Consider the following 111392-nt stretch of genomic DNA (forward strand, 5'->3'; position numbering starts at 1 on the left):
CTGTCCGTCGAGCCGAAAACCAAGGCCGACCAGGAGAAGATGGGCATCGCACTGGGCAAGCTGGCTCAGGAAGACCCGTCGTTCCGCGTCAAGACTGATGAAGAAACCGGTCAGACCATCATCTCCGGTATGGGTGAGCTGCACCTGGACATTCTCGTTGACCGCATGAAGCGCGAGTTCAACGTCGAAGCCAACATCGGCAAGCCGCAGGTTTCGTACCGCGAGAAGATCACCAAATCCAACGTCGAGATCGAAGGCAAGTTCGTTCGTCAGTCGGGTGGTCGTGGTCAGTTCGGTCACTGCTGGGTTCGTTTCTCCGAGCCAGACGTGGACGACAAGGGCAACATCACCGAAGGTCTGGTGTTCTCCAACGAAGTCGTTGGTGGTGTGATTCCTAAGGAATACATCCCTGCGATCCAGAAGGGTATCGAAGAACAGATGAAAAACGGCGTTGTTGCCGGTTATCCTCTGATCGGCCTGAAGGCCGCGGTATTCGACGGTTCGTACCACGACGTCGACTCCAACGAAATGGCGTTCAAGATCGCCGCTTCGATGGCGACCAAGCAACTGGCCCAGAAGGGCGGTGGCGTGGTTCTCGAGCCGATCATGAAGGTCGAAGTTGTAACCCCGGAAGACTACCTGGGTGACGTGATGGGTGACCTGAACCGTCGTCGTGGTCTGGTCCAGGGTATGGATGAGTCGGTCTCTGGCCGTGTCGTCCGTGCTGAAGTACCGCTCGGAGAGATGTTCGGTTACGCAACCGACGTTCGTTCCATGTCTCAGGGTCGCGCAAGCTACTCCATGGAATTCTCCAAATACGCCGAAGCTCCGTCGAACATCGTCGAAGCACTCGTTAAAAAACAAGGCTAATCCCCTTTAGGCAAGAGGTTCACTGTCGTGGCTAAAGAAAAATTTGATCGTTCCCTTCCCCACGTTAACGTCGGCACCATCGGCCACGTTGACCACGGTAAGACCACTCTGACCGCAGCTCTGACTCGCGTTTGCTCCGAAGTTTTCGGTTCGGCAGTCGTTGAGTTCGACAAGATCGACTCGGCTCCGGAAGAAAAAGCGCGCGGTATCACCATCAACACCGCTCACGTTGAGTACAACTCGACCATTCGTCACTACGCTCACGTTGACTGCCCAGGTCACGCTGACTACGTGAAGAACATGATCACCGGTGCTGCCCAGATGGACGGCGCGATCCTGGTTTGCTCGGCCGCCGATGGTCCGATGCCACAAACCCGTGAGCACATCCTGCTGTCCCGTCAGGTAGGCGTTCCGTACATCGTGGTCTTCCTGAACAAGGCTGACCTGGTAGACGACGCTGAGCTGCTGGAACTGGTCGAGATGGAAGTTCGCGACCTGCTGTCCACCTATGACTTCCCAGGCGACGACACTCCGATCATCATCGGTTCGGCTCGTATGGCGCTGGAAGGCAAAGACGACAACGAAATGGGTACTACCGCTGTCAAGAAGCTGGTAGAAACTCTGGACAGCTACATTCCTGAGCCAGTTCGTGCCATCGACCAGCCGTTCCTGATGCCGATCGAAGACGTGTTCTCGATCTCGGGTCGTGGTACCGTTGTTACCGGTCGTATCGAGCGTGGTATCGTCCGCGTTCAGGATCCGCTGGAAATCGTTGGTCTGCGTGACACCACCACCACCACCTGCACCGGTGTTGAGATGTTCCGCAAGCTGCTGGACGAAGGTCGTGCTGGCGAGAACTGCGGCGTTCTGCTGCGTGGTACCAAGCGTGACGACGTTGAGCGTGGCCAGGTTCTGGTCAAGCCAGGTTCGGTCAAGCCGCACACCAAGTTCACCGCAGAAGTCTACGTTCTGTCGAAGGAAGAAGGCGGCCGTCACACTCCGTTCTTCAAAGGCTACCGTCCACAGTTCTACTTCCGTACCACTGACGTGACCGGTAACTGCGAGCTGCCGGAAGGCGTTGAAATGGTAATGCCAGGTGACAACATTCAGATGACTGTTACCCTGATCAAGACCATCGCAATGGAAGACGGTCTGCGCTTCGCTATCCGTGAAGGCGGTCGTACCGTCGGCGCCGGCGTTGTGGCCAAAATCATCGAGTAATCACTCGACCGATTGAAAAAAACCCCCGCTCAGCGGGGGTTTTTTTTATTGGGTTGACACTAAATGGGGGCGTCTATAGAATCACGCCTCCTTTTAGCGGGCGTAGTGCGTCCGTTGGGAACAGCCTGGAGTCTGAAATCCAATGCAAAATCAGCAAATCCGTATCAGGTTGAAGGCTTTCGACCATCGCCTGATCGACCAATCCACCCAGGAAATCGTGGAAACCGCGAAACGTACTGGTGCACAAGTGCGTGGTCCTATTCCACTGCCTACCCGCAAAGAGCGTTTCACCGTTCTGGTTTCCCCGCACGTCAACAAAGACGCGCGTGACCAGTACGAGATTCGCACTCATAAGCGTGTTCTGGACATCGTCCAGCCAACGGATAAAACCGTTGACGCGCTGATGAAGCTTGATCTGGCGGCAGGTGTGGAAGTACAGATCAGCCTCGGCTAAGACTTCGGTCTAGTCGTGTAACGCTCTGAAATGGGCGGCCATAGCGGGTGAAAGCCCCGTACACTCATGAGGTTTACAACATGACTATTGGTGTAATCGGTCGCAAATGCGGTATGACCCGCATTTTCACCGAAGAAGGTGTCTCCATTCCGGTCACGGTCATTGAGATCGAGCCGAATCGCGTCACCCAGTTCAAAACTGAAGAAACCGATGGCTACCGTGCAGTGCAAGTCACTGTCGGCGAGCGTCGTGCTTCGCGTGTGACTGCCGCTCAGGCAGGCCACTTCGCCAAGGCCAACGTTGCCGCTGGTCGCGGTGTTTGGGAGTTCCGTCTTGAAGAAGGCGATTTCCAGGCTGGCGATCTGATCAAAGCTGAACTCTTCACTGCAGGCCAGCTGGTTGACGTTACTGGTCAGTCCAAAGGTAAAGGCTTCGCCGGTACCATCAAGCGCTGGAACTTCCGTGGTCAGGACAACACCCACGGTAACTCCGTGTCGCACCGTGTTCCTGGTTCCATCGGCCAGTGCCAGACTCCTGGTCGTGTGTTCAAGGGCAAGAAAATGTCCGGTCACATGGGCGCCGAGCGCGTGACTGTTCAGTCCCTGGAAGTAGTTCGCGTAGACGCTGAACGCAACCTGCTGCTGATCAAGGGTGCCGTACCTGGCGCTACTGGCGGCGACGTGGTTGTACGTCCAGCTGTCAAGGCTCGCGGTTAAGGGGAAACTGACATGCAACTTAATGTAAATGACGCTCAGGCGATCGAAGTTTCCGAACTGACTTTCGGTGGCGAATTCAACGAGACGCTGGTTCACCAAGCAGTCGTGGCCTACATGGCTGGCGGCCGTCAGGGCACCAAGCAGCAGAAGACCCGTTCCGACGTGGCTGGTGGCGGTAAGCGCCCATGGCGTCAGAAGGGTACTGGCCGTGCTCGTGCTGGTACCACTCGTGGTCCGATCTGGCGTGGCGGTGGTGTAACCTTCGCAGCTCGCCCTCAAGATCACTCGCAAAAGCTCAACAAGAAGATGTATCGCGCAGCTCTGCGCTCCATCCTCGCTGAGCTGGTGCGTAGCGACCGTCTGGTCGTGGTTCAGGACTTCGCTGTTGAAGCACCGAAAACCAAAGATCTGCTGAACAAGCTGAACGGCATGGGTCTGAGCGATGTATTGATCGTTTCCGACGCTGTTGATCAGAACCTGTACCTGGCTGCTCGTAACCTGCCGCACGTCGATGTACGTGACGTACAAGGTTCCGACCCGGTCAGTCTGATCGCATACGAGAAAGTGTTGATCACTGTCTCGGCCGTGAAGAAATTCGAGGAGCTGCTGGGATGAACCAGGAACGCGTATTCAAAGTCCTCCTTGGCCCGCACGTTTCCGAGAAGGCTACCGTTCTGGCTGAGAAAAAAGGCCAGTTCGTATTCAAGGTTGCTACTGATGCAACCAAGCTGGAAATCAAGAAAGCTGTCGAAGGCCTGTTCAACGTAAAAGTTGAAAACGTGTCGACTGTTAACGTTCTGGGTAAAACCAAGCGTACCGCACGTGGTCTGGGCAAGCGTAATGACTGGAAGAAGGCGATCGTCTCCCTTCAGCCAGGCCAAGATCTCGATTTCAGCAGCAGTGCTGAGTAAGGAAGGGGTGCATCATGGCAATCGTTAAATGCAAACCGACTTCCCCTGGCCGCCGTTTCGTGGTCAAGGTGGTCAACAAGGAGCTGCACAAAGGCGCTCCTCACGCACCGCTGATCGAGAAAAAATCGAAGTCTGGTGGTCGTAACAACAATGGCCGCATTACCACTCGTCACGTTGGTGGTGGTCACAAGCAGCATTACCGTCTGGTCGACTTCCGTCGCAACGACAAAGATGGCATTCCAGCCACTGTCGAGCGTATCGAATACGATCCAAACCGTACTGCTCACATCGCCCTGCTGTGCTACGCAGACGGTGAGCGTCGCTACATCATCGCGCCTAAGGGCGTGAGCGCTGGCGACCAGCTGATCGCAGGTGCCCTGGCCCCAATCAAGGCCGGTAACTCCCTGCAGCTGCGCAACATTCCAGTAGGTAGCACCATTCACGGCATCGAACTGAAGCCGGGTAAAGGTGCTCAGATCGCTCGTTCCGCTGGTGCTTCGGCTCAGCTGATCGCTCGCGAAGGTGTCTACGTGACCCTGCGTCTGCGCTCTGGTGAAATGCGTAAAGTCCTGGCTGAGTGCCGTGCGACCCTGGGCGAAGTCTCGAACTCCGAGCACAGCCTGCGTTCGCTGGGTAAAGCTGGTGCCAAACGCTGGCGCGGCGTTCGCCCAACCGTTCGTGGTGTTGCCATGAACCCGGTTGACCACCCACACGGTGGTGGTGAAGGTCGTACCTCCGGTGGTCGTCATCCGGTATCGCCATGGGGCTTCCCAACCAAGGGTGCTAAAACCCGTGGTAATAAGCGTACCGACAACATGATCGTCCGTCGTCGCAAGTAACTAGAGGGATACGACAGTGCCACGTTCTCTGAAAAAAGGTCCTTTTATCGATCTTCACCTGTTGAAGAAGGTCGAAGTGGCGGTGGAGAAGAACGATCGCAAGCCAGTTAAAACCTGGTCGCGCCGTTCGATGATCCTGCCACAAATGGTCGGTCTGACCATCGCGGTTCACAACGGTCGCCAGCATGTTCCAGTTCTCGTGAACGAAGACATGGTCGGCCACAAACTGGGCGAGTTCGCCGGTACCCGCACCTATCGCGGGCACGTGGCTGACAAGAAAGCCAAGCGTTAAGGGGTAAGGAAATGGAAGTAGCCGCTAAGTTGTCGGGCGCTCGCATCTCCGCCCAGAAAGCCCGCTTGGTCGCCGACCAGATCCGCGGGAAGAAGGTGGGCGAAGCGCTCAACCTGTTGGCCTTCAGCAGCAAAAAAGCCGCTGAAATCATGAAGAAAGTCCTCGAGTCGGCCGTAGCCAACGCCGAACACAACGAAGGCGCAGACGTTGATGACCTGAAGGTCTCCACCGTCTTCGTCAACGAAGGGCGTTCGCTGAAGCGCATCATGCCACGTGCCAAAGGCCGTGCTGATCGCATCGTCAAGCGGTCTTGCCATATCACTGTCAAGGTTGCGGACAAGTAACGGAGTCGATCAGATGGGTCAGAAAGTACATCCCACTGGCATTCGCCTGGGAATCGTCAAGGAGCACACCTCCGTCTGGTACGCAGACGGTGCTACTTACGCAGATTACCTGTTGAAGGATCTGAAAACGCGTGAGTACCTCCAAGACAAACTAAAAAGCGCGTCCGTAAGCCGTATCGATATTCATCGTCCGGCTCAAACTGCACGCATCACCATCCACACCGCTCGTCCCGGTATCGTTATCGGTAAGAAAGGTGAAGATGTCGAGAAGCTGCGTCAGGACCTGACCAAGCAGATGGGTGTGCCTGTGCACATCAACATCGAAGAGATCCGCAAGCCGGAACTCGACGCTATGCTGGTTGCGCAGAGCGTAGCTCAGCAGCTGGAACGCCGTGTAATGTTCCGTCGCGCCATGAAGCGCGCGGTACAGAACGCCATGCGTATTGGTGCCAAGGGCATCAAGATCCAGGTGAGCGGTCGTCTCGGCGGTGCTGAGATTGCTCGTACCGAGTGGTATCGCGAAGGTCGTGTGCCTCTGCACACCCTGCGTGCCGATATCGACTACAACACCTACGAAGCTCACACCACTTACGGTGTGATCGGTGTGAAGGTTTGGATCTTCAAAGGCGAAGTTATTGGTGGTCGCCAAGAAGAACTGAAACCACAAGCACCAGCGCCTCGTAAAAAAGCTGCTAAGTAAGGGGTACGCCAAATGTTGCAACCAAAGCGTACAAAATTCCGCAAGCAGATGACTGGCCACAACCGTGGTCTGGCACTGCGCGGTAGCAAAGTCAGCTTCGGCGAATTCGCCCTGAAAGCTGTTGCTCGCGGTCGCCTCACCGCTCGCCAGATCGAGTCCGCACGTCGTGCGCTGACCCGTCACGTTAAGCGTGGCGGTAAGATCTGGATCCGTGTGTTCCCGGACAAGCCGATCTCCAAGAAACCTCTCGAGGTTCGTATGGGTAAAGGTAAGGGTTCCGTGGAGTACTGGGTTGCCCAGATTCAGCCAGGCAAAGTCCTGTACGAGATCGAGGGTGTTTCTGAAGAGCTGGCGCGCGAAGCTTTCGCCCTGGCTGCTGCAAAGCTGCCTCTCGCCACCTCCTTTGTTAAGCGGACGGTGATGTGATGAAAGCGAATGAACTTCGTGAAAAATCGGCACAGCAACTGAACGAGCAACTGCTCGGCTTGCTGCGCGACCAGTTCAATCTGCGTATGCAGAAAGCAACTGGCCAGTTGGGGCAGTCGCACCTGCTCTCGCAAGTTAAGCGTGACATCGCTCGCGTGAAAACTGTGCTCAACCAGCAGGCAGGTAAGTGATCATGGCTGAAGCTGAAAAAACCGTCCGTACGCTGACTGGCCGTGTCGTCAGCGACAAAATGGACAAGACCATCACCGTTCTGATCGAGCGTCGCGTAAAGCACCCGATCTACGGTAAATACGTTAAGCGTTCGACTAAGCTGCACGCGCACGACGAAGCCAACCAGTGCAAGATCGGCGACAAGGTTTCCATCCGTGAAACCCGTCCGCTGGCCAAGACCAAGTCCTGGGCACTGGTTGAAGTCCTCGAACGCGCTGTTGAAGTCTAAGGGCTAGGGGTCGGAGAAATTTTATGATTCAGACTCAATCCATGCTCGATGTGGCCGATAACAGCGGCGCTCGTCGCGTCATGTGCATCAAGGTACTCGGCGGTTCGCACCGCCGTTACGCCGGCATCGGTGACATCATCAAGGTTACCGTCAAGGAAGCAATTCCGCGCGGTAAGGTCAAAAAAGGCCAAGTGATGACCGCTGTTGTCGTACGTACCCGTCACGGTGTTCGTCGCGCTGACGGTTCCATCATTCGTTTCGACGGCAACGCTGCTGTTCTGCTGAACAACAAGCAAGAGCCGATCGGCACTCGCATCTTCGGGCCAGTGACCCGTGAGCTTCGTACTGAGAAGTTCATGAAGATCGTCTCGCTCGCCCCTGAAGTGCTGTAAGGAGATCCGACATGCAAAAGATTCGTCGTGACGACGAGATCATCGTGATCGCCGGCAAAGACAAAGGTAAGCGCGGTAAGGTGCTGAAGGTTCTGGCTGATGACCGTCTGGTTATCGGTGGCGTGAACCTGGTCAAGCGTCATACCAAGCCTAACCCGATGGCGGGCGTACAGGGCGGTATCGTCGAGAAAGAAGCGCCTCTGCACGCTTCCAACGTTGCCATCTTCAACGGTGAAACCAACAAGGCTGACCGCGTTGGTTTCAAAGTAGAAGACGGTAAAAAAATTCGTGTCTTCAAGTCGACCCAAAAAGCGGTTGATGCTTGAACACTGCTAGGTAGAAGACCATGGCACGACTGAAAGAGATTTACCGGAACGAAATCGCTCCTAAGCTTAAGGAAGAACTTAAGCTGTCGAACGTGATGGAAGTTCCGCGCGTTACCAAGATCACCCTGAACATGGGTCTGGGCGAAGCGATCGGCGACAAGAAAGTCATCGAGCACGCTGTTGCCGACCTGGAAAAGATCACCGGTCAAAAGCCGGTCGTGACTTTCGCTCGCAAATCCATCGCTGGCTTCAAAGTCCGCGAAGGCTGGCCGATCGGCGTCAAGGTGACCCTGCGTAGCGACAAGATGTACGAATTCCTGGACCGCCTGCTGGCGATCTCCCTGCCTCGGGTTCGCGACTTCCGCGGCCTGAATGCCAAGTCCTTCGATGGTCGTGGCAACTACAGCATGGGCGTGAAAGAGCAGATCATCTTCCCGGAAATCGACTACGACAAGATCGATGCTCTGCGCGGTTTGGACATCACCCTGACCACCACTGCTCGTTCGGACGACGAAGGCCGCGCTCTGCTGCGTGCTTTCAAGTTCCCGTTCCGCAACTGATTGGAGTAGGAAAATGGCCAAGAAGAGCATGAAAAACCGCGAGCTGAAGCGTCAGCTCACGGTAGCAAAGTTCGCTAAGAAGCGTGCTGAGCTGAAAGCGACCATCGTCAACCTGAACGCCTCTCCAGAAGAGCGTTTCGCTGCCGTTGTCGCTCTGCAGAAGCAGCCACGCGACGCTAGCGCCTCGCGCCTGCGCAACCGTTGCCGCCTGACCGGTCGTCCTCACGGTGTATACCGTAAGTTCGGCCTGGGCCGTAACATGCTGCGTCAAGCTGCAATGCGCGGTGACGTACCAGGTCTGGTCAAGGCCTCCTGGTAATCGCTGCAGGCAAGGCACGGGTGGAAGGGGAGTAATCTTCCGACCGCCGGTGACCTTGCCAACAAACAAGCCCCTATATGGGGCTTGTTTCGTTTCTGCCTTGTGTCTAGAATGACCGGCTCACCTGAGCCTGGGTTTTTGCCCAAACCGTTCGGGTGGTTGTCATAGCCGCAAGGCTAATAATTCTTGTATCAGGAGCATCTAGCCCATGAGTATGCAGGACCCGTTAGCGGACATGCTAACTCGCATCCGTAATGCCCAGATGGCTGAAAAGTCCGTCGTAAGCATGCCTTCCTCTACCCTGAAGGTCGCGGTTGCCAAAGTTCTGAAGGACGAAGGTTACATCGCTGGCTACCAGGTAACTGGTGAGGCCAAGCCTTCCCTGTCGATCGAACTGAAGTACTTCGAAGGCCGTCCGGTCATCGAGGAACTGAAGCGCTCCAGCCGTCCAGGCCTGCGCCAGTACAAGGCCGTCACCGATCTGCCGAAAGTACGTGGCGGTCTGGGCGTGTCTATCGTCTCCACCAACAAAGGTGTGATGACTGATCGCGCTGCGCGCGCTGCCGGTGTCGGCGGCGAAGTTCTGTGCACAGTGTTCTAAGGGGGGATAGACATGTCTCGCGTCGCTAAGAACCCCGTTAAGCTGCCATCCGGTGTCGAAGTCAAATTCGCCGGTCAGCAGCTTTCGGTGAAGGGTGCCAAAGGTACTCTCGAACTGAACGTTCACTCGTCTGTTGAAGTTACCGAAGAGTCTGGTGAGCTGCGTTTCGTCGCTCGCAATGGTGACCAGCAAGCTCGTGCCATGGCCGGTACCACCCGCGCTCTGGTCAACAACATGGTCCAAGGCGTAAGCCAAGGCTTCGAGCGCAAGCTCCAGCTGGTCGGTGTTGGTTACAAGGCACAGGCTAAAGGCACCGTCCTGAACCTGGCCCTGGGCTTCTCTCACCCAGTGGACTACGAACTGCCAGCCGGTATCACCGCTGAAACGCCTAGCCAGACCGACATCCTGATCAAGGGTATCGACAAGCAGCTGGTAGGTCAGGTGGCCGCTGAAATCCGCGACTTCCGTCCGCCAGAGCCTTACAAAGGTAAAGGTGTGCGTTACGCGGACGAAGTAGTCCGTCGTAAAGAAGCCAAGAAGAAGTAGGGCCTAGTAAATGACCGACAAAAAAGTTATTCGACTGCGTCGCGCTCGCAAAGCACGTCTCAAGATGCACGAACTCGAAGTCGTGCGCCTGTGCGTGTTCCGCTCCTCGCAGCACATCTACGCCCAGGTCATTTCGGCCGACGGCAGCAAGGTTCTGGCAAGCGCCTCGACCTTGGACAAAGACCTGCGTGATGGCGCCACTGGCAACATCGACGCGGCCACTAAGGTTGGCAAGCTGGTAGCTGAGCGTGCGAAAGCCGCCGGTGTATCTCAAGTTGCCTTTGACCGTTCCGGCTTCAAGTACCATGGCCGCGTCAAAGCGCTGGCTGATGCTGCTCGTGAAGGCGGGCTGGAGTTCTAAGTTATGGCAAATAACGATCAAAAGCGCGACGAAGGCTACATCGAGAAGCTGGTTCAAGTTAACCGCGTTGCCAAAACCGTAAAAGGCGGCCGTATCTTCACCTTCACCGCGCTGACCGTGGTGGGTGATGGTAAAGGTCGTGTTGGCTTCGGCCGTGGCAAGTCGCGCGAAGTACCAGCCGCGATCCAGAAAGCCATGGAAGCTGCTCGCCGCAACATGATTCAGGTTGACCTGAAGGGCACCACCCTGCAGTACGCCACCAAGGCTGCCCACGGCGCCTCGAAGGTTTACATGCAGCCTGCCTCGGAAGGTACCGGTATCATCGCCGGTGGCGCAATGCGTGCTGTCCTGGAAGTTGCTGGTGTTCAGAACGTTCTGGCCAAGTGCTACGGTTCGACCAACCCAGTGAACGTGGTTTACGCCACCTTCAAGGGTCTGAAAGCCATGCAATCTCCTGAATCCATTGCCGCCAAGCGTGGCAAGAGCGTCGAGGAGATCTTCTGATCATGGCAACCGTAAAAGTAACGCTGATCAAGAGCGTCTCGGGCCGTCTGCCTAACCACAAGCTGTGTGTTAAAGGCCTGGGTCTGCGTCGCATCGGTCACACTGTAGAAGTCCAGGATACTCCCGAGAATCGCGGGATGATCAACAAGGCTTACTACATGCTGAAGGTCGAGGGCTAATCGATGAAACTCAATGATCTGAGTCCAGCGCCGGGTTCCCGTCGCGAGAAGCATCGTCCAGGTCGTGGTATCGGTAGCGGTCTGGGTAAGACCGGCGGCCGTGGCCACAAAGGTCAGACTTCCCGTTCGGGTGGTTCGATCGCTCCTGGCTTCGAAGGCGGTCAACAGCCGCTGCACCGTCGCCTGCCGAAGTTCGGCTTCGTTTCCCTGAAAGCCATGGACCGCGCTGAAGTGCGTCTGTCCGAGCTGGCCAAAGTGGAAGGCGACGTGATCTCCGTGCAATCCCTGAAGGATGCCAACGTGATCAACCAGCACATTCAGCGTGTGAAAATCATGCTGTCTGGCGAAGTTACTCGCGCAGTCACCATCAAGGGTATCGCAGCCACCAAGGGTGCGCGTGCGGCTATCGAAGCAGCTGGCGGCAAATTCGAGGAATAAATGGCTAAGCAAGGTGCTCTCTCTTCGCTCGGTAAGGGCGGGATGTCGGAACTCTGGGCTCGTCTGCGCTTTCTGTTCATGGCGATCATCGTCTATCGGATAGGTGCACATATCCCGGTTCCCGGCATCAATCCGGACCGTCTGGCGGATCTGTTTCGGCAGAATGAGGGGACCATTCTTAGCTTGTTCAACATGTTTTCCGGTGGCGCGCTTGAGCGCATGAGCATCTTTGCACTGGGGATCATGCCGTACATTTCGGCATCGATCATCATGCAGTTGATGACGGCGGTCAGCCCGCAACTGGAGCAGTTGAAGAAGGAAGGTGAAGCTGGCCGTCGCAAGATCAGCCAGTACACCCGCTACGGCACCGTTATCCTGGCACTGGTCCAAGCCATTGGCATGTCCATTGGCTTGGCCAACCAGGGCGTGGCGTTTTCTGCAGGCCTGGGCTTCCATGTCGTCGCTGTTTCCACTTTCGTGGCTGGCGCGATGTTCATGATGTGGCTGGGCGAGCAGATCACCGAGCGCGGTGTGGGCAACGGTATCTCGATGTTGATCTTCGCAGGTATCGTTGCCGGTCTTCCGAGAGCAATCGGGCAGTCTTTCGAGTCTGCACGCACAGGCGATATCAACATTTTCGCCCTGGTCGCTATCGGTCTGCTGGCAGTAGCGATTATCGGTTTTGTGGTGTTCATTGAGCGTGGTCAGCGTCGTATCGCCGTTCATTACGCCAAGCGTCAGCAGGGCCGCAAGGTCTTCGCTGCGCAGACCAGCCACTTGCCGCTGAAGGTGAACATGGCAGGGGTTATCCCGGCCATTTTCGCGAGCAGCATTCTGCTGTTCCCGGCTTCGCTGGGTGCCTGGTTTGGTCAGTCTGAAGGTATGGGCTGGCTGCAGGACATCTCGCAGTCGATCGCTCCTGGTCAGCCGTTGAACATTCTGCTGTTTAGTGCAGGGATCATTTTCTTCTGCTTCTTCTACACAGCGTTGATGTTCAATCCGAAAGACGTAGCGGAAAACCTGAAGAAGTCCGGTGCCTTTATTCCGGGTATCCGTCCTGGTGAGCAGTCGGCGCGCTACATTGATGGCGTTCTGACCCGTTTGACCATGTTCGGTGCTCTTTACATGATGGCCGTCTGCCTTCTGCCCCAGTTCCTGGTGGTGGCAGCAAATGTGCCGTTCTACCTTGGCGGGACCTCGTTGCTGATTGTGGTAGTGGTTGTGATGGACTTCATGTCCCAAGTACAATCGCACCTCGTTTCGCACCAGTACGAATCCCTGATGAAGAAAGCCAACCTGAAAGGCTACGGTGGTAGCGGTCTGCTGCGCTGATACGCCCCTAAGGTTCGAGGAGTCGGTAATGAAAGTTCGTGCATCGGTGAAAAAGCTGTGCCGTAACTGCAAGATCATCCGTCGCGAAGGCGTCGTACGAGTGATCTGCAGCGCGGAACCGCGTCACAAACAGCGCCAAGGCTGAGTGTGATCTGCGCTTCAAACCCAGCAGCTAGTGTGCTGCTGGGTTGATTATTCGTTTCTACAGCGATATTATCTCGCGCCCTATTTCTTGGCTTCCGGGGCGTAGGTAGCTGTCAATTGGAGTCCCACTGAATGGCCCGTATTGCAGGCGTCAACATTCCAGATAACAAGCATACTGTTATCTCGCTGACCTACATCTATGGTGTCGGTCGCACAACTGCACAGAAGATTTGTGCAGACGCTGGTGTAAACCCAGCCGCTAAGATCAAGGATCTGAGCGACGAGCAAATCGAAACCCTGCGTGGCGAAGTCGCGAAGTTCACCACCGAAGGTGACCTGCGTCGTGACGTCAACATGAAGATCAAGCGCTTGATGGACCTGGGTTGCTACCGCGGCCTGCGTCATCGTAAAGGTCTGCCGGTTCGCGGTCAGCGCACCAAGACCAACGCACGCACCCGTAAGGGCCCGCGTAAGCCGATCCGCAAGTAATCGCCCAGGAATATAGACATGGCAAAACCTGCTGCTCGTCCTCGTAAGAAAGTCAAAAAGACAGTGGTTGATGGCATCGCCCACATCCACGCTTCTTTCAACAACACCATCGTGACCATCACCGATCGTCAGGGCAATGCTTTGTCCTGGGCGACTTCCGGTGGTTCGGGTTTCCGTGGTTCGCGCAAATCCACCCCGTTCGCAGCCCAGATCGCTGCTGAGCGTGCTGGTCAAGCTGCGCTGGAATACGGTCTGAAGAACCTCGACGTTAACGTCAAGGGTCCAGGTCCAGGTCGTGAGTCCGCCGTTCGTGCATTGAACAGCTGCGGCTACAAGATCGCCAGCATCACCGACGTGACGCCAATCCCGCACAACGGGTGCCGTCCGCCGAAGAAGCGTCGCGTGTAATCAGGAGACAGAAGAATGGCACGTTACATTGGTCCAAAATGCAAACTGTCTCGTCGTGAAGGCACTGATCTGTTCCTGAAGAGCGGCGTTCGCGCTCTGGAATCGAAGTGCAATATCGAAGCAGCCCCAGGTATCCACGGCCAGCGCCGTGGCCGTCAGTCCGACTACGGCACCCAGCTGCGTGAGAAACAAAAAGTCCGTCGTATCTACGGTGTTCTGGAGCGTCAGTTCCGCGGTTACTACCAAGCTGCTGCCTCGAAAAAAGGCGCAACCGGTGAGAACCTGCTGCAACTGCTCGAGTGCCGTCTGGATAACGTCGTTTACCGTATGGGCTTCGGCTCGACTCGTTCCGAGTCCCGTCAGCTGGTTTCGCACAAAGCGATCAGCGTCAACGGTAAGACTGTAAACATTCCATCCTACCAAGTTCGTCCGGGTGACGTGGTCGCAGTCCGCGAGAAATCGCTGGGCCAGTTGCGCATTGTTCAAGCCCTTGAACTGTGCGCCCAGCGTGGCCGCGTTGAGTGGGTTGACGTGGATGCTGCTAAAAAGTCGGGCGTTTTCAAGAACGTTCCTGCTCGCAGCGACCTGTCTGCCGACATCAACGAAAACCTGATTGTCGAGCTCTACTCCAAGTAAGGGCTAGAAAATAGGTGCATCCATGCAGATTTCGGTAAATGAGTTCCTGACTCCCCGCCATATTGATGTGCAGGTAGTCAGTCCGACCCGCGCCAAGATTACGCTCGAGCCTCTCGAGCGTGGTTTCGGCCATACCCTGGGCAACGCGCTGCGCCGCATCCTGTTGTCCTCCATGCCTGGCTGTGCAGTAGTCGAGGCCGAGATCGATGGCGTACTCCATGAGTACTCCGCGATCGAAGGTGTTCAGGAAGACGTAATTGAAATCCTGTTGAACCTGAAAGGCCTGGCTATCAAACTGCATGGTCGTGACGAAGTTACGCTGACCTTGTCGAAAAAGGGTTCGGGGGTGGTTACCGCTGCCGATATTCAGCTGGATCACGATGTCGAGATCGTCAACCCCGATCACGTAATCGCGAACCTGGCGTCGAACGGCGCTCTGAACATGAAGCTCACTGTAGCTCGTGGTCGTGGTTACGAGCCGGCCGACTCCCGTCAAACCGACGAAGACGAAAGCCGTAGCATTGGCCGTCTGCAGTTGGACGCTTCGTTCAGCCCGGTGCGTCGTATCGCCTATGTGGTCGAGAACGCCCGTGTTGAACAGCGTACCAACCTGGACAAACTGGTCATTGATCTGGAAACCAACGGCACCCTGGATCCTGAAGAGGCTATCCGCCGCGCTGCGACCATTCTGCAACAGCAGTTGGCCGCGTTCGTCGACCTCAAAGGTGACAGTGAGCCTGTCGTAGTCGAGCAGGAAGACGAGATCGACCCGATCCTGCTGCGTCCGGTTGACGACCTGGAACTGACTGTACGTTCGGCCAACTGCCTCAAGGCGGAGAACATCTACTACATCGGCGACCTGATTCAGCGTACCGAAGTAGAGCTGTTGAAGACTCCTAACCTGGGTAAGAAGTCCCTGACTGAAATCAAGGACGTTCTGGCCTCTCGTGGTCTGTCTCTCGGCATGCGCCTCGACAACTGGCCGCCTGCAAGTCTTAAGAAAGACGACAAGGCGACCGCCTGATCGTCGTAATCACCGAACGTAGTGTTTGGTAAGGAATGAATCATGCGTCATCGTAAAAGTGGACGTCACCTGAGCCGTACCAGCTCTCACCGCAAGGCTATGTTCCAGAACATGGCAGTGTCGCTGATCGAGCACGAGCTGATCAAAACCACCCTGCCGAAAGCCAAGGAACTGCGCCGCGTTGCCGAGCCGCTGATCACCCTGGCCAAGGAAGACAGCGTTGCTAACCGTCGTCTGGCCTTCGACCGTACCCGTTCGAAGTCCGCTGTTGGCAAACTGTTCAACGACCTGGGCAAGCGTTACGCCACCCGTCAGGGCGGCTACCTGCGCATCCTGAAGTGCGGTTTCCGCGCTGGCGACAACGCGCCTATGGCGTACGTCGAGCTGGTTGATCGTCCGGTCGGCGGTGCTGTAGAAGCTGCTGAGTAAGACGTTCTGTCTGCTACAAAGAACCGGGCCTAGTGCCCGGTTTTTTGTTTGTATACTTATTGTTTATTTCTATTGATATAAGTTATGTAATAAATTTGTACCTGTAATCTCGCTCGGCAATACTCTCTTTACAGCCGATAAGCCGGCGCTTGTAGACCGATAAGGAGAGCCCATGAGCAAGATTCTCACCACCGCTAGCGGTGCACCTGTAGCCGACAACCAGAACTCCCGCTCCGCCGGCCCGCGCGGTCCGCTGCTGCTCGACGACTTCCACCTGATCGAGAAGCTCGCCCATTTCAACCGCGAGAACATTCCAGAGCGCCGTGTCCATGCCAAAGGTTCGGGTGCCTATGGCACCTTTACCGTTACTCACGATATTACCGGCTATACCAGCGCCAAACTGTTCGAAGAGATCGGTAAACAAACTGAGACTTTCTTACGTTTCTCCACCGTTGGTGGCGAGCGCGGTTCGGCTGATACCGAGCGTGACCCGCGCGGCTTCGCGGTGAAGTTCTACACCGAGGAAGGCAACTGGGACATTGTCGGTAACAACACGCCAGTATTCTTCATTCGCGACCCACTGAAGTTCCCGGACTTTATCCACACCCAGAAGCGCCACCCGCAGTCCAACCTGAAGAACGCCCAGATGATGTGGGATTTCTGGTCGCACTCCCCTGAAGCGCTGCATCAGGTCACCATCCTCTTTTCCGACCGTGGCATTCCGGACGGCTACCGCCATATGCATGGTTTTGGCAGCCACACCTACAGCCTGATCAATGCAAAGGGTGAGCGTACCTGGGTCAAGTGGCACTTCAAGACTCAACAAGGCATCAAGAACCTCACCCCGGCAGACGCTGCACGCCTGGCAGGTACCGACCCGGATTACGCTCAGCGAGATCTGTTTGAGGCTATCGAGCGTGGCGACTACCCGCGCTGGACGGTCTGCATTCAGGTGATGAGCGAAGCCGAGGCTGCCAGCCGTGACGAGAACCCATTCGACGTGACCAAGACGTGGTCGCAGAAGGACTATCCGCTCATCAAGGTGGGTGTGCTGGAACTCAATCGTAACCCGCTCAACTATTTCGCAGAGGTCGAGCAGGCCGCGTTCGGGCCTAGCAATATGGTGCCCGGCGTCGGTCTTTCGCCAGACCGGATGCTTCAAGGCCGCGTATTCGCCTACGCCGACGCGCACCGCTATCGCGTGGGTACCAATCACCAGCAATTGCCAGTCAATGCGCCACGCTGCCCGGTAAACAGCTATCAGCGCGACGGCTCCATGGCTACCGGCGGCTACGGTAGTGCACCGAACTATGAACCAAACAGCTACAGCGACGCCCCGAAACAGTCCCCACGCCATGCTGAGCCAGCATTGGCCATGAATGGTTCGGCTGATCGCTACGATCACCGCGAGGACACTGACTATTTCAGCCACGCCGGCGCTTTGTTCCGTTTGATGAGCGATGAGCAGAAGGCCCTGCTGATCAGCAACATCGCTGGCACCATGGCGGGCGTCAGCGAAGACGTGATCCAGCGTCAGTTGCAGTACTTCTTCAAGGCGGATCCGGCCTACGGCGAAGGGATTGCGAAGGCTTTGGGCATCAATTTCGCCTAAGTCGAAGTGATAAGTAGAACCGCCCTCATTTGGGCGGTTTTTCAATGAATATCACTACTGTTTAACCGTTTTTTTGCGTCTGATTGCGCGTTTTTCAGTGACCGTAGACAAAAGCTGGTTCACACTATGTGGCATAGACGTTTTCACATGGAGAATCAGGGCGATGCAAGGCCACCCGGACGTAATCAACTATCTCGTCACGCTGCTGAAGGGCGAACTGGCGGCACGCGACCAGTACTTCATTCATTCGCGCATGTACGAAGACTGGGGCCTGTCCAAGCTCTACGAGCGCATCAACCACGAGATGGAGGAAGAGACGCAGCACGCCGATGCCCTGATGCGTCGTATCCTCATGCTCGAAGGTACCCCTGACATGCGTGCGGATGACCTGGAGGTCGGCAGCACTGTGCCGGAAATGATCGAGGCAGACCTCAAGCTCGAATACAAGGTGCGCGGTGCGCTTTGCAAAGGTATCGAGCTGTGCGAACTGCACAAGGACTACGTCAGCCGTGACATCCTGCGTGCTCAGCTGGCCGACACCGAAGAAGATCACACCTACTGGCTTGAGAAGCAGCAGGGCCTGATCAAGGCCATCGGGCTGGAAAACTACCTGCAGTCGCAGATGTAAGTTATCCACAGGCTCAAATAAAAGCCCCTGGCACCATAGGTACCAGGGGCTTTTTCATTGCGCTGGCAACACTCAGGCTCGATCCCGCTCCAGCAATGGTTTCAGGTAATGGCCGGTATATGACTGCTTCATCTCGCTCAGCTCTTCTGGCGTACCGCAGGCAATGATCTGGCCACCCTTGGAGCCACCTTCCGGCCCCAGGTCAACCAGCCAGTCGGCGGTCTTGATCACATCCAGGTTATGCTCGATCACCACCACGGTATTGCCGTGGTCGCGCAGGCGATGCAATACGTCGAGCAGTTGCTGGATATCGGCAAAGTGCAGGCCGGTGGTAGGTTCGTCGAGGATGTACAAAGTCTTGCCGGTATCGCGCTTGGACAGTTCGCGTGACAGCTTCACGCGCTGTGCCTCACCCCCTGACAGCGTGGTCGCTGACTGCCCCAGTTTGATGTACGACAGGCCCACATCCATCAACGTTTGCAGCTTGCGCGCCAGCGCCGGCACCGCATCGAAGAACTCTCGGGCATCCTCGATGGTCATTTCCAGCACTTCGTGGATGTTCTTGCCCTTGTACTTGATCTCCAGGGTTTCGCGGTTGTAGCGCTTGCTCTTGCACACGTCACACGGCACGTAGATGTCCGGCAGGAAGTGCATTTCCACTTTGATCAGGCCATCGCCCTGGCAGGCCTCGCAACGGCCACCCTTGACGTTGAACGAGAAACGTCCCGGGCCATAACCACGCGAGCGTGACTCCGGTACACCAGAGAACAGCTCGCGGATCGGTGTGAAGATACCCGTGTAGGTCGCCGGGTTGGAGCGCGGGGTCCGGCCTATCGGGCTCTGGTCGATATCCACCACCTTGTCCAGGTGCTGCAGGCCATCCATGCTGTGGTGTGGTGCGGCTTCCAGGCTGCTTGCGCCATTTAGGGCGGTGGCGGCCAAGGGGTAAAGGGTGTTGTTGATCAGCGTCGACTTACCCGAGCCGGATACACCGGTCACGCAGGTCAGCAGGCCGATCGGCACTTCCAGGTCGACGTTCTGCAGGTTGTTGCCACGCGCGCCCTTGAGCTTGAGTTGCAGCTTCTTGTTGCGCGGCGTGCGCTTGGCCGGCACAACGATCTTCTTGCGCCCGGACAGGTACTTGCCAGTCAGCGAATCGGGGTGGTCCATGACCTCCTGGGGCGAGCCCTCGGCGACGATCTGTCCGCCGTGCACACCAGCGCCAGGGCCGATGTCGACCACGTAGTCGGCCAGCCGGATGGCGTCCTCGTCGTGCTCCACCACGATCACCGTGTTGCCCAGGTCGCGCAAATGGTTGAGGGTGGCCAACAGGCGGTCGTTGTCGCGTTGATGAAGGCCGATGGACGGTTCATCGAGGATGTACATCACCCCCACAAGACCGGCGCCGATCTGGCTGGCCAGGCGGATACGTTGCGCTTCACCACCGGACAGGGTGTCGGCGCTACGATCCAGGGTCAGGTAGTCGAGGCCGACGTTGACCAGGAACTGAAGTCGTTCGCAGATTTCCTTGAGGATTTTTGCCGCGATTTCGCCACGCCGGCCGGTCAGGGTCAGTTCGCCAAAGTAGTTGCTGGCTTCACCGATCGGCATATTGGTTACCGCCGGCAGGGTCTTCTCGCCCACCCACACATGGCGCGCCTCGCGGCGCAGGCGCGTACCCCGGCAATCCGGGCACGGTTGTGTGCCAAGGAACTTGGCCAGTTCTTCACGCACCGTGGCCGATTCGGTTTCGCGGTAGCGGCGCTCAAGGTTCGGCACAATGCCTTCGAACGGGTGCGATCGCTTGACGATGTCGCCTCGGTCGTTGAGGTACTTGAAGTCGACACTCTGCTTGCCGCTGCCCTGCAGGATCACCTTCTGGTGTTCGGCCGACAGCTCGCCGAAAGGCTCCTCCAGGCTGAAGCCATAGTGCGCGGCTAACGAACCAAGCATCTGGAAGTAGTACACGTTACGGCGGTCCCAGCCGCGGATCGCGCCTTCGGCCAAGGTGAGCTCGGTGTTGACCAGGCGTTTGGTGTCGAAGAACTGTTTGACCCCCAGGCCGTCGCAGGTCGGGCAGGCGCCAGCCGGGTTGTTGAAGGAGAACAGCTTCGGTTCCAGCTCACTGATCGCGTGGCCGCACACTGGGCAGGCGAAGCGCGCGGAGAATATCGTCTCTTCGCCTTGTTCGCCGTCCATCGGTGCCACCAAGGCAATACCATCGGCCAGCTTCAGCGCGGTCTCGAACGATTCGGCCAGGCGCTGTTGCAGGTCGGCGCGCACTTTGAAACGGTCCACCACCACATCGATGCTGTGCTTCTTCTGCTTGTCCAGCTTGGGCAACTCATCGAGTTCGTAGAGTTTGCCGTTGACCCTGGCCCGCACGAAGCCCTGGGCGCGCAGCTCGTCAAACACTGCCAGATGCTCACCTTTGCGCTCGCGCACTACCGGCGCGAGCAGCATCAGTTTGCTGCCTTCCGGGTTTTCCAGCACCAGGTCGACCATTTGGCTGATCGTTTGCGCCTCCAGCGGAATATCGTGGTCCGGGCAGCGTGGCGTACCGACGCGGGCGTACAGCAGGCGCAGGTAGTCATAGATTTCGGTGATGGTGCCGACCGTGGAACGCGGGTTGTGCGAGGTCGATTTCTGCTCGATCGAAATCGCCGGCGACAGGCCTTCGATGGTGTCGACGTCGGGTTTTTCCATCATCGACAGGAACTGCCGGGCGTAGGCCGACAGCGACTCCACGTAGCGGCGCTGGCCTTCGGCGTACAAGGTATCGAACGCCAGGGACGACTTGCCGGAACCGGACAGGCCGGTGATCACGATCAACTTGTCCCGGGGCAGGGTCAGGTCGATGTTCTTCAGGTTGTGGGTACGTGCCCCACGAATCAGGATCTTGTCCACTACGGCCTCGCTCGGCGGGCATAAACAAGGAAGTATACGGCGCCCTGCCAGTACGCGGCAAAGCGTCGCGTAGATGCCGTCAAGCTGTCGGACTGATAGAATCGCCGCCGGTTCACACGAGGTTAATCCATGCACGACACCCACAACGAGCGCATGAGTGGCGGCGAAACCCGCGCCGCTGGCGGCCTTGCCCTGGTCTTTGCCTTTCGTATGCTGGGCATGTTCATGGTCTTGCCGGTACTGGCCACCTACGGCATGGACCTGGCTGGCGCCACGCCTGCGCTGATCGGCCTGGCCATTGGGGCCTATGGCCTTACACAGGCGGTATTTCAGATTCCGTTCGGGATGATTTCCGACCGCATCGGTCGCCGGCCGGTGATTTATCTGGGGCTGGTGATCTTTGCCCTTGGCAGCGTGCTGGCGGCCCAGGCCGACTCTATCTGGGGCGTGATTGCCGGGCGCATCCTGCAGGGCGCCGGGGCAATTTCTGCTGCGGTCATGGCGCTGCTGTCCGACCTCACCCGCGAGCAACACCGGACCAAGGCCATGGCCATGATCGGCATGAGCATCGGCCTGTCGTTCGCTGTCGCCATGGTCGTTGGTCCACTGCTGACAAGTGCCTTTGGTTTGTCAGGTTTGTTCCTGGTCACGGCTGGGCTTGCCCTGGTAGGCATCCTGTTGATCGCGTTTGTCGTGCCCAACACCCACAGCATCCTGCAGCACCGCGAGTCGGGTGTGGCACGCCAGGCCATCGGCCCAACCCTGCGCCATCCGGACCTTCTGCGCCTGGACGTAAGCATTTTCATCCTGCACGCCATCCTCATGGCCAGCTTCGTTGCGCTGCCGCTGGCGTTCGTCGAGCGTGGCGGCCTGCCCAAGGAGCAGCACTGGTGGGTGTACCTGACCGCGCTGTTCATCTCATTTTTTGCAATGGTCCCGTTCATCATCTACGGCGAAAAAAAGCGCAAGATGAAACGTGTGTTGGCCGGCGCGGTCAGTGTCCTGCTGCTGACAGAGATATACTTCTGGGAGTGGGCTGACGGTTTGCGCGGACTGGTGATTGGCACCGTGGTATTCTTTACCGCATTCAACCTGCTGGAGGCTTCGCTGCCTTCTCTGGTGAGCAAGGTGTCGCCTGCCGGTGGCAAGGGGACGGCAATGGGGGTGTATTCCACCAGCCAGTTCCTCGGCGCAGCGTTAGGCGGGATTCTTGGTGGCTGGCTGTTCCAGCACGGTGGGCTGGACACGGTGTTCCTCGGTAGTGCGGCGCTGTGTGCTATCTGGCTGATCGTTGCCTTGCGCATGAACGAGCCGCCATATGTGACCAGCCTGCGCTTGCCCCTGACGCCTGAGGCGGTCCGGGAAGCCGGCCTGACCGAGCGCCTGATGGCCGTGCCGGGTGTGACCGACGCTGTGGTGGTTGCAGAAGAAGCCGCCATCTATATCAAACTGGATACGAAAATTTTGGACCGTGCGACCCTCGAGCGACTGGTGAATCCAGCCTCTTCGGCGTGCGAAGCCTAGGAGAACGTTATGGCCCGTGGGGTTAACAAAGTCATTCTGGTCGGTACCTGTGGCCAGGATCCCGAAGTCCGCTACCTGCCCAACGGTAACGCCGTGACCAACCTGAGCCTGGCCACCAGCGAGCAGTGGACTGACAAGCAGTCGGGCCAGAAGGTCGAGCGTACCGAGTGGCACCGTGTGTCGTTGTTCGGCAAGGTTGCCGAAATCGCTGGCGAATACCTGCGCAAGGGTTCGCAGTGCTACATCGAAGGCAAGCTGCAGACCCGCGAGTGGGAAAAAGACGGCATCAAGCGCTACACCACCGAGATCATCGTCGACATCAACGGCACCATGCAGCTGCTCGGCGGTCGTCCGCAGGGCCAGCAGCAGGGCGGTGACCCGTACAACCAGGGTGGCGGCAATTACGGTGGTGGCCAGCAGCAATACAACCAGGCACCGCCACGCCAGCAGGCCCAGCGCCCGCAACAGGCCCCCCAGCGCCCAGCGCCGCAACAGCCTGCGCCGCAGCCGGCTGCTGATTTCGACAGCTTCGATGACGATATTCCGTTCTGATCAGAGCGGTAAGGCGTTCAGCAGGACCAGAAACCCGGGGCAGTTGCCCTGGGTTTTTTTATGGGCAGCACCGCATATCTGGCATCGCGGTCAGTAGAACAATCGCGGCTCCGGCGAATCCAGCAGGCTTGCCAGCTTGGTCAGGGCAAAGGCCAGTTCCTGGCGGCTGGGTGCCATCAGGGCGATGCGCACACCGCTGGTGGCGTGGCTGCGTTCTGGCAGGAACTGGCTGCCGCTGACTACCGTTACGCCGTTGTCACGCGCAAGGTTGGCAAACTCGTCGCTGGTCCACGGTTCTGGCAGCTCCAGCCAGATATGGAAGCTGTGAGGCTGAGTGCGGACCTTGTATCGGCCAAGAATCTCCCGGGCCAGGTGCTGGCGTGCTGCCGCCTCATCTTGTTGCATACGCACCAACTGGTCGGCCTTGCCGCTGTTGATCAGGTTGCTGGCCAGTTGCGCCATCAGTGGCGATGGCATCCACACGCTGCTGCGTACCATCGATGATAACCGTGACAGGGTTTGCGGCGGGGCGTACAGGTAGCCGATGCGCAGTGCCGGCAGCACGCTTTTGGACAGGCTGGTGAGGTACACCGAGCGTTCAGGCGCATACGCTGCAAGCGGCTTGTAGTCCGGGTTGGGCTCGAGAAAACCGTAGATATCGTCATCCACGATGTACAGGTCGAACTCCCGGGCGATCTCGGCGATGGCCTGGCGCCTTGCAGGGGGCATGATCGAGTTGGTCGGGTTCTGGTGCGTGGTGACGCACACCAGCAGGGAAGGGCGGTGTTCCAGGCAGGCCGCGCGCAATGCCTCCGGGATGATCCCGTGTTCGTCCATGGCTACGCCGCGCAGGCGCCGGCCCATGCTGTGGGCCAGGGATATGATGCCGGGGTAGCAAAGCGACTCGCACAGCACCACATCGTCACTCTTCGACAGGCTGCTGATGGTCACCAGCAGCCCATGCTGGGCGCCAGCGGTCAGTACTACCTGCTGCCAACGCGCATCAGGCAGCCAGCGCTGTATCCAGGTCGCACCGGCTTGTTTGTGGGACGTGTGGCCACCCTCTGTCACATAGTCGAGTACCTGCCCCAAGTCCGAGGAGGCGGCCATTTCGCTGATAGCCGCGCCTAGCCATTCGCTCATGTGAGCGTCGTTGGGCTTGATGATCGAGAGATCGATCTGGCTGCTTTCGCCGGCCACGGGCGCGGGCACCGACGGGGGGGTTAATGGCTGTCGCAATTGCCTGACAAACGTGCCTCGGCCTACCTCGCCCGCCACCAAACCACGCTTGGCTGCTTCGTCGTAGGCCCTGCCAACAGTGCCGGGGGTTACATTCAGCGCCTCGGCGAGGTCCTTGAGTGTGGGTAAGCGATCGCCTTCTGCAAGCCGACCACCTTCGATGTCCTGTTCAAGGGCATCAGCGATCATCAGGTAAACCGGCTGTGTTTGATGGCTGAATTGAGGGACCCACATGGAAATGGCACCAGACGCTGCAAGAGCGCGAAAGCCTAGCATGAAAGCTCGGATGCAGGTAATGATGGTAATTGGTTTGATTGAGTTGATTTTATTTTAGATTGAATCGATTCAATTTTTGAAATTACAATCATCGCCCGATCAGGCCAGCCGCACTCGCGCTGTGCCTGGCTTAAACGCTCCACTGGATGGACATTGCTATGGAAATTCTGGGTTCTTACTGGGCGGAGCACTGGTTGCTGGCCATCCTCATGCTTGGCGCGATCGCCTTCGTTGCGGGTTTCGTCGACAGCATTGCCGGTGGTGGTGGCTTGTTTCTGGTACCGGGCTTTCTGCTGGTTGGCATGCCGCCGCAGGTGGCACTGGGCCAGGAAAAACTGGTCAGTACCCTTGGCACACTGGCGGCTATCCGAAACTTCCTGGCCAACAGCAAGATGGTCTGGCAGGTAGCGTTGGTCGGAGTGCCGTTTTCGCTGCTAGGCGCCTACCTGGGGGCTCACCTGATCGTGTCGATCTCGCAGGAAACTGTGGGCAAGATCATCCTGGCACTGATCCCGCTCGGTATTCTCATTTTCCTTACCCCCAAGGACCGCCCGGTCGAGGAGCGCGAACTGTCATCGCGCATGCTGTTCACCGTGGTCCCGCTGACCTGCCTGGCCATTGGCTTCTATGACGGCTTCTTCGGCCCCGGTACCGGCAGCATGTTCATCATCGCTTTCCATTACCTGTTGCGCATGGACCTGGTCTCCAGTTCGGCCAACTCCAAAACCTTCAACTTCGCTTCCAACATCGGTGCGTTGGTCGCCTTCGTCAGCGCAGGCAAGGTCGTCTACCTGCTGGCATTGCCACTTGTGGCCTGCAACATCCTCGGTAACCACCTGGGCAGTTCCCTGGCCTTGCGTAAAGGCAACGAAGTGGTGCGCAAGGTGTTGGTGTTCTCGATGCTCTGCCTGTTCACCAGCCTGGGCGTGAAGTACCTGACTTGATCCATTGATAGGAGATAACGAATGAAAACCGCATTTGTAACCGGTGCTTCCTCAGGCTTTGGCCTCGCCATCTGCTGCACCCTGATCGGCAAAGGCTACCGCGTGGTCGGTGGGGCCAGGCGCATGGACAAACTGAAAGCACTGGAGGCTGAACTGGGCGCCAATTTCATTCCGCTGGCGCTGGATGTCACTGATTCAGTATCGCTCGAGAAGGCGGTCGAGCAGATGCGTGAGGCGTCGCTGCAGATCGATCTGCTGGTCAACAACGCGGGGCTGGCGCTGGGCGTGGACCGTGCCCAAGCCAGCAGTGCCGCAAACTGGCAGCAGATGATCGACACCAACATCACCGGCCTGGCCATGGTCACCCACAAGATTCTGCCGCAGATGGTGGAAGCCGATAGCGGCATGATCATCAACATCGGCTCGATCGCCGGTACTTACCCCTACCCGGGCGGTAACGTGTATGGCGCCAGCAAGGCGTTCGTCCGCCAGTTCAGCCTCAACCTGCGTGCCGACCTGGCTGGCACCCGCGTGCGGGTAAGCAACATCGAGCCGGGGCTGTGCTCAGGCACTGACTTCTCGATGGTGCGCCTGAATGGCGACGTGGATGCCGTGCAGGCCCTGTATCGGGATGTAGAGGCCCTCCTGCCGGAGGACATTGCAGCAACGGTAGCCTGGGTTGCCGAGCAGCCGGCGCATGTAAACATCAACACCATCGAGATCATGCCTGTGGCGCAGAGCAGTGCGGCGCTGAATGTGGTGCGCAACCTGCCACGTACCTGATTGGTGCTGTACCGCTGACTCAGGTCATCGCACCTTCTGGATTCTTGACTAGTCTTATCCTTTGGCGGCTATCAATTGGCCGCCACCGTGACTACCAAGAGGCGCCGGCAATGTTCCGTGCGTCCACCACCTGATCAGGAGTGCACGATGGACCTGAACCGTCGGCAGTTCTTCAAGGTCGCCGCCGTCGGCCTTGGAGGCTCGAGCCTTGCAGCGTTGGGCATGGCCCCGACGCCGGCATTCGCCGAGCAGGTGCGTCACTTCAAGCTGGCGCATACCAAAGAAACCCGTAACACCTGCCCCTACTGTTCGGTCGGCTGCGGCCTGATCATGTACAGCCAGGGTGATGCGGGAAAAAACGTCAAACAGAACATCATTCATATCGAAGGGGACGCCGACCACCCGGTCAACCGGGGCACCCTCTGCCCGAAAGGCGCCGGCCTGCTGGACTTTATCCACAGCTCGAGCCGCCTGCAGTACCCCGAGGTTCGCAAGCCGGGCAGCAAAGAATGGGTGCGGGTCAGCTGGGACGAGGCGCTCGACCGCGTCGCCGACCTGATGAAGCAGGACCGCGATGCCAACTTCATCGAAAAGAACGCCCAAGGACAAACAGTCAACCGCTGGCTCTCCACCGGTTTTCTTGCCGCTTCCGCCGCTTCCAGCGAGGCTGGCTACCTGACCCACAAGGTCATCCGCGCAACAGGCATGCTGGGGTTCGATAACCAGGCACGTGTCTGACATGGCCCGACGGTGGCAAGTCTTGCCCCGACGTACGGCCGTGGCGCCATGACCAACCACTGGTCCGATATCGCCAACGCGAATCTGGTCCTGGTGATGGGTGGCAACGCAGCAGAAGCGCACCCGTGCGGCTTCAAGTGGGTGACCGAGGCCAAGGCGCACAACAAGGCGCGGCTGATTGTGGTCGACCCGCGGTTTACCCGTACCGCTTCGGTGGCGGATTACTATGCACCGATCCGTACTGGTACCGACATCGCCTTCATGGGCGGGCTGATCAACTATCTGCTTAGCACAGACAAGATCCAGCACGAGTACGTGCGCAACTACACTGACGTGTCGTTCATCGTCAAAGAGAACTACGGCTTCGAGGACGGGTTGTTCAGCGGCTACGACGAGGCCAAGCGTGTGTACGCCGACAAGTCCGGCTGGGGTTACGAGCTGGGCGAGGACGGCTATGCCAAGGTCGACCCGACACTGCAGCACCCTCGCTGCGTGTTCCAGCTGATGAAACAGCATTACAGCCGCTATACCCCGGAACTGGCGAGCATGACCTGTGGCATGCCACAGGACGCCATGATGAAGGTCTGGGAAGAGATCGCCTCCTGCTCGGTACCGGGCAAGACCATGACGATCCTCTATGCGCTCGGCTGGACGCAGCATTCGATCGGCGCGCAGATCATTCGTAGCGCGGCCATGGTTCAGTTGCTGCTGGGCAACGTCGGCATGCCGGGTGGAGGGGTCAACGCGTTGCGTGGACACTCCAACATCCAGGGCCTGACCGACCTCGGCCTGTTGTCCAACTTGCTGCCGGGTTACCTGACCTTACCCGGCGATGCCGAGCAGGATTACGCCGCCTACATCGACAAACGCGCCTCCAAGCCACTGCGCCCGGGCCAGCTGTCGTACTGGCAGAACTACGGCAAGTTCCACGTCAGCCTGATGAAAGCCTGGTACGGGGCCAACGCCACGGTAGAAAACAACTGGGGCTACGAGTGGCTACCCAAGCTCGACGTGCCGGGCTACGACGTGCTGCGCATGTTCGAGATGATGGACCAGGGCAAGGTCAACGGCTATATGTGCCAAGGTTTCAATCCGATTGCAGCGCTGCCGGACAAGAACCGTGTCACTGCGGCGCTGAGTAAGCTCAAGTGGCTGGTGGTCATGGACCCGCTAGCTACCGAGACATCGGAGTTCTGGCGCAATGCCGGGCCGTTCAACGACGTCGACACGGCCAATATCCAGACCGAAGTGATCCGCTTGCCCACTACCTGCTTCGCCGAGGAAGACGGGTCGCTGGTCAACAGCAGCCGTTGGCTGCAATGGCACTGGAAGGGCGCAGACGGCCCGGGCGAGACCCGTACCGACGTGCACATCATGAGCGAGTTGTTCCTGCGCCTGCGCCAACGCTACCAGGCCGAGGGCGGCACCTATCCCGACCCGATAATGAACATCAGCTGGCCGTACAAGATACCTGAGGAGCCATCCCCGGAGGAGTTGGCCAAGGAGATGAACGGCTGGGCGGTGGCCGATGTCACCGACCCGACTGGCGCGGTGATCAAGGCGGGCCAGCAACTGGCGGGCTTCGGCCAGCTCAAGGACGATGGCAGCACCGCGTCTGGCTGCTGGATCTTCGCCGGCTGCTGGACCGAACAGGGCAACCAGATGGCTCGCCGCGACAACAGCGACCCGTATGGCATGCACCAGGTACAGAACTGGGCCTGGGCCTGGCCGGCCAACCGCCGCATCCTCTACAACCGTGCGTCCAGCGACCCGCAAGGCAAGCCTTGGGACCCGGAGAAAAAGCGCCTGGTGTGGTGGAGCGGCAAGGCCTGGACCGGCACCGACGTACCGGACTTCAAGGTCGACTCGCCGCCCGAGGCTGGGATGAATCCGTTCATCATGAACCCTGAAGGCGTGGCGCGTTTCTTTGCCATCGACAAGATGGCCGAAGGCCCGTTCCCCGAGCACTATGAGCCATTCGAAACACCGATCGGCATCAACCCGCTGCACCCGCAGAACAAGAAGGCCACCAGCAACCCGGCCGGGCGCATCTTCGATTCCGTGTGGGACACCCTTGGCACGCACGACGAGTTCCCCTATGCGGCGACCACCTACCGGCTGACCGAGCACTTCCACTTCTGGAGCAAGCATTGCCGGCTCAACGCCATTGCCCAGCCCGAGCAGTTCGTCGAGATCGGCGAGGTGCTGGCCAACGAGAAAGGCATCAAGGCCGGCGACCGGGTACGGGTGTCGAGCAAGCGTGGGCATATCGATGCGGTGGCGGTGGTGACCAAGCGGATTCGCCCGCTGCAGGTCAACAATCAGACCGTGCACCAGATCGGCATCCCGCTGCACTGGGGCTTCACCGGCGTTACCCGGCATGGCTACCTGACCAATACCTTGGTGCCGTTCCTCGGTGATGGCAACACGCAGACGCCAGAGTCCAAGTCGTTCCTCGTCAAAGTGGAGAAACTCTGATGGCCAGCCAAGACATCATCGCCCGCTCGGCCACCACTACCGTTCCGCCCTCGGTGCGTCAGCAGCAGGAAGTCGCCAAGCTGATTGACACTACCAAGTGCATCGGTTGCAAGGCCTGCCAGGTGGCGTGCTCGGAGTGGAATGAACTGCGTGACGAGGTTGGCCACAACCACGGCACCTACGACAACCCCCAGGACCTCACGGCCGAGACCTGGACCCTGATGCGCTTTACCGAGCATGAGCGCGACGACGGCAACCTGGAGTGGCTGATCCGCAAGGATGGCTGCATGCACTGTGCCGACCCAGGTTGCCTGAAGGCCTGCCCAAGCCCTGGTGCGATCATCAAACACGCCAACGGTATCGTCGACTTCAACCAGGACCACTGCATCGGCTGCGGCTACTGCATCACCGGCTGTCCGTTCAACATCCCGCGCATCTCGCAGAAAGACCACAAGGCGTACAAGTGCACCCTGTGTTCCGATCGCGTGAGCGTGGGGCTGGAGCCGGCGTGCGTGAAAACCTGCCCGACCGGTGCGATCGTGTTCGGCAGCAAGGACGAGATGAAAGTGCATGCGGCCGAGCGCATCGTCGATCTGAAATCGCGGGGCTACGACAACGCCGGGTTGTACGACCCGGACGGCGTCGGTGGCACCCACGTGATGTACGTGCTGCACCATGCCGACACGCCGAAGCTGTATGCCGGCCTGCCGGACCAGCCAGTGATCAGCCCGTTGGTGGGGTTGTGGAAGGGCTTCACCAAGCCGCTGGCGCTGTTGGCCATGGGCGCGGCGGTGCTGGCGGGGTTCTTCCACTATGTGCGGATCGGCCCTCAGCGTGTCGAGGAGGATGAGCACCCGACACCGCCGGACGAAAGCGTGCATCAAGTGGACCCGTCGGTCCATGTCTATGATCCGAAGCAGCCCGGTGGGCAAGGGGAGCAGCGGCCATGAACGACAACAAACCCATACTGCGCTACAACGCCAACGAGCGTAGCAACCACTGGGTGGTGGCGATCCTGTTCATCCTGGCTGGGCTGTCGGGGCTTGCGCTGTTCCATCCGGCGCTATTCTGGCTCAGCAACCTGTTCGGCGGCGGGCCGTGGACGCGCATTCTGCATCCCTTCCTCGGGGTAGCGATGTTCGTGTTCTTCCTCGGCCTGGTATTGCGCTTCTGGCGGGCCAACTTCATCACCGCCAACGACCGCCTGTGGCTGCGCCGCGTGGACCGGGTAATGCGCAACGAGGAGGAGGGTGTGCCGCCGGTCGGCAAGTACAATGCCGGGCAGAAGCTGCTGTTCTGGACCCTGCTGGTGTGCATGCTGGTGCTGCTGGTCAGTGGCGTGGTGATCTGGCGGGCATACTTCAGCCATTGGTTTGGCATCGATGCCATTCGCTTGTCTGCGCTGCTGCATGCGCTGGCGGCCTTCGTGCTGATTCTCAGCATCATCGTGCACATCTACGCCGGCATCTGGATCAAGGGCTCGATCAGCGCCATGCTGCATGGCTGGGTCAGCCGCGCCTGGGCACGCAAGCATCATGAGTTGTGGTACCGCGAAGTGACCGGCGACAAGACGCCGGGTGATCACGGACGAAAAGAAGGATGAGCGCTTGAGCAGCATACTCGAACCCGGGCAGATCGAAGCGTCGGCTGTCACGCCGCCATTTCTGCACCTGCCTGCCGCCAACCTGTTTGAACTGCGCGCCGCGCGCCTGGAGCATCTGGCTGAAGGCAACGCGCTTGGCGACTACCTGACGCTGATCGCGCGGTTATGCCGCATCCAGCAGCAGCTTGTGGATAACCCGCCCGGCGGTCTGCCGGTGGCCGAGGAACGTCAGCGCCTGTGCATGGATCATGGTTTGCCGCCGCTGGCGGCTGACAGTCTGGTGCGTGAAGGGCCGTGGCTGGTCTGGTTGCAAGCACTGCTTGAGCACCTCAACAGCGAAAGCAGTGGCCCGCTGGGTGAGGCGCTGCAGCTGCTGCGAGGCAGTGATGACCATCAGCGCAAGGGCTGGGGCATTGCTTTGCTGGCAGGCCAGTACGATGGGGTGCCCGCAGCACTGGTGCCCTTCCTCGGGGCCGCGTTGCAGGCAGCCTGGTCCAGCTGGTTGCTGGCGCTGCCCGCACACCAGCTCAAGCCAGCCGGCAGCCTGGCCCAATGCCCGGCTTGCGGTTCGCCGGCGATGGCCGGGGTGGTGCGCAACCGTGGAAAGCACAACGGCTTGCGTTACCTGGCCTGTTCGTTGTGTGCCTGCGAGTGGCATGTTGTGCGAGTCAAGTGCGTGTACTGCGAGTCGAGCAAGGATTTGCGTTACACCAGCCTTGAGGATGACCGCCATGCACCAGGCAAAGCGCCGCTGCGCGCCGAGTGCTGCCCTGGTTGCGACAGCTACCTGAAGCAGAACTACCTGGAGAACGATGCGGCGGCCGAGCCGCTGGCTGACGACCTGGCCAGCCTGGCCTTGGATATACGCCTGGACGGGGAGGGTTTCCATCGCCTGGCGCCCAACCTGATGCTCGCCCCGGGTAGCGGTTGAGGGTCTACACTGAAACACCGACTTGCCTTCGTACCTACAGGTAATTGCGCCAACCTTCAGGATGACGCTGTACTTGTAGGAGCGGGTTCACCGCGAATGGGCCAGCACAGACAACGGATCAGTCCAAGGTAGTACCGCATGTCCAACAGCCTAGCCAGCGACACCCCACGCCTGCCGTCCATCGATAACCTCCTGCGCCACCCGGCTTGTCTCCCGCTGATCGACCGCCACGGTCGCGACGCCGTGCTGACTACCCTGCGCCAGTTGCTCGACGACCTGCGCCAGCCCGCCCGTAATGGCGAACTCGGCAGCGCCGAACTGGCCCCGGAAATCCTCCTTGGCCGCAGCGCAGAACGCCTCGCCCTCCAGCAACGCAGTCAGGTCCGCCGCGTGTTCAATCTCACCGGGACCGTGCTGCATACCAACCTGGGCCGTGCCTTGCTACCGGAAGAAGCCATCGAGGCCATGCAGACCGCCGCTCGTTATCCGCTCAACCTGGAATTCGACCTGGCCACCGGCAAACGTGGCGACCGTGATGACCTGATCGAGGGCTTGATCCGCGAGCTGACCGGCGCCGAAGCCGTCACCGTGGTCAACAACAATGCCGCCGCCGTGCTGCTAGCGCTCAACAGCCTGGGCGCACGCAAGGAAGGCATCATCTCTCGCGGCGAGCTGATCGAGATCGGTGGTGCCTTCCGGATTCCCGACATCATGGCCCGTGCCGGCGTCAAGCTGCACGAGGTCGGCACCACCAACCGTACTCACGCCCGCGACTACGAGGCCGCCATCGGCCCGCGCACTGGCCTGCTGATGCGGGTGCATTGCAGCAACTACAGCATCCAGGGCTTCACCACCCAGGTGCCTACTGCCGAGCTGGCACGTATCGCCCACCAACATGAATTGCCGCTGCTTGAAGACCTGGGCAGCGGCAGCCTGCTCGACCTTACCCGCTGGGGCCTGCCCGCCGAACCCACGGTACGCCAGGCCCTGGCCGATGGTGCCGATATCGTCACCTTCAGTGGCGACAAACTGCTGGGTGGTCCGCAAGCCGGGATCATCGTCGGCCGCAAGGACTTGATCACCAGGATCAAGAAAAATCCGCTCAAGCGTGCGTTGCGCGTCGACAAGATCACCCTTGCTGCACTCGAAGCGGTGCTGGCGCTGTACCGCAACCCCGATCGCCTGGCCGAGCGCCTGCCCAGCCTGCGCCTGCTGACTCGCAACCAGGCCGAGATCCAGGCCCAGGCCGAGCGCCTGGCGCCTGAACTCAAGGCGCGCCTCGGTGAGCAATGGGCCATCAGTGTAGAGCCTGCGTTGGGCATGATCGGCAGTGGCAGCCAGCCGGTTGCGCGCTTGCCCAGTGCGGCGCTGTGCCTGCGCCCGCAAGTGTCGAAGAAGCTGCGTGGACGCAGCCTGCATGTACTGGAACGAGCCCTGCGCGACCTGCCGGTGCCGGTGCTGGGCCGCATTGACGACGATGCCCTGTGGCTGGACCTGCGCCAACTGGATGACGAAGCCCAGTGGTTGGCCCAGTTGCCAGCCCTGCAACTGGGGCCAGTGCAGTGATCGTTGGAACTGCAGGCCACATCGACCACGGCAAGACCGCACTGCTACAGGCGCTAACCGGCCAAGCCGGCGACCAGCGGCAGGAGGAGCGTTCCCGTGGCATGACCATCGACCTTGGTTACCGCTATGCGGCGCTGAGCGAAGGCGCGCCGCTGACCGGCTTCATCGATGTGCCGGGCCACGAGCGTTTTATCCACAACATGCTGGCCGGCGCCCATGGCATCGACCTGGTGCTGTTGGTAGTGGCTGCCGACGACGGGGTCATGCCGCAGACCCGTGAGCACCTGGCGATCATCGAGCTGCTGGGCATTCCCCAGGCCTTGGTGGCGATCAGCAAATGCGACCGGGTCGAGCCGTCGCGCCTGGCCGAGGTGCAGATGCAAGTCAGTGAACTGCTGGCGCCTGGGGCGTATGCCGGTGCGCGGCAGTTTCCGCTGTCGAGCATCAGCGGGGAGGGCGTGGAAGCGTTGCGCCAGGCCCTGCTGGAGGCCGAAGCAGGTACGCGGCAACGCAGTGTGCACGGTGGTTTTCGCCTGGCCGTCGACCGTGCCTTTGCGGTTACCGGCGCGGGTGTGGTGGTCACCGGCACGGCACTGGCCGGGCGGGTCAGTGCAGGTGATACGTTGCTGCTGGGCAAGGCCGGCAAGGTGGTGCGCGTGCGTGGCCTGCATGCGCAGAACCAGGCCGCGTTGGTGGCAGAAGCAGGCCAACGGGTGGCGCTGAACATCGCTGCCGAACGCCTGGCTGTGGAGCAGGTGCGCCGGGGCGACTGGCTGGTGCCCGAATGGTTGCATGCGCCCAGTGTTCGGGTGGATATCGAGTTGCACCTGTTACCTGACGAGACGCGTACTTTCGAACATTTCAGCGCCGTGCATGTGCACCTCGGCACCCAGGATGTCACGGCCCGGGTTGCCTTGCTCGAAGGCGAAAGCCTGGCTGCCGGCCAACGCATGTTTGCCCAGTTGCTGCTCAACGCGCCGTTGCAGGCTGTGCACGGAGACCGCCTGGTGCTGCGCGATCAGCGCGCTCAGCGCACATTGGGCGGCGGCAAGGTGCTCGACCCGTTCGCACCAAGCCGCCAACGCCGCAGCGATGCCCGTCTGCAGCAGTTGCAGGTACTGCGCGATGCAGCGGATCTGGAGCAGGCGCTGCCAGCACTGCTCGCCAGTGCACCGGGCGGTATTAGTCCGCAGCGACTCGAGCGGCAGTTCAACCGCCTGCGGGAAACCTGGCAGTTACCGGACGATGTGCGGGTGGTGGCCACCCGGCAGGGCCAACTGTTGTTCGCCAATGCCCAATGGCTGGCGCTCAAGCAGCAGGTTCTGGAACAGTTGGCGCGCTTTCACGAGCAAGAGCCCGACCAGCTCGGCCCTGACCGGGATCGCTTGCGGCGCTTTGTAGCCTTGCCCCTGGAGCGGCCGGCATTCGTCAGCCTGCTGGATGAGCTGCTCGACGACAGCGCCATCGCCAGCAGCGGGCCATGGCTGCATCTGCCCGATCACAAGGTGCAGTTGAGCGAAGCCGACAGTGCATTGTGGGCGCGTCTGCAGCCGAAGCTGATCGCAGGGCAATATGACCCACCCTGGGTCAGGACACTGGCGAGTGAGGAGAACCGTGCCGAAGCCGATGTGCGCCTGTTACTGCGCAAGTTGGCGCGGCTGGGCCTGGTGCATCAGGTAGTGCGCGACCTGTTCTACCCTGAGGCGACGCTACAGCGCATGGCAGCGTTGATGTTGGAGCAGGCCAGCGAAACGACGATAGTGCAGGTTTCCGCGTTTCGCGATATGTTGGGCATCGGTCGCAAGCGCAGTGTGCAGATTCTGGAATACTTCGACCGCATCGGCCTGACCCGGAGGGTGGCCGACCAGCGTCACATCCGCGCCGACAGCGCCCTGGCCCAACAGCAGGCCAGGCACTGAGTTCAAGGAAGGCAATCGCGCCCGGTGGCGCGGCCGGGCTTCAAACCCGGTTGGGGACGGCAGCCGTTCCCGGGCAGGTTCGACTCCCGCTGCCTTCCGCCATTTTTCACGCTTTAGGGCCTCTTCGCGGGCGAACCCGCTCCTACACAGGAAACCCTATCGTCGTAGGCCCTCAAGGGCGCTGATCAAGCCCGCTCCCCACACAGATCCAGGGCAAACCAGCGCTCTGCTGCGTCGGCATCCAACCCAGCGCCCAGCAGTGCCACCATCTTGCCCAGTGCCGCTTCACGGGTCATGCCACCGCCACTGACCAGCCCGGCCCCGCGCAAGCGGTTGCCCGCTGCATAGGTGTCGAACACCACTGAGCCTTCCGGGCACTGGCTGATAGCCGCCAGCATCACGCCGCGCTGGCGCGCTGCGCTCAGCACATTCAGCAGCGCCTGGTCATCCGACGGCCCGGTACCGCTGCCGTAGCACTCCAGCAGCAAACCCTGCACACCACTGTCGATCAAAGCCTGCAAATGCCCGGCCTGCAGCCCCGGGAAAACCGGCACGACCGCCAGGTTGACCGGTTTGCGCGGCTGCTTGTAGCCCAGCTCGGCAGGGATCGTATCGGCCCGCTCAGCGTCACGATGGCGCGGCAGCGCAGCAAAGGCATCGAACGCTTCGCTGCGCAGCTTCGACGCCCGACAGCCATGCAGCAGTTGACCGTGGAAGTACAGCTGCACGCCCTCTTCCAGGCCTTGTTCGAACTGGCGCAATGCGCCGCACAGGTTGTCCCAGGCATCGCTGTCCGGGGCACCTGCCGGCAACATCGAGCCGGTCAGCAACACCGGTACGGGCAAGCCAAGCAACAGGAACGACAACGCTGCAGCGCTGTAGGCCATGCTGTCGGTACCGTGCAGCACCAGCACGCCATCGTGGCCCGCTACATCCACCGCCTCGACGATGGCATCGCGCATCGCCAGCCAGTTGTGCTGTTGCATGTTGGCGCTGTCGAGCAACGGGTCCAGCTCTTGCAGCGTCCATTGCACCCGCGGTGCATTGGCCATCAGGGCAAAGTGTTCACGCATCCGCGCTTCAAAACCACCGCCCGGTGCCAGGCCTTCGGGGGTTTCGAGCATGCCGATGGTGCCACCGGTATAGAGAACGAGAAGATTCTTTACTGCGCGCATGGAAAGCATCCGTAGCGGTGAGCGGAGAAAGAAAAGCCGCCCGCGGAAGGGGCGGCTGGGCAGGGGAGGATATCAGCGCTGCGGCTGAACTTGGCCGACTGCTTTGTCAGTGGCTGTTTCCACCTGAGGATTGGCAGGCCAGGCATTGCGGTCCAGGTCCAGGTCGGCAAACTTGGACGAGTCGAACACAGGCTGCTTTACACCGGCCTTGCGCTGGTCGTCGTAGTCGCGCATGACTCGCAGGCCGACCTTGAACAGCAGAGCCAGGGCCACCAGGTTGACGAAGGCCAGGCAGGTCATGGTGATGTCGGCGAAGGCGAACACGGTCGACAGGTCTTGCATCGAACCCCACACGACCAGTGCCAGTACCAGGCCACGGAACACCATCAACACTACGCGGTTACGGCTGAGGAACTGCAGGCTGTTCTCGCCGAGGTAGTAGTTGTAGAGGATGCAGGTGAAGACGAACAGCGACAGCGCCACGCTGACGAACACGCGACCCCAGTCACCGACTACGGCGGCCAGCGAGTTCTGGGTCAGGACAATGCCGTCGCCCTCGAAGCCCGGGGTGTAGAAGCCTGAAAGCAGGATCAGCAGTGCGGTGCAGGTGCAGATCAGGAAGGTGTCGAGGAACACGCTGAAGGCCTGGACCACGCCCTGCGCGCCCGGGTGTTTCACGGCAGCCACGGCAGCGACGTTCGGCGCACTGCCCAGGCCTGCTTCGTTGGCGAAGACGCCACGCTTCACACCCATGACGATGGCGCTGCCGAGCAGGCCGCCGAAAGCAGGGTCGAGGCCGAAGGCGCTCTTGAAGATGGTTTCCAGCATGGCTGGCACGTGTTCGATCTGGGTGCCGATCACGTACAGGGTTACGCCGATGTAGGCCAGGGTCTTGACGGGTACCAGCAGGTCCGACACCGCCGCGATGCGCTTGATACCGCCGATGAAGGTGATGGCCAGCAGCACGGCCAGGACAATACCGCTGTGGCTTGGGTCGAAGGCAAAGGCGTTCTGCAGCGAGTGGGTCATGGTGTACGACTGCAGACCGATGAAGGCGAAGCCGTAGGTGACCAGCAGCAAGAGCGAAAACACGATGGCCATGCTCTTGCGTTTCAGCCCGTGCTGGATGTAGTAGGCCGGGCCGCCACGGTACAGGCCGTCGCCATCAGCGCGCTTGTAAACCTGGGCCAGGGTGCATTCGAAGAAGCTGCTGGACATGCCCACCAGTGCGGTGACCCACATCCAGAACACGGCGCCTGGGCCGCCCAGGGTCACTGCGATACCGACACCGGCGATGTTGCCGGCACCCACGCGGCCGGCCAGGCTCAGCATCAGGGCCTGGAAGGAACTCAGCTGGCCTGCCTGGCCACGCAGCGATTCCTTGAACACGCTGAACATATGGGTGAAGTGGCGGAACTGGACGAACCGGGAGCGGATGGTGAAGTAGCTACCCAGCCCTACGATCAGCACGATGAGGAGTTTCCCCGAAAGGAAATCGTTGATTACTTCGAGCATTGGAAAATGACCTCGATTCTTATTCTTCGTGTGGAAAGACCAGCGGACGGCAGGCGCACCGCTATTCGTTGGGGCGCATGGTTGGCTATGACAAGACTGGTTACAATTTCGCGGATTGCTCTGACTTGATGCGACTTGATGCTACAATGGCGTCATTCGCGTCACCTGGATTCCGCATATGAGCGATCACTTCGCTACCAACCTCAAACTCGCCTGCAGCCACTACCGCTCTATTTCAGAAGTTTGCCGCCAGCTCTCGATCAACCGCGCGCAGTTCAACAAGTACCTGAGCGGGCAAAGCCGTCCGACGGCTTTCAACCTGAAGCGCATTGGCGACTTCTTCGGTGTCGAGGATTACGAACTGAACCTGCCCGCCGAGCAGTTCGCCCGTCTGATCGGTGCGCGGGTATCGACCCTGGCCGAGCAGCCCAGTGACCCGATCAGCGAGTTGTTTCGCCCGTTGCACGAACATGCGGGCAATCTGTCGCGCTATTGCGGTTACTACTTCGAGTATTCCAACTGCATGTCGGTACCGGGCACGATCCTCGTGTCGCTGGTGCACCTGTGGGAAGAGCGCGGCCGTTTTCTGTTCGAGCGCCAGGAACGGCAGGAACGCTCCAGTGCTACCGATCAGCATGCCGAGGTACGCTGTCGCTACCTGGGGGCGGCGTTCCAGTTGCAGGACCGGATGTTCCTGATCGACTACGAGTCGCTGACGTTCAACGAGATGAGCCAGACCATCCTCATCCCCAGCTTCAAAAGCCGCATCACCCGGTTGAATGGCCTGAAGGCCGGCGTATCCAGCGGCGACCGGCGCAACCCTGCCTGTACCCGGGTGGTATGGGAATACCTGGGCGAGGAGATCAATCGCATCAATGCGTATCGGCAGGTGAAACTGTACCGGCCGGATGATCCACGCATAGACGACGATGTGCGTAAGCGGTTGAGTGTGGCGCCGTTGCGCGATGGTCTGTTCGAGATCGAGTAATGCTCAACGCCTTAAGCATTGTCGAGGATGAACGCTGCTACTGCGTCCGCAACCTGGTCCGCTATCGCGGGAGCCCTGCGCAAATGTGCCGCGATGCCATGGTCGCAGTCGGTAAGAAACAGGCATTGCAAGCGCGATGCTGAAACTGCTCGCATCAAGGCGAGGGTAACTTCTTCAGGAATCGGGCTATAGCGTTCAGTGCCGGCAATCCACAGGTTGCCAGCGCTGGTGCCAGGGCCTTTGCCGAATCTCTGGGAGTTGAGCCCGTCGTACTCGCCGATCACCATCAATACTCTTCCACGAAACTGGTTGAGGAAGGTGTAGCTATCGCTCTCCAGAAAACCGAAAGGCTTGTTGATGGCAGCAGTGAATGCTGGGCCGAACGGCGCCTGGTAGGCGTGGTCTGGATAAACTGCTGGGCAGATCAATACGATGTTGTCCACTTGTGGCAACTGTGCTGCAAGCTTGAGCGTAATTGCCGCGCCAAGGCTGTGGCCTATGAGCGTTCGGCATCGAGGCGCGATATGCGCGTGGAAACGCTGTGCTTCATCAAGGTTCGTAGCCAGTGACGGTGACAATGCGCCTGGCTCGCTGGCGAGGCTATGGCCTGACAGATTGCCAGTGAGTGAACCAATGCCTGCGGCTTGCAGGCGATAAAGCAGGGGGTTGAGCCGGGTAAAGTCGGAACGCGCGCCCCCCAAAACAAATGCTGGAGCTGCGCGCTCGATATCAGGTACCAGCAATCGCGCCTGTTGCTGGTAGTTTCCAAACACTTCATTGATGAACAGCTCTTTGCCTGGGGCGGGCTCATCAAACTGCCACTTCACGCGCTGCGGGGAAGCCTTTTGAATGTGCATGGTGCTCTCTAGAAGAACTGGTTGAGCCATTCGCCGAGCGGGTTGCCCGTATCGAGCAGCAGTTTGAGTGCCATGATGCAGCAGACGCTGACCAGCAGCGGTTTTATGAGGCGTGAGCCGAAGCGTACTGCGCAGCGTGCCCCCAATTGCGCGCCCAGAAAGGCGGCGAGCGCCATTGCCAGCGCCAGCGGCCAGATGATCGCCCCGCTGAGAGAGAAGACTGACAATGCGCCCAGGTTACAGGCTGCGTTCAAAAGCTTGCTGGTGCATACGGCTTGAATGAGGTGCTGGCCCAAGAGGACCACGCAAGCCAGCATGAAGAACGAGCCGACTCCAGGGCCGAAGATGCCGTCATAAAAGCCAATGATTGGTGCAGCCGTCACGCAGAATAGGCTAGTCGATACCTTTGCCTTGCGCGCTTGTTCATTCGGCTTTGGACTGAAGGCAAAGTAGGCGGCGATCAGGATCAGCAGTGGTGGGACGCACGCCTGTAAAACGCTTTTAGGGACGTAAGTTATCGACAAGGCTCCCAACGCCCCACCGATGAACGACATGACAGCCATGGGACTGCCACGTCTCCAGTCGATCATGCCTTTGCGGGCGAAGGCGCACGTAGCCGAAACCGTAGCCGAAGCTGCCTGGAACTTGTTAGTGGCAATAGCTGCCAAGGGTTCTACACCGGCAATAAACAGCACCGGGAGCGTGATAAGGCCACCGCCGCCGGCGATAGCATCAAAAAAGCCGGCCATCAGTGCGACCAGTGCGAGTAGCAGAACAAACGTCAAGTCGATTTCGATCATGGGGTATTTTCCTGTGCTCAACCACGGACCAGCAGCGGGTCTTCAGCGAGCACCAACGGTACGGCGAAGGGGGAGTATCCGAATTGACGGATAAGCAGGCGCCGGTTGTCCTGGACCTTGTCGCGGCCGTGCAAGGCTCGGCTGTTGTTGATCAACAAAGCGCTGTCAGGTTGCAGGGCAAACGTCAGCGGTTGTGCAGTGCTCAGTGCTTTTTGAAAGGCGTTGAACGCGCGCGCCGCAGCGTTGCAGGCACGTTCATTCAGACTGAAGCGATAGCTGTTGTATCGAACAGAGAAACCACCATTGGGCTCGAACTGCAGCATTGAAACTGCTTTGCCAGCATTGCCCTGTCCCTGAGCGAAGCAGTCACTGCGTGTGAAGTCGAAAGACTTTGAAGTCAGCGCAAGTGTGTCCAGGTTACTCAAGCGTTCGATGATTTCCCGGAGTGGGAAGACATTCGTAGGTTCATTGGCGGGGTTCCAGCGCGCAGTGAGAATCAGTGCTGAGGGAGCAGGGGAGTGAGCGTTGCTGGCGTTTGTTGAGCAGTTGTAAGGTGCTTCAGTGTGTGGCCCCAAGCGCAAGCCCGCATGCGAGCTGGTTTCAACCTCCAGGCAGGGATCTTCGTCGGGTCGCGGGACGCGGCCACCGCCCTTGAAGTTGCCGACCAGGCGGACCTGTTTGCCATCGTTGTCGATATCGAAGGCGAAACTGCGGTGGCGTACGAGTTCCAGCAGCAGTTGATTGCGCGAGGCAAGGTATTGGCAGCGAGGGCTTTGCGCCAGGGCGGTAATGTCGGGTAGGTATTCCGGTACTGGCTCGTTGGCACAGTGCATCTGCCTGTACATCAAGGCAGATAGATGGCCTTCACTGAAGCGCCGGAGGAGCGCACGCTGTTCTTCACTCAAGGCTTTTTCGAGTTGATCGGCGAATATACGAGCCTGAAGTGCTACTCCTTTAGCCTCCGGTCCACCCAAACCAGCAAGGGTTTGGCTTGCAAAGGCTATGGCCTGGCTTTGCTCTGGGTAGAAATCCAGGTAGGCAGCTTCGGAATGAGGCATTGAACGTTCCTTGTCGTTTTTATGTGAAACTCCCTGGCCGGCAAGTGGGGAGTCGACTATTCAATGCAGTTATGCCGATACGTGGAAGTCAGCCCATTCCTCGTATGTCGTAGGAGATTTCTGCCTGTGGCGGTATTGAACGGTGAAACTGTGGAATCGCTCCCGCCTGCGGCATCCAACGGGGCCGGTGTTGGACTTCCCGGGCAGGAAACCGCAAAATAACCCCTTTACTTCATCAACCTCTCCGGATCTGCTGACTCTATGCGTATGCGCCTAATGCTGTTGGGTGGTGGCAATGCCCTCGGGCAAGCGCTGATTCGTCTTGGGGCCGAGGAGGACATCGCATTCCTGGCACCGCGCCCGCCCGAGAACGGCTGGGCGCCCTCAAGCCTCACTCAGCTGCTCGATGACCATCGCCCCGACGCGCTGGTCAACCTGGCCTATTACTTCGACTGGTTCCAGGCCGAGTCGGTCAGCGAGCAGCGCCTGGCCCAACAGGAGCGGGCGGTGGAGCGGTTGGCAGAGCTGTGCCAGCACCATCAGATCACCTTGGTGCAGCCATCCAGCTACCGTGTGTTCGATGGTGCGCGAGCAACGGCCTATAGCGAAAAGGACGAGCCAGTGCCGCTGGGCTTGCGTGGCCAGGCCCTTTGGCGCATCGAGCAGAGCGTGCGCGCGGCGTGCCCGCAGCATGTGCTGCTGCGCTTTGGCTGGTTGCTGGACGAGAGTATCGATGGCGCGTTGGGACGCTTCCTGACCCGTGCCGAGCAGCCACAGGAGCTGCTGCTGGCCGATGATCGACGTGGCAATCCGACGCCGGTCGATGATGCCGCCCGAGTGATCCTGTCGGTGCTCAAGCAACTCGATTGCAATGCGCCGCTGTGGGGCACCTACCATTACGCTGGCAATGAGGCGACCACGCCGCTGGCGCTGGGCCAGGCGATCCTCGCTGAAGCCGGTCAATACCGCCAGCTGGCCGTACAGGCCCCCACGCCGCAGGCCCATGCCGCGCGCCCGGATGCCAGCGAAGAACCACAGCACGCGGTACTGGCCTGCAAGAAAATCCTTCATACCTTCGGTATCAAGCCGCGTGCCTGGCGCGCTGGCCTGCCACCTCTACTGGACCGGTTCTACCGCCATGGCTGACGCCCCCATCCTGATCACCGGCGGTGCCGGCTTCATTGGCTCCCACCTGTGCGATGCGTTGTTGGGCAAAGGCTACGCCGTACGCATTCTCGACGACTTCTCCACCGGCCGGCGAAGCAACCTGCAGGTCGACCACCCACGGCTGGAACTGATCGAAGGTGATGTTGCCGATGCCGGGCTGGTCACTCAGGCTGCGGCTGGCTGCCGTGCTGTGGTGCATCTGGCAGCGGTAGCGTCGGTTCAGGCCTCGGTCGAAGACCCGGTGCGTACCCACCAGAGTAACTTCATCGGTACCCTCAACGTTTGCGAAGCCATGCGCGTGCATGGCCTGCGCCGGGTGCTGTTCGCCTCCAGCGCAGCGGTGTACGGCAACAATGGTGAAGGGGAGTCGATTTCCGAAGACACGCCCAAGGCGCCGTTGACCCCTTATGCCGTGGACAAGCTGGCCAGTGAGCAGTATCTGGACTTCTACCGCCGCCAGCATGGCCTGGAGCCGGTGGTGTTTCGCTTCTTCAATATCTTCGGGCCACGGCAGGACCCTTCCTCGCCGTATTCCGGAGTGATCAGCATCTTCTGCGAGCGTGCTGTGCAGGGCTTGCCGATTACAGTGTTCGGTGACGGCGAGCAGACCCGGGACTTCCTTTACGTGGGCGACCTGGTGCAGGTGATGGTGCAGGCACTGGAGCAGCCGCAGGTCGAGGAGGGGGCGGTGAACATCGGGCTGAACCAGGCGACCTCACTGAACCAGTTGCTGGCTGCGCTGGAGAAGGTTGTGGGGAGCTTGCCAGCGATCAGCTATGCGGCGGCGCGATCGGGTGATATCCGCCATTCGCGAGCGGATAACCAGCGGTTGTTGGCGCGGTTCGAGTTTGCGCAGGTGACGCCGATGGTTGAAGGCCTGGCAAAGCTTCTCGGTAAAGGCTGAACCCCTCGGGCCTGCGCCGCGGCCCTGAAATCACCCATGCCGCACCCTTCTGCGCTGGCAATCTTCGGGATGTAAGGCCCGCCCATCCTGGCTGCGGACCTGCAATATTTGAAGCGCTTGCCCCGTCACGCCGTCCACCAGCTCCGAACGCGTTTCACCCGCCTCGAACAGAAACCGCTCCCCCCACTGCCTCAAACCAACCACCACTGGAAAGACCGACTGCCCTTTGTCGGTCAGCACGTACTCTTTGTAGGCACTGCCATCCGACGCCGGCTGTGTCATCAGCAACCCACTTTCCACCAACAGCTTTAGCCGCGAGGTGAGGATGTTCTTCGCCAGCCCCAGGTTCTTCTGAAATTCACTGAAACGCCGTAGGCCGTCAAAGGCATCGCGCAGGATCATCAGCGCCCAACGGTCACCCAGCACCTCCAGAGCCCGGGCCACGGGGCACTGCGCATTGTTTTCATCGAGCATGGGGCACGCCTGTCTTGATTATCTGGTTGCAGATTAAAACCACATTTGTTAAATAGCCAGCGGGTGGTTTCAAATTGAAACCAGATTACAGAGGCTTGCCCGATGACACCTTCGCTGACACGCTGGATAACCCTGTTGCTTGCCACCACCAGTGCGATGGCTGTGGCGACGGTGTACTTCGCTCAACCGCTGCTTGAGTCGATGGCTGCTGAGTTGGGGGTGGCGCAGCAGCAGATTGGCTGGGTAGTCGGCGCGACCCAGGCGGGCTACGCCCTGGGGCTGCTACTGATTGTGCCGCTCGGAGACTTGGTCGACCGTAAACGTCTGTTGCTTGGCCAGTTACTGTTCTCGGCGCTTGCGCTGGTCGGCGTTGGCACGGCGCCGAACTGGGCAATATTGCTGCTGGCGCTGGCTATCACCGGGTTGATGGCCGTCATGGTGCAGGTGATGGTGGCTCATGCCGCGAGCCTGGCCTCACCTGGCCAGCAAGGGCAGGCGGTAGGCACTGTCACCAGTGGTGTGGTGCTGGGTATCCTGCTGGCACGGCTGGCTTCGGGCGGGCTTGCCGACCTGGCCGGTTGGCGAAGTGTGTACCTGGTCGCCGCAGGGCTGTTGATGTTGCTGGCGCTGGTGCTGTGGCGCAGTCTGCCCGGCGGGCAGCCGATGGGAAGCCGGCCAGGTTACCGGGCGCTGATCGTGGCCCAGTTCAGCTTGTATCGGCACGACAGGTTGCTGCGCCAGTGCGGCGTGTTCGGTGTGTTGATCTTCGCCGCATTCAGCGTGCTGTGGAGTGCCATGGTCATGCCGCTAAGCGCTGCGCCGTGGGCGCTGAGCCATACCGAGATCGGCCTGTTTGGCCTGGCAGGTGTGGCGGGTACGCTGGCGGCTTCGCATGCCGGTCGTCTGGCCGACCATGGGCGGGGTGAGCGTTCGACCGGGGTGTCGTTGGCCCTGCTGACGCTGTCGTGGCTGCCAACAGCATTCGTCGAGCATTCACTGCTGGCCTTCGTGCTGGGTGTGCTGATGCTGGACTTTGCCGTGCAGGCAGTACATGTCACCAACCAGAGCCTGTTGCTGGCCGGGCGTGGTGCGATGGCTAGCCGTTTGATCGGCGCCTACATGTGTTGCTATTCGCTGGGCAGCGGTTTGGGGGCGGTGTTGGCGAGCTGGGTGTTTGCACACTGGGGCTGGGTTGCCGTGTGTGGGCTTGGCATGGGCATCAGTGCGGTCGCACTGTGCTACTGGCTATGGCTGCAACGCGCGAGGGCGGCCGAGGCCGCCCTGCAATGTTCAGGTCAGAACTTGTAGCCAAGGCCGACCATATATACCCACGGGTCGACGTCAACGTCGACCTTGGTCTTGCTGTAGCCAAGGGCGGTCGGGCCGTTGACGCTGGCCTTGGTATCGATGTCGACGTACCAGACCGAGGCGTTTACCAGCAGGTTGTCGGTCAGCATGTAGTCCATGCCCAGTTGGCCGGCGATACCTACCGAATCCTGCAGCTTGAGGTTGCTGAAGCCTTGTTGCTTGCGTGCGCTGCTCAAGTCTTCGTCAAAGAACAGGGTGTAGTTGATACCGACGCCAGCGTACGGCTGGAAGCGCGAATTCGGCTCCATTGGGTAGTACTGCAGCGACAGCGTCGGCGGCAGTTGCTTGATGTCCGCCAGCTTGCCGTCCAGCCCGCCGCCCAGACCTTTTACGGCGACGGTGTGCTTGAACGGGGTAGCTGCCAGCAGCTCCAGGCCGATGTGGTCGGTGAGCATGTAGGCAAAGGTCAGGCCCAACTGGGTATCGCTGTCCAGGGTCGCCTTGGTGCCCGACACCTTGTTACCGTCGAACTTGAGGTCGCCGCTGCTCTCGTTCGGGGCGGTGGTGATGGCGCCTGCGCGCAGGATCATGTCCCCCGCCTGATAGGCGTGGGCGGCAGGGGCGGCGAGCGCAAGGGCCACAAGCGAGGCACCCAGCAAGGACTTGTTCATGGAAGCTCCCAAAGGACGTTATTAATCGAGTAGTCCAATGGTACGGAGCTGGTTGAGCGGAAAGTTTGACCCAGCTCAACGAAGCGTCTTCACGAATTCGAAACAGTTCTCATCTCAGCTCATAAGCGTAGATTTTCTCGGCTTCCATCTGGTAACCGGCGTCGGCCAGCTCGCTGCTGGAAGCTCTAACCTGCATCTTTCCCTCGATCCAGTAGGGCTGGTAGAGGTCTTCGACGCGCACGCCCATCTCGCTGAAGATATGCACGATCTGGTTCGGCGGTGGCGGCGGCACGTGGATGCACGCACCGTAGTAAGGGACCAGAAGGAATTCGGTGGTGCGGCCTTCTTCGCTGACCTCCAGTGGCACGATGTAGCCGGGCAGCTTGACCTGTTGGCCGTCGAGGCTTTTTACCACTGGCGCATCGGGCGCCTGCTGGCGCGCGGGTGGGGCGGATTCGGCAGACAGGGCGTTGCTGAGCTGTGACATATCGTGCAGCGGGGTGAGTTGCGGCGGGATGACCGGTGCACCTTCAGGGATCAGTGCTGGCCAGTCCAGCTCCTTGGGTTCGGCGGCCCATAGAGGCATCGCTACCAGCAACAGCAGGGCCAGCAGCATTTGCATTGCCGGCCTCTTCGCGGGCGTGCCCGCCCCCACAGGTACTGCCCAAGGTCCGAAGCCTGCGGGGCTTGCTGTGGGAGCGGGCGAGCCCGCGAAGCAGGCGGTGAGGTGTTTGATCATTACGCGCACTCAGAGGTGGATGGACAGGCCGTCGGCCAGCGACTGCCGGTAGGCCCGCCACGCCGGCACGCTGCCCATCAGCAACGCCGCCCCCAGGATGATAGCCAGCAAGGTCCATTCATGAGCACTCGGCAGAGCCAGTGGCAAATACAAACCATAGTTGGCCTGCACATACCCCTGTGCCAGGGCGATACCCGCATATAGCAAGCCAAGCCCGGCCACGATCCCGACCGACGCCAGTGACAGTGCTTCCATTACCAGCAACCCTGCAATATGCCAAGGCCGGGCCCCGACCGAGCGCAAGATCGCCATTTCCCGGCGGCGTTCGTTGAGGCTGGTGAGAATCGCCGTGAGCATGCCGATCAAACCGGTCAGCACCACGAACAGTGACACCACGAACAATGCCTGCTCTGCAGTGCCCATCAGGCTCCACAGCTCCTGCAGGGCTACCCCAGGCAGGATCGCCAGCAATGGCTCGCTGCGGTATTCGTTGATTTCCCGCTGCAGACTGAAGGTTGCGATCTTGCTGTTCAGGCCAAGCATGAATGCAGTGATGGCAGCAGGTTGCAGGTCCATCGTACGGGCCTGCTCGGCGCTGATGCGCCCGGCGCCACGGGCGGGTACGCCGTTGTGCCAGTCGATATGGATCGCCTCCATGCCGCCCAGGCTGATATGCAAGGTGCGGTCGACAGGTGTGCCGGTGCGCTTGAGTATGCCGACCACGGTAAACGGCTTGTCGTCGTGCTTGACCAGACTGATTGCGGCCACACCGTGGGCCAGCACCAGCCTGTCACCCAGCTTGTAGTGCAATGCCTCGGCCACTTCTGCGCCGAGCACCACCTCGAAGGGGTCGTTGGCAAACTCACGCCCCTGGCTCAGTTCCAGATGCTGGCGGCGGCCGTACTGATAATGGCTGAAGTAATCTGTGGTGGTACCCATCACTCTGTAGCCACGGTGCGAATCGCCCAGCGAGATCGGGATTGCCCACTTCACCCGTGGGTCCTGCGCATAGTGCTGAAAGCTGTCCCAGCGGATGTTATTGGTCGCGTTGCCAATGCGGAACACCGAATACAGCAGCAGGTTCACCGAGCCAGAGCGTGCACCGACGATCAGGTCGGTGCCGCTGATGGTGCTGGCGAAGCTGGCACGGGCTTCGGTACGGACACGCTCTACAGCCAGCAGCAGGCACACCGACAGGGCAATGGCGAAGGCGGTCAGAAACGCGGTGAAGCGGCGGTTGGCCAGGCTGGCCAAGGCAAGGCGGAGCAGGTACATCAGGCCTCCCGGGGCTTGGCGGCACGGTTCAGTTCAGCAAGCGACAGGTGGCGGTCGAACAGCGCTGCCAGGCTCTGGTCGTGGCTGACGAACAGCAGGCTGGCGCCGGCGGCGCGGCACTCATCGAACAGCAGGCGGATGAACGCTTCGCGGGTGTCTGCATCCAGAGCCGAGGTCGGTTCGTCGGCAATCACCAGCTCAGGCTGGCCGATCAGTGCGCGGGCGGCTGCGACCCGCTGCTGCTGGCCGATCGACAGGCTGTCGGCGCGGCGGGCAAGCATGGCAGGGTCGCCCAGGCCCAGGTGGGTCAGCAGCGTGCTGGCCGCCTGGTCAACACTGCCATGGCGCTGCTCGGCGCGTGCCTTGCGGCTGCGCGAGAAGCGGCAGGGCAGCTCGACGTTTTCACGTACCGAGAGGAACGGCAGCAGGTTGAACTGCTGGAAGATGTACCCTGTGTGATCGACCCGAAAGCGGTCGCGGGCGCCCTGGCTCAGGCTGCCGAGATCCTGGCCGAGCAACTGGATGCGGCCCTGGGCCGGCACGTTCACCCCGCCCAGCAGGCCCAGCAAGGTCGTCTTGCCACTGCCGCTAGGGCCTTTGAGAAACAGTGCTTCACCAGCGTCCAGGCGCAATGCCGGAATATCCAGCAGCGGCGGGTGGCCTGGCCAGGCGAACACCAGGTCATGCAGATCGATCAACGGCTGGTTCATTCAGAAGGCGACCGCTGCCTTGGCCGGCGTGGTTTCCACGCCTTTCTGGCCATTGGGGCCGATCAGTTGCACGTTGATTTTCTGGGTGGCGGGGAAGGCCTTGAACAGCGGCGCCAGGTCCAGTTGGGTCAGTTTGTCGGGGTTGGCGCACGTCAGCTGATAGTGGGCGCCGATGTCGCTGTGCTGATGGCCGTGTTCGTGTTCGTCACTCTCGTCATCGGCTTTGGAGGCGTCACCGAAGAGAGGGCTTTCCAGTGCCTGCTGGTCTTCTTTGCAGTTTGCGGCGCCAGAAAGACCGAACAGCTTCAGTGGTTGTTCAAGTTGCTGACGCACGGCGGCGACTTTGGCCTTGTCGGCATCGCTGCTGGCGGCATGCTCGAAGCCGACCAGGTTCATTGCCGGGCTGTCCAGCTCCAGTTCCAGGGTATTGCCATCGAGTACCGCGTTGAGCTTGGCCACGCCATGCTCGTGGGCGCCGAGCGAGCCGTGGGCGTGGTCATGATCATGGTCATCGTGGGCATGGGCAACGGCCAGTGGCAGCAAGGCGAAGGGCAGGGCGAGCAGCAGGCGACGCATGGACGACTCCAGAGCGGGCTGAAAGATTCGGTTATGTTATAACAACTTTTCTGCGTGCTGCCAGTCTGTGTGGCCAAGTTTCATGTTGCGGTAGCATGGGGACATTGACGTGACCTCAAGGAAAGCATCGTGAGAATTCGTGGACAGATTGGTGACTGGCCGGTGGACCTGACCATCGAGCTGACGCCTGAGGAGTGGGGGCAACTGGGGCGGCAGACCGAGGTGCCGGTGGCAGCCCAGGCGGCTGCGACAGCTGCGGTGGCCGGGCCGCGCCAAAATGACGCTCAGTGGGCTGCGGCGCGTGATGTGTTGCGTCTGGCAGGACAGATGAGCGGGCCGGAATTGCTGGACCGGCTCGAAGGATTGGCCGGGAGTACGGCGGCGGGCAAACGGCTGCTGGTGCGTTTGCGGCACAGCAGTGAGGTCAAGGTGGAGAGTGGCGTGGATGCGCCGGTTTATCACTGGTTAGGGTGAGCGCTGTTTTCGCTGTTGGAGCAAAGCCTGCGCGGTCGCCTGTAGGAGCGGGTTTACCCGCGAACACCGGCGGAGCCGGTGCCATCCACCGCGTTGGCTTCTTCGCGGGCATGCCCGCTCCCACAGGTACAGCGCAGGCTTCAAGGTCACTCAGAACATCGCCGCCGACAGCTTGCGACGATAAACACCAACCAGCGGGTGATCGCCACCCAGCAATTCGAACACCTGCAACAGCGCCTTCTGCGGCAGCCCGTTCTCGTAGCCACGGTTACGCTGGAACAGCTTCAGCAGCCCTTCCAGCGCCGCCTCATACTGCTGGCGCGCCAGTTGCTGAATGCTCAGCTGATAAGCCGCCTCGTCGTCTTGCGGGTTCTGTGCCAGACGGCTTTTAAGGTCAGCCACTTCCGGCAGGCTGGCGGCTTGGCGCAGGAAGGTCAGCTGGGCCTTGGCACCGGCCAGTGCAGCTTTGTGTTCGTCAGTCTTGACCGCATCCAGTACCACTTGCGCTTCGCCCAACTCGCCACGCTCGGCCAGGCAGCGGGCATACAGAATCAGCGCTTCGGCATTGCTGTTGTCCTCACCCAGCAGCGTGTGCAACAGCGCTTCGGTTTCGGCAAAACGGCTTTCGGCATACAGCGCTTTCGCCTGCTCCAGTGGCGAGGCGGTGGGCGCGGCTGGCATTTGTACATGCGGCTCGAGCATGGCGCGGATCGCCGATTCCGGTTGTGCCCCGGCAAAGCCGTCTACCGGCTGGCCGTCCTTGAACAGAACCACTGTCGGCAGGCTACGGATGCCGAACTGGGCAACCACCTGTTGCTCCACGTCGCAGTTGATCTTGGCCAGCAGCAGCTCGCCCTGGTAACCCTCGGCAATCTTTGCCAGCAATGGCATCAGTGCCTTGCAGGGGGCGCACCACTCGGCCCAGAAGTCCACCAGCACCGGTTTGTGGAAGGAGTTCTCGATCACCAGTTGCTGGAAGTTGGTATCGGTGGCGTCGAAAATGTAAGGCGTGTCTTGGGTCATCGCGACTCTCGCAAACTCGTGTATGGCAACACTATAAGGTGTCGCGGCTGGCGTGGTACAGGCTGACCCGGCGGAATTCGTGTGGCTCGGCCAGGTCCGGCAGGGTCAGTGCTTCGAGCACGCCCAATTGCTGGTACAACGGGTGGCGAAAGTCACGTACTCGCGAGTCGGCCACCAGGGCCTGGCGACCGCGGCTCAGGAAGGCATCCAGCAGCGGCAGGTTGGCGCGGTCGTACAGCACATCGGCAACCAAGATCAGGTCGAAGCGGTCTTCCTCGGCAAAGAAATCGCTGCTGTAGCTTAGTGTCACCCCGTTCAGTGCCGCATTCGCACGGCAGGCATCGAGGGCCAGCGGGTCGAGGTCGCAGGCCATCACTTCCAGTGCACCGGCGCGTGCAGCAGCAATGCCGGCGATACCAGAGCCGGCGCCAAAGTCCAGCACGCGCTTGCCCGCCACCCACTCCGGGCGTTCGGCCAGGTAGCGGGCCATTGCCAGCCCACTGGCCCAGCAGAAGCTCCAATAGGGCGGCTCTTCGAGAATGCGCCGGGTTTCTTCGCTGCTGAAGGCGCGATCCATGTTCTGGTCGTCGATCAGCCATAGCTTCAGGTCGCAATCGGGCAGTTCGCTGACGATCAGGCGCGCTTCGCCGATCAGGCCGCTGAGGGCCTGTTGCAGGGCCAGCGGCGCCACTTAAGGCGCCTTCTCGAAACGCAACGGGCCGGTGGCCTGGGTCTGTGCCTGGGTAATGCGCACCGGGGGCAGGTGCATGATCAGCTGGCCGGAGTTGCTGGCGCGGCCACGCAGTTCGACCCGGGCGCCAGGCGGGAAGGCTTCGGGGTTGAAACGCAGGTGGTAGGGCAGTGCCTGGCCAGTACCGGTCAGGTTACTGCTGGCCAGCAGGCGCTGCGGGCGGTCGCGTTCGTCGATGACCAGCAAGGCCAGTTCCACGTCGGCACCCGCCGGGACTTCCAGCAAGGTGCCGCTCAGCTCGCGCTGGTAGGCCGGTAGCGGGCCCAGTACCTCGGCCTTGGCCGAGCGGGCTGGCGTGGGCGCCGGGTTGTCGGTCTTTGGCCTGTCGCTGCCGCAGGCAGCGAGCAGAGCGGCGCAGCACAGCACGACGAGCGCTCGGTAGTGCATGGGGGAGTCCTTCACGGGCATATTTCCCATGGATGTTAACCCCTTTGGCTTGTCTTGCCAGTGCAATGCGCTACCATGGCCCTCCCTTTTTTTGTTGCCTGCCACCATGCACTGTCCCTTTTGCGGTGCCAACGACACCAAGGTCATCGACTCTCGCCTCGTCGCCGAGGGCGAGCAGGTGCGCCGCCGCCGTGAATGCGTGGCCTGCGGCGAGCGTTTCACCACCTTCGAAACCGCCGAGCTGGTGCTGCCCCGGCTGATCAAGCAGGACGGCACACGCCAGCCCTTCGACGAAGAAAAGCTGCGCGCCGGTATGCAACGGGCGCTGGAAAAGCGTCCGGTCAGCGTCGAGCGCCTGGAGGCTGCGTTGGCGCATATCAAGAGTCGGCTGCGTGCCACTGGCGAGCGCGAAGTCAAATCGCTGGTGGTCGGTGAAATGGTCATGGCCGAGCTGCGCAAACTCGATGAAGTGGCCTATATCCGCTTCGCCTCGGTGTACCGGCGCTTCCAGGACCTCGACGAGTTCCGCGAAGAAATCGACCGCCTGGCCCGTGAGCCAGCTAAAGAGTGAACATGCCCAGCCAAGCCGCCATCCTTGACGCCCACTACATGGCCCGCGCGCTGGAGCTGGCGCGCAAAGGCCTGTACACCACCCACCCGAACCCGCGGGTAGGCTGCGTGATCGTACGTGATGGCGAGGTGGTTGGCGAAGGCTGGCACGTACGCGCCGGCGAGCCGCATGCCGAAGTGCATGCCCTGCGTCAGGCCGGTGAGCTTGCCCGCGGGGCTTGTGCCTACGTCACCCTGGAGCCATGCAGCCACCATGGCCGTACGCCGCCGTGTGCCGAAGCGCTGGTCAAGGCCGGTGTGGCGCGTGTAGTAGCCGCCATGCAGGACCCTAATCCGCAAGTGGCGGGACAGGGCCTGCGGCGCCTGGCCGAAGCCGGAATCGAAGTGGCCAGCGGGGTGCTCGAAGCCGAGGCTCGCGCCCTCAACCCAGGCTTCCTCAAGCGCATGGAGCACGGCCTGCCGTTCGTTCGCGCCAAGCTGGCCATGAGCCTGGATGGCCGCACCGCCATGGCCAGTGGTGAAAGCCAGTGGATCACCGGCCCGGCCGCCCGCTCGGCGGTACAGCGCCTGCGCGCCCGTTCCAGCGTGGTGCTGACCAGCGCCGCCAGTGTACTGGCAGACAACGCACGCATGACCGTGCGTGGCGCCGAGCTGGGCCTGGATGCCGAAACCACCGCCCTGGCACTCAGCCGCACACCCTTGCGAGTGTTGATCGATGGCCGCCTGCGCCTGCCACTCGCTGCGCCGTTCTTCCAGGCCGGCTCGGCTCTTGTGGTGACTGCTGTCGCAGATGACCCGCGCTATGCCGCTGCCGGCCACGAATTGCTCAGCTTGCCGGGCGACAATGGCCAGGTCGACCTTGCGGCGCTGATGCAGGCCCTGGCCGCCCGCGGCGTAAACGAAATCCTGCTGGAAGCTGGTGCCGGCCTGGTGGGTGCCTTTGCCCGGCTGGGCCTGGTCGATGAGTTCCAGCTGTTCGTCGCCGGCACTTTCCTCGGCTCCCAGGCCCGCCCATTGCTGGACTGGCCACTGGAAAAGATGAGCGAGGCCCCGCGGCTGAAAATTACCGAAATGCGCGCAGTGGGCGATGACTGGCGGGTCACGGCCATCCCCCTGCCGGCGCCCGGCGTATAATGCCGGGCTTGCCCCGCGCAAACCGTTTTTGAGGAAGACCCCATGTTCACCGGCATCATCGAATCCATCGGCACCATCCGCAGTCTGACCCCCAAGGGTGGTGACGTGCGCGTCTACGTAGAGACCGGCAAGCTCGATCTGGGGGACGTCAAGCTCGGCGACAGCATCGCCGTCAACGGTGTTTGCCTCACGGCCGTAGAGCTGCCGGGCGACGGCTTCTGGGCCGATGTCAGCGTCGAAACCCTCAAGCGTACCGCCTTCATCGACCTCAAGAGCGGCAGCAAGGTCAACCTGGAGAAAGCCCTGACGCCCACCACCCGCCTGGGCGGGCACCTGGTCAGCGGCCACGTCGACGGGGTCGGCGAAATCATTTCGCGCAGCGATAACGCTCGCGCCATCCAGTTCCGTGTGCGTGCACCAAAGGAACTGGCCAAGTACATCGCCCACAAGGGTTCGATCACCGTCGACGGCACCAGCCTGACGGTCAACGAGGTCAATGGCGCCGAGTTCGAGCTGACCATTGTCCCGCACACTCTGTCCGAAACCATCATGGCCGATTACCGTGCAGGGCGTCGGGTAAACCTTGAGGTCGACCTGCTGGCCCGTTACCTGGAGCGCTTGCTACTGGGTGACAAGGCCGCCGAACCGAGCAAGGGCAGTGGCATTACCGAAAGCTTCCTGGCCGCCAATGGCTTCTTGAAATCCTGATTGAGAAGGGGGTGCCGCGTGGCGCTCAACAGCATCGAAGAACTGGTCGAAGACATCCGCCAGGGCAAAATGGTCATCCTGATGGATGACGAAGACCGCGAGAACGAAGGCGACATCATCATGGCAGCCGAATGCTGCCTGCCCGAGCACATCAACTTCATGGCCAAGCACGCCCGTGGCCTGATCTGCATGCCGATGACCCGCGAGCGTTGCGAAACGCTGAAGCTGCCGCTGATGGCACCGCGCAACGGCTCGGGCTTCGGCACCAAGTTCACCGTGTCGATCGAAGCCGCCGAAGGCGTCACCACCGGTATTTCCGCCGCCGACCGCGCACGCACTGTGCAGGCTGCTGCTGCCAAGGACGCCAAGGCCGAAGACATCGTCAGCCCAGGTCACATCTTCCCGCTGATGGCCCAGCCAGGCGGTACGCTGGCGCGTGCCGGCCACACCGAAGCCGCCTGTGACCTGGCGCGCATGGCCGGTTTCGAGCCAAGCGGCGTGATCTGCGAAGTGATGAACGACGACGGCACCATGTCGCGCCGCGCCGAACTGGAAGTGTTCGCCGCCGAGCACGGCCTGAAGATCGGCACCATCGCCGACCTGATCCACTACCGCATGATCCACGAGCGCACCGTGCAGCGTGTCTCCGAGCAATCGGTGGAGAGCGAGCTGGGTGAGTTCAACCTGGTCACCTACCGTGACGCGGTCGAAGGCGACGTGCACATGGCCTTGACCCTGGGCAAGATCTGCGCCGAAGAGCCGACCTTGGTACGGGTACACAATATGGACCCACTGCGTGACCTGCTGCTGGTCAAGCAGCCAGGCCGCTGGAGCCTGCGCGCGGCCATGGCCGCCGTGGCCGAGGCCGGCAGCGGTGTGGTCTTGCTGCTGGGCCATCCGCTGGACGGCGACGTGCTGCTGGCGCACATCCGCGAAAGTGCGGGCGATGCGCCGACCAAGGCACCGACCACCTACAGCACTGTGGGGGCCGGTTCGCAGATCCTGCGCGACCTCGGCGTGCGCAAGATGCGCCTGATGAGTTCGCCTATGAAGTTCAACGCGATATCCGGATTCGATCTGGAAGTTGTAGAATACGTGCCCTCCGAGTGACTTGAGGCGGCATTGACGCCCTCTGCTCGAGTCCAGACCCCTGTCGAGGCCGCTTGTATGCGGCCTCGCTCTTGAAGATGAGAATATCGGAATGACCCTGAAGACCATCGAAGGTACCTTCATCGCCCCCAAAGGTCGCTATGCTTTGGTGGTTGGCCGCTTCAACAGCTTCGTTGTCGAAAGCCTGGTAAGCGGTGCCGTTGACGCCCTGGTACGCCATGGTGTCAACGAAAGCGACATCACCATCATCCGTGCCCCGGGTGCATTCGAGATCCCGCTGGTGGCACAGAAGGTCGCCCAGCAAGGCGCCTACGACGCGATCATCGCCCTGGGCGCCGTGATCCGTGGCGGTACCCCGCATTTCGAATACGTGGCGGGCGAATGCACCAAGGGCCTGGCCCAGGTGTCCATGGAGTTCGGTGTTCCGGTGGCCTTCGGCGTACTGACCGTCGACTCCATCGAGCAAGCCATCGAGCGTTCTGGCACCAAAGCCGGCAACAAAGGTGCTGAAGCTGCCCTGTCCGCACTGGAAATGGTCAGCCTGCTGGCGCAGTTGGAGGCCAAGTGATTAGCGACGAAAGCGATCGTTTCAACCCGCGCGATCCAAAACCTGCGGATGCCGGCAAGCCCTCGAAGAGCGCCAAGCGCCGCGAAGCCCGCAAGCTCGCGACCCAGGCCCTCTACCAGTGGCACATGGCCCAGCATTCGCTGAACGAGATCGAAGCGCAGTTCCGGGTGGATAACGATTTCACCGATGTCGACGGTGCCTATTTCCGCGAGATCCTGCATGGGGTCCCGGCAATCAAGGGCGAAATCGACAAGGCGCTGGTGCCTTGCATGACCATCGCACTGGAAGAGCTCGACCCGGTCGAGCTGGCCGTGCTGCGCCTGTCCACCTGGGAGCTGATCAAGCGCGTCGACGTGCCGTACCGCGTCGTGATCAACGAAGGTGTGGAACTGGCCAAGGTCTTCGGTGCCACTGACGGCCACAAGTTCGTCAACGGCGTACTGGACAAGCTCGCTCCGGCGCTGCGTGAAGCAGAAGTCAAGGCGAACAAGCGCTGATCCTGGCGCTGCCTGGCCATGGGTGAGTTCGAGCTGATCAACCATTACTTCGCCGCTGCGCCTTGTGCGCAGGGCGGCGAGGGCGTGGCGCTGGGTATCGGTGACGACTGCGCCCTGCTGGACCTTCCCCCCGGTGAGCAACTGGCGGTGTCGACCGATACCCTGGTCGCCGGGGTGCACTTTCCTGCTGTTTGCGATCCGTTGCTGCTTGGCCAGCGTTCATTGGCTGTGGCGGCCAGTGACCTGGCAGCCATGGGCGCGACTGCAATCGGCTTCACCCTCGCACTGACCCTGCCTGACGTTGGCCCTGACTGGCTGGCGGCCTATGCCGACGGCCTTGGTCGCATGGCCCACCGTTGCCGCATGAGCCTGATCGGTGGTGACACTACGCGCGGCCCGCTGAGTATCACCGTCACCGTGTTCGGCCGCGTGCCGGCTGGCCAGGCCTTGCGCCGCAGCGGTGCAAGGCCGGGTGACCTGTTGTGTGTCGGTGGTTCGCTGGGCAAGGCCGCCGGTGCATTGCCGCTGGTGCTGGGTGAGCGCGAGGCGCCTGCCGCGCAGGCCGAACCGCTGCTGGCCCATTACTGGTCACCGATGCCGCAGCTCACACTCGGTGCCCTGCTGCGTGGCCGGGCCACGGCGGCGCTGGACATCTCCGACGGGTTGCTCGCCGACTGTGGGCATATTGCCAAGGCATCCGGTGTCGCGTTGGAGGTGAACCTGGCGCAAGTGCCAGTGTCTCCTGCTCTGGAGGCCTTCCTCGGCCGGGAAGCAGCGGTGAAGGCGGCGCTTACCGGTGGCGACGACTACGTACTGGCCTTCACCTTGCCACCAGAGGCGCTGGCGCCCTTGGCAGCCTTCGATTTTATCGAAGTGCATACCGTCGGCCGTGTGCTCGAAGGGCAAGGCGTGACCTTGCGCGACGCGCAGGGCCAGGACATCACTCCCGTTCAGCGGGGCTATCAACACTTCAGGGAGATACCGTGACCGATCACCCCAATCAGGTGCCTGCGGAGTTCGTTCCGCCTTCGGTCTGGCGCAACCCGTGGCACTTCATCGCTTTTGGCTTTGGTTCTGGCACCTTGCCCAAGGCGCCGGGTACCTGGGGCTCGCTGGTGGCCATACCGTTCATCCCGCTGTGGCAGATGCTGCCCGACTGGGGTTACTGGTTGTTGCTCGGCGTGAGCATGCTGTTTGGCTTCTGGTTGTGTGGCAAAGTTGCCAATGACTTGCGCGTACACGACCATGAAGGCATTGTCTGGGACGAGATTGTCGGCATGTGGATCACCCTCTGGCTGGTGCCGGAGGGCTGGCAGTGGCTGTTGGCAGGGTTCCTGCTGTTCCGCTTCTTCGACATCCTAAAGCCGTGGCCGATTCGCTGGATCGACCGCCATGTGCACGGGGGCGTCGGCATCATGCTCGACGATATCCTGGCCGGCGTGTTTGCCTGGCTGGGCATGCAGGTTCTGGTGTGGGCGGTTGCCTGAAACAGGGGGCGCGTGAATGGCCATAAGGACTGTGCTGCTGGCAATGCTGCTGAGTGTTGCCCCGTGGGTAATGGCTGCCGAGGGCGTGCCGAAACAGATCCATCTGGTTAGCGAGGAGTGGCTCGACTACACCAACGCCGACGGTACCGGGGTAGCCTGGGATGTGCTGCGCAAAGTGTTCGAGCCGGCCGGGGTCAAGGTGGTTACCCAGAGCGCGCCCTACAGCCGGGCGGTTGGCCTGGTCAAGCGCGGCGAGGCTGACGCCTGGGTTGGCTCGTACAAGGAAGAGAACGACTACAATCTGTACCCGCGCTGGCACTTCGATATGGACCATATCTATGCCCTGGGGCTGGCCAGCAAACCTGCGCCTACCCTGGAGACCATCGGCAAGTACCGGTTGGCCTGGGTGCGTGGTTACGATTACGGCAGCTACTTGCCCAATGTGCACGAGTTCCGCGAAATCCAGCGTCGCGAGGGCATTTTGCCAATGCTCGACCATGACCGGGTGGACTACTACATCGATGCACTGACCGAGATCGACTACGTGCTCGGGCAAGCCTCCCAGCCCGAGCGCTTCCGCCGTACTCATGTGGCCGAGTTGCCGTTGTACCTGGCCTTCGCCCGTAACGACCAAGCCAAGGCCCTGCGCGACCTGTTCGACAAGCGCATGAAAGAGCTGGTACGTAGCGGCGAGCTGAAGCCGATTTTCGAGCACTGGAAGCAGCCCTATCCATTCAATGCGGATAGTCGCCCGCACTGAGACTGAATACATCAAGGTATAGCGCGGTCCGCTGTGGCAGCGGGCTTTTGATTGAGGGGTGGCTTTTAATAAGTATCGAATTTTTCGATCTTAACCCACTGTATACAGCCAGCCCACATCCCCCAACCTGCTGATACAATCGGCCCACGAGAAATTTCCTACTTATTCCAGGAGCACAACGTGCCCGTCGTCTTTGTTGCCGCCTCTAAACTCCCGACGCCCTTCGCGACCTTCACCATGCATGGTTTCCTAGACGAAGCCACAGGCCGTGAGCATGTGGTGCTCAGCCTGGGTGATATCGCGGACGGCCAGCCGGTATTGGGGCGCCTGCATTCCGAGTGCCTGACCGGCGATGCACTGTTCAGCCAGCGCTGCGACTGCGGCTCGCAGCTGGAAGCCGCGCTGCAGGCCATCGCCCGCGAAGGCCGTGGGGTGCTGTTGTACCTGCGTCAGGAAGGCCGTGGCATTGGCTTGCTGAACAAGATTCGCGCCTACGAACTGCAGGATGGCGGCGCCGACACCGTAGAGGCCAACGAACGCCTGGGCTTTGCTGCCGACCAGCGTGACTACGCCATATGCCTGCCGATGCTCGAGCACCTGGGCGTGAAGTCGCTGCGCCTGATGACCAACAATCCGCGCAAGGTCAAAGCCCTGACCGACATGAACATCGTGGTTGCCGAGCGTGTGCCGCTGCACACCGGGCATAACCCGCACAACCGCTACTACCTGGCGACCAAGGCCGGCAAGTTGGGCCACATGCTGGGCAATGAACACCAGGGCGAGGTGCCCCAGGCGTGACCCGCGCCGAGGTCAAGCGGCGGCTGGCCCTGGCTTGGTGGCAGTACCTGGCGGTGGGCCTGGTGCCGCTGCCTGTCATGGCTTGGGCCTTTGGGGGAGGCGATGCGTTGATCCCGGTGCTGGCCATGCCACTGTTCATCGCCGGTGCGGCTACCATGTTTCTCAGCCTGCCGCGCTTCGGCGCCTACAAGCGCGCACTTATTGCCACCTCCAAGGTGCTTGGCACGGGCGAAGAACCCACTGCCTGGATCGAACTGGCGCGGGTACGGCGCATGGCCATGCTGTATGCCTGCTTTCCGGCTTGGGTCGCCGCACTGTCGGTGCTGGTCGGCCTGGAGGCTGTGCCGCAGATTCTGCTCGCACTGTCGACGGTTGTAGTGCTGTACCTCTATCGTATTCCGCGCCAGTTAGGCTGATGCGACTGCTACCTGGCCTGCTGGCGTTGTTCGCCTGTACCGTGCTGGCTGCAGAACCGCTGCGTGTTGTCAGTCTGGCCCCTTCTATGAGCGAGATCATGCTTGAGCTGCAGGCCGACGACCTGCTGGTGGGCGTGCTCGATGGCGGCGAACGGCCGGCTGCGCTGCGCCACTTGCCTTCGGTCGGGCGCCAGGGGCAACTGAACATGGAGCGCCTGCTCAGCCTGCGCCCCGACCTGTTGCTGCTGTGGCCAGGCAGTGTGCCACCGGCCCAGCGCGACCAGCTCAAGCGCCTGGGTATCGCCACCTTCAGCGCCGAACCCCACGACATCAGCCAGCTGATCGAGCAGATCGAGGCCATTGCCGGGCGTATCGGGCGTGCCGAGCAAGGTCATTCGTACGCGCGAGCCCTCCGTGAGCGGCTGCAGCAGCTGCGCCAGCAGTATCGGCGTGATGAACCCTTGCAGGTGTTCTATCAAGTCTGGGATCGACCGTTGTACACGCTCGGTGGCCGCCAGGTGGTGACCGACGCCCTGGCCGTGTGCGGGGCGCGCAATGTGTTCGCCGACCTTGGCCAGCCGGCGCCACAGGTGAATGTGGAGTCCGTGCTGCTGCGTAATCCGCAGGTCATCCTGGCAGCCGATGAGGCGCAATTGGCCAGCTGGAAAGCCTGGCCGCAGATTCGAGCGGTTGCTGATGGTCGCCTGCTGGTGGTGCCGGACAAAGGGCTGGAGCGCCCCAGCGGGCAGATGATCGAAGCCACCGCCCGCTTGTGTGCGTTGCTGGACGCTAAAGCGCCGGGGTCCAGGTGATGCTCAAGAGTACAGTGCGGCCCTCTTCGCGGTAAGGGTGATACGCACCCTCGTAGCTGTAAAGGGCGCGGCTGTAGCTGCGGTCCAGCAGGTTATCCAGTTTGGCTTCGAGTTTCAGGTCGTCGCTAGCCGCCCAACTGCCGCGCAATCCCAGCAGACCATAGCCACCGATGCGGTTGCGGTTGGCCTCATCGTCATAACTGCTGCTGACCGCCTGCCAGCTGGCGCCCACGCTGAAGCGCCCGAACTCACGGTCCAGGTCCAGGCTCATGGTGCGGCGGGCGCGGCGTGCGAGGGTGTGGCCAGTGTCGCGGTCGCGTGGGTCGACCAGCGCCAGGCCAAGCTGGCTGTGCCAGGCGCCCCATTGCTGCGCCAGCGCCATTTCCACGCCATTGATTCGTGCCGAGGCGACGTTTCGGGGTATCGAGTCCTGGCCAAAGATGATCGCGTCGCGCAGGTCGGTGCGGTACAGCGAAGTCTCCAGCCGGCTCTCTGCAGTCAGCTGGCTGCGCCATTGCAGCTCGTAGCTTCTGGAGTGCTCTGGGTCCAGGTTCGGGTTGCTGAACTGTGGGTAATACAGGTCGTTGAATGTTGGCGCACGGAAGCCTTCACTGTAGGAAAGCAGCACATCGTTGTGCGCGTTCAGCGGTACGGTCAGGCTGCCGCTCCAGGTGGTCTGGCCACCAAACTGCTGGTTGCGGTCATGGCGCACGCCCAGCTCAGTGGAGAACTGCTCGCCCTGATAGCGGTGCTGGGCGAACACGGCACGGTTCCAGCGGCTGTCCTCAGTGAAATCGGTACTGCCGTGTACGCGGTCTTCGTACCAGTCGCCACCGATCAGTACTGTGTTCTGCTCGCCAAAGGCCAAGTCGTTCTGCCAGGTAGCCTGATCGCGGTAGGTGTTGAACACGAAGCGCTCAGCGCTGAGTTTGTCGCGTTTGTCGTCACGGTTCTCGCTATGTGCCAGTTCTAGGCGTGAATGCCAGGCTTCGGTGAACTGAACGTCAACGTAACTGCCCAGGCTGCTGACGCTGAAGTCGGTGTAGGGTTGTTGACCGAAGCTCTCGAAGGTCACGGGGTCGAAGCCGCCGAACGGGTTGTCGTACTCGCTGCGACCACGGCTATCGAGCAGGTTCAGGCCGGCTTCGAAGCGCTCACCGAAGGTATGGCTCAGGCTAAGGTTCAACGCCTTGTTGCGGTAGGCGTCGTGGTCACCATCGCTGGCGAAGGATGGCCCGGTCGAGTCAATGCCGGCTGTTTCATCCAGGCTGGCGCCAAGGTTGAAGCGAGTCGTGTCGTTGCCGCCAGAAAGCCCCAGGCTGCGTTGGAATGTCTGGTTGCTGCCGGCGGCCATGCGCAGGCGTGGCTGCAGGCCGGGGCCACTACTACGTCGGGTGAAGATCTGGATCACCCCACCAATGGCATCGCTACCGTACATTGCCGAGCGCGAGCCACGCAGCACTTCAACCCGCTCGATCTGGTCGACGTCCAGAAACTGCAGGCCGCTGTCGCCCGAAGTGGCATTGGCGATGCGTACGCCATCGACCAGCACCAGGCTTTGCGCCGCCTTGGTGCCACGGATAAAGATGCCAGGCAGGCTGCCACGGCCACCGGTGGGGGCCACTTGCACGCCCGGTACGCGGGAGAGCAGGTCGGTGACACTGGTGGGTTGCAGGCGGTCGATGTCGGAGCGGGTGAAAACCGTGTTTGCAGCACTGGTGGCGGTACGCGACTCGACCTGGCGGCTGGCGCTGATCAGCACGTCGGGGAGCTTGAGGGCGTCGTCGCGTTCAGCGGCCAGAAGGAATGTTGGAGCGCAGAGAATTGCGGCGCAGGCAGACTTCTTCATGGGCAGTTCCAAAGCATTCGAGGGTCAACCCGCTCCCAAAGGACTTCCACAGATCTTGAGCACTGTGCAGTCCCTGTAGGAGCGGGGCACCCGCGAAAGAGCCCTAGAGGCCGAGCCTGGCCATGCGGGCCTTCACCGAGGCCTCGATCCCGGCCGCATCCAGCCCGCACTCAGCCAGCATTTGCGCAGGCTTGGCATGCTCGACATAGATATCCGGCAGCCCCAGGTGCAGAAGCGGCTTGAGCACTGCCTGGCTGGCAAGGAACTCACCCACAGCAGCGCCCGCGCCACCCATGATGGCGTTTTCTTCGATGGTTACCAGCAGCTCATGGCTGCCTGCCAGCTCCAGCACCAGTGCCTCGTCCAGCGGCTTGACGAAGCGCATGTCGACCACTGTCGCGTTGATCTGTTCGGCCACTTGCATGGCCTCGGCCAGTTGTACACCGAACACCAGCAGGGCCACTTTCTCGCCCTGGCGGCGGACCACACCCTTGCCGATCTCCAGTGGTTGCAGGTCACCGCTGATCGGCGTATTCGGGCCGGTACCACGCGGGTACCGTACAGCTGCCGGGCCGTTGTACAGGTGGCCGGTGCTGAGCATCTTGCGCAGCTCGTTCTCGTCGCTGGGGGTCATCACCAGCATGCCCGGGATACAGCGCAGGTACGACAGATCGTAACTGCCGGCGTGGGTCGGGCCATCCTCGCCGACCAGGCCGGCACGGTCGATGGCGAACAGCACATCGAGGTTCTGCACCGCCACGTCGTGGATCAGCTGGTCGTAGGCACGCTGCAGGAAGGTGGAGTAAATCGCCACCACCGGCTTGCTGCCCTCGCAGGCCATGCCGGCCGCCAGGGTCACGGCATGCTGCTCTGCGATCGCAACGTCGAAGTAGCGCTCAGGGTAGCGCTCGCTGAAGTCGACCAGGTCCGAGCCTTCCTTCATCGCCGGGGTAATGCCCACCAGGCGGTTGTCGGCGGCGGCCATGTCGCACAGCCACTGGCCGAACACCGCGGAATATTTCGGGCCGCTGGCTTTCTTCGGCGCGGCGGGCTTGTTGGCCGGCTCCAGCTTGGTGATGGCGTGGTAGCCGATCGGGTCGATCTCGGCAGGGGCGAAGCCTTTGCCCTTCTTGGTGACCACATGCAGGAACTGCGGGCCCTTCAGATCACGCATGTTGCGCAGGGTGGCAATCATGGTGGGCAGGTCGTGGCCGTCGATCGGGCCGATGTAGTTCCAGCCCAGCTCTTCGAACAGCGTGCCTGGCACCAGCATGCCCTTGGCGTACTCCTCGGTGCGACGGGCGATTTCCCAGGCACCTGGCAGTCGCGACAGCACTTTCTTGCTGCCTTCGCGCATGCTCGCATAGGTGCGGCTGGAGAGGATCTTGGCCAGGTAGTTGGACAGGCCGCCGACGTTGCGCGAAATCGACATGTCATTGTCGTTGAGGATCACCAGCATGTCGGCATTGACTTCCTGGGCGTGGTTCAACGCCTCGAATGCCATGCCGGCGGTCAGCGCGCCATCACCGATCACCGCGATTGACTTGCGCGCGCTGTTCTGCAGGCGGGCAGCAATGGCCATGCCCAGCGCGGCGCTGATCGAGGTGCTGGAGTGGCCAACGCCAAAGGTGTCGTACTCGCTTTCGCTGCGGCGCGGGAAGGCCGCGATGCCGTCCTTCTGGCGCAGGCTGAGCATGCGGTTACGGCGCCCGGTGAGGATCTTGTGCGGGTAGGCCTGGTGCCCCACGTCCCACACCAGCCGGTCGTCCGGGGTGTCGAACACGTAGTGCAGGGCGATGGTCAGCTCGATCACGCCCAGGCCGGCACCAAAGTGCCCACCGGTCTGCCCGACGGTGTAGAGCAGTTCCTGGCGCAGTTCGTCGGCCAGCGTCTCCAGGTCGGCTTCGGCCAGCCGGCGCAGGCCGGCAGGCGTGTCAGCGCGGTCGAGCAACGGCGTGACCGGGCGTTCGCGGGGGATCTCTTGAAACGTCGTGGGCATCAGGCGAGTCGTTATAGGTGTGTGAAGACGCGGCAGTTTACCCCATTGTGGGAAAAGTGCCCATTCGACCACAGGTTACGCGGCCCCCTGTAGGAGCGGGTTTACCCGCGAATGCGTTGGCAAATTCAAGATCGCATTCGCGGGTAAACCCGATCCTACGGGGATAGGTGAAGCTGTTTAGTTACGGCGTTCGACGATGTAACGCGCCAAAGCCCGCAGCGGTTCGGCCGTTTCGCCGAACCCTTGCAGTGCGGCCAGCGCCTGGTCGCGCAGTTCGATTGCATAGGCTTTGGCGGCTTCCAGGCCCAGCAGGGCCGGGTAGGTCGGTTTGTCACGCGCTATGTCTGCACCTTGGCGTTTGCCCAGGGTGGCGGTGTCGCTTTCCACGTCGAGGATGTCGTCCTGCACCTGGAATGCCAGGCCAATGGCCTGTGCATATGTCTGCAGGGCATCCAGCCGTGCCGGTTCGGCGCGGGCGCTGGCCAGGGCGCCGAGGCGTACGCTGGCTTCGATCAGCGCGCCGGTCTTGTGCCGGTGCATGAACGCCAATGCCTGCTGGTCCAGCTTCTGGCCCACCGATCCGAGATCGATGGCCTGGCCGCCGACCATGCCGGCCGGGCCGGCAGCTTTGGACAGTACCTGAACCATGGCCAGGCGAATGCTGTCGATCTGCGGGCTCAGGCATGGGTCGAGCAGGGCACTGAAAGCCAGGCTCTGCAAACCGTCGCCAGCAAGGATGGCGCACGCTTCGTCAAAAGCCTTGTGGGTGGTTGGCTGGCCGCGACGCAAATCGTCGTCGTCCATGGCCGGGAGGTCGTCATGTACCAGCGAGTAAGCATGGATCAGCTCGACCGCGCAGGCTGCACCGTTGGCCTGCTCGGCCGGGGCGCCCAAGGCTTCGCAGGCCGCGTAGGCCAGCAACGGGCGCACGCGTTTGCCGCCGTTCATCACGCTGTAGCGCATGGCGGCGTAAAGGCGTTCCAGCTCTTTGGTCGGGGCGATGAACAGCGGTTCGAGGGCTGCGTCGACGCGCGCCTGGCAACTGGCCTGGTAGGTGCCAATCATGCTTCGGGCTCCGCGTCGAAGGGCTGGGCAGCCAGTTCGCCGTCGCGCTCCAGCAGAATTTGCACCTTCTGTTCGGCCTGGGCCAGGGCGCCCTGGCAATCACGGGTCAGGGCGATGCCTTGTTCGAAGGCGGCCAGCGACTCTTCCAGCGACAACTCGCCGTTCTCCAGGCGCTCGACCAGTGCTTGCAGGTCTGCGAGGGATTGCTCGAAATCGAGGGAGGCTTTTTTGCGGGCCATGGCGACTGTCTCGGTGGCATTCAGAACGGCGCGACACTAGCAGAGCGGGGCGGGGGGAGCAAACTTGTGTGGAGCAGGCTTCTGGGGCGAACCTCGATACTGTATGAAACAAACAAGGCGATCACGCGCAGCACAGATGTTTCTGGCCCGAAAAAATGTAGGAGCGAGCTTTGCTCGCGATGCGCCGCGCAGGCGGCGCTCGATTTCAGCGCCGCCATCTACCTCAAGTCAGGCGCAGAAAACCATCAAGCCGTAGCAGCTTCCCGTTCCACCATCGCTTCACGGTACCGCGCCAGTTCCTCGATGGTCAGCACCGGCAAATTGTACTGCCGTGCATATACCGCCACCTGCTCACCACGGGCCATAGTGCCATCGGGGTTCATCAGTTCGCACAAGACCGCTGCCGGGCGCAGGCCGGCCAGGCGCGCCAGGTCTACCGAGCCTTCGGTGTGCCCACGGCGGGTCAGCACCCCGCCATTGCGGGCGCGCAGCGGAAAAACATGCCCCGGGCTGACGATATGGCGCTGTTCGGCGCTGGAGCGCAGTGCTGCGCCAATGGTGGTGATGCGGTCCTGGGCACTAACCCCTGTGGTGATACCTTCGGCCGCTTCGATGGTAACGGTGAAACCGGTGCCGTGCCTGGCCTGATTATTCTGCACCATGGGCGCCAGCTGCAGTTCGTCGACGGTGGCTTCGTCCAGGCACAGGCAGACGATGCCGCTGCAATCGCGAATCATCATGGCCATGGTCTGCAGCGAAATGTTCTCGGCGGCGGCAATGATGTCCGCTTCGTCCTCGCGGTCGTCATCGTCGAGCAACAGTACAGGGCGCCCGGCCTGGAAGGCGGCGATGGCGGCGGAAACATTGGGGAATTGCGCGGGGTGCTGGGTGAACATGAAACGCTCCTCGTGAATGATCGATGAACGTCTCGGGGCGAACAAAATGCGCGCGCAAGGGCGCCCGGATGGCCCCTGCATAACGCCTTCTTTCATCCGGACTATGACCGTCGGCTCTGGAGTTGCACCAGATCTGCTGACCCCCGACATGGTCGGGGCGCTCGCGGGCTCATCTTTCGATTTACCGCCGGTGGGGACTTTCACCCCGCCCTGAAGACCGCCCAAGCATACAGCACAGTGCCGCCTCACTGGCAACCCGCTGTTCTACTACCTTCGATGAGACTTGCAGCAGTAACCATCTACCCCTTTTCACCTGCCGCAGCGCCTACCTTCGTGACGGTCACATTGGCAAACCCAGGAAACGAACCGTCATGTCCTCTCTCTATCCTTTTACCGATACCGATCTCCATCTCGCATTCAGGAAAGTCGTCGACACATTGTTCGACAAGAAGCGCGACTACGTCGACGGCGTGCTCAAGCCCAAAATGCTCATCATTGCCGGTGCACAGGGCTCGGGTAAGACGTACTTGCTGGAAAACACGCTGCTGAAGAGCGGGCGGTACGACAATTATGTTCGCCTTTACGAAACCCATTTTCGTGAACTGCACCCTCATTATCGGGCGATGGAAGACAAAGGCGTGCTGCATGTCTATGAGCATACCGAGTCGTTCATCTGGCGCCTGGGGGCAATGATTTGCACGTATGCGATGGAAAACAAATACAACATCATCATGGAGACCGCACTCGACAGCCCTCACTTCGCTGATTTTCCACCTAAAGCCGCCGGGCAGGGCTATCAGAGCGAGGTCCATCTGATAGCGTGCCAGAAAGAGTTCAGCCACTGGTCGACCCTGGACCGTGTGGTCAACAGCGTTGGCAATCATGAAATCGAGCGTGTGGTCAGCCTGACGCAGATCGAAGAGGCGCAAATCAATGGCAGGTCCATCATCGATGCTTTCGAAAACGCCTGTATCGAGGTACCGGGTTCCGAAATCGTGATCTATCGACGTGGCCTGGAGACGGACAGGAATAGCCTGCCGGTCTGTCACAGCACCTGTCCTGAAAAAGGGCTCCTCGTGCCCCAGCAGACCTACCAGGGCAGGGCATTCTTCCGCGGGGCGGACCTGAAGATCAACTTCAAGGTCCAGCGCAGTCCCCAGGCCGATTTCCCCTGTTCCTATATTCAGTATGCGCAGGTGGTGCATGCCGGCCTGCTGGGTTCAGAACACCGTCGGACGATGGCCGAACTCAATTGCAAAACCCTCGGTCAGGCTCAGAAGCTGATGTCGCAGTTGCCTGTCGATGTCTATCGCGAGCTGTGCCTGTACGTGCTCAAGTACGCGCAACCTTGATTTGACCAAGGCAGGGCAGTCGCTGGCCAAGTACGCCTTCGATTGCCCTGCGCAGGGAAGTGGCCAGTATGGGGCCGTGCCCCAGGCCATTGAAAGTTATAATGCTCACAAATCACCCCGTGTGTAACTATATATAAGTAATCCTACAGGGTGTATGCATTGTCAGTGACGGTAAAGTCACGGCGTTAAACAGTGATCTGGTTTTAATGCAATATACTTAAAGCATTCGATCAATGCCACTGGCGCTTTATGTCCCGCCATTGAATTTCTGATACCCACTTGTCTGCCACCGGAAAGAAAATATTCTCCTCGGCATCCATATGATCATAGTACTTCTTGATGAAGTCTTCGATCGTGTCGGCGATTACTCTCGCTTCCTGCGTTGACTGCTCCAACATCTTGAGTTGTCCAGCAATTCGCTTGAAGGCTTGATGATCTTGCTCGATAGCCATGACCCGTTGGTGGATCGGGGCCTCGGTCGTCAGCAAGGCCAGCCGAATAAGCTCTTCATTTTCATGGTGGTGCCGCTCTGCATCGCCATGCAAGGCTTCCAGTTGCTTAAACAACAGCTTGCGGTCATCGGCACCCGCAGATCCGTGCCTAATCCTCTCCAGTAACTCTTTGATCTGAGTAATTTTGGTAGCCACCTCATGATGATAGGCGTGCAGCTCTTTCAATAAGGCGTTCATGCTAAGTCCTCATCAATACACCAAGCCGTTACAGATTAAATATTATTATTAAGCAATCTCTAATGATAGCTGCACGTGTGGCATACATCTAATCGTTTAATTATAGTCAAGAGCGAAACACCCACCTTCGAAAAAACCGCCCCATTGGAAGATTTCGAAATATCAATTTGATGTTTATATGCGTTACAAGAAGAAACAGACACACCAGGATCGGTTGCGGGCTGCCCTTCAACAGCGGGGGCTGAGCAGAGCGGGAGGCGCAAAGGGCTGCGTTCTATGCACGGAGGTAGGGGTTGGAAACCCGCGGGTTGTGAATGCTGTTTTTGAAGGTTTGTTAAATTAAAAAGCCGGCTTGTGGCCGGCTTCTCGGGGACGCTTCCGACTAATTTATGGTAAGCCGCAATCGCCTTAACTGTGTGGCCATCAAGGGCCTGAAAGAGATGGCAGATGCCCGTGTGGGATATCGCCGAGCCCTCTGGACCGCGGCTTGCGCCGGTCGGGGCTTAATGTGCGGCGTAGCATACAAGGGCGGGCGCAGGATGCCCAGCAAAAAATTGCGCAGGGTGCTTCAACTGGGCCGCTGCTGGCGCAAATGTGACCAATGGAACACCCAGCCAAGAATTTCCAGGCCCTGCGCCTGGCGCTGAGCAGGGGTGTAGCGTTCGACCGCGTAGTTGCGCCGGTCATGGCTGTGCAGGTAAAGGGTTTCGTGCGGGCCAAGACTGAGGTTGTTCACCCTGAGCATGCCGTTTTGCAGTAGGGCATAGGTTTCGCCCTCGACCACCTTGGTCATGCCCAGGTCGATGGCCAGGGTAGCTTCCAGCGGAATCAGCGGGAGCATGTTGCTGGCCGGCATTGCCACGCAGATTGCGTTGCCGGCTTGCACACCCAAGCCCTTCAGGGTGTTTGCCGGCAAGCACAGGTGCTTGCTGCCCACCGGCGACAGCAAGCCGTTTTGCACTTCGTAGTAGGGCACTTTCAGTACCCGGCTACGATGTTCCGAGAGCGGGGTAAGCGGGTTGGCGGGCACTGGCCGTGGACAGCCGTTACGCAGGAGCGGGTGGGGGTGTTTGGGACCTTCACCGGTGCGTAGCCAACGGCGGTGTACACAGAACAAATCGGCCAGTTCGTCCAGCCGGGCCAAAGGCACACCGCGCTTGAACCAGTTGTTGACGTGCTGTGCTGTGACGCTGCGCTGAGCGGCGAAATCGGAAGGGGTCAGGCCACATTCATGGAGCAGGGCTCTGAGTCGGTCGCCGGAAGTGTTCATGGCAGCGAGTGTAGCGGCGAGTTGTCAGCAAGGATATGAACCGGATGTTGATTGAACTTGTAAGAAAATAGGCTGCTTGTAGGATGCTAGCGTAGGACTGTGTAGGATTTATTCTCGGTAATGCGCGCGTTGCCCATTCAGGCATAAAAAAACCCCGCCAAAGCGGGGTTTTTTCTGCAGTCGGAATCAGCCCTTGTAGGCAGCGACCGATTTGGTGATCGCGGCACGGGCGGCGTCGGCGCCTTCCCAGCCTTCGATCTTGACCCACTTGCCCTTCTCGAGATCTTTGTAGTTGGCAAAGAAGTGCTCGATCTGCTGGATCAGCAGGGCTGGCAGGTCGGTGTATTCCTTGACGTCGACGTACAGCTGCGACAGCTTGTCGTGAGGAACAGCGACGACCTTGGCGTCGCCGCCACCGTCGTCGGTCATGTTCAGCACACCGACCGGACGGGCGCGGATAACCGAGCCTGGGGCCACCGGGTAAGGGGTAACCACCAGCACGTCCAGCGGATCACCGTCGTCAGCCAGGGTGTTCGGGATGAAGCCATAGTTGGCTGGGTAGAACATTGGGGTAGCCATGAAACGGTCGACGAACAGTGTGTCGCTGTCCTTGTCGATTTCGTATTTGATCGGCGCGTGGTTGGCCGGGATCTCGATGGCGACGTAGATGTCGTTCGGCAGGTCTTTGCCCGCCGGAATCTTGCTGTAGCTCATTGGGCAGTGCCCCCGTGTTTGACCAAAAAGTGGCGGCGATTATAGGCACATTCTGCCGGGGCATGCCACGCTTGGCCTGATGTGCGGGCCCGTCAGGCTTGGCTTTCGCGGTACTCGGGATGTTCCGCCTGCAGCCGGCACAGGCGCGCCAGCGGGTCTTGCCGGTAGAACAGCGACAACTGGTGGTAGACCTGTGGATAAGCCTGATGAAGCAGGTCGGGGGCACTAAAGAAGTACTCGCTGGTAACGGCAAAGAACTCTGCCGGGTTTTCCGCAGCGTAAGGGTCGATGGCAGTTTCGGCGTCGGGGTTGGCGTCCAGTTGCTGGTTGAGATCGTCGTAAGCCTGCTGCATGGCGCTTGCCCACTCATCAACTGGCATGCCGCTGTGCAACGGTGGCAGGCCGTTGGCATCGCCATTGAGCATGTCGAGCTTGTGTGCCAGCTCATGGATGACCAGGTTGTAGGCCTCCCAGCCACCACTGGCCAGCACGCCGTTCCAGGCCAGTATGATCGGCCCCTGCTGCCACGCCTCGCCGCTGTGTTCGCCGTCCCACACATGCTCCACGCCACTGGCATCGCGGTGGCGCTGGGGGCTCTTGAAGTCGTCGGGGTACAGAATGATTTCGTGGAAGCCTTGGTACCAGTTCAGCTCACCCAGGTGAAGCAGCGGTAACTGTGCCTGGGCAGCCAGCAATAGGCGCTGCTCGTCGTCCAGCTCGACACCGGGCAGGCAGGTGAGGTGCTTGTCGAGCAGGAACAGGATGCAGGCTTCGCGCAGCCAGTGGTCTTCAGCGTCGCTGATGCCGTCCAGCATCGGCAGCCGCTCGCGTACGGCCTGCCATTGCTGTGGCGTGATCGGGTAGCGCGCCAGAGTACGCTTGCGCCGCCAGGCGCTGAATGACCACATGCCGTTTGTTCTTTACCTGTTTGTTCAGTGAGCCTTGGCCGTACGGCCCAGGCGGCCACGCAGCAAGCCGATGATCATCGGCACCAGCGACAGGATGATGATGCCCACCACCATCAGCGACAGATGCTGCTTGATGAACGGGACGTTGCCGAAGAAGTAGCCCAAGGTGACCAGGCCGCCGACCCATAGCAGCGAACCGGCAACGCTGAAGCCGAGGAAGCGTGGGTAGTGCATGTGAGCGATGCCCGCGACGAACGGTGCAAAGGTACGCAAGATAGGCAGAAAGCGCGCCATGGTCACGGTCTTGCCGCCATGTCGTTCATAGAAATCGTGGGTACGCTGCAGGTAGTCGCGGCGGAAGATCTTGGAGTTGGGGTTGTTGAACAACCGCTCGCCGACCGTTCGGCCGATCACGTAATTGGTGCTGTCGCCCAGGATTGCAGCGGCCATCAGCAGGCCGGCCAGCAGCACCGGGTCCATGCCACCACCCGCCGCAACGGCGCCGGCGATGAACAGCAGCGAGTCGCCCGGCAGGAATGGCATGACTACCAGGCCGGTTTCGCAGAAGATCACGGTGAACAGGATGGCGTAGATCCAGGGACCGTAGTTGGTGACCAGCAGATCGAGGTAGGCATCGAGATGCAGGATAAGGTCCAGCGGGTTGAAATCCATGTACAGCACCTGTGTTCTTGGGCGTAGGCTTGGTTACCGGGGGAGGGGTAAATTTTCACACATGACAGGTGCGCCATTATACGGCTAAGTGAGGATCATGCCCGAGGAGTTTGTAGCGGGGGGTTACGGTAGAGGGGTATTCCTTTACCAGCCTCTTAGCGGGCACGCCCGCTAAGAGGCTGGTGCGGGTCAATCCTGACTGATCGGCAGGATGTAGCTCTTGAACTCGGTATCCTCGCGAAAACCGATGGATTCGTAAGTCTTGTGCGCCACTTCATTGTTCGCGCTGGTCGACACCCGCATGCGCACAGCATTGGTCTCTTTGGCCATTTTCTTCGCTTCGCGAATCAGGTGGTCGGCCACCAGCATGCGCCGGGAGTCCTCAGCTACATAGATATCGTTGAGAATCCATACCCGCTTCAACGACAGCGACGAGTAGCTCGGGTACAGCTGGCAAAAGCCCAGCAGTTTGCCGTCGTCATCATCCGGAAGTGCCAGGTAAATCACCGATTCATCCCGCTTCAGGCGCTTTTCCAAAAAGTTGCGCGAGCTGTCGGGGTAGGGCAACTGCCCGTAGAATTCACGGTATTTGACGAACAACGGCGTGATCAGGTCGAGGTGTTCCAGGGTTGCCTTGATGATGCGCATGTGCGGCCCTCAGAGTCCATTTGGGAAACAGCGGAATGCCAGCAGCGTTCAAGGGCATGCTGCCCCAATGCACGGCACAAGTGCAATCCGCCTTCCGTGACAGGTTTTTTACCCTTTGCCGAGCAGGAAGTTACCTTTCTGGCTGGCGCTGTCTTCATTCTCCAGGCTATGTACCTCGGCTTCGTCCTTCAGATTCACCCCGGAAAGCTGGCGCCGGCAGGCTTCGCGCATCAAGTACAACAGGCGGTGCGCTGCCATGCCATAGCTCAGCCCCTCCAGGCGGATATTGGAAATGCAGTTGCGGTAGGCATCGGTCAGGCCGACCTTGGGTGCATAGGTGAAATACAGGCCAAGGCTGTCGGGCGAGCTCAGCCCCGGGCGTTCACCGATCAGCATCACCGTCATCCGGGCGCCCAGCAGCTCGCCGACCTCGTCGGCCACTGCCACACGGCCCTGCTGCACCAGCACCACCGGGGCGCTGGTCCAGCCGTCGGCGGCAGCCTGTTCCTCGAAGCGGGTCAGGAACGGTAGCGTGTGGCGATGCACGGCCAGGGCCGAGAGGCCGTCAGCCACCACGATGGCCAGGTCGACGCCACCTGGGTTGGTCTGAGCGTGCTGGCGAAGGGTCGCAATCGAGTCTTCGTTCAGCCGGCGGCCAAGGTCCGGCCGCTGCAGGTACTGGTGGCGGTCGCTGGCCGCGCTGTGCAACACCAGGCTTTCGCGCCCGCGGTCACTGAGCTGGCTGGCCAGGCCGGCGTGGTCGAAAGCCAGGTGCACGGCATCACGTGCCTGGGCATGGGCGAACTGGAAGTCCAGCTGCGCCCCGGTCGGCAGGCTGGTGCCAGTGCGGCCCAGGGCGATGCGCGCCGGGGTCAGGTTGCGCAGGGCCAGCCAAGGGTTGTCGGGGGTAGGCGTGCGATGGTCCATGGTCATCCCTATGCAAGCTGTGCCAAGGCCTGGCGGAAGGCCGGCGGCAGGTTGTCACCGAAACGCACCCGGCCGTCGGCCTGGGTGAAAATGCCGGTGCGGGCCAGCCATGCCTCGAATTCCGGCCCAGGCTTCAGGCCCAGGGTCTGGCGCGCGTACAGCGCGTCATGGAACGAGGTGGTCTGGTAGTTGAGCATGATGTCGTCGGAGCCGGGGATGCCCATGATGAAGTTGATGCCGGCCACACCCAGCAGCGTCAGCAAGGTGTCCATGTCGTCCTGATCGGCTTCGGCATGGTTGGTGTAGCAGATATCGCAACCCATCGGCACGCCCAGCAGTTTGCCGCAGAAATGGTCTTCGAGGCCGGCGCGGATGATCTGCTTGCCGTTGTACAGGTATTCCGGGCCAATGAAACCGACCACGGTGTTGACCAGAAACGGCTTGAAGTGACGGGCCACGGCATAGGCGCGGGTTTCGCAGGTCTGCTGGTCGACGCCGTGGTGGGCGTTGGCCGAGAGCGCGCTGCCCTGGCCGGTTTCGAAATACATCAGGTTCTGCCCGAGGGTGCCACGTTTCAGCGACAGACCTGCTTCGTAGCCTTCCTGCAACACGTTCAGGTTGATGCCGAAGCTGGCGTTGGCCGCCTCTGTGCCAGCGATGGACTGGAACACCAGGTCTAGTGGCACGCCACGGTTGATCGCTTCGATCGAGGTGGTGACGTGGGTCAGCACGCAGGACTGAGTGGGGATGTCGTAGCGCTGGATGATGGCGTCGAGCATTTCCAGCAGGGCGCAAATCGAAGCGATGCTGTCGGTGGCCGGGTTGATGCCGATCATGGCGTCGCCGTTGCCGTACAGCAAACCGTCGAGAATGCTGGCGGCAATACCGGCCGGTTCGTCTGTCGGGTGGTTGGGTTGCAGCCGGGTCGACAGGCGCCCGCGCAGGCCCATGGTGCCGCGGAACCGGGTGACCACGCGGATTTTCTGCGCCACCAGCACCAGGTCCTGCACGCGCATGATCTTCGACACGGCAGCGGCCATTTCCGGGGTCAGCCCGGGCGCCAGGGCGCGCAGGCTGTCTTCATTGGCTTCCTCGCTCAGCAGCCAGTCGCGCAGACCACCCACGGTCAGGTGGCTGACCGGGGCGAAGGCCTGGGCATCGTGGGTGTCGATGATCAGGCGGGTCACTTCATCTGCTTCGTAAGGGATCAGTGCTTCATTGAGAAAGTGCGTCAGCGGAATATTGGCCAACGCCATCTGCGCGGCGACACGCTCGCCGTCGTTGCTGGCCGCCACGCCTGCCAGGCAGTCCCCGGAGCGTGCCGGGCTGGCCTTGGCCATCACGTCCTTGAGGCTGTCGAAGCGGTAGACCAGGTGGCCGACCGTGTGTACGAAACTTGCCATACAGAATCTCCAGAGCCGCGGGTTGCCCCGCGGCGGGTGGCGGCGATCAGTGCAGGGCCTCTTCGGCCTTCTGGATCGCGGCGAATTCCTCTTCCGGTGTGCCCGCAACCAGGTGGTGGCGGCTGTAGAAAGCAAAGTAGGCAATTAATACCGCATAGATCACTGCAGCGCCAATGACTACCCGCGGGTCAACCAGGAATCCGGCGACCACGGCGATACACGCCAGCACCAGCGCCAGGCCGGAAGTAAAGATGCCACCTGGGGTGCGGTAGGGGCGTTCCATCTTTGGCCGGCGGATGCGTAGGGTGATGTGCGCAGCCATCATCAGCACGTAAGACAGGGTAGCGCCAAACACTGCCACCAGGATCAGCAAGTCACCCTGGCCCGTCAGCGACAGGGCAAAGCCGATGATGCCCGGGATGACCAAGGCCATTACCGGGGCCTTGCTTTTGTTGGTTTCCGACAATTTGCGCGGCAGGTAACCGGCGCGGGACAGGGCGAAGATCTGCCGGGAATAGGCATAGATGATCGAGAAGAAGCTGGCGATCAGCCCGGCCAGACCGACCAGGTTGACGAAGCCGCCCATCCAGGTGGAGCCGCCGTAGGCCTTCGACAGGGCTTCGACCAGCGGGTTACCGGAGGCCTTCAGCGCCTCGGAGCCTGCGCCGCCCGGGCCGACCACCAGGATCAGCAAGGCGAAGGCCAGCAGTACCAGCATGGCGCCGATCAGGCCGCGAGGCAGGTCACGCTTGGGGTTCTTGGTTTCTTCTGCGGCCAGCGGCACGCCTTCGACGGCAAGGAAGAACCAGATGGCGTAGGGGATGGCTGCCCACACGCCGACATAGCCAAACGGCAGGAAGCTGCTGGCGCCGACGGCGTCCGTTTTGGCGATGTCGAACAGGTTGGCTGCATCAAAATGGGGCACCATGCCTATCAGGAATACGGCCAGGGCAATGGCGGCGATGGCGGTGATGATGAACATCAGCTTCAGTGCCTCACCCACGCCGAAAATGTGGATGCTGATGAACACGATGTAGAACGCCAGGTAGATCATCCAGCCGCCGATACCGAACAGCGATTGGCAGTAGGCGCCGATGAACACCGCGATGGCGGCAGGGGCGATGGCGTATTCGATAAGGATCGCCGTGCCGGTCAAAAAGCCGCCCCATGGGCCGAAGGCACTGCGGGCAAAGCCATAGCCACCGCCAGCGGTGGGGATCATCGACGACAGCTCGGCCAGCGAGAAGCACATGCACAGGTACATGGTGGCCATCAGCAAGGTGGCCAGGAACATGCCGCCCCAGCCGCCCTGCGCCAGGCCGAAGTTCCAGCCGGCGTAATCGCCGGAAATGACGTACGCCACGCCCAGGCCGACCAGCAGTACCCAGCCGGCAGCGCCTTTTTTCAGTTCACGTTGCTGGAAATAGTCAGAGCCGACTTTCTCGAAGTCGACGGAAGAGCCTGCCGGCGATCCGGCGGAATGTTCGCTTGGCATAGATTCACCTGTTGTTTTTCTTGGTGGCCGGAAGGGTTCCGGGCCGATGGTGATGGGTGCTGCAGGAAGCGAGCCAGGGCGGCTGGTGCACGGTTGCCGCCCGGGTTTTGTGTAAAGCAGGTCCGGCCTCTTCGCGGGCTTGCCCGCTCCCACAGGTACCGAACCGGTTCTGGAACCAACGGTGAACCTGTAGGAGCGGGTTTACCCGCGAAGAAGGCGACGCGGTCTAGAAGAAGCCCAACGGGTTGATGTCGTAGCTCACCAGCAGGTTCTTGGTCTGCTGATAGTGATCCAGCATCATTTTGTGCGTCTCACGCCCGACCCCCGACTTCTTGTACCCGCCGAATGCGGCATGCGCCGGGTACAGGTGGTAGCAGTTGGTCCACACACGGCCAGCCTTGATCCCGCGGCCCATGCGGTAGGCACGGTTGATGTCGCGGGTCCACACGCCGGCACCCAGGCCGAACTCGGTGTCGTTGGCAATCGCCAGTGCTTCGGCTTCATCCTTGAAGGTGGTGACGCTGACCACCGGGCCGAAGATTTCTTCCTGGAACACGCGCATCTTGTTGTTGCCCTTGAGCAGGGTCGGCTGGATGTAGTAACCGGTAGCCAGCGCACCTTCCAGCTTCTCGACCTTGCCGCCGGTGAGCAGCTCGGCGCCTTCGTCCTGGGCAATCTGCAGGTAAGAGAGGATCTTTTCGAACTGCTGCTGCGAGGCCTGGGCGCCGACCATGGTGTCGGTGTCCAGCGGGTCGCCGCGCTTGATCTGCAGCACCTTCTTCATCACCACTTCCATGAACTGCGGGTAGATCGACTCTTGCACCAGGGCACGCGACGGGCAGGTGCACACTTCGCCCTGGTTGAAGAACGCCAGCACCATGCCTTCTGCCGCCTTCTCGATGAAGCTTGGCTCGGCCTGCATGATGTCTTCGAAGTACACGTTCGGCGACTTGCCACCCAGTTCGACGGTGGACGGGATGATGTTCTCGGCCGCGCATTTCATGATGTGCGAGCCCACCGGGGTAGAGCCGGTGAAGGCGATCTTGGCGATGCGCTTGCTGGTGGCCAGGGCTTCACCGGCTTCGCGGCCGTAGCCTTGCACCACGTTGAGCACGCCAGGTGGCAACAGGTCGCCAATGACTTCGAGCAGGACGGTGATGCCCAGCGGCGTCTGTTCGGCAGGCTTGAGCACCACGCAGTTACCAGCGGCCAGTGCCGGGGCAAGCTTCCAGGCAGCCATCAGGATCGGGAAGTTCCAGGGGATGATCTGCCCGACCACGCCCAGTGGCTCGTGGATGTGGTAGGCCACGGTGCCTTCATTGATTTCGGCAGCACCGCCTTCCTGGGCGCGGATGCAGCCAGCGAAATAGCGGAAGTGATCGACTGCCAGCGGAATGTCGGCGTTGAGGGTTTCGCGGATCGGCTTGCCGTTGTCCCAGGTTTCGGTGATGGCCAGCAGTTCGAGGTTCTGCTCGATACGGTCGGCAATCCTCAGCAGAACGTTGGAACGATCCTGCACTGAAGTGCGGCCCCAGGCGTCGGCCGCAGCATGGGCGGCATCCAGGGCTTTCTCGATGTCTTCGGCAGTAGAACGGGGGAATTCAGCGATCAGCTTGCCATTCACCGGGGAGGTATTTTCGAAGTACTGCCCCTTTACCGGAGCAACGAACTCACCACCGATGTAGTTGCCGTAGCGGTTCTTGAAGGAAACCTTCGCGCCCTCGGTACCGGGATGTGCATAACGCATGGTGTGTCTCCTTGGTATTGTGCTTTTTAGGGAGTTGAAAAGCATAGAGCAAGGGTTGGGCCAGTGTTGGCCGTGCCAGGCAAATCAATGACTTGGGTCATTTTTACCGGCCTGATCAAGGAGGGCTGTGCCGGCGTCGGTACGCCAGGGGTGACACTTTGTGCCGTTTGCGACACGTCACCGGTGTGTGCATTGCAAAGCCTACCCGGGTGGAGGATGCTGGGCTGACGCTCTATCTGCGGAGAATTACAACAATGCAGAGCAATCACTTCACTCGCCATGCCCGGCAGGTCCATAGCGTTGCCCATGGTGGGGCTGGGGAGGGCGGCAGTGACCCGTCCATCGCCCGTTCCTGGCTGCGCTGCCTGGAGGACTACCACCTCGACCCGGCGGTGATCGAAGCCCCGGTGGTGCTTGAGCACGGGCGCCTGCTGGAAAGCCGCGAGCGCCTGCACCAGGTGCTGCAAATTGCCGACCATGAAATGAACAGCCTGCACCAGCAGCTTTCCGGCGCGGGCCACGCGGTGCTGCTGACAGACGCCCGCGGGGTGATCCTCAACTGCGTCAGTGCCCCCACCGAGCGGCGCAGCTTCGAACAGGCCGGGCTGTGGCTGGGCGCCGACTGGAGCGAGGCGCGCGAGGGCACCAATGGCATCGGCACCTGCCTGGTCGAACGCCAGGCGCTGACCATCCACCAGAACGAGCACTTCCGTGGCCGTCACACCGGCCTGACCTGCTCGGCCAGCCCGGTGTTCGACCCGCATGGCGAACTGCTGGCGGTACTCGACGTGTCCTCGGCGCGCCCCGACGTATCGCGGCAAAGCCAGTTCCACACCATGGCATTGGTCAACCTGTCGGCGAAGATGATCGAAAGCTGCTATTTCCTGCGCCATTTCGAGCAGCAATGGTTATTGCGTTTTCACCTGCAAGCCGAGTCGGTCGGCCTGTTCAGTGAAGGCTTGCTGGCGTTCGACGGCGATGGCCGCATTTGCGCTGCGAACCAAAGCGCACTGAACCTGCTGGGCACGGTACGGGGTGGCGTGCTGGGCAAACCGTTGGAGTGCTTTTTCGCGTGCAGCCATGACGAAATGTTCAGCCGTGCCACGCCCGGAGGCAGCACTGCCTGGCCGCTGCGCACCCTGGATGGTCGCCAGGTGTTCGCCAGCCTGCGGGGGCAGGCCCGGGCGCCGGTTTGGTCAGTGCCGGCCGCCCAGCCGCGGCCTGCACGTGAAGTGGAGCCGCTGGTCTGTCTGCTGGACCCTGCGTTGCAAAATGATTTCCGCCGCAGCGTGCGGGTGTTCGAGCGCGATGTGCCATTGCTGCTGCGCGGCGAGACCGGCTGTGGCAAGGAGGCGTTCGCCCAGGCTGTGCACCAGGCCAGTGAGCGGCGCGGCAAACCGTTCGTCGCCATCAACTGCGCTTCTATCCCGGAAAGCCTGATCGAGAGTGAGCTGTTCGGGTACCGCGGCGGCAGTTTTACCGGCGCGCGCAAGGAGGGCATGCGCGGCAAGCTGTTGCAGGCCGACGGCGGCACCTTGCTGCTGGACGAGATCGGCGACATGCCGCTTGCCCTGCAAACCCGCCTGCTGCGGGTGCTGGAGGAGCGCCAGGTGGTGCCGATCGGGGGAGAGCCACAGGCGGTGGACGTGCGCATCGTCAGCGCTACGCACCGTGACCTGCTGGAACGGGTTGAACAGGGCAGTTTCCGCGAGGACCTGTATTACCGCCTCAATGGCCTGGAGGTGGCGTTGCCGGCGGTGCGAGAACGCAGTGACAAGGCGCAGTTGCTGGACTTTCTGCTACGCCAGGAGACGCAGGGGCAACGCATAGACATCGAGCCCAGGGCGCGACAGGCGTTGCTCGAATTTACCTGGCCGGGGAACGTGCGGCAGATGCGCAATGTGCTGCGTACTTTGGTGGCGCTTTGCGAAGATGCCCGCATTACCTTTGCGGACCTCCCCGCGGTCATCCGCTCCAGCCCACCTACCGTGAGGGCGGGTGAGCCCGTGAAGATGTCCGACCAGGCAATAGAGGGCGAGGGCGTTGCCCTCGTTCGCGGGCAAGCCCGCTCCCACAGGTCCGCCGGTGCCGCAGAGATTGAGGGTGAATCTGTAGGGGCCGAGGTTCTGCTCGACGCGGAGCGGCAAGCGCTGAAGGAGGTCCTGGAGGCAAAACACTGGCATCTCACCCGCGTCGCCGAGCACTTGGGCATCAGCCGCAATACCTTGTATCGAAAACTGCGCAAACACGGCATTACCAGGGGCGACTGAGCGAAACAGCGGGTGCGATTTGTCGCGCCCTGGGCTACCCTGCCTCGATGTTTTGCGAGGTCGACCATGCATATTCACATTCTCGGTATTTGCGGCACTTTCATGGGTTCGCTGGCGGTGCTGGCCAAGGAACTTGGCCACCGCGTCACCGGCTCCGACGCCAACGTCTATCCCCCGATGAGCACCCAGCTCGAAGCCCAGGGTATCGAGCTGACCCAAGGCTATGACCCGGCCCAGCTGGACCCGGCGCCAGACCTGGTGGTCATCGGTAACGCCATGTCGCGCGGCAACCCAGCGGTTGAATACGTGCTGAACAAGGGCCTGCCCTACGTCTCCGGCCCGCAGTGGCTGGCCGATCACGTGCTGCAAGGTCGCTGGGTGCTGGCCGTTGCCGGCACTCACGGCAAGACCACCACCAGCAGCATGCTGGCCTGGGTGCTGGAGCACGCTGGCATGAGCCCGGGCTTCCTGATTGGTGGTGTGCCGCAGAACTTCTCGGTGTCGGCCCGTTTGGGCGACACGCCGTTCTTTGTGGTGGAGGCCGACGAGTACGACAGCGCCTTCTTCGACAAGCGCTCGAAGTTCGTCCACTATCACCCGCGTACTGCGATCCTCAACAACCTTGAGTTCGATCACGCAGACATCTTCCCGGACCTGGCCTCGATCGAGCGGCAGTTCCACCACTTGGTGCGCACTATCCCCAGCGAAGGCCTGGTCATCCACCCGACCACCGAGCAAGCGCTGGAGCGTGTGATCGGCATGGGCTGCTGGACCCCTGTGCAAACCACCGGTGAGGGCGGCCAGTGGCAAGCCCGCCTGCTCAGCCCCGATGGCTCGCGCTTTGAAGTACTGTTCGAGGGCGAAGTGCAGGGTGTGGTGGACTGGGCGCTGACCGGCCAGCACAACGTCGCCAACGCCTTGGCCACCCTGGCAGCCGCGCGTCATGTAGGCGTGGTGCCAGCCATGGGCATTGACGGCCTGAGTGCTTTCAAGAGCGTCAAGCGGCGCATGGAGAAGGTTGCCGAAGTACAAGGTGTGACCATCTACGATGACTTCGCCCACCATCCGACTGCCATTGCCACCACGCTCGACGGCCTGCGCAAGCGGGTGGGGGAGGCGCCTGTGATCGCGGTGATCGAGCCACGCTCCAACTCGATGAAACTCGGTGCCCACCGTGACGGCCTGCCAGAAAGCGTCAACGACGCCGACCAGGTGATCTGGTATGCGCCGGCCAACCTCGGCTGGGACCTGGCTGCCACCGCCGCGCAGTGCAAGGTGCCGAGCGTGGTGGCCGATAGCCTCGAAGCGATCATCGAGCGGATCAAAGGCCAGGCTCGCCCAGGCACCCATGTGGTGATCATGAGCAACGGCGGCTTCGGCGGCCTGCACGGCAAGCTGGCCGAGGCGCTGAAGTGAGCGGGCCGGAACGCATCACCCTGGCCATGACGGGCGCCTCGGGTGCCCAGTATGGCCTTCGCCTGCTCGATTGCCTGGTACGCGAAGACCGCGAGGTGCACTTCCTGATCTCCAAGGCCGCACAGTTGGTGATGGCCACCGAGACAGATGTTGTGTTGCCGGCCAAGCCCCAGGCGATGCAGGCGTTTCTGACTGAATACACCGGCGCGGCCGACGGGCAGATCCGCGTGTATGGCAAGGAAGACTGGATGTCGCCGGTAGCCTCGGGTTCTGGCGCCCCGGCGGCAATGGTGGTGGTCCCCTGTTCCACTGGCACTTTGTCGTCCATCGCCACTGGCGCCTGCAACAACCTGATCGAGCGGGCTGCCGACGTCACCCTCAAGGAGCGGCGTCAACTGATCCTGGTGCCACGCGAAGCGCCATTCTCCACCATCCACCTGGAAAACATGCTCAAGCTGTCGCAAATGGGCGCGGTCATCTTGCCGGCGGCTCCGGGGTTCTATCACCAGCCGCAGACCATCGACGACCTGGTCGACTTTGTCGTGGCGCGTATCCTCAACCTGCTGAACATCCCCCAGGACATGTTGCCACGTTGGGGCGAGCACCACTTCGGGGTGGATGATTGAAGCGAGCACTGGCGGGGTTGCTGGCGCTTGTGATGCTGAGTGGGTGCGCCACTGTGCGCACGCTGGATGCCAACAAGCCCGGCGCACCAGTGGTGTATGCCGGTACCCGGCTGGATTTGTATGTGATCAATGGCGGGTGTTGCCCGCGGGATCATTACGGGGCGGACGCTCCGGCGTATCCGCGCCTGGATCTGCCCGGCAGCATGCTGCTCGATACCCTGTTGCTGCCGTTGTCTTTGCTGACAGCGGCCGGCATAGGCTTCCAGGCTACCGGCGGCCTGTGATGGCCTCTTCGCAGGCACGCCCATTGCTACTGTTGAGTAGTCACTGGAAGATTATCGAGACCCTGTGGGAGCGGGCGTGCCCGCGAAGAGGCCTGCACAAGCGAAGCCTAGATCCTGCCCAGCTTGCGCAACTCATCCGACTCCACAACCCGCACGCCGTCTTCTTCCTCCAGCGCCAGCCGCCACAGGGCCCGCGCCAGGGTACAAGCCTCGATTCCCCGGTACTTCCCGGGTATCAACTTGGAAAACGGCGCCACAAGCTGTTCAGTCAGCCGTGGCTCCAGCCGCTCGCCCAGCAGGAATGAGGGCCGCACGATGGTCAGCTGTGGCCAGTCCTGAGCCTTGAGCGCTTCTTCCATCTCGCCCTTGATCCGGTTATAGAAAATTGACGACTTGGGGTCGGCGCCCACTGCACTGACCACCAGCAGATGCCGCGCACCCATTTCCCGGGCACGCTTGCTGAAGGCGACCACCATGTCCAGATCCACTGCGCGAAAAGCTGATTCGGAACCCGCCTGCTTCAGCGTGGTGCCCAGGCAGCAATAGGCGATGTCGACCCGCCCGGCTAGTTGCGGAAGGAACACCGCCGGGTCGCCCACCGGGTTTTCCAGGTGCGGGTGCTCGGCCAATGGTCGGCGCGTAGGCGCCAGTACACGGGTGATGGTGGGCTCGTTGAGCAAGCGGTCCAGTAGGTGTTCACCGGTCAGGCCGGTGGCTCCGGCAAGCAGGACATGCTGAGGCGTCAAGTACATGATGTCTCTCCCTTGTTACACACAAGTCTAGTGAGTGCCGGGCGTTTTTGCCTGTTCCCTCACGTTGGCCTGTGCGGCGTTACGCAACGCTTCTTCGGCTTGTTGCTGGCGCAGGTGCTGCCAGTGCTCAAGCACGGCGGGCGGAGCCCACAGCTGCGGCTCGGAGGCCTCGAAGCCTTCCCTATGTTCTCTTTCGGCAACGCTGGCGCGCGCCAGTTCAAACGCCTGTTTCAGGTCGTCGGTCTGGTTCAGCGCTTCCGCGAACAGGGCATCGCCAAAGTAGGTGAAGTCGGCTTCTTCCGAACAACCGAAGGAGACGCGGTCGGCCCGGGCAGCGGTCATGATCAGCGTGCGCTCGTCTTTGAGCGGGGCGATATAGCCCCCTGAATAGCAGGCAGAGATGACGATTACCTTGTCGCGATCCTTCAGCGGGGCCAGGGCAGTGGCCAGCTCGTCAGCAGACAGATCGGCCAGTTGCAGGCGGGGCTGGTCGAGCACCAGTTGGTGGTCCTGGCTGCCATGGCTGGTGAGGTAGATGAACACCAGGTCTTCGGGGCCGCTGCGCTCTGCCAGGGTGGTGGCGGCGCGGGACAGGTTCTCGCGTGTTGCCATGGGGCGTGTGGCCATGTGGTCGCGGTGGTTGACCAGCGTGACCTGGCCACTCGCGCCAAAGCGCACCTTGAGCATGTTGCTGACGTAGTCGGCTTCGCGCAGGAATACGCTTTGCTGGCCATCGCCGGCCACTACCAGGCTATACAGCTGGATCGGTGGCGCCGAGCGTGGTACCCGAGCCAGTGCCTCGTTCAGCAGCCGGCCCTGGTTGAGCAAAGCTAGGTCCAGTGGGTCTGGTAGCAGCTTGCCATTCTGGTCGCGCACGCGCACGCCGTTGGCCCATGTTCCGCTTTCGACCTTGCCACTGGCCAGGATCAGTCGCCCGTGGCCATGGTAGGCATCGTTCAGGAACCCGCCGATGTACTTGCTGCCGTCGGGCAGTTGCAGGCTGCCCTGGCCCGACAGATGCCAGTCGGCGAACTCACCCTTGTAGTGGCTGCCATCGCTGCCCAGCAGTTCCCCTTCGCCGTTCAGCGAGCCGTCCTTGAATTCACCGATCCACACGTCGCCATCGGCATTTTCGTAGCGGCCACGGCCCTCCAGGCGGTTGTCCTTGAACTCGCCGATGTACTGCTCGCCATCAATGCTGTCGTAGGTGCCGGCGCCTTGTAGCTGGCCGTTGACGAAGAGGCCGCTGAACTGGTTGCCGCTGGCATCGCTGCGCACCCCGGCGCCGTTGGGCTTGCCCTTGGCGAACAAGCCTTGATAGCGACTGCCGTCGGCCAGCTCCAGCTGGCCTGCGCCGTCGTACAGGTCGTCCTTGAACTGGCCGCGGTAGGTCTGGTCGGCTTGCTTGAGGGTGCCCTCGCCGTCGCGGCGGCCGTGGCGGAAGGTGCCGCTATAGTGGCTGCCCGGGGTGGTCAGGTCGCCCAGGCCCTGAAACAGCCCCTCGGCGAACTGGCCGCGGTAGACCTCGCCGTTCTGGCCATGCCATTCGCCCTGGCCGTGCCACTGGCCGTCCTTGAAGCTGCCGGCGTACCAGCTGCCGTTGGGGTAGTCGATTCGGCCCTCGCCCTGCAGCAGGCCATTGACCACCTGCCCCCGGTAACGCCCACCGTCAGGCAGCCGTGCGTCCGGCGGGAGCAGCGATTCGCCATCGCCACAGGCGGCGAGCAGCAGGACCAGGGTAATGGGGAGCAATGGACGCATGGCAAGGACCGGGCAATAGGTCTGCCGAGTATGACGCAGAATGGGATCCTGAGACAGCGAGCCCATGTGTCGGCGCACAGCCTTGGAACCTTGCGCGTGCCCTGTAGGAGCGGCTTCAGCCGCGAACACCGGCGAAGCCGGTGCCCTCAACCGTGTTGCTTCTTCGCGGGCGCGCCCGCTCCCACAGGTGCCACGTTGCCTTCAAGGTGCAATCAGCGCACACCCGGTGAAACGATGATCTTCACATTCTCCTCTTTGTTGTTCACCAGTTCCTCGAAGCCCAGCTCGACAATCTGCTCCAATCCGATCCGGCCGGTTACCAGCGGGCGAATATCCAGACGACCATCAGCAATGAAGGCAATCACGTCGGCAAACTCGCCGTTGTACGCCAACGCCCCCAGCACCTGCTTCTCGGTGGACACCAGCTCGAAGAAGTTGAACTCGCTGGGCTCTTCGAAAATACCCACCAGCACGCACTTGCCTGCTTTGCGGATGGTGTCGATGGCCAGCTTGGCCGTATGTTTGTTGCCGATGCACTCAAAACTCACATCGGCGCCCAGCCCTGCTGTCAGTGCGCGGATTTCCGCCAGGGCATCGCACTGGCTGGGGTCCAGCACAACGTTGGCGCCTACCTCTTTGGCTTTGGCTTTGCGCGCAGAGGACATTTCAAGGGCGATGACCTGCGCCGCCCCCGCAGCCTTGGCGCACATGATGGTGCAAAGGCCGATGGTGCCGGCCCCCACCACTACAACGGTTTGCCCAAGCAGGCTGCCGGCCTTTTTCACCGCGTGCATACCCACCGCCAGCGGTTCGATCAGTGCCCCGGCTTCGGCAGGGAAGCCCTGCGGCAGCCGGTAGAGCAGGTTGGCGGGCACGTTGACCAGCTCGGCGAAGGCACCGTTGTTCATCAGGCCGGTGAACGCCAGGCGCTCGCAGATGTTGTACAGGCCATGGGTGCAGTAATAGCAGGTGCCGCAATGCTGGCAGGCGTCTGCCGCCACCGGATCGCCTACGGCATAGCCCTCCACGCCTTCGCCAAGCTTGGCGATGTGGCCGCAGAATTCGTGGCCGAGGATGCACTGGCCCTGAATGCCGGTCAGCGGGTGCGGGGCCTCTACCGGGATGAACACCGGGCCGGCAACATACTCGTGCAGGTCGGAGCCGCAGATGCCGCACCAGTCCACCTTGATCTGCACCCAGCCCGGCGCAGGGTCGGCCGGCAAAGGTACCTGTTCGACACGAATATCGTTGCGGCCATGCCAGACGGCCGCGCGCATGTGGGTGTGGCTCAGGTCATTCATTGTTGTTCTCCAGGCTCACGAAAAGGGCTTAGTGCTTGCGCAGGAATGCGAGCAGTTGCTGGTTGACCTGTTCGGCCGCCTCCATCTGCACCATGTGGCCGGCCTCTGGCAGCACCAGTACTTCGGCTTCCAGGCCCTCGGCATGGCTGGCCGGGATGATCGCATCCTTGCCACCCCACACCACCAGTGCCGGGTGATTGCCCAGTACCCCGCGCAAGTCGTGGCGCTGCCGGTCGCCGTCGGCGAGCGCGCCTGCCAGCTGCTGCAGGGCCTGGTCCACACCTTCCAGGCGCTTGAACTTGAGCATGTCCTCCAGCATTTGCCGGGTGACCAGCGTCGGGTCGGCAAACAATTGCACCATCTGCGGTTTGAGTGCATTGCGGTTGGCAGCGGTGACGAAACCTTGCAAGTACTGCCCGTTGATCGCTTCGCCCAGCCCGGCGCTGGCCACCAGGCTCAGGCTGGCTACCCGTTGCGGTGCCAGGCGCGCCACGTTGAGGCTGACGGCACCGCCCATGGAATGGCCGGCCAGGTGGGCCTTGGCGATGTCCAGGTGGTCGAGCAGGGCGAGCACGGTTTCGCTCAGTTCATCCAGGTCGCCCCGTTGCAGGCCCTTGGCCGACTCGCCGTGGCCCGGCAGGTCGAGGGCAATGACACGGCGTTCTGCAGCCAGCGCCGGGTGGTTGAACAGCCAGTTATTGAGGTCACCGCCAAAACCGTGCACCAGCACCAGCGGTGTGCCGCCTTCACCCAGTTCGAACCAGCGCAGCAGGCGCCCGCCTACTTCCGCCTTCTGTGGGGCCGGCCCCTGGCTCTGGTCGGCCGCACCTTCGGCGACAAACTCGGCCTGGAAGCGCTGTACCACAGCATCGATCTCGGCTTCTTCTGCTTCGCCGTCGACGACCACCGCCAGCAGTGCGCCGACGGGCAGGGTTTCATCCGGTTTGGCTACCTGGCGGCGCAGCACGCCGTTGAATGGCGCTTCGACGCTGCTGCTGATCTTGTCGGTCTCGACGTCCAGCACCTCGTCGCCCTTGCTGATTTCGTCACCTTCCTGCTTGAGCCAGGTGTCCACCCGGCCCTCGGTCATCGACAGGCCCCACTTGGGCATGGTCAGGGTATGGATCTGGCTCATGCGGCACTCCTTGCGGCTTCGATCACCTTGCGCACGGCGGCTTCGATCTTCGCCGCGTCAGGGATGTACAGGTCTTCCAGGGCATCGGAGAACGGCACCGGAGTATGCGGCGCGGTGACCATTTCGATCGGGCCCTTGAGTGCGGCAAAAGCCTTCTGCGCCACCAGCGCGCTGATGTCGGTGGCCATCGAGCAGCGCGGGTTGGCTTCATCGATCACTACCAGGCGGCCGGTCTTCTCCACACTTTCCAGAATGCTGTCTTCGTCCAGTGGGCTGGTAGTGCGCAAATCCAGCACCTCGCAGTCGATGCCCTGGCGGGCCAGGTTGTTGGCGGCCTCCAGCGCCACATGCACCATGCGCCCGTAGGTAACAAGGGTCACATCGTCGCCGTCGCGCACGAAGTTGGCTTCGCCGAACGGTACGGTGTACACCTCTTCCGGCACCTCGCCCTGCATGCTGTACAGCAGCTTGTGTTCGCAGAAGATCACCGGGTCGTTGTCGCGGATCGCCTGGATCAACAGGCCCTTGGCATCGTAAGGCGAGGATGGGCACACCACCTTCAGGCCGGGGATGTGCGTCCATAGCGAAGTGAGCATCTGCGAGTGCTGGGCTGCCGCACGCAGGCCGGCGCCATACATGGTGCGCATCACCAGCGGGGTCACTGCCTTGCCGCCGAACATGTAGCGGAACTTGGCGGCCTGGTTGAGGATCTGGTCCAGGCAGCAGCCGGCGAAGTCGACGAACATCAGTTCGCACACCGGGCGCAGGCCCTGGGTAGCGGCGCCGACGGCCGCGCCGACGTAGCCGATTTCCGACAGCGGCGCGTCAAGCACGCGGCCGGGGAATTGGTGGTACAGGCCTTTGGTCACGCCCAACACGCCACCCCAGGCGTCATCCTCACCGGGCGCACCGGCACCGCCAGCGACGTCTTCGCCAATGATGAACACCGTGTTGTCGCGGCGCATTTCCTGGGCCAGGGCTTCGTTGATGGCCTGCTGGTAGCTGATCTTTCTTGCCATGGTGGTTCTCCTGTTGTTCTTGTAATCCGCGGCTCAGGGGTAGGCGACGTAGACGTCGGTGAGCAGGTCGGCGGGCTGTGGCTTGGGATCGGACTTGGCGCGGCGAACGGCGTCTTCGATCAGGTCCTCGACGCGGGCGTCGATGGCGTCCAGTTGCTCGGCCGTGAGCAGGCCGGCGCGGGTGGTCTTGTTGCGAAATTGCATGAGGCAGTCGCGGGATTCGCGCAGGTTCTTCACTTCATCAGGGGCGCGGTAGGTTTGCGCATCGCCTTCGAAATGGCCGTAGTAACGGCTGAGCTTGACCTCGATCAGCGACGGCCCTTGCCCGGAACGGGCGCGCTCGATGGCGGCGCCGGCGGCCTCGTATACGGCAAAGAAGTCGAAGCCGTCGATGGTGACGCCTGGCATGCCGAAGCCGGCAGCGCGGTCGGCAATATGGTCGCAGGCGACGGACCAGTTGGAGGCAGTGGCCTCGGCGTAGCCGTTGTTCTCGGCCACGAAGATGCAGGGCAGGTTCATGATCGACGCCATGTTCATGGCTTCAAACACGGCGCCCTCGTTGGATGCCCCATCGCCGAAGAAGGCTACCGACACGTCATCGCGGCCCTTGAGCTTGGCCGCCAGCGCCGCCCCGGCCACCAGTGGTGCGCCGGCGCCGACGATACCGTTGGCACCGAGCATGCCTTTTTCCAGGTCGGCAATGTGCATCGAGCCGCCCTTGCCGCCGCATACTCCGGTCTTCTTGCCGTAGATCTCGGCCATCATGCCGTACACGTCCACGCCTTTGGCGATGCAGTGGCCATGGCCGCGATGGGTCGAGGCGATGCAGTCGCTGTCGCGCAGGTGGGCCATGACCCCGGCGGCAGAGGCTTCTTCGCCGGCATACAGGTGGACGAAGCCGGGAATTTCGCCGGTGGCGAACTCCACATGCAGGCGTTCTTCGAAGGCGCGGATGGTCCGCATGACTTCATAGGCATGCAGCAGTTGTTCAGTACTGAGTTGATTGGACATCTTGTTGTTCTCCGGGGTTGTCTCAACACGGGTTTGCAGGGTGCAGGCGGTGGCCGCGCGGGACGGCCAGCAAGTGGTGGCGGGCGGCATGCGCCAGCACGGCCTCGACGTCCACGCTGAGTGGGCCTTGGTGGTCGAGGGTGATGGTGGGCGTGTCATGCTCGGCAAATTCGATTTCGCGTTCGCCGTCCAGGGCCAGGGAGCCGCTGGCCAGGCTCAGGCGATGGGCGACGCCGGGCGTCAGCGGACCGCAGGCGGAGATGCCGCAGGCTTGCAGCAGGCCGGGCGCCAATGGCGCCAACAACGCCTGTTCGGCACCGGGGGCCAGGCGTACCCAGGCGCCGTGCGGATCTTGCCGTGACACCGGGCACCATAGGCCGCACAGGGCCGACAGGCCGATGGCGTGGGGTTCGGCGAAGCAGGCGAAGACTTCGCAGAGGTCCTCGCTGCGGCTGAGCGCACGGGCACCGATGAAGCGCTGCGGCGACACGGCCACCTCGACCAAGGCCCATTCGGCCAGCTGTTGTTCTGGCACGTTCACCAGTAAGCGTTTGTTGCGGCGCAAGCCGATGCTGGCCGCTACCCGGCCGCTGGCAAGCAGGCCACCGGCCAGGCCCGCGCTGGTGGCTTCACGAAGTTCGGGGAAGGCGTTGTTGGTGCCGGTGGACAGGGTCAGCAGCGGCACGTCAGCGGCCTCGGCGGCGACCGCCTTGTGGGTGCCATCACCGCCCAGCACGGCGATCATCGCCACGCCGCGCTCGACCATGCGCCGGGTTGCCAGGCGGGTATCGGCCACGGTCTGGGTCAGTGGCAGGTCGAGGATCTCGATGGCCGGCCAGTGCTGGTCACGGGCCCCTGGGCCCTGGCTGGCCTTGAGCACTGCGGCAGCGATGCCGGTCATGTCGCTGGGCAACAACACCTGGCCAATGCCGGTGGCGCCGAAAGCGGCCAGCAGGCGCTGGATAGCCGAGGCCTTGTCGGTGCTCGAATAGAGCCCGGCATTGGCGGTCAGGCGGCGCAGGTCGCGGCCAGAGGCAGGGTTGGCAATGATCCCGACAATCGGGGCGGGTAGCGGCATGGCGCACCTCGTATTTTTGTTTGCAAGGGCAGGAGCAAGCGGGGTGCCAGCTTTCTTCGCGATGGTTGAAGTGGCCGGGCTAGAGGGTTCTGGTCGTGATCGGGCAGGTCTTCACGGGTGCGGCGGCGAGACGCCGGGTACCAGCGCCGGGCCAGCGTTGCCGAGACGCTGAGACGCTGCGTCTCAAGCCAGCCGGTAATCACACAGTGCTTGTCGGGGCATGCCCAGAGGCGCTTAATGGCCGGACAACGATAAAAACAGCAACGAGAACCGGAGGGCCTGAATGCTTGCCGCGAACTCCCGAGCCCATGTGGACTGCGTCAGCAGGGTGGTGAAGAATGCCGACCGCCTGCCGCAGGCGCCGGTACCACCACTGATTCTCGATTCATGGCGTCGCTCCATGGATGTGTACCGCCTCGACCCCGGTTCCCAGCAGGGGCCGCGTATCCTTTCCCAAAGCCTGCTCAACGAATGCCGCGAACGCGCCGAGCTGTTCCTGCGCATCGCCAGCGATGCCGTGGCGCGCTTGCACGAACGGGTGCGCGGCGCTGACTACTGCGTGCTGCTTACCGATGCCCAGGGGCGAACCATCGATTACCGGGTCGAGTCGGCCATCCGTAACGACTGTCGCAAGGCTGGGCTATATCTGGGGACCTGCTGGTCGGAGGGCGAGGAGGGCACATGCGGCGTGGCGGCGGTACTGACCAGCAAGGCCCCGGTCACGGTGCACAAGCGCGATCACTTTCGCGCCGCCTTCATTGGCCTGACCTGCACAGCGGCGCCGGTGTTCGACCCGTTGGGCGAGCTGCTGGGCGTGGTTGATGTGTCGGCCTTGCAGTCGCCGGACGATCGGCGCAGCCAGCACCTGATCCGCCAACTGGTCGAGCAGACGGCCCGCGAGATTGAAAACGCCTTCTTCATGCACAGCGCCCAGGGCCACTGGGTGATGCGCGCCCACGGCACGCCGGGCTATGTGGAGAGCCAACCCGACTACCTGCTGGCCTGGGATGCCGATGGCCGCTTGCAGGCAATAAACAGCCTGGCGCGGCAACGGCTGGTGGAACGCCTGGGGCGCTTGCCCGAGCACATTGGCGAACTGTTCGACATCGACCAGCTGCGCCGGGTGAGCGCGTCGTCCGCCCAGCGTCTGCCTGGTCTGGGCGGTTTGTATGGCAGGGTCAGCGCACCGCAGCAACGCCAGCGTGCGCAGCCTGTGCGCCAGGCCCAGGACACCCGCATCGAGCAGCACCTGCGGTTGGCCACGCGCGTCAAGGACTGCAACCTGGCGGTGCTGGTACTGGGTGAGACCGGGGCCGGCAAGGAAGTATTCGCCCGCCAACTGCACCAGCAAAGCCAGCGCTGTGATGGCCCATTCGTTACCCTGAACTGCGCGGCCATCCCGGAAACCCTGATCGAAAGCGAGTTGTTCGGCTATGTGGCCGGGGCCTTCACCGGGGCTTCCAGCAAAGGCATGCAAGGGCTGTTGCAGCAGGCCGATGGCGGCACGTTGTTCCTCGACGAGATCGGGGACATGCCGCTGAACCTGCAAACCCGCCTGCTGCGGGTGCTGGCGGAGGGGGAGGTGGCGCCGCTGGGGGCGGCACGGCGGGAGCGGGTGGATATTCAGGTGATCTGTGCGACCCATCGCGATCTGGCGTCGATGGTGGAGGACGGGCGATTTCGTGAAGACTTGTACTTCCGCCTGGCCAATGCCCGCTTTGAGCTACCCCCCTTGCGTGAGCGTGATGACCGGCTGGGGCTGATTCACCAGTTGCTGGCCGAGGAGGCTGCGGCTTGCGGGGTGGAGGTGGTGTTGGCGGATGACGCGCTGCAGGCATTACTGGTTTATCGCTGGCCGGGCAATTTGCGCCAGCTGCGGCAGGTGTTGCGGTATGCCTGTGCGGTGAGTGAGGGCGGGCAGGTGCGGCTACAGGATCTGCCGCAGGAGGTGCGTGGTGAAGCGGTTGGCTCGGCTGAAAGTGGGGTGTCGTGCCCGGCCCGGCAGCTGTTGCTGGACGCGCTGATCCGCCATCGCTGGAAGCCGGCGGATGCGGCGCGGGCTTTGGGTATTTCGCGTGCGACGCTTTATCGGCGAGTGCATGAGCATCGTATCGACATGCCGCGGATGAAGAGCTAGGGGCAATAAAAAACCCCGGCACAGGGCCGGGGTTCTGGTACATCACACTACACGATCACTCCTGGTTGGCCAGTTTGTGCTCGAGGTAGTGAATGTTGACGCCGCCTTTGCAGAAGCCTTCATCACGCACCAGGTCGCGGTGCAGCGGGATGTTGGTCTTGATGCCGTCGACGACGATCTCGTCCAGGGCATTGCGCATGCGCGCCATGGCTTCGTCGCGGTCCTTGCCGTAGGTGATCAGCTTGCCGATCAGCGAGTCGTAGTTCGGCGGAACCGAATAACCGCTGTACAGGTGCGAATCGACGCGTACGCCGTTGCCGCCTGGGGCGTGGAAGTGCTTCACCTTGCCTGGGCTCGGGATGAACTTCTTCGGGTCTTCGGCGTTGATCCGGCACTCCAGCGAGTGGCCACGGATCACCACGTCTTCCTGGCGGAACGACAGTTTGTTGCCAGCGGCGATGCTCAGCATCTCCTTGACGATGTCGATGCCAGTGACCATCTCCGATACCGGGTGCTCAACCTGCACGCGGGTGTTCATCTCGATGAAGTAGAAGCGGCCGTTTTCGTACAGGAACTCGAAAGTACCCGCACCACGGTAGCCGATCTCGATGCACGCATCGACGCAGCGCTTGAACACTTCCTGGCGGGCTTTCTCATCGATGCCCGGGGCTGGTGCTTCTTCCAGTACTTTCTGGTGACGGCGCTGCAGCGAGCAGTCGCGGTCGCCCAGGTGAATGGCGTTGCCCTGGCCGTCGGACAGTACCTGTACTTCCACGTGGCGTGGGTTGGTCAGGAACTTCTCCAGGTAAACCATCGGGTTACCGAAGGCTGCACCGGCTTCGGTACGGGTGAGCTTGGCCGAGGAAATCAGGTCCTCTTCCTTGTGCACCACGCGCATGCCGCGACCACCACCGCCACCGGCGGCCTTGATGATCACCGGGTAGCCGACGTCACGGGCAATCGCCAGGGCAACTTCTTCGTCTTCTGGCAGTGGGCCATCGGAGCCCGGTACGGTCGGTACGCCCGACTTGATCATCGCGTCCTTGGCCGAAACCTTGTCGCCCATCAGGCGAATGGTGTCGGCTTTCGGGCCGATGAAGGCGAAACCGGATTTTTCCACCTGTTCGGCGAAGTCGGCGTTTTCTGCCAGGAAGCCGTAACCCGGGTGAATCGCAGTGGCGCCAGTCACTTCGGCGGCAGCGATGATCGCCGGGATATGCAGGTAGGAATCCTTGGACGATGCAGGGCCGATGCAGACCGACTCGTCTGCCAGGCCCAGGTGCATCAGTTCACGGTCGGCAGTGGAGTGCACGGCGACGGTCTTGATACCCAGCTCTTTGCAGGCACGCAGGATCCGCAGGGCAATTTCCCCGCGGTTGGCGATCAGGACTTTTTCGAGCTTCCCAGACATCGTTGGCTCTCCGCGATTCAAACGACGGTGAACAGCGGCTGGTCGAACTCAACCGGCTGGCCGTCTTCTACCAGGATGGCGTCGATGACACCGCCAATATCGGCTTCGATGTGGTTCATCATCTTCATGGCTTCGACGATGCACAGGGTGTCGCCTTTCTTCACGGACTGGCCAACTTCAGCGAAGTTAGGCGAGGTCGGCGAAGGCTTGCGGTAGAAGGTACCTACCATCGGCGAACGGATCACGGTGCCTTTCAGGGCCGGGGCGGCAGCAGCAGCGGCTTCGGCGGCTGGGGCAGCAGCGGCGACCGGAGCTGCGGCAGGGGCGGCAGCCATAGGCGCCGGTGCATAGAACTGCTGGGCAGCTGGAGTCTTGCTGTGACGGCTGATACGGACCGACTCTTCGCCTTCCTTGATCTCCAGTTCGTCGATGCCAGACTCTTCCAGCAGCTCGATCAGTTTCTTGACTTTACGGATATCCATTAATCATCAACTCCCAAAGGTTCGGTCAGGGGGCGAAATACAAAAAACGTATCTGAAACGTTTCTCTCGAACCCCGGCCCATTTAGGCCAGGGTTTTCATCATTTGGGCTGTGCGTTGGCAGCCAGTTGTTCCAGTGCGGACTCCAGGGCCAGTCGATAACCGCTGGCGCCCAGACCGCAGATCACCCCTACGGCAACATCGGAAAAGTAGGAGTGGTGACGGAACGGTTCGCGTTTGTGCACGTTGGACAGGTGCACTTCGATGAATGGGATGCTCACCGCAAGCAATGCGTCACGTAATGCGACGCTTGTGTGGGTGAAAGCAGCCGGATTGATCAGGATGAAGTCCACACCCTCGTTGCGTGCGGCGTGAATGCGGTCGATCAGTTCGTATTCAGCATTGCTCTGCAGGTACTGCAGATGGTGGCCTGCGGCGCGGGCACGTTGCTCCAGGTCCTGGTTGATCTGAGCCAGGGTCACGGCGCCATAGTGGCCTGGCTCGCGAGTACCGAGCAGGTTGAGGTTGGGGCCGTGGAGCACCAGTAGCGTTGCCATCTGCGGATTCCTTGGATTTGTAGGGCAATTCGACACAGCGCGGCGAGTGTGCCGTAAAGCAACGGCAAGTGTCCAGTTCCCGGCAATAGCCAGCACGATGTCCGAGGTTCGCGCGAAGTATGTGACCGGATAATTAAATCCGGTCATTCATTTCAGGATTTTTCCCGGCTCGCGGGAAGTTATAGACCGACTTTGCCGCGTACGCGCGTCAGAATCTGCGCAAATTCACCGGCATTTATCTCGCCAATCACCCGATCAGCGGTAATTTCGCTGCCGTTCGCAGCAAAAAACAGCAGGGCGGGTGGGCCGAACAGTTGGTAGCGGTCGAGCAGCTTGCGTTGCTCGGCATTACTTTCGGTGATGTCGAAACGCAGCAGTTTGAAGCCGGACAGCTGAGTTTGCACCTGCGGTGCATTGAGCACCTCATGCTCGATCACCTTGCAACTGATGCACCAGTCGGCGTACCAGTCCAGCAGCACTGGCTGGCCGGCGGCCTTGGCTTGCGCCAGGGCTGCGTCCATGGCGCCAGGTGTGGTGATGGTCTGCCAGGCATCGGCTTTTGCTGCCGGCAGACCGCCGCTGGCGGCCAGTGACGCAACCGGCAGTGGGCGCAGTGGGTCGCCCTGGCCAGTGAGGGCGCCGTACCAACAAGCCAGCGCGTACACCAGCAAGGCCAGACCGAGCAGTTGCGCCAGGCGCTGGGGCGTCGTCTTGACGACGAATTCCAGGGCGCCGAGGAACAGTGCCACACCCGCAGCGAGGAAACCGACCAGCAGCAAGGTCACAGCGCCAGGCAGTACACGGCTGAGCAAGCCGATGGCCAGCCCCAGCAGCAGTACGCCGATGGCGTTTTTCACCGTGTTCATCCATGGGCCGCTTTTGGGCAGCCAGGCCGCGCCCCCGGTGGCCACCAGCAGCAACGGCGCACCCATGCCCAAACCCAGGGCGAACAGCTTGAGCGCACCACCCAGGGCATCGCCACTGGCACTGATATAGAGCAAGGCACCGGCCAAGGGCGCCGATACACACGGAGAAACCAGCAAGCTGGAGAGCACACCGAGCACTGCTGCGCCCAGCAGCGAGCCGCCCCGGGTGTGGTTGGCGACGTTGTTCAGGCGGTTACTCAGGGCCTGGGGCAGCTTCAGCTCGAAGAGGCCGAACATGGCCAGGGCGAACACCACGAAGAACAGCGCGAAGGGAACCAGCACCCAGGCCGACTGCAGGCGCGCCTGCAGGTTCAGGCTTGCACCGAACAGGCCCATCAGTGCGCCGAGTACCGCGAAGCTGGCCGCCATTGGCAGCACGTAGGCCAGCGACAGCGCCAGGCCGCGCACGCCGCCAACCTGGCCGCGCAACACCACACCGGAGAGGATCGGCAACATCGGCAGGACACAGGGGGTGAAGGTCAGGCCGACCCCGGCGAGGAAGAACAGCAGTAGCGACTTCCAGTTCCAGCCGTGTTCGCGGGTGGCCGGCGCGTTTGCAACGCCTTCGCCATCGATACTCAGGCGTGCGGTTTCCGGTGGGTAGCACAAGCCCTTGTCGGCGCAACCCTGGTAGCCCACCAGCAGGGTGAAGGCGCGTGGGTCTTTGCGTGGCAACTCGATATCGAGCACGCCGTGGTAAACCTCGACGTCGCCGAAAAATTCATCGTGCTTGGGCTCACCCTTGGGGATGTTCGGCGTGCCCAGGGTGATATCGGCCGGTTCCGTGTGGAACTGGAAGCGGTGCCGGTAGAGGTAGTAGCCATCGGTGGCGACGAAGCGCAGCTTGATGGTTTGCGCATCGGCCTGGACAAGGTTGAGCTTGAAGGCCTCGTGTACCGGCAGGAAGTCGGCGTTGTTGGCCAGCGAAGCGGCGCCGAGGGTGGCGCTGGGGCGGTTGTCGAGCAGGCCTGCGGCGAAGGCAGGGCTGGCCAGCAGCAGTAACAGCATGAAAAACAGGCGGCGCATGGCGGACTCGCGAGGTGGAACTTGCTGCGCATGATAGCGGAGTTGGTGTGGGTTGGGGCCAGTAGTGCTCGCCATGACATGTGCAGTGCCTGGGCGATCGAGCGCCGCCCGCGCGGCGCATCGCGAGCTGCGCTCGCTCCTACGTTTGTTTCGGGCCAGTAACGCCAGTGACAGGCGCGCGCGACCGCCTTGTTTTTACGACGCGATATCACGCCATGCGCCAAGGGGGTCGCGCGCAACTCCCCCAGGAAAAATTGGCCCGAAACAAACGTAGGAGCGAGCGCAGCTCGCGATGCGCCGCGCGGGCGGCGCTCGATCGCCCAGGCGCTGAAAAGCTCAACTCAAACCCTGAACGCTCGCACCGCCCGGTTCAGCTCACCGCCCAGGCTCAGCAACTGTTCGCCCTGTTCACGCCCCTCGCCAATGCGTTGCAGGTTGTCTTCACCCAATTCGTGAATCCGCTCGCTGTGATCACGAATCTCGCTCACCGCGCCACTCTGCTGCGCCGTGACATCGGCAATCCGCACCGCCGTATCGGAAATGGTTCGAATGGCACAGACAATCTCATCCAGTGCCCCATCCGCCGCTTGGGCTTGACTGGCCGTGGCCTCGGCGTGTTCCAGTTGCGCGCGCATCCCCGCCACCGAACTTCTGGCGGCCTGCTGCAAGCGGTCGATCAATGCCTGAATCTCGCCGGTAGCGCCCGTGGTGCGCTGGGCCAGTGAGCGCACCTCATCGGCAACCACGGCAAAGCCACGGCCCATCTCGCCGGCACGGGCCGCTTCTATCGCGGCGTTCAGTGCCAGCAGGTTGGTCTGCTCGGCAATCGAGCGGATCACCGTCAGCACCCCGCCAATGGTTGCCGACTCTTCCGCCAGTTGCTCGATCATGCGGGCGTTGCCTTGCACTTCATCGACCAGTTCACGCAAGCCCGACAGGCTCTGGCCAATTACCGCCTGGCCTTGTTCCACGGCACGCCCGGCATCGCGACTGGCCTCGGCGGCTGCGCTGGCGTCACCGGCCACTTGTTGAATGGTCGCTTCCAGTTCGCCCAAGGCATCGCGGATCTGCCCGGTATCGCCGGCCTGGCGTTCGGCGCCGCCGTGCAGCGCGGCGCTCATGCCGGCCAGGGCGTGGCTGCTGCCGGCCACCTGCTCGGCGTTATGGCGAATGGTGCCTACCAGCTCCACCAGGTACTGACGCAGGCGGTTGAGCGACTCCTGAATGTCATGCAGTTCGCGGTTGGTCTTGCCCAGGACGATGGCCTGGGCGAAGTCGCCCTCGGCCCAGCGTGACAGGGCCGGGGCCAGGCCGGTCAGGGTGCGTGCCAGGCGCCGTTGCAGCGTGTCGATCAGTAGGGCGATCAGCAGGATCAGGCCGATCATCAGGCCTTGGATGATGCGCACCTCGGCAGCGATTTTTGCATGCTGGCCGCGTACTTCGGGCTCCAGCGCGGCGATGGCCTGTTGTACTGCTTCCAGGCGCTGGCCGGTGCTGGCGGCCAGCTCGGCGCGGCGCTCGATCTGTTCGCGGGTGCGTTGCAGTTCGGCCGGGTAGCGATTGAGCAGGCTTTGCAATTCACGCTTAAGGCCCACGGCAATGTCTTCCTGTTGGGCGCTGGCCTGGGATTCCAGGCCCATCATTGCAGCGAAGTCGTCTGCACCGGATTCGGCCGTGCGGGTTACGCCGAGCAGTGGCAGGCCGTCGACTATCTGCGCCTGGGCGCGGATCAGTTGTAGCTCGCGCTCCACCTCATCGGCCAGTTCCGGGCGGCCGCTGCTGACCAGCTTGTCGCGAGCCAACGACAGCCGGCTCAGGTGCACGGTGGCGTCGAGCAAGGGCAGCAAGTAGCGATTGGCCTCGGCGTTGCCACTGTCGCGGGCGTAGCTGGCCATTTGCTCGAAGTTCGCCCCTAGCTCCCGTTCGGCTTGCAGCAACAGGGCTTGCGGGTCGCCGGCCAGCTTGCCGGCGGCCAGCAGTTCGTTGGCGGTGAAGGCCTGCAGGCTATCCAGGCTGGGGCGCAACTTCTCGGCCAGCTCAACGGGCCAGTCCGCCAGTGCGGTCTGCAACTGCTGGTTCGCCTCCATGGCGGCGGCCTGGCGCAGGGCATCGCCGTTGCCCAGGTAGGCCTGGATATTGCGCGCCGCCTGGTTCTGAAACTGCTGGGACAGGCCCAGATAGCGCTCCATCATCTGGTAGGGGCGCTCGAGGGCGCGCTGCGACCACCACAGGGTGGCGCCCAAGGCGATACACACGGTCACCAGCAACAGGGTGTTGAAATTGGTCAGCCACTTCAGGCGCATAGCCACGAACTTCCTGCGCAGGGGAGAGGTAGGCGCCTGAAGTTATTGCGATTTTGTGACGGGGTGATGACGCCAGGGGCTTGGAGTCAGAAAAAAGTGGCACAGTGCCTCTATTGGTATGGCCGGCACAGTGAGTGCGAATCTCAGGGCTCTACACGAACGACGCAATTACGCCCCGCATGCTTGGCCCGGTACAGCGCCTCGTCTGCTGCACTGGCCATGGTCAATGCATCCAGCCCCTCATCCAGTTGCACCACGCCGGCGCTGAAGGTGCACTGCAAGTCTCGTGGCTGCGCCGGGTAGAGAATTTCGGCAAAGCGCCGGCGAATTTCGTCCAGCACTTTGTGTGCGGCGTCCAGCGCGGTATTGGGCATGACGATGGCGAATTCCTCGCCACCGTAGCGGCCAATGAAATCGGTCTTGCGCAAGCGCTGCTTGAGGAATAGAGCAAGGCTCTTGATCACTCGGTCGCCCATGGGGTGGCCATGGCGGTCGTTGATCTTCTTGAAGTGATCGATGTCGAGCATGGCAAAGCTCAACGGCTGCTGCTCACGGCGGGCGCGGAAGCTGCAGTCTTCCAGCAGCTGCAGGATATGAGTGTGGTTGTACAGCCCGGTCAGGCTGTCGCGAACCATGCGCGCCTTCAAATGGCGGGCGCGGGCGGCGCGGTTGCGCACGGTAGTGATCAGGTGGCGTGAGCGAAACGGCTTGGTCAAAAAGTCATCACCGCCTTCGCTCATGGCATCCAGTTGCTTGTCCAGGTCGTCCTCGGCAGACAGGTAGATGATCGGCACACTCACATAACGGTCACTGTGGCGGATTACCTTGGCCAGCTCCGGGCCGGTGCAGGCCGGCATGTACAGGTCAAGGATGATCAGGTCGGGCTGGAAGTCGGCAAGCTCTGCCATCGTGCGGATCGGGTCGGTCAGGCTGCGGGTGAGCATGCCGGCGCCGGCCAGTACACGCTCGGTGTACAGGGCCTGGGTGCGCGAGTCGTCGATGATCAGCACGCGCAACGGGTCGTGCGGGGCGGTGTTGGTCAGCAGTTCGACCTTTTCCAGCAAGCTGGAAGCTTCCAGGCTGCCGGTGAGAAAGTCCTGGCCACCGGCGCGTACTGCGGCAAGGCGGGTTGGGGTGTCGGCTTCGTGATGGCTGAAGAACAACAACGGAATGGAGCGTGCCAGGCCCTGCTGCACCTGGGCGGCCAGCAGCAAGCCCAGGCCGGCGCCGGTGAAGTCGACATCCATGATGATGGCCGACGGCGGGTACTCGCTGATCGAGGCGAGAAACGCTGCGGCGCTGGGCAACGCTTGCACCACCAGACCAAAGAATTCCAGTTGCTGGGCCAGGCGCTGGGCACGCTCGTGGTCCTGCAGCAGGATGTACACCGGTTTGCGCACGGGCAGCAGCAGCTGGTCGAGCGGATCGTCCTTGCGCAGGCCGTTACGCGTCAGCGGCTGGACGGGGCACTGCGGGCTTGGCTCGACTGCTTGGCTCATGTCCTGGCTACTTATAGGTTGGGATGTGCAGGGGCAATGATGGCTCTATGCTAGCAGCTCTTTTCAAGTGCGTGAGTGCCCTGCGTCAACAAAGCGGGTAGAACGAATATTCAGTTGCTGACTGAATGGTCGCTTATGCGTACGGTGGTGTCTGCTTTATAGTGCTGGCATGCGGGCTTACCGTGGCACCCTAGCGCAGGCCTGTGGTCAAAGCCCCTGAACCGTCGTGACTGATTAAGGACAAAGCCATGCTGGACTGGAAAAACCGAAAGGCCAAAGCCGAGCCCCGTGAGCGTGTCGACGGGCGCGGCGCTGCCGCCCGTAGCTACCTTGGCGGCCTTTGGAGCCGTGCCTTGGGGACCCTGATCGGGTTGTACCTGCTGGTGTGTATCGGCCTGGGCTGGTACTGGAGCCAGGAGCCGGCTCTGTTCCCGGTGCAGCAAAACGCCCAGGCTGCAGCCGAACGTGCTGGCCAGCAGATGGTGGTGGGCTATACCACCGTCGAAACCCTCAAGACCGTGGCCAACACTTTGCTGAACAAGCCGGGCGGCTACATTTCCAACGACCGCTTCCCGCCGGGGCTGTGGATGGACAACATGCCAAGCTGGGAATATGGCGTGCTGGTCCAGGTCCGCGACCTGTCCCGTGCTCTGCGTAAAGACTTCGCCCGTTCGCAGTCGCAGTCTACCGAAGACGCCGACCTGGCCAAGGCCGAGCCCCGCTTCAACTTCGACAACAAGAGCTGGATTCTGCCTTCGAGCGAGTCGGAGTTCGAAGAAGGCATCAAGTCGCTGACCCGCTACCAGACCCGCCTGGCTGCCGGCGACAAGGGCGCGATCTTCTATACCCGCGCCGACAACCTGAACAACTGGCTGGGTGACGTGGCAACCCGTCTGGGCTCGCTGTCGCAGCGCCTCTCGGCCAGCGTTGGCCGGGTCAAGCTCAACTCCACGCTGAAGACCGAGTCGGTCGTTGCCGGCCAGGCGCCGCAGGTGGATGAGGAGCTGGTGGAAACGCCATGGCTGCAGATCGACAACGTGTTCTACGAAGCCCGCGGCCAAGCCTGGGCGCTGTCGCACCTGCTGCGTGCCATCGAGGTGGACTTCGCCGACGTGCTGGCGAAGAAGAATGCCACGGTCAGCGTGCGTCAGATCATCCGTGAGCTGGAAGCCTCGCAAGAGCCGCTGTGGAGTCCGATGGTGCTCAACGGCAGTGGCTTCGGCATGTGGGCCAACCACTCGTTGGTCATGGCCAACTACATTTCCCGGGCCAACGCCGCGGTTATCGACCTGCGTCAGCTGCTGTCGCAGGGTTGATGATGGCTATCAGCCCAGCCGAGGCCGCCCATCGGGCGGCTTCCGACCGCGAGCTGGTGACCTGGGTGGACGAAACCGACCAGGTACTGGGCGCCTTGCCTCGTGCCGAGCTGCGCGAGCGTGGCCTGATCGGGCGCTGCACATTCATTCTGCTGTTCAACAGTGCCGGTGAACTGTGTGTACACCGCCGTACGCTGAGCAAGGCGCTGTACCCGGGGTATTGGGATGTGGCGGCGGGCGGCATGGTCGCGGCTGGCGAAGCGTATGCCGAGTCGGCTGCGCGCGAGTTGGCCGAAGAGCTGGGCATCGAAGGCGCCGAGCTGCGCTTTCACGAGCGGTTCTACTTTGACCAGCCGGATAACCGCTTGTGGTGTGCGGTGTATTCGGCGGTGTCGGATGCACCGTTGCGGTTGCAGCCGGAAGAGGTGATCGAGGCGCGCTTCATCGGCCTGGAACAGGCTGAGCAGGAAAGCCTGAGCAAGCCTTATTGCCCGGACTCGTTGGCGGCGTTGCAGCGCTATAAGGCCACTTTGTAGGCTCGGGTTTGCCCGCGAAATACCGGCCCAGACACCCGTTTCGCAGGGCAAGGGCTTTGCCCTTATTCGCGGGTAAACCCGCTCCTACACAATCGCCGTATTTATCGTTACACTGCGCGCCCTTTTCGGGCTGCCGCAATTCTTGCAGCAGTAGCGCCGCCCCTGCCAGAGTGGGGCTTCGCGGTCGGCCTCAACCCCAAGGCACGACCAGTTTTTGTCCTCAGCACCGAGGAACAAAAGTGGCCAAGAAAGCTTCTTCCTTTTCCGCCCTTGGCGGTCTCGTGTACTCCACCGACGCCGGTCGGCACTGCCCCGACTGTGGCCAGCCGGTGGACGCCTGCACCTGCAAGCAGCAAATCATCCCCGAAGGCGACGGCATTGCCCGCGTGCGCCGCGAAAGCAAAGGCCGTGGCGGCAAGACCGTGACCACCGTCACCGGCGTGCCGCTGCCGCCCGACCAGCTCAAAGAACTGGCGACCACGCTCAAGCGCCGCTGCGGCACCGGCGGCGCCCTGAAGGACGGGGTTATCGAGATCCAGGGCGACCATGTCGAGCTGTTGATCGGCGAGCTGACCAAACAGGGTTTCAAGGCGAAAAAGTCCGGCGGCTGAGGCCATCGCGCGATTTTTTGCCCAGCGCTTTCTAAACTCGTTCTCGTGGTCAGGGTCTATGCCTGAGCACGGATGAATCGTCATTTTCAGCTTTTACACTCGCTCCGCTGCCTGCGGGGCAGTGTCTTCGACTTATCTATAGGGGACTTGAATGTCCGTACGACGCACACGCAAAGACGATGGTAGCCAATGGACCGTGGCCGACAGCCGCAGTGTTTATGGCATCCGCCATTGGGGCGCTGGTTATTTCGCCATCAATGAAGCCGGGCGCGTCGAAGTGCGCCCCAACGGCCCCGACAGCGCACCGATCGACCTGTACGAGCAGGTGGACGAACTGCGCCAGAGCGGCCTGTCGCTGCCCTTGCTGGTGCGCTTCCCCGACATTCTGCAGGACCGCGTACGCCAGCTGACTGGTGCGTTCGACGCCAACATCGCGCGCCTGGAGTACCAGAGCCAGTACACCGCGCTGTATCCGATCAAGGTCAACCAACAGGAAGCGGTGGTGGAAAACATCATCGCTACGCAAAACGTTTCCATCGGCCTGGAAGCCGGCTCCAAACCCGAGTTGCTGGCAGTGCTGGCGCTGGCGCCGAAGGGTGGCACCATCGTCTGCAACGGCTACAAGGACCGTGAGTTCATTCGCCTGGCGCTGATGGGCCAGAAGCTCGGCCACAACGTGTTCATCGTCATCGAGAAAGAGTCGGAAGTGGCCCTGGTGATCGAAGAGGCCGCCGAGCTCAAGGTGAAACCGCAGGTAGGCCTGCGTGTTCGCCTGTCGTCGCTGGCCTCGAGCAAGTGGGCTGACACCGGTGGCGAGAAGTCCAAGTTCGGTTTGTCCGCCGCCCAGCTGCTCTCGGTGGTGCAGCGCTTCCGCGATGCGGGCCTGGATCAGGGCATCCGCCTGCTGCACTTCCACATGGGTTCGCAGATCGCCAACCTGGCCGACTACCAGCACGGCTTCAAGGAAGCCATCCGCTACTACGGCGAACTGCGTGCGCTGGGCCTGCCGGTCGATCACATCGACGTAGGTGGCGGCCTGGGTGTGGACTACGACGGCACCCACTCGCGCAATGCCAGCTCGATCAACTACGACATGGACGACTACGCCGGCGTGGTGGTGGGCATGCTCAAGGAGTTCTGCGACGCGCAGGGCTTGCCGCACCCGCACATCTTCTCCGAGAGTGGCCGTTCGCTGACCGCGCACCACGCCATGCTGGTGATCCAGGTAACCGACGTCGAGAAACACAACGACGACGTACCGACCATCGAGAACAAGGAAGCCCTGCCCGAGACCGTGCAGTGGCTGGTCGACCTGCTTGGCCCGACCGACATCGAGATGGTCACCGAGACCTACTGGCGCGCCACCCACTACATGGGTGATGTGGCCGCGCAGTACGCCGATGGCAAGCTGAGCCTGGGCGAGAAGGCCCTGGCCGAGCAGTGCTATTTCGCCGTGTGCCGCCGCCTGCACAACTCGCTGAAAGCCCGCCAGCGCTCGCACCGCCAGGTGCTGGACGAGCTGAACGACAAGCTGGCCGACAAGTACATCTGCAACTTCTCGGTGTTCCAGAGCCTGCCAGACACCTGGGCCATCGGCCAGGTCCTGCCGATCATCCCGCTGCACCGCCTGGACGAAGAGCCGATGCGGCGTGCGGTATTGCAGGACCTGACTTGCGATTCCGACGGCAAGATCAACCAGTACGTTGACGAGCAGAGCATCGAAACCAGCATGCCGGTGCATGCGGTGAAGGAGGGTGAGGATTACCTGCTGGGCGTGTTCCTGGTGGGTGCCTACCAGGAAATCCTGGGTGACATGCACAACCTGTTCGGTGATACCGATTCGGTGAACATCTACCAGAATGCCGACGGCAGCGTGTACCACGCCGGTATCGAAACCCACGACACCATCGAAGACATGCTGCGCTACGTGCACCTGTCGCCGGAAGAGTTGATGACGCATTACCGCGACAAGGTTGCCAGCGCCAAGATCACTGCGCGTGAGCGGACCCAGTATCTGGATGCCTTGCGCCTGGGCTTGACCCGGTCTTCGTACCTGTCCTCCTGAAATGCAAAGGGGCCGTTGCGCGGCCCCTTTGACTATCACTCTCGGTGAGACGTCGCGGTGAGTTCGATTGTAATAGGCAATACTGCGCCACCCTCTTCGAGAAGAGTGGTACTCGAATAGCTGTAGACCTGCTCCTCAGTCCGCGCCGTTATTTTCAGGCCCTCCACGTGCAGCACGGCGCCCGATTGTCGAGTGACCAGGAAAGGCGTCAGCCTTTCAAGGCCCTTCAAGACCTGATCATCGTGCTGTTGTTTTTCAGCCACAAAGTACAAGTAGATCAGCGGCACTGTCGCCCCACCAGCATCGCTGAGCACCTCATAAATGGCACTCTGCTTGCCAATTGGAGTTTCAGAAACAATCTTGGTCAACACAGGCCTTGCATCTCTGGAGAAGATCCATAGGGTTTGACCGAGGATAAGCAGAAGCAGGCAAGCAATCAGCCATCTAATACCCGTATGACTTGGCATATTCGATCCCTTTCTTGATCCATTCCTGATCCTCGGGGTCGTCGCCATAAGGGGAGCTGCCCCACCATGATCCAAATGCTGAATTACTGGTCCCCGCGCGGCTCTGTGCCCATCCCGCCCCCCTCAACAGGAATTCCTCCGAAAGGCCAGCAGCAGTTCCAGTTGCGCCATAATTGAAATTACCTAAAGCCTCATATTGCCTTCCCTGTTGCTTGTAATCCCACTCGCCTCGATTACGAACCTTCGAATAGAACCACGACACTAGAAAAGCACTGCCGCCATTTTTAAAGTAGTTACGCTCTTTGCTTGCAGCGTGCATGTTGCTAAGTACTGAGACACCTGATGGCGCGGGTGGAGGGTACATGATGGCTCCTTGCTCATAGGCCGTTGGTGTGAGCCCCCTCCATGGGTTCTGCTTTTATCGGCCAGAGGCTTGGAAGCAGTCAATCGAGCATATTTTTCATATTGTGTTTCCGGGCCCTGTGACCCACTTGTCCTCCAGTTTCAGTTTCCATCCAACCCACCCCAACGTCACCGCCCGCAACCCCATGAACCCAAGAAACGCCATCCACAACCCATGGTTGCCCAACCCGCTCATGGCCACTGCCACCGGCAGCGCAATCAACACCGAAACCAGCATTGCATTTCGCATTTCCCGCGCCCGGGTCGCGCCGATGAACAAGCCATCCAGCAAGTAACTCCACACCGCGATCAGCGGCAGCAACGCCAGGTAGGGCAAATACGGATAAGCCGCCGCCCGCACACTTTCGATGTCGGTCTGCAAGTCGATGAACAGGTGCCCACCCAGCAGGAACAGCCCGGCAAAGCCCAGGCTGGTGATCAGTGACCAAGCACAAGCGACCACCAGCGAGCGGCGCAAGGTGTCGCGGTCACGGGCACCAATGGCATGGCCGCACAAGGCCTCCACCGCATGGGCCAGCCCATCCAGCGCATAGGCCGTCAGCAGCAGGCCATTGAGCAACAGGGCGTTGGCCGCCACGGTCGCTTCGCCCAGGCGTGCGCCTTGCACGGTAATCAGCAGGAACACCAGTTGCAGCGCCAGGCTGCGCAGGAAGATATCGCGGTTCACCGCCAGCAGTGGCCTCCAGGCCTGCCAGCGCTTGAGCGCTGCCCACACGATCTGCCCCGGGTAGGCCCGCAGGGCCGGCCGGGTCAAGGCCAGGCCGAGCAGGGCGGCACTCCATTCGGCAATCACCGACGCCCGCGCCGAGCCCAGTACGCCCCAGTCCAGGCCCAGCACGAACCACAGGTTCAAGGCGATGTTCAGCAGGTTGGTGGTCAGCAGGATTGCCAGTGGTGCCCTGGCGTTCTGGGTGCCGAGGAACCAGCCGACCAGCGCGTAACTGGCCAGCGCCGCAGGCAGGCCAAGCAGCCGGGTATGGAAGAAGTCTTCGGTGGATTGCTGCAGGGCTGCGCTGGGTTGCATCGCATGAAGTGCCAGCTGGCTGAAGGGCAGGGCCAGCAGGCCGATCAACAGGGCGAAGCCGACCGCCAGCAGCAGCCCTTGCACCAGTACCTGGCGTAACGCGGCACCGTCGCCACGGCCGGCAGCCTGAGCAGCGAAACCGGTGGAGCCCATGCGCAGGAAGCCCATCAGGCCGACCATGAAGGTGAACAAGGTGGCGCCCACGGCCACGGCGCCCAGCTGGTGGGCGTGCGGAAGATGGCCGATGACCGTGCTGTCGACCAGCGCCACCAGCGGTACCGAGATGTTTGACAGGATCATCGGCGCGGCTAGCGCCCAGACCTTGCGGTGGGTGGGGCGGTGGCGCCAGTCGGCAGCGAGTTGGGGCATGTGCATTCCATGAGATCTTGGGGCCGCTGTGTGCCCCTTCGCGAGCTTGCGCGCCCCCACAGGAAAGTGTTGCTCTTGCGGCCGACGCCAAACCTGTGGGAGCGGGCAAGCCCGCGAAGGGGCGCAACGCGGCCCCCTTTTAACGAATGGCCACAGTGTACCGACCAGGCAACCATTTAGCGCGACCATGGTCTGACCTGGCGCGCAACAACAGGTGCTGCACCCGACGTTGCGCTATAGTTGCTGCCCTCACGTACACGCTGCCCAAGAGTTCCTATCTCATGTTCAACAAAGGATTGTTGCTGGCCTGCGCGCTGGCGTTGCTCAGTGCCTGTGACTCTTCCACGCCGGGCAAGCCGGCGCCGGTCGAGAAGTCTGTGGCCTCCGCGCCCGCCGAAGCCTCCGCCCCCAAGCGTGAGGACCCGGCTTTGCTCGCCAAGCGCTATGAGGGCCGCGAACTCACGGTGCTGGACGTATCGGAAGTGCAGCTCGATGGCGCGGCAACGCTGTCGATCAGCTTTTCCGTACCGCTGGATGCCAAGCAGGACTTCACCAACAAAGTGCACCTGGTCGACACCGTCAAAGGCAAGCTCGACGGTGCCTGGGAACTCTCCGACAACCAGATGGAGCTGCGCTTGCGCCACCTGGAGCCGCAGCGCAAGCTGGTGCTGACCGTCGACAAGGGGCTGCTGGCAGTCAATGGCAAGCAGCTGGACAGCGAGTCGATCACCCGCCTGGAAACCCGCGACATGCAGCCGACCATCGGCTTTGCCAGCCGCGGCTCGCTGCTGCCTACGCGTCTGGCCGAAGGGCTGCCGGTGATTGCCCTGAACGTCGACAAGGTGGATGTCGAGTTCTTTCGCGTCAAGCCAGACATGCTCTCGACTTTCCTGGCCAACTGGGGGCGCAACAGCAGCCTGTACTACTACCAGTCCAAGGAAACCCTGGACATGGCCGAGCTGGTCTACAGCGGCCGCTTCGATCTCAACCCGGCACGCAACACGCGTGAGACCGTGTTGTTGCCAATTGCCGGCATCAAGCCGTTGCAGGCGCCAGGTGTGTACCTGGCCGTGATGCGCGCCTCGGGTACCTATGATTATTCTCAGCCGGCAACCCTGTTCACCCTTAGCGACATCGGCGTGTCGGCCCACCGCTACCGCGACCGCATCGACGTGTTTGCTCAAGCCCTGGAAGGCGGCAAAGCGTTGAGCGACGTCAACCTGGAAATCCATGATGAAAAGGGCAAGCTGCTGGCCCAGGCCACTACCGATGGCAAGGGGCATGCCCAGCTGCCAATCACGCCCAAGGCCGATACCCTGATCGCCACCCAGGGCGTGCATACCACGTTGTTGCGCCTGAACACCGCAGCCCTGGACCTGGCCGAATTCGACATCACCGGGCCTCAGGCCAACCCGCTGCAGTTCTTCATCTTCGGCCCGCGCGACCTGTACCGCCCGGGTGAGACGGTGCTGCTCAACGGTCTGCTGCGCGACCAGGACGGCAAGCCGGTCAAAGCCCAACCGGTGAGCGTGGAAGTGCGTCGCCCGGATGAACAGGTGAGCCGCAAGTTCGTCTGGGAAGCCGACAGCAATGGCTTGTACCAGTACCAGTTGCAATTGGCCACCGAGGCCCCGACGGGCCGTTGGCAACTGCTGCTCGACCTGGGGGGCGGGCGCAAGCAGGTCTATGAATTTCTTGTCGAAGACTTCCTGCCCGAGCGCCTCGCGCTGGAACTCAAGGGCAGCAGCAAACCGCTTTCGCCGGATGAAGATGCGCGCATCCAGGTCAATGGCCGTTACCTCTATGGCGCCCCGGCCGCCGGCAATCGCCTGAGCGGTCAGGCCTATGTACGCCCGCTGCGTGAGGCGGTACCGGCGTTGCCTGGCTACCAGTTCGGTTCGGTCACCGAAACCGATCTGAAGCAGGACCTGGAACTGGACGAGGTCACCCTTGACCAGGCCGGCAAGGCGGTGGTCGATATCGAAAGCCGTTGGGCCGAAGCCCGCTCTCCGCTGCAACTGACCGTGCAGGCCAGCCTGCAGGAGTCGGGTGGCCGGCCGATCACCCGGCGCCTGGAGCAGCCTATCTGGCCGGCTGAGCGCCTGCCGGGCCTGCGAGGCCTGTTCGAAGGTGATGAAACTGATAGCAACGGGCCGGTGGAATTTGAATTCCTGCTGGCCGACCGCGACGGTCACAAACTGGCGGCCGATGCGCTCAAGGTGCGCCTTGTTCGCGAACGCCGCGATTACTACTGGAATTACTCGCAAAGTGACGGCTGGAGTTACGCCTACAATGAGAAATTCCTGACCCAGAACGAAGAGACGATCAGCGTCAAGGCAGGTTCCACTGCCAAGCTCAGCTTCCAGGTTGAATGGGGCCCTTA

117 protein-coding genes, 1 tRNA gene and 1 riboswitch (2 of these 119 only partly in view) are annotated in these 111392 nt (G+C 61.5%); of the genes, 71 read left to right on the forward strand and 47 right to left on the reverse strand.

The features are described 5' to 3' along the window. The 32 genes from fusA to bfr all read left to right on the forward strand — a co-directional run. Positions 1-870, forward strand: partial view of an elongation factor G gene (fusA, locus tag AC3B5Q_RS02095; RefSeq protein WP_021784865.1) — the end only. 1275 nt of this gene lie to the left of the window's left edge; only the last 870 of its 2145 coding nucleotides appear in the window; its start codon lies off the left edge, out of view; it ends in the stop codon at positions 868-870. Positions 871-897: 27 nt separating this feature from the next. Next, entirely contained in the window at positions 898-2091 is a 1194-nt protein-coding gene (gene tuf, locus AC3B5Q_RS02100; protein WP_038411791.1) for an elongation factor Tu, read from the forward strand. Positions 2092-2233: 142 nt separating this feature from the next. Further along, complete coding sequence (gene rpsJ, locus AC3B5Q_RS02105; protein WP_003186070.1) at positions 2234-2545, forward strand: 30S ribosomal protein S10; 312 nt, start codon at positions 2234-2236, stop codon at positions 2543-2545. A gap of 80 nt (positions 2546-2625) precedes the next feature. Continuing rightward, complete coding sequence (gene rplC / locus AC3B5Q_RS02110) at positions 2626-3261, forward strand: 50S ribosomal protein L3 (RefSeq protein ID WP_003255486.1); 636 nt, start codon at positions 2626-2628, stop codon at positions 3259-3261. Positions 3262-3273: 12 nt separating this feature from the next. Continuing rightward, a complete protein-coding gene (gene rplD / locus AC3B5Q_RS02115; protein WP_003255485.1) occupies positions 3274-3876 on the forward strand; it encodes a 50S ribosomal protein L4 in 603 nt (200 codons plus the stop codon). After that, the gene (gene rplW / locus AC3B5Q_RS02120; protein WP_003255484.1) at positions 3873-4172 is read left to right on the forward strand and encodes a 50S ribosomal protein L23; all 300 of its coding nucleotides are present in this window, start codon (positions 3873-3875) and stop codon (positions 4170-4172) included. The genes rplD and rplW overlap by 4 nt, the downstream gene beginning before the upstream one ends. Positions 4173-4186: 14 nt before the next feature. Then, positions 4187-5011 carry a 50S ribosomal protein L2 gene (rplB, locus tag AC3B5Q_RS02125; RefSeq protein ID WP_003255483.1) on the forward strand — a complete coding sequence of 275 codons (825 nt, stop codon included), beginning with the start codon at positions 4187-4189 and terminating at the stop codon, positions 5009-5011. Positions 5012-5027: 16 nt separating this feature from the next. Then, positions 5028-5303, forward strand: a complete 276-nt coding sequence (rpsS, locus tag AC3B5Q_RS02130) for a 30S ribosomal protein S19 (protein ID WP_003255482.1) — start codon at positions 5028-5030, stop codon at positions 5301-5303. 11 nt (positions 5304-5314) lie between these two features. Then, the gene (rplV, locus tag AC3B5Q_RS02135; protein WP_003103908.1) at positions 5315-5647 is read left to right on the forward strand and encodes a 50S ribosomal protein L22; all 333 of its coding nucleotides are present in this window, start codon (positions 5315-5317) and stop codon (positions 5645-5647) included. Positions 5648-5660: 13 nt separating this feature from the next. Continuing rightward, on the forward strand, positions 5661-6347 hold the full coding sequence (gene rpsC / locus AC3B5Q_RS02140) for a 30S ribosomal protein S3 (protein WP_003255481.1): 687 nt from the start codon (positions 5661-5663) through the stop codon (positions 6345-6347). A 12-nt stretch (positions 6348-6359) separates the two neighbouring features. Beyond that, a complete protein-coding gene (gene rplP / locus AC3B5Q_RS02145) occupies positions 6360-6773 on the forward strand; it encodes a 50S ribosomal protein L16 (RefSeq protein WP_003255479.1) in 414 nt (137 codons plus the stop codon). Further along, positions 6773-6964 (forward strand): 50S ribosomal protein L29, encoded by a 192-nt coding sequence (gene rpmC, locus AC3B5Q_RS02150; RefSeq protein ID WP_002555481.1) that lies wholly within the window; start codon positions 6773-6775, stop codon positions 6962-6964. Before rplP ends, rpmC begins: the two co-directional genes overlap by 1 nt. 2 nt (positions 6965-6966) lie before the next feature. Further along, positions 6967-7233 (forward strand): 30S ribosomal protein S17, encoded by a 267-nt coding sequence (gene rpsQ / locus AC3B5Q_RS02155; RefSeq protein WP_003255478.1) that lies wholly within the window; start codon positions 6967-6969, stop codon positions 7231-7233. A 23-nt stretch (positions 7234-7256) separates the two neighbouring features. Further along, positions 7257-7625, forward strand: a complete 369-nt coding sequence (gene rplN, locus AC3B5Q_RS02160) for a 50S ribosomal protein L14 (protein WP_002555479.1) — start codon at positions 7257-7259, stop codon at positions 7623-7625. A gap of 11 nt (positions 7626-7636) precedes the next feature. Next, positions 7637-7951 (forward strand): 50S ribosomal protein L24, encoded by a 315-nt coding sequence (gene rplX / locus AC3B5Q_RS02165; protein WP_003255476.1) that lies wholly within the window; start codon positions 7637-7639, stop codon positions 7949-7951. A 20-nt stretch (positions 7952-7971) separates the two neighbouring features. Beyond that, positions 7972-8511, forward strand: a complete 540-nt coding sequence (gene rplE / locus AC3B5Q_RS02170; protein ID WP_003255474.1) for a 50S ribosomal protein L5 — start codon at positions 7972-7974, stop codon at positions 8509-8511. A 13-nt stretch (positions 8512-8524) separates the two neighbouring features. Then, positions 8525-8830: a 30S ribosomal protein S14 gene (gene rpsN, locus AC3B5Q_RS02175; RefSeq protein ID WP_003255472.1), complete on the forward strand. Its 306-nt coding sequence runs from the start codon at positions 8525-8527 to the stop codon at positions 8828-8830. A 208-nt stretch (positions 8831-9038) separates the two neighbouring features. Further along, positions 9039-9431 (forward strand): 30S ribosomal protein S8, encoded by a 393-nt coding sequence (gene rpsH, locus AC3B5Q_RS02180; RefSeq protein WP_003255471.1) that lies wholly within the window; start codon positions 9039-9041, stop codon positions 9429-9431. Between the two features lie 12 nt (positions 9432-9443). After that, positions 9444-9977: a 50S ribosomal protein L6 gene (rplF, locus tag AC3B5Q_RS02185; protein ID WP_003255469.1), complete on the forward strand. Its 534-nt coding sequence runs from the start codon at positions 9444-9446 to the stop codon at positions 9975-9977. A 10-nt stretch (positions 9978-9987) separates the two neighbouring features. After that, positions 9988-10338, forward strand: coding sequence for a 50S ribosomal protein L18 (gene rplR, locus AC3B5Q_RS02190; RefSeq protein WP_003255467.1), 351 nt, complete (start codon positions 9988-9990; stop codon positions 10336-10338). A gap of 3 nt (positions 10339-10341) precedes the next feature. Then, positions 10342-10842, forward strand: coding sequence for a 30S ribosomal protein S5 (gene rpsE / locus AC3B5Q_RS02195; protein WP_003255465.1), 501 nt, complete (start codon positions 10342-10344; stop codon positions 10840-10842). 2 nt (positions 10843-10844) lie between these two features. Next, the gene (rpmD, locus tag AC3B5Q_RS02200) at positions 10845-11021 is read left to right on the forward strand and encodes a 50S ribosomal protein L30 (RefSeq protein WP_003255463.1); all 177 of its coding nucleotides are present in this window, start codon (positions 10845-10847) and stop codon (positions 11019-11021) included. 3 nt (positions 11022-11024) lie between these two features. Further along, entirely contained in the window at positions 11025-11459 is a 435-nt protein-coding gene (rplO, locus tag AC3B5Q_RS02205) for a 50S ribosomal protein L15 (protein ID WP_003255461.1), read from the forward strand. Next, a complete protein-coding gene (gene secY, locus AC3B5Q_RS02210) occupies positions 11460-12791 on the forward strand; it encodes a preprotein translocase subunit SecY (protein ID WP_003255459.1) in 1332 nt (443 codons plus the stop codon). 28 nt (positions 12792-12819) lie between these two features. Beyond that, positions 12820-12936 (forward strand): 50S ribosomal protein L36, encoded by a 117-nt coding sequence (gene rpmJ / locus AC3B5Q_RS02215; protein ID WP_002555468.1) that lies wholly within the window; start codon positions 12820-12822, stop codon positions 12934-12936. A gap of 131 nt (positions 12937-13067) precedes the next feature. After that, positions 13068-13424 carry a 30S ribosomal protein S13 gene (gene rpsM, locus AC3B5Q_RS02220; protein WP_012316515.1) on the forward strand — a complete coding sequence of 119 codons (357 nt, stop codon included), beginning with the start codon at positions 13068-13070 and terminating at the stop codon, positions 13422-13424. An 18-nt stretch (positions 13425-13442) separates the two neighbouring features. After that, positions 13443-13832 carry a 30S ribosomal protein S11 gene (gene rpsK, locus AC3B5Q_RS02225; RefSeq protein WP_003255454.1) on the forward strand — a complete coding sequence of 130 codons (390 nt, stop codon included), beginning with the start codon at positions 13443-13445 and terminating at the stop codon, positions 13830-13832. 15 nt (positions 13833-13847) lie between these two features. After that, complete coding sequence (gene rpsD / locus AC3B5Q_RS02230; protein ID WP_003255453.1) at positions 13848-14468, forward strand: 30S ribosomal protein S4; 621 nt, start codon at positions 13848-13850, stop codon at positions 14466-14468. A gap of 22 nt (positions 14469-14490) precedes the next feature. Continuing rightward, positions 14491-15492, forward strand: a complete 1002-nt coding sequence (locus AC3B5Q_RS02235) for a DNA-directed RNA polymerase subunit alpha (RefSeq protein WP_003255452.1) — start codon at positions 14491-14493, stop codon at positions 15490-15492. A 42-nt stretch (positions 15493-15534) separates the two neighbouring features. Beyond that, on the forward strand, positions 15535-15921 hold the full coding sequence (gene rplQ / locus AC3B5Q_RS02240; protein ID WP_003255451.1) for a 50S ribosomal protein L17: 387 nt from the start codon (positions 15535-15537) through the stop codon (positions 15919-15921). A 172-nt stretch (positions 15922-16093) separates the two neighbouring features. Then, positions 16094-17533, forward strand: coding sequence for a catalase (locus AC3B5Q_RS02245; protein WP_021783894.1), 1440 nt, complete (start codon positions 16094-16096; stop codon positions 17531-17533). Between the two features lie 163 nt (positions 17534-17696). After that, entirely contained in the window at positions 17697-18161 is a 465-nt protein-coding gene (gene bfr / locus AC3B5Q_RS02250) for a bacterioferritin (RefSeq protein WP_003255449.1), read from the forward strand. Between the two features lie 72 nt (positions 18162-18233). On the opposite strand, the gene uvrA is transcribed toward bfr, so the two are convergent. After that, positions 18234-21068: an excinuclease ABC subunit UvrA gene (gene uvrA, locus AC3B5Q_RS02255; RefSeq protein WP_028697804.1), complete on the reverse strand. Its 2835-nt coding sequence runs from the start codon at positions 21066-21068 to the stop codon at positions 18234-18236. A 129-nt stretch (positions 21069-21197) separates the two neighbouring features. On the opposite strand from uvrA, the gene AC3B5Q_RS02260 reads away from it, so the two are divergent. After that, positions 21198-22592 (forward strand): MFS transporter, encoded by a 1395-nt coding sequence (locus AC3B5Q_RS02260; RefSeq protein ID WP_021783896.1) that lies wholly within the window; start codon positions 21198-21200, stop codon positions 22590-22592. A 9-nt stretch (positions 22593-22601) separates the two neighbouring features. Beyond that, entirely contained in the window at positions 22602-23144 is a 543-nt protein-coding gene (locus AC3B5Q_RS02265; RefSeq protein WP_021783897.1) for a single-stranded DNA-binding protein, read from the forward strand. 90 nt (positions 23145-23234) lie between these two features. Here the strand turns inward: AC3B5Q_RS02265 and AC3B5Q_RS02270 are convergent, their stop codons facing one another. Then, on the reverse strand, positions 23235-24617 hold the full coding sequence (locus tag AC3B5Q_RS02270) for an aminotransferase-like domain-containing protein (RefSeq protein ID WP_103463376.1): 1383 nt from the start codon (positions 24615-24617) through the stop codon (positions 23235-23237). 200 nt (positions 24618-24817) lie between these two features. Between AC3B5Q_RS02270 and AC3B5Q_RS02275 the strand changes: the two genes are divergently transcribed. From AC3B5Q_RS02275 to AC3B5Q_RS02315, 9 genes are all read left to right on the forward strand, one after another. Beyond that, entirely contained in the window at positions 24818-25603 is a 786-nt protein-coding gene (locus AC3B5Q_RS02275) for a sulfite exporter TauE/SafE family protein (protein WP_103443400.1), read from the forward strand. Between the two features lie 21 nt (positions 25604-25624). Further along, the gene (locus tag AC3B5Q_RS02280; RefSeq protein ID WP_488392806.1) at positions 25625-26386 is read left to right on the forward strand and encodes an SDR family NAD(P)-dependent oxidoreductase; all 762 of its coding nucleotides are present in this window, start codon (positions 25625-25627) and stop codon (positions 26384-26386) included. 147 nt (positions 26387-26533) lie between these two features. Then, positions 26534-29602: a formate dehydrogenase-N subunit alpha gene (gene fdnG, locus AC3B5Q_RS02285; protein WP_143514742.1), complete on the forward strand. Its 3069-nt coding sequence runs from the start codon at positions 26534-26536 to the stop codon at positions 29600-29602. Next, the gene (gene fdxH / locus AC3B5Q_RS02290; RefSeq protein ID WP_021783903.1) at positions 29602-30552 is read left to right on the forward strand and encodes a formate dehydrogenase subunit beta; all 951 of its coding nucleotides are present in this window, start codon (positions 29602-29604) and stop codon (positions 30550-30552) included. Before fdnG ends, fdxH begins: the two co-directional genes overlap by 1 nt. Further along, the gene (locus AC3B5Q_RS02295; protein WP_021783904.1) at positions 30549-31205 is read left to right on the forward strand and encodes a formate dehydrogenase subunit gamma; all 657 of its coding nucleotides are present in this window, start codon (positions 30549-30551) and stop codon (positions 31203-31205) included. The genes fdxH and AC3B5Q_RS02295 overlap by 4 nt, the downstream gene beginning before the upstream one ends. Before the next feature lie 4 nt (positions 31206-31209). Then, a complete protein-coding gene (gene fdhE, locus AC3B5Q_RS02300; RefSeq protein WP_021783905.1) occupies positions 31210-32136 on the forward strand; it encodes a formate dehydrogenase accessory protein FdhE in 927 nt (308 codons plus the stop codon). Between the two features lie 138 nt (positions 32137-32274). Further along, the gene (selA, locus tag AC3B5Q_RS02305; protein ID WP_021783906.1) at positions 32275-33702 is read left to right on the forward strand and encodes an L-seryl-tRNA(Sec) selenium transferase; all 1428 of its coding nucleotides are present in this window, start codon (positions 32275-32277) and stop codon (positions 33700-33702) included. Further along, on the forward strand, positions 33699-35621 hold the full coding sequence (gene selB, locus AC3B5Q_RS02310; RefSeq protein WP_103470216.1) for a selenocysteine-specific translation elongation factor: 1923 nt from the start codon (positions 33699-33701) through the stop codon (positions 35619-35621). Before selA ends, selB begins: the two co-directional genes overlap by 4 nt. A 6-nt stretch (positions 35622-35627) precedes the next feature. Next, positions 35628-35723: transfer RNA gene (locus tag AC3B5Q_RS02315), tRNA-Sec, on the forward strand. Positions 35724-35806: 83 nt separating this feature from the next. Here AC3B5Q_RS02315 and AC3B5Q_RS02320 read toward each other — a convergent pair. After that, positions 35807-36805 (reverse strand): asparaginase, encoded by a 999-nt coding sequence (locus tag AC3B5Q_RS02320; protein WP_181004815.1) that lies wholly within the window; start codon positions 36803-36805, stop codon positions 35807-35809. 63 nt (positions 36806-36868) lie between these two features. Continuing rightward, complete coding sequence (locus tag AC3B5Q_RS02325; protein WP_021783909.1) at positions 36869-38311, reverse strand: alanine/glycine:cation symporter family protein; 1443 nt, start codon at positions 38309-38311, stop codon at positions 36869-36871. Between the two features lie 178 nt (positions 38312-38489). On the opposite strand from AC3B5Q_RS02325, the gene AC3B5Q_RS02330 reads away from it, so the two are divergent. Next, on the forward strand, positions 38490-39299 hold the full coding sequence (locus tag AC3B5Q_RS02330; protein ID WP_021783910.1) for a helix-turn-helix domain-containing protein: 810 nt from the start codon (positions 38490-38492) through the stop codon (positions 39297-39299). Between the two features lie 11 nt (positions 39300-39310). Here the strand turns inward: AC3B5Q_RS02330 and AC3B5Q_RS02335 are convergent, their stop codons facing one another. The 3 genes from AC3B5Q_RS02335 to AC3B5Q_RS02345 are packed head-to-tail and all read right to left on the reverse strand — an operon-like array spanning position 39311 to position 42014. Beyond that, on the reverse strand, positions 39311-40156 hold the full coding sequence (locus AC3B5Q_RS02335) for an alpha/beta hydrolase (RefSeq protein WP_488392807.1): 846 nt from the start codon (positions 40154-40156) through the stop codon (positions 39311-39313). Between the two features lie 8 nt (positions 40157-40164). Continuing rightward, positions 40165-40956, reverse strand: coding sequence for a TSUP family transporter (locus AC3B5Q_RS02340; RefSeq protein WP_021783912.1), 792 nt, complete (start codon positions 40954-40956; stop codon positions 40165-40167). A gap of 17 nt (positions 40957-40973) precedes the next feature. Further along, entirely contained in the window at positions 40974-42014 is a 1041-nt protein-coding gene (locus AC3B5Q_RS02345) for a hypothetical protein (protein WP_488392808.1), read from the reverse strand. A 261-nt stretch (positions 42015-42275) separates the two neighbouring features. Here AC3B5Q_RS02345 and AC3B5Q_RS02350 point away from each other — a divergent pair, with 261 nt between their 5' ends. Continuing rightward, positions 42276-43160 (forward strand): sugar nucleotide-binding protein, encoded by an 885-nt coding sequence (locus AC3B5Q_RS02350; protein WP_021783916.1) that lies wholly within the window; start codon positions 42276-42278, stop codon positions 43158-43160. Further along, complete coding sequence (locus tag AC3B5Q_RS02355) at positions 43153-44085, forward strand: NAD-dependent epimerase/dehydratase family protein (protein WP_021783917.1); 933 nt, start codon at positions 43153-43155, stop codon at positions 44083-44085. Before AC3B5Q_RS02350 ends, AC3B5Q_RS02355 begins: the two co-directional genes overlap by 8 nt. Before the next feature lie 30 nt (positions 44086-44115). On the opposite strand, the gene AC3B5Q_RS02360 is transcribed toward AC3B5Q_RS02355, so the two are convergent. Beyond that, positions 44116-44559, reverse strand: coding sequence for a winged helix-turn-helix transcriptional regulator (locus AC3B5Q_RS02360; protein WP_103443409.1), 444 nt, complete (start codon positions 44557-44559; stop codon positions 44116-44118). Positions 44560-44661: 102 nt separating this feature from the next. On the opposite strand from AC3B5Q_RS02360, the gene AC3B5Q_RS02365 reads away from it, so the two are divergent. Next, a complete protein-coding gene (locus tag AC3B5Q_RS02365) occupies positions 44662-45867 on the forward strand; it encodes an MFS transporter (protein WP_392525710.1) in 1206 nt (401 codons plus the stop codon). Here the strand turns inward: AC3B5Q_RS02365 and AC3B5Q_RS02370 are convergent. The 5 genes from AC3B5Q_RS02370 to AC3B5Q_RS02390 all read right to left on the reverse strand — a co-directional run bounded on the left by AC3B5Q_RS02370 (position 45855) and on the right by AC3B5Q_RS02390 (position 49838). Then, positions 45855-46538, reverse strand: a complete 684-nt coding sequence (locus AC3B5Q_RS02370; protein WP_021783920.1) for an OmpW/AlkL family protein — start codon at positions 46536-46538, stop codon at positions 45855-45857. The two genes, AC3B5Q_RS02365 and AC3B5Q_RS02370, sit on opposite strands and share 13 nt — an antisense overlap. A gap of 109 nt (positions 46539-46647) precedes the next feature. After that, on the reverse strand, positions 46648-47160 hold the full coding sequence (locus AC3B5Q_RS02375; RefSeq protein ID WP_028697796.1) for a DUF3299 domain-containing protein: 513 nt from the start codon (positions 47158-47160) through the stop codon (positions 46648-46650). A gap of 126 nt (positions 47161-47286) precedes the next feature. Beyond that, on the reverse strand, positions 47287-48552 hold the full coding sequence (locus AC3B5Q_RS02380; RefSeq protein ID WP_021783922.1) for an ABC transporter permease: 1266 nt from the start codon (positions 48550-48552) through the stop codon (positions 47287-47289). Then, entirely contained in the window at positions 48552-49262 is a 711-nt protein-coding gene (locus tag AC3B5Q_RS02385) for an ABC transporter ATP-binding protein (RefSeq protein WP_103470215.1), read from the reverse strand. The genes AC3B5Q_RS02380 and AC3B5Q_RS02385 overlap by 1 nt, the downstream gene beginning before the upstream one ends. Further along, positions 49263-49838: a DUF2796 domain-containing protein gene (locus AC3B5Q_RS02390; protein ID WP_103463372.1), complete on the reverse strand. Its 576-nt coding sequence runs from the start codon at positions 49836-49838 to the stop codon at positions 49263-49265. 129 nt (positions 49839-49967) lie between these two features. On the opposite strand from AC3B5Q_RS02390, the gene AC3B5Q_RS02395 reads away from it, so the two are divergent. Next, a complete protein-coding gene (locus AC3B5Q_RS02395; protein WP_021783925.1) occupies positions 49968-50312 on the forward strand; it encodes a hypothetical protein in 345 nt (114 codons plus the stop codon). Positions 50313-50462: 150 nt separating this feature from the next. On the opposite strand, the gene trxA is transcribed toward AC3B5Q_RS02395, so the two are convergent. Genes trxA through AC3B5Q_RS02410 form a run of 3 tightly spaced genes read right to left on the reverse strand, consistent with a single transcriptional unit; the run spans position 50463 to position 52473 of the window. Beyond that, positions 50463-51335, reverse strand: coding sequence for a thioredoxin (gene trxA / locus AC3B5Q_RS02400; protein WP_103463371.1), 873 nt, complete (start codon positions 51333-51335; stop codon positions 50463-50465). A 31-nt stretch (positions 51336-51366) separates the two neighbouring features. Further along, positions 51367-52026: a class I SAM-dependent methyltransferase gene (locus AC3B5Q_RS02405; protein ID WP_021783927.1), complete on the reverse strand. Its 660-nt coding sequence runs from the start codon at positions 52024-52026 to the stop codon at positions 51367-51369. Further along, the gene (locus AC3B5Q_RS02410) at positions 52027-52473 is read right to left on the reverse strand and encodes a YbaY family lipoprotein (protein ID WP_021783928.1); all 447 of its coding nucleotides are present in this window, start codon (positions 52471-52473) and stop codon (positions 52027-52029) included. A 106-nt stretch (positions 52474-52579) separates the two neighbouring features. Between AC3B5Q_RS02410 and nrdR the strand changes: the two genes are divergently transcribed. From nrdR to AC3B5Q_RS02470, 12 genes are all read left to right on the forward strand, one after another. Next, positions 52580-53044, forward strand: coding sequence for a transcriptional regulator NrdR (gene nrdR / locus AC3B5Q_RS02415; RefSeq protein ID WP_003255402.1), 465 nt, complete (start codon positions 52580-52582; stop codon positions 53042-53044). A gap of 2 nt (positions 53045-53046) precedes the next feature. After that, positions 53047-54177, forward strand: a complete 1131-nt coding sequence (gene ribD / locus AC3B5Q_RS02420) for a bifunctional diaminohydroxyphosphoribosylaminopyrimidine deaminase/5-amino-6-(5-phosphoribosylamino)uracil reductase RibD (protein ID WP_103463370.1) — start codon at positions 53047-53049, stop codon at positions 54175-54177. Positions 54178-54219: 42 nt separating this feature from the next. Continuing rightward, on the forward strand, positions 54220-54885 hold the full coding sequence (locus tag AC3B5Q_RS02425; protein WP_003255399.1) for a riboflavin synthase: 666 nt from the start codon (positions 54220-54222) through the stop codon (positions 54883-54885). An 18-nt stretch (positions 54886-54903) separates the two neighbouring features. Next, positions 54904-55995, forward strand: coding sequence for a bifunctional 3,4-dihydroxy-2-butanone-4-phosphate synthase/GTP cyclohydrolase II (ribBA, locus tag AC3B5Q_RS02430; RefSeq protein ID WP_021783930.1), 1092 nt, complete (start codon positions 54904-54906; stop codon positions 55993-55995). 91 nt (positions 55996-56086) lie between these two features. Continuing rightward, entirely contained in the window at positions 56087-56563 is a 477-nt protein-coding gene (gene ribH, locus AC3B5Q_RS02435) for a 6,7-dimethyl-8-ribityllumazine synthase (protein WP_028697794.1), read from the forward strand. After that, positions 56560-57060, forward strand: a complete 501-nt coding sequence (gene nusB / locus AC3B5Q_RS02440) for a transcription antitermination factor NusB (RefSeq protein WP_003255393.1) — start codon at positions 56560-56562, stop codon at positions 57058-57060. Before ribH ends, nusB begins: the two co-directional genes overlap by 4 nt. Before the next feature lie 18 nt (positions 57061-57078). After that, a complete protein-coding gene (thiL, locus tag AC3B5Q_RS02445; RefSeq protein WP_028697793.1) occupies positions 57079-58047 on the forward strand; it encodes a thiamine-phosphate kinase in 969 nt (322 codons plus the stop codon). Further along, entirely contained in the window at positions 58044-58547 is a 504-nt protein-coding gene (locus tag AC3B5Q_RS02450) for a phosphatidylglycerophosphatase A family protein (RefSeq protein WP_028697792.1), read from the forward strand. The genes thiL and AC3B5Q_RS02450 overlap by 4 nt, the downstream gene beginning before the upstream one ends. A 16-nt stretch (positions 58548-58563) precedes the next feature. After that, complete coding sequence (locus tag AC3B5Q_RS02455) at positions 58564-59307, forward strand: substrate-binding periplasmic protein (protein ID WP_028697791.1); 744 nt, start codon at positions 58564-58566, stop codon at positions 59305-59307. A gap of 180 nt (positions 59308-59487) precedes the next feature. After that, a complete protein-coding gene (ribA, locus tag AC3B5Q_RS02460) occupies positions 59488-60105 on the forward strand; it encodes a GTP cyclohydrolase II (protein ID WP_003255389.1) in 618 nt (205 codons plus the stop codon). Next, positions 60102-60521 carry a hypothetical protein gene (locus tag AC3B5Q_RS02465; protein WP_021783934.1) on the forward strand — a complete coding sequence of 140 codons (420 nt, stop codon included), beginning with the start codon at positions 60102-60104 and terminating at the stop codon, positions 60519-60521. Before ribA ends, AC3B5Q_RS02465 begins: the two co-directional genes overlap by 4 nt. Further along, a complete protein-coding gene (locus tag AC3B5Q_RS02470) occupies positions 60521-61333 on the forward strand; it encodes a cobalamin-binding protein (RefSeq protein ID WP_021783935.1) in 813 nt (270 codons plus the stop codon). The genes AC3B5Q_RS02465 and AC3B5Q_RS02470 overlap by 1 nt, the downstream gene beginning before the upstream one ends. Here AC3B5Q_RS02470 and AC3B5Q_RS02475 read toward each other — a convergent pair. The 5 genes from AC3B5Q_RS02475 to ribB form a co-directional block, all read right to left on the reverse strand. After that, complete coding sequence (locus AC3B5Q_RS02475) at positions 61311-63182, reverse strand: TonB-dependent receptor domain-containing protein (protein WP_488392809.1); 1872 nt, start codon at positions 63180-63182, stop codon at positions 61311-61313. The genes AC3B5Q_RS02470 and AC3B5Q_RS02475 overlap by 23 nt on opposite strands. 103 nt (positions 63183-63285) lie before the next feature. Next, a complete protein-coding gene (gene dxs / locus AC3B5Q_RS02480; RefSeq protein WP_021783937.1) occupies positions 63286-65181 on the reverse strand; it encodes a 1-deoxy-D-xylulose-5-phosphate synthase in 1896 nt (631 codons plus the stop codon). A gap of 177 nt (positions 65182-65358) precedes the next feature. Beyond that, positions 65359-66246, reverse strand: a complete 888-nt coding sequence (locus AC3B5Q_RS02485; protein ID WP_021783938.1) for a polyprenyl synthetase family protein — start codon at positions 66244-66246, stop codon at positions 65359-65361. After that, on the reverse strand, positions 66243-66485 hold the full coding sequence (locus AC3B5Q_RS02490) for an exodeoxyribonuclease VII small subunit (protein WP_003255380.1): 243 nt from the start codon (positions 66483-66485) through the stop codon (positions 66243-66245). Before AC3B5Q_RS02490 ends, AC3B5Q_RS02485 begins: the two co-directional genes overlap by 4 nt. 245 nt (positions 66486-66730) lie before the next feature. Further along, entirely contained in the window at positions 66731-67381 is a 651-nt protein-coding gene (gene ribB / locus AC3B5Q_RS02495) for a 3,4-dihydroxy-2-butanone-4-phosphate synthase (RefSeq protein ID WP_103443417.1), read from the reverse strand. An 80-nt stretch (positions 67382-67461) separates the two neighbouring features. Next, a riboswitch (FMN riboswitch) is annotated at positions 67462-67603 on the reverse strand. A 149-nt stretch (positions 67604-67752) separates the two neighbouring features. On the opposite strand from ribB, the gene AC3B5Q_RS02500 reads away from it, so the two are divergent. Next, entirely contained in the window at positions 67753-68733 is a 981-nt protein-coding gene (locus AC3B5Q_RS02500) for a zeta toxin family protein (protein WP_274118815.1), read from the forward strand. Positions 68734-68963: 230 nt separating this feature from the next. On the opposite strand, the gene AC3B5Q_RS02505 is transcribed toward AC3B5Q_RS02500, so the two are convergent. The 10 genes from AC3B5Q_RS02505 to exaC form a co-directional block, all read right to left on the reverse strand. Beyond that, positions 68964-69422 (reverse strand): hemerythrin domain-containing protein, encoded by a 459-nt coding sequence (locus AC3B5Q_RS02505; RefSeq protein WP_103470208.1) that lies wholly within the window; start codon positions 69420-69422, stop codon positions 68964-68966. A 568-nt stretch (positions 69423-69990) separates the two neighbouring features. Continuing rightward, the gene (locus AC3B5Q_RS02510; protein ID WP_488392810.1) at positions 69991-70692 is read right to left on the reverse strand and encodes an XRE family transcriptional regulator; all 702 of its coding nucleotides are present in this window, start codon (positions 70690-70692) and stop codon (positions 69991-69993) included. A 186-nt stretch (positions 70693-70878) separates the two neighbouring features. Beyond that, entirely contained in the window at positions 70879-71406 is a 528-nt protein-coding gene (gene ppa / locus AC3B5Q_RS02515) for an inorganic diphosphatase (RefSeq protein ID WP_021783943.1), read from the reverse strand. Between the two features lie 92 nt (positions 71407-71498). After that, positions 71499-72314, reverse strand: a complete 816-nt coding sequence (locus AC3B5Q_RS02520; protein WP_021783944.1) for a M90 family metallopeptidase — start codon at positions 72312-72314, stop codon at positions 71499-71501. 24 nt (positions 72315-72338) lie between these two features. After that, positions 72339-72986, reverse strand: coding sequence for a DedA family protein (locus AC3B5Q_RS02525; protein ID WP_021783945.1), 648 nt, complete (start codon positions 72984-72986; stop codon positions 72339-72341). Between the two features lie 189 nt (positions 72987-73175). After that, entirely contained in the window at positions 73176-73634 is a 459-nt protein-coding gene (locus AC3B5Q_RS02530; RefSeq protein ID WP_021783946.1) for a GNAT family N-acetyltransferase, read from the reverse strand. Between the two features lie 108 nt (positions 73635-73742). Beyond that, the gene (eutC, locus tag AC3B5Q_RS02535) at positions 73743-74561 is read right to left on the reverse strand and encodes an ethanolamine ammonia-lyase subunit EutC (protein WP_021783947.1); all 819 of its coding nucleotides are present in this window, start codon (positions 74559-74561) and stop codon (positions 73743-73745) included. 8 nt (positions 74562-74569) lie between these two features. Further along, positions 74570-75964: an ethanolamine ammonia-lyase subunit EutB gene (locus AC3B5Q_RS02540; RefSeq protein ID WP_021783948.1), complete on the reverse strand. Its 1395-nt coding sequence runs from the start codon at positions 75962-75964 to the stop codon at positions 74570-74572. Between the two features lie 46 nt (positions 75965-76010). Continuing rightward, complete coding sequence (eat, locus tag AC3B5Q_RS02545) at positions 76011-77459, reverse strand: ethanolamine permease (RefSeq protein WP_021783949.1); 1449 nt, start codon at positions 77457-77459, stop codon at positions 76011-76013. Between the two features lie 226 nt (positions 77460-77685). Next, positions 77686-79206 (reverse strand): acetaldehyde dehydrogenase ExaC, encoded by a 1521-nt coding sequence (gene exaC, locus AC3B5Q_RS02550; RefSeq protein ID WP_021783950.1) that lies wholly within the window; start codon positions 79204-79206, stop codon positions 77686-77688. Between the two features lie 254 nt (positions 79207-79460). On the opposite strand from exaC, the gene AC3B5Q_RS02555 reads away from it, so the two are divergent. From AC3B5Q_RS02555 to AC3B5Q_RS02570, 4 genes are all read left to right on the forward strand, one after another. Continuing rightward, positions 79461-81476, forward strand: coding sequence for a sigma-54-dependent Fis family transcriptional regulator (locus AC3B5Q_RS02555; RefSeq protein ID WP_275966683.1), 2016 nt, complete (start codon positions 79461-79463; stop codon positions 81474-81476). 66 nt (positions 81477-81542) lie between these two features. After that, positions 81543-82892 (forward strand): UDP-N-acetylmuramate:L-alanyl-gamma-D-glutamyl-meso-diaminopimelate ligase, encoded by a 1350-nt coding sequence (gene mpl, locus AC3B5Q_RS02560; RefSeq protein ID WP_003255349.1) that lies wholly within the window; start codon positions 81543-81545, stop codon positions 82890-82892. Beyond that, the gene (gene ubiX, locus AC3B5Q_RS02565) at positions 82889-83518 is read left to right on the forward strand and encodes a flavin prenyltransferase UbiX (protein ID WP_021783952.1); all 630 of its coding nucleotides are present in this window, start codon (positions 82889-82891) and stop codon (positions 83516-83518) included. The genes mpl and ubiX overlap by 4 nt, the downstream gene beginning before the upstream one ends. After that, positions 83515-83802 carry a YceK/YidQ family lipoprotein gene (locus AC3B5Q_RS02570; protein ID WP_021783953.1) on the forward strand — a complete coding sequence of 96 codons (288 nt, stop codon included), beginning with the start codon at positions 83515-83517 and terminating at the stop codon, positions 83800-83802. The genes ubiX and AC3B5Q_RS02570 overlap by 4 nt, the downstream gene beginning before the upstream one ends. A 107-nt stretch (positions 83803-83909) precedes the next feature. Here the strand turns inward: AC3B5Q_RS02570 and AC3B5Q_RS02575 are convergent, their stop codons facing one another. From AC3B5Q_RS02575 to AC3B5Q_RS02605, 7 genes are all read right to left on the reverse strand, one after another. Then, on the reverse strand, positions 83910-84554 hold the full coding sequence (locus AC3B5Q_RS02575) for an oxidoreductase (protein WP_021783954.1): 645 nt from the start codon (positions 84552-84554) through the stop codon (positions 83910-83912). A 27-nt stretch (positions 84555-84581) separates the two neighbouring features. After that, a complete protein-coding gene (locus AC3B5Q_RS02580; RefSeq protein ID WP_028697782.1) occupies positions 84582-86315 on the reverse strand; it encodes a C13 family peptidase in 1734 nt (577 codons plus the stop codon). Positions 86316-86527: 212 nt separating this feature from the next. Then, positions 86528-87592 carry a 2,3-butanediol dehydrogenase gene (locus AC3B5Q_RS02585; RefSeq protein WP_223279163.1) on the reverse strand — a complete coding sequence of 355 codons (1065 nt, stop codon included), beginning with the start codon at positions 87590-87592 and terminating at the stop codon, positions 86528-86530. Positions 87593-87644: 52 nt separating this feature from the next. After that, the gene (locus AC3B5Q_RS02590; RefSeq protein ID WP_021783956.1) at positions 87645-88751 is read right to left on the reverse strand and encodes an acetoin dehydrogenase dihydrolipoyllysine-residue acetyltransferase subunit; all 1107 of its coding nucleotides are present in this window, start codon (positions 88749-88751) and stop codon (positions 87645-87647) included. Beyond that, positions 88748-89770 carry an alpha-ketoacid dehydrogenase subunit beta gene (locus tag AC3B5Q_RS02595; RefSeq protein WP_021783957.1) on the reverse strand — a complete coding sequence of 341 codons (1023 nt, stop codon included), beginning with the start codon at positions 89768-89770 and terminating at the stop codon, positions 88748-88750. The genes AC3B5Q_RS02590 and AC3B5Q_RS02595 overlap by 4 nt, the downstream gene beginning before the upstream one ends. 33 nt (positions 89771-89803) lie before the next feature. After that, positions 89804-90781, reverse strand: a complete 978-nt coding sequence (locus AC3B5Q_RS02600; protein WP_010951830.1) for a thiamine pyrophosphate-dependent dehydrogenase E1 component subunit alpha — start codon at positions 90779-90781, stop codon at positions 89804-89806. Positions 90782-90803: 22 nt separating this feature from the next. Continuing rightward, positions 90804-91859: an ATP-NAD kinase family protein gene (locus AC3B5Q_RS02605; RefSeq protein ID WP_028697781.1), complete on the reverse strand. Its 1056-nt coding sequence runs from the start codon at positions 91857-91859 to the stop codon at positions 90804-90806. Positions 91860-92142: 283 nt separating this feature from the next. Here AC3B5Q_RS02605 and AC3B5Q_RS02610 point away from each other — a divergent pair, with 283 nt between their 5' ends. Then, complete coding sequence (locus AC3B5Q_RS02610; RefSeq protein ID WP_028697780.1) at positions 92143-93996, forward strand: sigma-54-dependent Fis family transcriptional regulator; 1854 nt, start codon at positions 92143-92145, stop codon at positions 93994-93996. A gap of 55 nt (positions 93997-94051) precedes the next feature. On the opposite strand, the gene accC is transcribed toward AC3B5Q_RS02610, so the two are convergent. From accC to AC3B5Q_RS02640, 6 genes are all read right to left on the reverse strand, one after another. Beyond that, the gene (accC, locus tag AC3B5Q_RS02615) at positions 94052-95407 is read right to left on the reverse strand and encodes an acetyl-CoA carboxylase biotin carboxylase subunit (protein ID WP_003255333.1); all 1356 of its coding nucleotides are present in this window, start codon (positions 95405-95407) and stop codon (positions 94052-94054) included. A 17-nt stretch (positions 95408-95424) separates the two neighbouring features. Next, on the reverse strand, positions 95425-95889 hold the full coding sequence (gene accB, locus AC3B5Q_RS02620; RefSeq protein ID WP_053870458.1) for an acetyl-CoA carboxylase biotin carboxyl carrier protein: 465 nt from the start codon (positions 95887-95889) through the stop codon (positions 95425-95427). A 99-nt stretch (positions 95890-95988) separates the two neighbouring features. Next, positions 95989-96444: a type II 3-dehydroquinate dehydratase gene (gene aroQ, locus AC3B5Q_RS02625; protein WP_003255330.1), complete on the reverse strand. Its 456-nt coding sequence runs from the start codon at positions 96442-96444 to the stop codon at positions 95989-95991. A 179-nt stretch (positions 96445-96623) separates the two neighbouring features. Continuing rightward, on the reverse strand, positions 96624-98396 hold the full coding sequence (locus AC3B5Q_RS02630; protein WP_488392811.1) for a protein-disulfide reductase DsbD: 1773 nt from the start codon (positions 98394-98396) through the stop codon (positions 96624-96626). A gap of 341 nt (positions 98397-98737) precedes the next feature. Beyond that, positions 98738-100699 (reverse strand): methyl-accepting chemotaxis protein, encoded by a 1962-nt coding sequence (locus AC3B5Q_RS02635; protein WP_274148792.1) that lies wholly within the window; start codon positions 100697-100699, stop codon positions 98738-98740. Between the two features lie 143 nt (positions 100700-100842). After that, a complete protein-coding gene (locus tag AC3B5Q_RS02640; protein WP_028697777.1) occupies positions 100843-102198 on the reverse strand; it encodes a diguanylate cyclase in 1356 nt (451 codons plus the stop codon). Positions 102199-102446: 248 nt separating this feature from the next. Between AC3B5Q_RS02640 and AC3B5Q_RS02645 the strand changes: the two genes are divergently transcribed. The 4 genes from AC3B5Q_RS02645 (at position 102447) to speA (ending at position 106726) form a co-directional block, all read left to right on the forward strand. Then, positions 102447-103514, forward strand: a complete 1068-nt coding sequence (locus AC3B5Q_RS02645) for a DUF2333 family protein (RefSeq protein ID WP_488392812.1) — start codon at positions 102447-102449, stop codon at positions 103512-103514. Positions 103515-103516: 2 nt separating this feature from the next. Continuing rightward, positions 103517-104050 carry an NUDIX hydrolase gene (locus AC3B5Q_RS02650; RefSeq protein WP_021783965.1) on the forward strand — a complete coding sequence of 178 codons (534 nt, stop codon included), beginning with the start codon at positions 103517-103519 and terminating at the stop codon, positions 104048-104050. A gap of 239 nt (positions 104051-104289) precedes the next feature. Further along, positions 104290-104661 (forward strand): translation initiation factor Sui1, encoded by a 372-nt coding sequence (locus AC3B5Q_RS02655; protein WP_003255318.1) that lies wholly within the window; start codon positions 104290-104292, stop codon positions 104659-104661. 151 nt (positions 104662-104812) lie between these two features. Beyond that, positions 104813-106726, forward strand: a complete 1914-nt coding sequence (gene speA, locus AC3B5Q_RS02660; RefSeq protein ID WP_053870507.1) for an arginine decarboxylase — start codon at positions 104813-104815, stop codon at positions 106724-106726. A 35-nt stretch (positions 106727-106761) separates the two neighbouring features. Here speA and AC3B5Q_RS02665 read toward each other — a convergent pair whose 3' ends face one another. From AC3B5Q_RS02665 to AC3B5Q_RS02675, 3 genes are all read right to left on the reverse strand, one after another. Beyond that, positions 106762-107193, reverse strand: a complete 432-nt coding sequence (locus tag AC3B5Q_RS02665) for a hypothetical protein (RefSeq protein ID WP_021783966.1) — start codon at positions 107191-107193, stop codon at positions 106762-106764. Next, positions 107171-107557: a polymorphic toxin type 44 domain-containing protein gene (locus AC3B5Q_RS02670; RefSeq protein WP_172402827.1), complete on the reverse strand. Its 387-nt coding sequence runs from the start codon at positions 107555-107557 to the stop codon at positions 107171-107173. Before AC3B5Q_RS02670 ends, AC3B5Q_RS02665 begins: the two co-directional genes overlap by 23 nt. 96 nt (positions 107558-107653) lie before the next feature. Next, on the reverse strand, positions 107654-109009 hold the full coding sequence (locus AC3B5Q_RS02675) for an MATE family efflux transporter (RefSeq protein WP_279935311.1): 1356 nt from the start codon (positions 109007-109009) through the stop codon (positions 107654-107656). 281 nt (positions 109010-109290) lie between these two features. Here AC3B5Q_RS02675 and AC3B5Q_RS02680 point away from each other — a divergent pair, with 281 nt between their 5' ends. Further along, positions 109291-111392, forward strand: partial view of an alpha-2-macroglobulin family protein gene (locus AC3B5Q_RS02680; RefSeq protein WP_488392813.1) — the beginning only. Its footprint extends 2800 nt past the window's final position; the window shows 2102 of its 4902 coding nt (coding positions 1-2102); it begins with the start codon at positions 109291-109293; the stop codon falls past the right edge of the window.

This window comes from Pseudomonas sp. D5(2026) (assembly GCF_057766845.1).

Bases quoted from the DNA above. Each gene is read 5' to 3' on its own strand.
- rpsJ (WP_003186070.1), top strand. From the start codon at position 2,234: ATGCAAAATCAGCAAATCCGTATCAGGTTGAAGGCTTTCGACCATCGC.
- rplC (WP_003255486.1), top strand. From the start codon at position 2,626: ATGACTATTGGTGTAATCGGTCGCAAATGCGGTATGACCCGCATTTTC.
- rplD (WP_003255485.1), top strand. From the start codon at position 3,274: ATGCAACTTAATGTAAATGACGCTCAGGCGATCGAAGTTTCCGAACTG.
- rplW (WP_003255484.1), top strand. From the start codon at position 3,873: ATGAACCAGGAACGCGTATTCAAAGTCCTCCTTGGCCCGCACGTTTCC.
- rplB (WP_003255483.1), top strand. From the start codon at position 4,187: ATGGCAATCGTTAAATGCAAACCGACTTCCCCTGGCCGCCGTTTCGTG.
- rplV (WP_003103908.1), top strand. From the start codon at position 5,315: ATGGAAGTAGCCGCTAAGTTGTCGGGCGCTCGCATCTCCGCCCAGAAA.
- rpsC (WP_003255481.1), top strand. From the start codon at position 5,661: ATGGGTCAGAAAGTACATCCCACTGGCATTCGCCTGGGAATCGTCAAG.
- rplP (WP_003255479.1), top strand. From the start codon at position 6,360: ATGTTGCAACCAAAGCGTACAAAATTCCGCAAGCAGATGACTGGCCAC.
- rpmC (WP_002555481.1), top strand. From the start codon at position 6,773: ATGAAAGCGAATGAACTTCGTGAAAAATCGGCACAGCAACTGAACGAG.
- rpsQ (WP_003255478.1), top strand. From the start codon at position 6,967: ATGGCTGAAGCTGAAAAAACCGTCCGTACGCTGACTGGCCGTGTCGTC.
- rplN (WP_002555479.1), top strand. From the start codon at position 7,257: ATGATTCAGACTCAATCCATGCTCGATGTGGCCGATAACAGCGGCGCT.
- rplX (WP_003255476.1), top strand. From the start codon at position 7,637: ATGCAAAAGATTCGTCGTGACGACGAGATCATCGTGATCGCCGGCAAA.
- rplE (WP_003255474.1), top strand. From the start codon at position 7,972: ATGGCACGACTGAAAGAGATTTACCGGAACGAAATCGCTCCTAAGCTT.
- rpsN (WP_003255472.1), top strand. From the start codon at position 8,525: ATGGCCAAGAAGAGCATGAAAAACCGCGAGCTGAAGCGTCAGCTCACG.
- rpsH (WP_003255471.1), top strand. From the start codon at position 9,039: ATGAGTATGCAGGACCCGTTAGCGGACATGCTAACTCGCATCCGTAAT.
- rplF (WP_003255469.1), top strand. From the start codon at position 9,444: ATGTCTCGCGTCGCTAAGAACCCCGTTAAGCTGCCATCCGGTGTCGAA.
- rplR (WP_003255467.1), top strand. From the start codon at position 9,988: ATGACCGACAAAAAAGTTATTCGACTGCGTCGCGCTCGCAAAGCACGT.
- rpsE (WP_003255465.1), top strand. From the start codon at position 10,342: ATGGCAAATAACGATCAAAAGCGCGACGAAGGCTACATCGAGAAGCTG.
- rpmD (WP_003255463.1), top strand. From the start codon at position 10,845: ATGGCAACCGTAAAAGTAACGCTGATCAAGAGCGTCTCGGGCCGTCTG.
- rplO (WP_003255461.1), top strand. From the start codon at position 11,025: ATGAAACTCAATGATCTGAGTCCAGCGCCGGGTTCCCGTCGCGAGAAG.
- secY (WP_003255459.1), top strand. From the start codon at position 11,460: ATGGCTAAGCAAGGTGCTCTCTCTTCGCTCGGTAAGGGCGGGATGTCG.
- rpmJ (WP_002555468.1), top strand. From the start codon at position 12,820: ATGAAAGTTCGTGCATCGGTGAAAAAGCTGTGCCGTAACTGCAAGATC.
- rpsM (WP_012316515.1), top strand. From the start codon at position 13,068: ATGGCCCGTATTGCAGGCGTCAACATTCCAGATAACAAGCATACTGTT.
- rpsK (WP_003255454.1), top strand. From the start codon at position 13,443: ATGGCAAAACCTGCTGCTCGTCCTCGTAAGAAAGTCAAAAAGACAGTG.
- rpsD (WP_003255453.1), top strand. From the start codon at position 13,848: ATGGCACGTTACATTGGTCCAAAATGCAAACTGTCTCGTCGTGAAGGC.
- AC3B5Q_RS02235 (WP_003255452.1), top strand. From the start codon at position 14,491: ATGCAGATTTCGGTAAATGAGTTCCTGACTCCCCGCCATATTGATGTG.
- rplQ (WP_003255451.1), top strand. From the start codon at position 15,535: ATGCGTCATCGTAAAAGTGGACGTCACCTGAGCCGTACCAGCTCTCAC.
- AC3B5Q_RS02245 (WP_021783894.1), top strand. From the start codon at position 16,094: ATGAGCAAGATTCTCACCACCGCTAGCGGTGCACCTGTAGCCGACAAC.
- bfr (WP_003255449.1), top strand. From the start codon at position 17,697: ATGCAAGGCCACCCGGACGTAATCAACTATCTCGTCACGCTGCTGAAG.
- AC3B5Q_RS02260 (WP_021783896.1), top strand. From the start codon at position 21,198: ATGCACGACACCCACAACGAGCGCATGAGTGGCGGCGAAACCCGCGCC.
- AC3B5Q_RS02265 (WP_021783897.1), top strand. From the start codon at position 22,602: ATGGCCCGTGGGGTTAACAAAGTCATTCTGGTCGGTACCTGTGGCCAG.
- AC3B5Q_RS02270 (WP_103463376.1), bottom strand. From the start codon at position 24,617: ATGTGGGTCCCTCAATTCAGCCATCAAACACAGCCGGTTTACCTGATG.
- AC3B5Q_RS02275 (WP_103443400.1), top strand. From the start codon at position 24,818: ATGGAAATTCTGGGTTCTTACTGGGCGGAGCACTGGTTGCTGGCCATC.
- AC3B5Q_RS02280 (WP_488392806.1), top strand. From the start codon at position 25,625: ATGAAAACCGCATTTGTAACCGGTGCTTCCTCAGGCTTTGGCCTCGCC.
- fdxH (WP_021783903.1), top strand. From the start codon at position 29,602: ATGGCCAGCCAAGACATCATCGCCCGCTCGGCCACCACTACCGTTCCG.
- AC3B5Q_RS02295 (WP_021783904.1), top strand. From the start codon at position 30,549: ATGAACGACAACAAACCCATACTGCGCTACAACGCCAACGAGCGTAGC.
- selA (WP_021783906.1), top strand. From the start codon at position 32,275: ATGTCCAACAGCCTAGCCAGCGACACCCCACGCCTGCCGTCCATCGAT.
- AC3B5Q_RS02320 (WP_181004815.1), bottom strand. From the start codon at position 36,805: ATGCTTTCCATGCGCGCAGTAAAGAATCTTCTCGTTCTCTATACCGGT.
- AC3B5Q_RS02325 (WP_021783909.1), bottom strand. From the start codon at position 38,311: ATGCTCGAAGTAATCAACGATTTCCTTTCGGGGAAACTCCTCATCGTG.
- AC3B5Q_RS02330 (WP_021783910.1), top strand. From the start codon at position 38,490: ATGAGCGATCACTTCGCTACCAACCTCAAACTCGCCTGCAGCCACTAC.
- AC3B5Q_RS02335 (WP_488392807.1), bottom strand. From the start codon at position 40,156: ATGCACATTCAAAAGGCTTCCCCGCAGCGCGTGAAGTGGCAGTTTGAT.
- AC3B5Q_RS02340 (WP_021783912.1), bottom strand. From the start codon at position 40,956: ATGATCGAAATCGACTTGACGTTTGTTCTGCTACTCGCACTGGTCGCA.
- AC3B5Q_RS02345 (WP_488392808.1), bottom strand. From the start codon at position 42,014: ATGCCTCATTCCGAAGCTGCCTACCTGGATTTCTACCCAGAGCAAAGC.
- AC3B5Q_RS02350 (WP_021783916.1), top strand. From the start codon at position 42,276: ATGCGTATGCGCCTAATGCTGTTGGGTGGTGGCAATGCCCTCGGGCAA.
- AC3B5Q_RS02355 (WP_021783917.1), top strand. From the start codon at position 43,153: ATGGCTGACGCCCCCATCCTGATCACCGGCGGTGCCGGCTTCATTGGC.
- AC3B5Q_RS02360 (WP_103443409.1), bottom strand. From the start codon at position 44,559: ATGCTCGATGAAAACAATGCGCAGTGCCCCGTGGCCCGGGCTCTGGAG.
- AC3B5Q_RS02365 (WP_392525710.1), top strand. From the start codon at position 44,662: ATGACACCTTCGCTGACACGCTGGATAACCCTGTTGCTTGCCACCACC.
- AC3B5Q_RS02370 (WP_021783920.1), bottom strand. From the start codon at position 46,538: ATGAACAAGTCCTTGCTGGGTGCCTCGCTTGTGGCCCTTGCGCTCGCC.
- AC3B5Q_RS02375 (WP_028697796.1), bottom strand. From the start codon at position 47,160: ATGCAAATGCTGCTGGCCCTGCTGTTGCTGGTAGCGATGCCTCTATGG.
- AC3B5Q_RS02380 (WP_021783922.1), bottom strand. From the start codon at position 48,552: ATGTACCTGCTCCGCCTTGCCTTGGCCAGCCTGGCCAACCGCCGCTTC.
- AC3B5Q_RS02385 (WP_103470215.1), bottom strand. From the start codon at position 49,262: ATGAACCAGCCGTTGATCGATCTGCATGACCTGGTGTTCGCCTGGCCA.
- AC3B5Q_RS02390 (WP_103463372.1), bottom strand. From the start codon at position 49,838: ATGCGTCGCCTGCTGCTCGCCCTGCCCTTCGCCTTGCTGCCACTGGCC.
- trxA (WP_103463371.1), bottom strand. From the start codon at position 51,335: ATGACCCAAGACACGCCTTACATTTTCGACGCCACCGATACCAACTTC.
- AC3B5Q_RS02410 (WP_021783928.1), bottom strand. From the start codon at position 52,473: ATGCACTACCGAGCGCTCGTCGTGCTGTGCTGCGCCGCTCTGCTCGCT.
- nrdR (WP_003255402.1), top strand. From the start codon at position 52,580: ATGCACTGTCCCTTTTGCGGTGCCAACGACACCAAGGTCATCGACTCT.
- ribD (WP_103463370.1), top strand. From the start codon at position 53,047: ATGCCCAGCCAAGCCGCCATCCTTGACGCCCACTACATGGCCCGCGCG.
- AC3B5Q_RS02425 (WP_003255399.1), top strand. From the start codon at position 54,220: ATGTTCACCGGCATCATCGAATCCATCGGCACCATCCGCAGTCTGACC.
- ribH (WP_028697794.1), top strand. From the start codon at position 56,087: ATGACCCTGAAGACCATCGAAGGTACCTTCATCGCCCCCAAAGGTCGC.
- thiL (WP_028697793.1), top strand. From the start codon at position 57,079: ATGGGTGAGTTCGAGCTGATCAACCATTACTTCGCCGCTGCGCCTTGT.
- AC3B5Q_RS02455 (WP_028697791.1), top strand. From the start codon at position 58,564: ATGGCCATAAGGACTGTGCTGCTGGCAATGCTGCTGAGTGTTGCCCCG.
- AC3B5Q_RS02470 (WP_021783935.1), top strand. From the start codon at position 60,521: ATGCGACTGCTACCTGGCCTGCTGGCGTTGTTCGCCTGTACCGTGCTG.
- AC3B5Q_RS02475 (WP_488392809.1), bottom strand. From the start codon at position 63,182: ATGAAGAAGTCTGCCTGCGCCGCAATTCTCTGCGCTCCAACATTCCTT.
- dxs (WP_021783937.1), bottom strand. From the start codon at position 65,181: ATGCCCACGACGTTTCAAGAGATCCCCCGCGAACGCCCGGTCACGCCG.
- AC3B5Q_RS02485 (WP_021783938.1), bottom strand. From the start codon at position 66,246: ATGATTGGCACCTACCAGGCCAGTTGCCAGGCGCGCGTCGACGCAGCC.
- AC3B5Q_RS02490 (WP_003255380.1), bottom strand. From the start codon at position 66,485: ATGGCCCGCAAAAAAGCCTCCCTCGATTTCGAGCAATCCCTCGCAGAC.
- ribB (WP_103443417.1), bottom strand. From the start codon at position 67,381: ATGTTCACCCAGCACCCCGCGCAATTCCCCAATGTTTCCGCCGCCATC.
- AC3B5Q_RS02500 (WP_274118815.1), top strand. From the start codon at position 67,753: ATGTCCTCTCTCTATCCTTTTACCGATACCGATCTCCATCTCGCATTC.
- AC3B5Q_RS02505 (WP_103470208.1), bottom strand. From the start codon at position 69,422: ATGAACGCCTTATTGAAAGAGCTGCACGCCTATCATCATGAGGTGGCT.
- AC3B5Q_RS02510 (WP_488392810.1), bottom strand. From the start codon at position 70,692: ATGAACACTTCCGGCGACCGACTCAGAGCCCTGCTCCATGAATGTGGC.
- ppa (WP_021783943.1), bottom strand. From the start codon at position 71,406: ATGAGCTACAGCAAGATTCCGGCGGGCAAAGACCTGCCGAACGACATC.
- AC3B5Q_RS02520 (WP_021783944.1), bottom strand. From the start codon at position 72,314: ATGTGGTCATTCAGCGCCTGGCGGCGCAAGCGTACTCTGGCGCGCTAC.
- AC3B5Q_RS02525 (WP_021783945.1), bottom strand. From the start codon at position 72,986: ATGGATTTCAACCCGCTGGACCTTATCCTGCATCTCGATGCCTACCTC.
- AC3B5Q_RS02530 (WP_021783946.1), bottom strand. From the start codon at position 73,634: ATGCGCATCATCAAGGCAACCCTGGAACACCTCGACCTGATCACGCCG.
- eutC (WP_021783947.1), bottom strand. From the start codon at position 74,561: ATGGACCATCGCACGCCTACCCCCGACAACCCTTGGCTGGCCCTGCGC.
- AC3B5Q_RS02540 (WP_021783948.1), bottom strand. From the start codon at position 75,964: ATGGCAAGTTTCGTACACACGGTCGGCCACCTGGTCTACCGCTTCGAC.
- eat (WP_021783949.1), bottom strand. From the start codon at position 77,459: ATGCCAAGCGAACATTCCGCCGGATCGCCGGCAGGCTCTTCCGTCGAC.
- exaC (WP_021783950.1), bottom strand. From the start codon at position 79,206: ATGCGTTATGCACATCCCGGTACCGAGGGCGCGAAGGTTTCCTTCAAG.
- AC3B5Q_RS02555 (WP_275966683.1), top strand. From the start codon at position 79,461: ATGCAGAGCAATCACTTCACTCGCCATGCCCGGCAGGTCCATAGCGTT.
- mpl (WP_003255349.1), top strand. From the start codon at position 81,543: ATGCATATTCACATTCTCGGTATTTGCGGCACTTTCATGGGTTCGCTG.
- AC3B5Q_RS02575 (WP_021783954.1), bottom strand. From the start codon at position 84,554: ATGTACTTGACGCCTCAGCATGTCCTGCTTGCCGGAGCCACCGGCCTG.
- AC3B5Q_RS02580 (WP_028697782.1), bottom strand. From the start codon at position 86,315: ATGCGTCCATTGCTCCCCATTACCCTGGTCCTGCTGCTCGCCGCCTGT.
- AC3B5Q_RS02585 (WP_223279163.1), bottom strand. From the start codon at position 87,592: ATGCGCGCGGCCGTCTGGCATGGCCGCAACGATATTCGTGTCGAACAG.
- AC3B5Q_RS02590 (WP_021783956.1), bottom strand. From the start codon at position 88,751: ATGAGCCAGATCCATACCCTGACCATGCCCAAGTGGGGCCTGTCGATG.
- AC3B5Q_RS02595 (WP_021783957.1), bottom strand. From the start codon at position 89,770: ATGGCAAGAAAGATCAGCTACCAGCAGGCCATCAACGAAGCCCTGGCC.
- AC3B5Q_RS02600 (WP_010951830.1), bottom strand. From the start codon at position 90,781: ATGTCCAATCAACTCAGTACTGAACAACTGCTGCATGCCTATGAAGTC.
- AC3B5Q_RS02605 (WP_028697781.1), bottom strand. From the start codon at position 91,859: ATGCCGCTACCCGCCCCGATTGTCGGGATCATTGCCAACCCTGCCTCT.
- AC3B5Q_RS02610 (WP_028697780.1), top strand. From the start codon at position 92,143: ATGCTTGCCGCGAACTCCCGAGCCCATGTGGACTGCGTCAGCAGGGTG.
- accC (WP_003255333.1), bottom strand. From the start codon at position 95,407: ATGTCTGGGAAGCTCGAAAAAGTCCTGATCGCCAACCGCGGGGAAATT.
- accB (WP_053870458.1), bottom strand. From the start codon at position 95,889: ATGGATATCCGTAAAGTCAAGAAACTGATCGAGCTGCTGGAAGAGTCT.
- aroQ (WP_003255330.1), bottom strand. From the start codon at position 96,444: ATGGCAACGCTACTGGTGCTCCACGGCCCCAACCTCAACCTGCTCGGT.
- AC3B5Q_RS02630 (WP_488392811.1), bottom strand. From the start codon at position 98,396: ATGCGCCGCCTGTTTTTCATGCTGTTACTGCTGCTGGCCAGCCCTGCC.
- AC3B5Q_RS02635 (WP_274148792.1), bottom strand. From the start codon at position 100,699: ATGCGCCTGAAGTGGCTGACCAATTTCAACACCCTGTTGCTGGTGACC.
- AC3B5Q_RS02640 (WP_028697777.1), bottom strand. From the start codon at position 102,198: ATGAGCCAAGCAGTCGAGCCAAGCCCGCAGTGCCCCGTCCAGCCGCTG.
- AC3B5Q_RS02645 (WP_488392812.1), top strand. From the start codon at position 102,447: ATGCTGGACTGGAAAAACCGAAAGGCCAAAGCCGAGCCCCGTGAGCGT.
- AC3B5Q_RS02650 (WP_021783965.1), top strand. From the start codon at position 103,517: ATGGCTATCAGCCCAGCCGAGGCCGCCCATCGGGCGGCTTCCGACCGC.
- speA (WP_053870507.1), top strand. From the start codon at position 104,813: ATGTCCGTACGACGCACACGCAAAGACGATGGTAGCCAATGGACCGTG.
- AC3B5Q_RS02665 (WP_021783966.1), bottom strand. From the start codon at position 107,193: ATGCCAAGTCATACGGGTATTAGATGGCTGATTGCTTGCCTGCTTCTG.
- AC3B5Q_RS02670 (WP_172402827.1), bottom strand. From the start codon at position 107,557: ATGTACCCTCCACCCGCGCCATCAGGTGTCTCAGTACTTAGCAACATG.
- AC3B5Q_RS02675 (WP_279935311.1), bottom strand. From the start codon at position 109,009: ATGCCCCAACTCGCTGCCGACTGGCGCCACCGCCCCACCCACCGCAAG.